Consider the following 115,343-nt stretch of genomic DNA (forward strand, 5'->3'; position numbering starts at 1 on the left):
TCAAGCCAAGGCTTGGGGGTGTTTTTTTGTGCGCGGGATAATATTATAAGTAGATGAAATTGGGGCAGGTATTTAGATGCTAGATCCAAAAGTAAAATCAAAGCCATTCAAATACTATAAAACGAGTCTCTGCTGTTGCTGCAAATATATCTGTTTACTTTTCTATGCTGAATTTCTGTGAAGACTTGTGTATTGTGATATTAATTTAGAGAATAAAAAAGCGTGGAGAGGATGATGGTAGCGCAATTTAAAATAAAAATTTTACTCAGTTGTTGTGCTTTGGCATTGACTGCCTGTCATGCAGAAAATTCATCTTCTAGTTCTAGTAGTGCTCAACAGGCGGCTACAGCAGCCAGCTCTCCAGACTCAGTCTCTTCGCATGTGCAAAAATATAAGGTTGAACAGGTTGCTCAATTTAATGAACCTTGGGCAATAACTACTTTGAATGATGGCCGGCTGCTGATTACTGAGCGCAAAGGAAAATTGCAGCTTTTTGATCCAAAAACCCGGAAAAAAATCGAAGTCAAAGGCATTCCTCAAGTGGCTTATGGTGGCCAAGGAGGCTTGGGTGAAGTGACTTTACATCCGGATTTTGCAAACAATCAGTGGGTCTATCTCAGCTATGCTGAACAAGGTCAGGGTGGTTATGGTGCTGTGGTGATTCGCGGCAAACTGGATTTAAATCAGGCTACCCCGCAGTTAACCCAAATTGAACGCATCTGGACTCAAGTGCCTAAATTTTCAGGGCAGGGGCATTATGGACACCGCATCGTGTTCGGGCTGGATGCGAAACTCTGGATCAGTTCAGGGGAACGTCAGCAGTTTGATCCTGCACAGGATATGCAGTCTAATGCCGGTAAAATTATTCGCCTGAATCAGGATGGTTCAATTCCTGCAGATAATCCATTTATGAATCAGGGCAAAATTGCTCAGCAGGTCTGGAGTCTTGGACATCGTAATCCTTTAGGCATGGCTTTTGATCCACAAGGACAGCTCTGGGTGATTGAAATGGGCCCCAAAGGTGGCGATGAACTCAATAAGATCAGCAAAGCTAAAAACTATGGCTATCCAGTAGTATCCAACGGAGATCACTATGATGGCAAGCCGATACCCGATCACAATACCCGTCCAGAATTTGAAGCACCCGTACTGGATTGGACACCGGTGATTTCTCCTTCAGATCTATTGTTTTATACAGGAAATGTATTCCCACAGTGGAAAAATAAAGCGATTACGACCGGTTTATCTTCCAAGGCGATTGTGATTGTAGATACCCGCCCATCTACAGCCAAAGAAGTTCAGCGTCTGGATATGAAAGAGCGGATTCGTGGGGTTGCTCAGGCACAGGATGGTACGTTGTGGGTGATTGAAGATGGTTCACGAGCTGGCCTGTTAAAGATGACAGCACCTTAGTCTGCGGCTTTAAAGCTTGTCATTTCAACACCAGAGCTTGAAAAGTAGAAGGGTGGTTTTAATCACCTGGCTTGCTAGCCTTGTTTTAATATGATCCTGATATAAAAGAAAAGGCCTCTACATACTGTAAAGGCCTTTTCCTATTCTGGCAAAGGTATAATGACTGTTATACCGATCAGCATCCTGCTCTATGAAGTTTTTTATTTTTCTTAGCAGACTTCCTGTCTGGGTGTGATCTGAATATAGCCTGAAGTAATGCCGCTCAACAGGGCTGTTTGACTGCATCACCTGTAAGTCAATGTCGACATACAAGCTCACTAAAATCGGTTAAGCGTGATGATTCAAGTAAAGCCGAGGCTATGCTTATGCCGTATTTGAGTAAAATATTATCTTGGTTAGCATCATCAAGTCATTTGAAGAGAACCACTATAAAATAATAACCACGGCATTCTATATTGAGCATTCAAAGCCTGATCTGAGCTTTGTATTTATCCGTGTGTACATATAAAGCTATTTTGCCTGTTCTGTACAAAAGTGTTTGGGGGATAGGGAAGGGAATTTGCTAGAGAGCTGCCCGTGATGTCAACTGGGGAAGCCGAATGATAGTTTGATGCATCCAGATCTTGATCCATGCCTAAAACAGAAAAGCCTCAACATCCTGTTGAGGCTTTTCTGGATTTGCTTCTCAGATCTGACTCCTGTCTAATCTGTCAACGTCCTGTCGATTTGCGCTTTTTATCGTTGTAGTATCGCTTTGCAGACTTCCTGTCTGTCTATGCACTTACTATAGCTTGGTAGAAAAATAACGCATAGTGGCTAAACTCTGCGCTCCATGTAGGCTAAAACTTACACGGCTGTCATCTAGCCATTAAGCACTGACATATTGAATCAGTCTGTCCACCACAGTTTTTAAATTTTTATTATCAAATTCATTGCCCTGGAAAGAATAATCCTGGTTACGTGCAAAAATGTCGCGAATTTCAATTACGGCATTGGTATCTACTAATCCAAGTTGAGTCCCCACTTGACGAATCTGGTCAATCGAACGTGAACCGTTGGTTGCACCATAGCCAATATAAGCTGCCGGTTTGCCTTGCCATTCTTTGCCCAAATAATCCAGCGCATTTTTCAGGGCAGGGCTGTAGCCATGATTATATTCAGGGGTAATAAAAATAAAGGCATCGCCCAGCGCAATCTTGTCTGCCCAGTCTTGCTGTTTGGGCTGATCATAAATTCCGGTTAATGGCGGATGAGCACCACTAAAAAGTGGCAGATCCCACTCTTTTAAATCAACAATTTCAATTTCGAGCGTACTAAAAGCATAGCTTTTAATTTCCTGCAGAACCCAGTGGGCCACTTTGAGTGCAGTACGCCCCTCACGTATACTGCCCACCACAATATAAATTTTCATGTTTTATCCTTTGTTCAGGTCTTATCATCAAATTAAATTAATCAGATTTCAGTGAGGTGACTAGACATGATTTGTATCCGGAATATAAAAAAGCTCCCGAAGGAGCTTTTTTAAAATCAGGCAATTAGCGGATGCTTTACATCAGTTTAATGCCTTGCTGACCGGCAGGGGTGACTTTAAAGATTTCAACTTCAAAAGTAATATTCTTGCCTGCCAATGGATGATTAAAGTCCACTTCGGTAATGTCATCATTGACTGAACGAACCACACCATACAAGGTTGCTTTGGCTTTATCTTCAAACTCGATCATGTGACCCTCGATCGGACGTTCTCCAAACTTCACCGTATCGAACTTCTGGATGTTTTCCGGATTCCACGGACCAAAAGCATCTTCCGGAGGCAGACTTACGGTACGACGGTCACCGGCACGTAAACCAAACAGTGCTTTTTCAAAGCCTGGCAATAAATTACCATCGCCAATCGTGAGGCTGACCGGGGCTTCACGGCTACGGGTATTGTCAATTTCTACGCCATTTTCGATCGCGACAGAAAAATGCAGCTCGACCTTAGAGCCGTCTGCAACCCGGGTTTCTTCATTAGGATGAATAAAATCAGTCATGTTGTGCTTGCGCCCGTTGAATTCGATATTTTTCTAAGAAAAAGGTATCAATTAGCATCAGAATAGTGCCAAGCGTGATGGCACTGTCTGCGATATTGAAAGCAGGGAAGTGGCTGTTCTGGTAATACACATGAATAAAATCGACCACATAGCCGAGACTGACCCGGTCGATTAAATTACCGATTGCACCACCCAAAATCAGGGCAATTGCTAGCGGTAAAACCTTCATGTTTTTTGGCATACGCATTAGCCAAAAAACAAAGATCACAGACACAATCCCTGCCAGTGAAGTAAAGAAATAACGTTGCCAACCACCCGCATCGGACAGAAAACTAAAGGCAGCGCCATAGTTATGCAATAGTGTCCAATTTAAAAAGGGCAGCACAGGGATAGGATCTGCATAGTTCAGATTCGTCACTGCAATCCATTTGGTCCATTGATCCAGAATGATCGCCACAATGGCCAGCCCAATCCACCATAAATTATGTGGATAGAACTGGAATAAGCCCTTTTTAGTCTGGGTATTAGGCATATTTTCTCTCTTCGCCTTGGCCTGTAGGAAGGTTAATAATACAACGGCCACAGAGTCCTGGATGTGAGCTATGTGTATTTACATCCGGAAGCACGTGCCAGCAGCGTACACATTTCTCGCCATCTGCCGCAGAGACTTTCACGTTAAGCCCTTCAAGATCTGAGGCTTCACCTTGTGTAGCCTCAAACTCGTTCACGATCACTTGCGAGGTAATCAGAACGAAGCGTAATTCATCATCGAGACGGTCAAGTACGGTTTTCAGTTCTGCTGTTGCCCACAGTTCAACTTTCGCCGACAGGTTCGAGCCGACTGTTTTGGCACCACGTGCAGTTTCAATAAACTTATTCACGGCCGACTTCACCGCAATCAGGGTTTGCCATTCTGCTTCTGAAATCACGTTGGCTGTAGACGCGACCGGAATGTCATACCATTCAGTGGTGAATACATATTTCTCTGATTGCTCAGGAATCAGTGGCCATGCTTCTTGTGCAGTAAAGCTCAGGATCGGTGCCATCCAGCGCACAAAGGCCTGTACCAGATGATACAATGCAGTTTGTGCAGAATGACGCGCTTTTGAGTCCGCTTTGGTGGTGTATTGACGGTCTTTGATGATGTCGAGGTAGAAACCACCGAGGTCGTTGATGCAGAAGTTAGTTAATGCGCTGGTCACGATATGGAAGTTCATATCTTCATAAGCTTGCTGAACGGTTTTCTGAACTTCCGCTGCACGTTGCAGGATGTATTGATCCAGTGCAATCAACTGATCGACTGGTAATGCATCTGTTGAAGGTTTGAAGCCATTCAAGTTCGCTAACAAGAAACGCAAGGTGTTACGGATACGACGATAACCATCGGATGCACGGCTAAAGATTTCTTTACCCGCGGTCATTTCATAACGGTAATCCGCAGAGGCGATCCAGAAACGCAAGCCGTCTGCCCCCATATCTTTAATGATGTCTTGCGGTGTGATTACATTACCGATTGATTTCGACATCTTACGGCCTTTTTCATCGACCACGAAACCGTGAGTCAGCAAGCCTTTATACGGTGCGCGTTCATTGATGGCAATCGAGGTCAATAACGATGACTGGAACCAGCCACGGTGCTGGTCTGAACCTTCAAGATACAAATCAGCAGGATCAGTTAAGTCTTCACGTTCACGCAGTACCGCATAATGGGTGGTACCCGAGTCGAACCAAACGTCTAGCGTATCGCGTACAGCATTGTATTGCTCCGCGTCCGCACCGATGAATTCAGATGCATCACGGTTGTACCAACCATCAATGCCTTCTTGTTCAATCAGTTTTGCTACGATTTCGATCAATTCAGGTGTACGTGGGTGCAATTCATTGGTGTCTTTATGTACGAAGAACGGAATTGGCACGCCCCAAGTACGTTGACGTGAAATACACCAGTCCGGACGACCTTCGATCATGGCCTGAATTCGGTTTTTACCCCAATCTGGAACGAATTGGATGTCATTTTCAATCGCATTCAACGCGCCCTGACGCAGGCCTTTGGCATCCATGCTGATAAACCATTGTGGTGTGGCACGGAAGATAATCGGGGTTTTATGACGCCAGCAATGTGGGTAGCTATGCTTGATTGGCTTATGCGCCCACAGCTTGTTCGCTTCACCCAGTGCCGCAATAATTTGTGGATTGGCTTTATAAATGTGTTCACCCGCAAACAGTGGCGAAGTCGGTAAATACACACCATTTCCGCCGACTGGATTGTCAACTTTCAAGTTGTACAATAAGCCCACTTTATAGTCGTCCACACCATGACCCGGAGCCGTATGTACTGCACCGGTACCACTGGTGGCAATCACGTGCTCGCCCAAAATGACCGGTACCTGACGATCGCTAATTAAAGGATGTTGCAGAACAAGGTGTTCAAGTTTGCTACCGCTAAAGCCTGCAATTACTTCGAATGAAGTAAAACCATAACGCTCAGTTGCCGATTCCACCAGATCTTTGGCAAGGATAAAGTTTTGTGCTGCTTTTTCGTCACCACGTGCTTTAACCAGTTGATACTCAATTTCGGCATGTACAGCAACGGCCTGGTTGGCAGGTAGTGTCCAAGGCGTGGTGGTCCAGATGACGATGTCTGTTGAATCACTAACAGTTACACCCAAACGTGCAGATAAATCCGCTAAATCAACCACCGTAAAACCGACATCAATGGCATCTGATTTTTTATCTTCATATTCAACTTCAGCTTCAGCCAAAGATGAACCACAGTCCAGACACCAGTTCACCGGTTTCAGACCCGGCTCGATATGACCGGCTTTGGCAATCGCACCCAATGAACGTACGATGTCCGCTTCCTGTTTGAAGTTCATGGTCAGGTAAGGGTTGTCCCAATCACCGAATACACCCATACGCACGAAGTCTTTCTTTTGCAGTTCAACTTGGGTGTAGGCATATTCACGGCAGGCTTTACGGAAGGTAGAGGCATCTACCTTGACGCCGACTTTACCGACTTTTTCTTCAACTTTCAGTTCGATTGGCAGACCGTGACAGTCCCAGCCCGGTACATAGGGTGCATCAAAACCATCCATCACGCGGCTTTTGATGATGATGTCTTTTAATACTTTATTGACCGCATGACCCAAATGGATTTGACCATTTGCATAGGGAGGGCCGTCATGAAGTACATATTTTTTCTTGCCAATACGCGACGCACGAATCTGCTGATAAATGTTGTCGGCATACCACTCTTCTAACCATTTCGCTTCACGTACTGCCAAATTTGCTTTCATTGCAAATTCAGTACCTGGGAGGTTTAGCGTGGCTTTATAGTCCACTGCATTTTCAGGAGTTTGCTTATCGCTCATGCAAGTCGTCTTCCAATCTAATCAGTTATGTTACTGACACGTTTTACAATAAAAATATGGGATATTAAAAGGGAAATGTCGGATGATTTCGACGAAACTCCAGCAGTTTCTCGACATCATCATCAATTCCGGCTTTTAGCGCTTCAAGCGAAGGATAGTCCTTTTCGCCATGTAAATAGTTTAAGAACGTCACCCGCATTAACAGGCCATACAGATTAGCAGAAACATCCGGAAAATGTACTTCTAATCGCCATTCTGGATGGGCTTGTTTGATGGCTGGGCGTGTGCCGACATGACCTGCACCAAACAGGGCAGTCGGGTCATAACCCGCAATGCCTGTTTTAGTAGCATGATCATGTTTTACTTTATCCCTGAGGGATTCAGTTTCACAGATGACTTCAACCCCATAAATGCCATTCAGACAGGGCTTATGCCGGTTTAGTCGTACATTAATGGTTGGGAAATCAATGGTTCGGCCAATCTGATCGCCGTATTGCACCCGTCCGGTAATACTATAAGGCCGGCCGAGTAATTTGGCAGCAAGGGCTAAATCGCCTGCTTGTAAAGTCTGACGAATCCGGGTTGAACTGACCCGTTCACCCTCTAAAGCAATGGTGCTTAAATTGGTGACTTGGAAACCATAATTGCGCAGGAATTCGCTATTGCCCTGACGGTTTTTACCGAAGTGAAAGTCATCACCTAAAACCAGATGCTGTGCATTGAGTTTTTCTTTTAAAATGTCGGCAAAGGCTTCTGCAGTCAGGCTGCGAAAAGTATGATCGAATTTCGCCACCGCAATATAGTCCACACCGAGTTCAGTCAGGTATTCGACTTTTTCACGTAAGGATGAAATCCGCGGTGGGGCTTCATAACCCTTAAAATATTCAAGAGGTTGCGGCTCAAAAATCATTACAACAGATTTTAAACCCTGTGCTTCAGCCACCTGTTGCAGCTGACGGATCATCGCCTGATGACCTAAATGCACGCCGTCAAAATTGCCGATCGTCAAGGCCGTTTTGGGTAGTTCAGAATGAGATGCTAAAGCATTTAGACGGAGCAGCTGCATGGGCAAATCAAGTGCTTGGAAATATCGAGAGGCTATATATTGCCATAATCTCGCCGTTTCGTCTTGTTGTTGTGTTTTTATGCAATATTTTTCTTGAAAATTCATTTTCCTGAATATCAAATCAGATTGTTTTTCGACGCTTTAAATGGATCCGATCAGCGCATTCCTGCTTTTCATTCAGCGAATTTTGCTTTCTAATGTCAGCGCTTTTCTTTGTATTTTTCTTTGTATCAGGTATTTCAAATGTCCAATCTGGCACTCATCATGGCGCTACCCAATGAATCAAAAGGCTTGTTTGAAGCTCAAGGCATAAATGTGCATTACAGCGGGATTGGTAAAGTGAACGCAGCCTTTAAAGCCTTCGAGGTGATTCAAAAAACGGGCTGCACAACCTTGCTGAATTTGGGTACAGCTGGCAGCTCGCATTTTAATGCCCATGAACTGATTGAAGTCAGTCAGTTTGTACAGCGTGATATGGATGTTTCACCACTTGGTTTTGAAGTCGGTGTAACACCCATGGATCAGGATTATCCTGCCGCGATTGAACTGGAGGCTTTCTTTGAACATTTACCCAAAGGAATTTGCGGGACAGGCGACAGTTTTGAAACCGGTAGTGCGAAAGTGCCATGTCATCTGGTCGATATGGAAGGTTATGCCCTGGCAAAAGTGTGTAAGAAGCTCGGTGTTCGCCTGATTTCAGTCAAGTATATTACGGATGGGGCCAATGAGACTGCGCATCTGGACTGGGAGGAAAACCTGTTACTGGGTGCGAAAAAGTTATTAGATTTATATCGAATGGTAAAATAAGAGAGAAGGGTAAGTTTGCTCGGCGACCATAGCAGCTATGGTCGTATGCCAATCAGAAGCGCTTGCTTATTTATCCGTACGTGGAATCACGCCGTATAACATCATATTGACCGTATGCTGGATAATGCGTTGCTGCATACTGCGGTTACGCAAGGTTTTCCCTGTCACCATTTCCATCTGGGTCGAAAAATCTGCATAGTTCTGGGTAAGGGCCCAAATATTCAGAATCAGCAATTCAGGATCGATATCTGCTGAAATCTTGCCCTGTTCCTGCCAGTTAGAAATGACTTTGGCTTTACGCTTCACCAGTTTCTTTAGCGGGCCTTTTAAAATTTCCAGTATATGCGGTGCGCCTTGGATCACCTCTAAAGCAAACAAACGAGATGCTTTAGGCTGGGTACGCGATACTTCAATTTTTTGCATTAAATAGTTGGTAATCGCTTCTTCAGGCTCAAGTTCGGCCTCAAGGGTTTGTAAAGGTGCCAGCCATTTTTGTAGAACGGTGGTCAATACCTCTACATAGAGGGCTTCTTTATTTTCATAATAATAGAAAATATTCGACTTATGCATTTCTGCAATCTGTGCAATTTCATCTAGACTTGCCCCATTAAAACCGTACAGGGAAAATACATCTAGTGCAGCATTCAGCAGCTGGTTGCGTTTTTGAGTACTCTTTTTTTGTTCCATTAGCAAATATAAAAAACAATGAAAAAATGGGAATCCTCAATTGTACGGCAAATCATCAGATTTGTGCACACAGTCCATGGCTAATTTTTTGAATAATGATGATTTATTCTCTAGATCAATATTTAAAATGGCTTAAATGCATCAAGCCAGAGCAAAAAATGCAAGTTTATGAAAATACTTAAATTATTGAAATATTTTTATTTTGAAATAGAGTCAAAAAATGAATGCTTTTATGACCCAGATTAGCCTGCAGTTTTAAATTCAGCTCAGGACTTGGCTTGAAGATGAAACCCAAAACTCGCCTATTCTGGGCTTCATCGGATATTTAGGTGGCCAAAACCGCCTGCAAGACTTGCTGTTCCAGTTCTGCAAATTTCAGACTTTTTTGCCGTGGACGGGGCAAGTCAACCCGAAACTCTTTGGCAATATGGCCCTTATCCAGCAGGATAATCCGGTCTGCCAATTGCACTGCCTCACTGACATCATGAGTCACCAGAATCGCGGTAAAGCCTTGCTCGGTCCATAAGCGTTCGATCAGGTTTTGCATCTCCAGACGTGTCAGGGCATCCAGGGCGCCGAGTGGTTCATCCAGCAGCAGAATACGGGGCTGATGCGATAATGCACGTGCTAGGGCAGTCCGTTGACGTTGACCGCCAGACAACTGTGATGGCCACAGCCCGGCTTTTTCTTTTAAGCCCACTTTTTCCAGCATGTGTGAAGCTTTGGCATGTTGCTCTTTGCCGAGGCCTAATTGTACATTCTGTTCGATGCTACGCCATGGCAGCAGGCGCGGGTCTTGAAACATCACCCGAATATCATCTGCAGTAATTCCTTCACGGATATGCCGTGCGGATTTAAACTTGATTTCGCCATAACTCTGTTTTTCCAGATCAGCAATCAGGCGCAAAAGGGTACTTTTACCACAACCACTACGACCGACAATCGCCAGAAATTCGCCCGGTTGAATATGCAGATCCAGATCTTCCAGAACTTTGACTGAACCATAAAATTTGTGCAATTGTTCAATAATGATTTCGGCACCAAGGGCTGCATTCGGATTGATATCTTTCGCAGGTTGCTCGGGTGGTGCAATCGGGTCATTGACATGACGCCCTAAACTCAGATCAGTCATTACATGCTCCTCATTTCAATTTATTTTTGATAGCCGGCATGCCAGCGCAGCAGGAATCGTTCTAAGGCGACTGCCAGCACGTCGGCCAGTTTACCGAGCAGGGCATAGAGTAAAATACCGACCAGGACGATATCCGTTTGCAGAAATTCGCGTGCATTCATGGTCATATAACCAATACCAGACTGGGCAGAAATCGTTTCAGCAACAATCAAAAGCACCCAGACCAGCCCTAGAGAAAAACGTAGTCCAACTAAAATGGAAGGCATTGCTCCCGGGAGAATAATCTCTTTATACAGCTGCCAATGCGTGAGGCCGTAGCTTTTACCCATCTCGATCAATTGTGGATCGACTGAGCGAATTCCGTGATAGGTATTGATATAAATCGGGAAAAATACCCCGATCGCGACTAAAAACAGTTTGGCGGATTCATCAATGCCGAACCAGAGAATCACCAATGGAATCAGCGCAAGCGCCGGAATGTTGCGGATCATCTGCAAGGTGGTGTCGAGCAGGGTAGAAGCAATTTTGGATGAACCATTTAACAGACCCAATAACAGGCCCAAACCACCACCGACCAATAAGCCGCTGATGGCACGTCCTGCGCTGACTTGTACATGGGTCTGGAGCTCGCCGCTGAGCAATAAATTCCAGAAGGCCAAAATCACTGCACTGGGTGCAGGCAAAATCCGGCTTTCCAGTAGACCTGTGCTGGAAGCAATTTGCCAAATGGCAATTAATACAACTGGAACCAGCCAGGGCAGCAAATGCCGCCCCAGAATTGTTCCACGTGAAACCTGCTTTTCTAAGAGGGTTTCAACGGAAACGACTTTCGACATTAAGCAGACTCCTGAATTTTCTCAGCCTGCTTGTTCTCATCCGGTGTGTAGTTATTCGCTACGATTTCACCGAATGGACCCGTCAAGTTCGGTTGAGCCAATTTTTTCTGGGTTTCCAGTGGAAGGAATGGGAACACCAGTTCAGCAAAACGGATGGATTCTTCCAGATGCGGGTAACCAGAAAAAATGAAAGTATCAATTCCTAAGTCCGCATATTCCTGAATACGTGCTGCGACAGTTTCCGGGTCACCGACCAATGCAGTCCCTGCGCCACCACGCACCAGTCCTACACCGGCCCAGAGGTTTGGCGATACTTCCAGCTTGCTACGGTCGCCGTTGTGCAATTCAGCCATACGACGCTGACCGACCGAATCCATAGATTTGAACTTGGCTTGGGCCGCTGCAATGGTGGCATCATCGACATATTGAATCAGTTCTTCTGCTGCTGCCCAAGCCTGTTCATTGGTTTCACGCACAATCACATGCAGGCGGATACCGTAGCTCAGTTCACGACCCTTAGCGGCTGCCTTGGCACGGACATTTTCAATTTTTTCTTTGACTGCTGCTGGTGGTTCACCCCAGGTCAGGTAAGTGTCCACCTGATCGGTGGCCAGCTCAACCGCATCATCTGAAGAACCACCGAACCAGAGCGGCGGATGTGGCTGTTGTACAGGTGGATAGAGGAGTTTGGCATCATCGACACTTAAGCGTTCGCCGTGGAAAGTGAAGCTTTCACCAGTATGGGAACGTTTTAAAATTTCACGCCAGATGGTGGTGTATTCAGTGGCCGTTTTATAGCGGGTTTTGTGATCTTCATAGACGCCATCACCTTTTAGTTCCTGCTCATCACCACCAGTAACTAGATTTAGCAGCACCCGGCCATTGGATAAACGGTCAAAGGTTGCAGCCATACGTGCCGCCAGCGCAGGTGTGGTCACCCCGGGACGAAGTGCCACCAGGAATTTTAGTTTTTTCGTTGCATCAATCAAACTTGCTGCTGTTAACCAAGGATCTTCACATGAACGGCCTGTGGGAATCAGGACACCTTCATAACCTAAGTTATCGACCGCAACTGCAATCTGCTTCATATAGGCATGATCGACTTGGCGTGCACCTTTGCTGGTGCCCAAGTATCGACTGTCACCATGTGTTGGGATAAACCAGAAAATTTTCATGCTCGATATCCTTAAAATTAAATTGCTCAGAAATTAATGTGGAGTAGTAGGCGACCAAATCTGTTGCTGGATGCTAATGTGATTAGGAATTAATTGAACCCGCTGGAACAGGTCAGCTTGTCATTGCGTACTACCAGCAGATTCAAGGCTGATTTCTGAAAACTCATCGCAATGCTTTGAACCTGTTGCCGTGCTGTATGTTGTGCAGCAGTGCTTCGCTGTGGCTTGTGTTTCCGGCAAGCAGTCAGAGCCAAGCTGCATAAGGCTAAACTGAGGTAGGAAACCGTTTTTAAATGACGCATCTGTATTCCCGAATTATTCTGTTGTTATTTAATAATCGCTGCATCAATATTCAGCTTTTGTGGAATCAGCTGCTGCGCATAAAACGCATTTGCCACCTGTTGCTGTTTTTGAATCACGTCAGTCGTGAGAGGTTTAACGCCAAAGCCCATACGGGAAATCGAGGTTTTTAAGACATCAACGGCCAGACCGGTCGGTTGTTGCAGAAGTTTGGCTGCTGCATCCTGGTTTTTTGCAACCCAGTCCGTGGTCAGGTTCAGTTCATTGACGACTGCCTGTACCACCTGAGGATGGCTTTCTGCAAACTTGCGATCTGCCAGATAAAATTGGTGATTGCTCACGATGTTCTCACCCGTGGCAATCACACGCGCGCCAATTTGATGTTCAGCAGCGGCAAAGAATGGATCCCAAATCACCCAAGCGTCCACTGCACCACGTTCAAAAGCTGCACGTGCATCAGAGGGTGGCAGGTAAATCACTGCAATATCGCTGAGTTTCAGATTGTTGGCTTCAAGAACTTTCAACAGTAAATAATGCACGTTGGAACCTTTGTTCAAGACCACACGTTTGCCTTTCAGATCCTGAATCGATTGAATCGGGGAGTCTTTCGGTACAATTAGGGCTTCGGCTTTAGGCGCTGGTGGCTGGTTTGCGACATAGACCAGATTTGAGTTCGCTGCCTGGGCAAAAATGGGGGGTGCTTCACCTGCTTCACCAAAAGACACGCTGCCGACATTCAGGCCTTCAAGTAACTGTGGGCCAGCCGGAAACTCCACCCATTTCACATTTACGCCTTGTTTTTTTAATGAGGCTTCTAGCGTGCCGCGTTCTTTTAAAATTGGCAGTACGCCGTATTTTTGGAAACCAATGTTTAGGGTGGTGGTATCTTCCTGTTTTGAACAGCCAGAAAGCATCATGACGCCAGCCATTGCAGTACCGAGTACCGCAGTTTTTGCTAAAAACTGAACATTAGATTGGCGCATGAAGCAAAACTCCCGAAAGTGAAAACTAGCGAATAAAACCTAGACACACGCTAATCGTTTTTGTTTTTCTAAAAAAATAACTATTCAGTAATTTCTAATGAAGAAAAAAGATAAATAAAAAAGTGCAAAACTTATGCAAAAAAGTGATTTATATGACAATAAAGATTTGCCAATAAAATTAATCAAGTTTATGAAATATATATTTATTTTTGTAAATTCAATCTGCTGATATATTTAGCTAAAAAGCAGCAATGGCATTTTAAAATTTAAATTGGAATTGTCAGATATCTTTATCTGAAATTAAGCTAAGGCACTCAAAGAAAAAGTCACTTTAAAGTGACTTTTTACAAACGATTGAATTACGTTGATAATTATAAAATGCCTGACGCGCATCCGGCAGGTCATCGACTGAAGCTGGTTCAAAGCCCTGTTCCAGAAACCAGTGCGCGGTACGCGTGGTTAAAATAAACAGCTGCTGAATCTGCATGCTTTTGGCTTTTTCTTCAAGATAATGCAAGATCTGGCTACCGCGATTGGACTGGCGATAACTTGGATGCACTGCGACACAGGCAATTTCTGCAGAACGTAATTCATCGCCCGTGGTCGGAATCGGGTAAAGGGCTGCACAGGCCAGAATCATGCCATCCCGTTCAATCACGGCAAACTGGTTAATTTCATTTTCCAGACGTTCACGGGAACGATAGACCAGAATCCCTTCTTCTTCTAATGGACGCAGCAAGCCGATCAGGCCACCGACATCCTGAATATCTGCCATTCGCACTTCTTCATAATGCGCGTCAGTGACCAAGGTGCCAGAACCATCACGGGTAAACAGCTCTTCAAGTAGCGCACCATCATAGGCATAGGAAATCAGGTGCACCCGATGTACGCCGTTCATGGAGGCCTCTTGTGCTGCCTTAAGTTGCAAGCCTCTTTCAAGCCCATCTTGTTCTGCCGGAATATAGTCATCCAGCTGTTGCGGGGTGACTTCGCGTTTGAGCTGGCCGTTACTGTCCATTAAACCATGCTGCTTGCCCAGAAAAATCAGCTTATCTGCCTTCAGTCGAATCGCAGTTTTGGTCGCAACTTCTTCAGCCAATAGATTAAAAACTTCGCCGGTGGTGGAATAACCAGTCGGGCCAAGCACCACAATATTATGGCTGTCCAGATGTCGCTGAATCGCATCGGTATCGACCGCGCGGACTTCACCAGTGAGCTGAAAATCTATGCCATCACGAATGCCATAAGGTTTGGCCGTCACAAAATTTCCTGAAACCGTATCAATACGGGCACCATACATCGGTGAGTTGGCCAGTCCCATAGACAGCAGGGCTTCAATTTGCAGACGAATCGAACCGACCGCATTCATCACACAGCTTAAGGATTCACGGGTGGTTACCCGGCGCTGCTGATGAAAGGGCGTACTGATCTGGCTCTGCGCCAGATTCTGGTTAATTTGCGGACGCGCACCATGTACCAGAATCAGCCGAATGCCCAAAGAGTGCAATAAGGCGATATCGTGAATGATATGTTGAAAATTGTCATTTAAGACCGCTTCACCATCAAACATGATCACAAAGGTTTTGTTGCGGTGCGCATTGATATAAGGCGCAGAATGGCGAAACCAGTGCACATATTGCAATGTTGTGCTGTGTGAGGTTTCTGCTGAAGTCATGCCTGTGCCTATTTCAATGATTGAAGATCCAGCTTTGATTCTAATGAAAAAAAACGCAAGTGGAAGTGCAGAAATAAAAAAACACCTGAAGGGGACTTCAGGTGTCTGCAAGACGAGCAGTAATGGAGAAAAATTAATTGATGATTCGTACAATTCTATTGCTACGTTCATTGACCAGAACGTAGTCATTGTTGACTTTGTACCATTGCTGGAAACGGCCGGTATTCGGTAAACGGCGAGCTTCGCGATCACTGACTTCAAAACGCTTGTTATCGTATTGACGCGGTAAGCTTTGTCCTACACGCCAGTCACGGCTTGGATTAACCATACGGTTATTATGGCGGCGGTCATCATTCCAGCGACGGTCGTCATTCCATTTTTTACTGTCTTTAGCATTCCAGTGCGGTGCCGGTTTATGCGGATTATGGTTATAACGCGGATCATGCTGTGGTGCTGCCATTGCAGAAGTAGCCAACAAAGCACTTAGGGATAACGCAATTGTAGTTAGGACTTTTTTCATGGCTCTCACCTAAAATGTAGATCTGATTTCGATGAGATTAAATTAGCGAATAAGTACATAGAAAGCGTGAGGGCTATTTAGTTAAATTGTTAAATTCATGAAGAAATTTAGAAGATAAATCACTTGAACCAAAAGTGTGAAAATCAGCAGGAGTTTTAGTTCAAAAATTTTCAATTGCTGAAAATAAAAAAAGACCCAAACATGGTTGAGTCGATACGAGGATCGGAGCTTGAACAGGATGGTGAATTAATCCCCCACAATCCGGATAATGCTGTTATTTTCAGAATTGACCAGAATGTAGTCATTGTTAATTTTATACCACTGCTGTTTGCGATCTGGTCGAGGCAGGTTATGCTCTTTATATTCGACTTTATAGCCATTGCCACGATAATGCTGCGGCATGACATAGCCAGGCTGCCATCTGAGCTGTTGCAGGCGTTTGACCCCGCGTTCTTCACGCATACGGCGTTTATCATGTTGCCCTTGATCATTTTCACGGAATTCACGGCCTTTCTTGCCATGCCCATGACGGCTATCCATTTGTGATTCAGCATTGAAATGAGGGGAGGCTATTGCAACATGACTCAGCATGAATGTACTGCAGGAGATCGCTAATGCCACCAAAACCTTTTTCATGTTGAACCCTCATTAAATTGTTCATGTTCTACTGTGTCTAATATACGGAAAGATTACAGAGAAACTGTGAAGAACAGGCACCAGTTTTATAACAAATGCAGAGATATTATGATTATGTCATGATTTTACATGAGCTTAGGCTGCGCATTTGTCCGATGACCCGACAGGCTGAGCCTGGTTCTTATCTCATCAAAGTGAGGGCAAACATGCAAGCTAAAATCGATGATTTAGCTCAAAAAAACAGCATTGAAGTCACACCGAAACGATATATGATCGGCTTAAAACACAGAAAATTCTAAAAACTTTCTGGATATTAATTCCATTGCTCGGTCAAACCTTGCAAGGACTGAATCGCTGCAGCCACCGATTCAGCTTGAACTGCATCATCGAGTGCCACAATGAGAGCCTCGGATAACTGCAAATGTTCGATGCGGCGAATGGTGTCAATTTTACGTTTTTGGTCAGCCATGCTGTGTTCCTGATTTAAGCTATACGGGATCAGAAAAGCATAGCTCAGAACAATCTATTTGAAAAACCGAATAATTTTATAAATTTGATATAAAAAATCGATTGATTGTCAGGCTGATAAAACACAGGCTAAAAAAGGCACTTTTTAGGAAGTGCCCTCGTAGATATAAATTGCGTGGCTTTTAATACGCGTAATTCAGATCGGTATAATCGTTAAGTGATTTTTGTACATGTGCCTGAATAAAGCTACGGACATCTTCGGCAGTCATGGCTTTCCCCTGATTGCTGATCACATGCTCAATTTCGGGTTGACCTTCAATTTTAATGCGATAAACAAAATGCTTGGCCAGACGATAGCGATCGTCTAATTTTTCAATTCCGGTCACATAATAATACGCATGTTCAAAATTCAGATCACTATGTGAAAAAACAAACTGATCGAATAATTTCAGTTTCTGACCATTTTCGAGTGCCTTGATGTCATCCACAATACTGGCTTCAAACTTGGTGTCATATTTTTCTGAAATCGGCTGTTGATCGATCAACAGTGAAACCATGCCATCTTCCAGGTTGCTTACGGTCATGTTGTTTAATTCAGTCATGGTGCACTCGAGTGAAATTTGTTGGAGCTTAGTATGCTGTAATTTGGGTGAAATTCAATGTGATCTGGCCAGCATTACTCCAGATTGAGGCGCTGTTTAAGACGTACATGCATAGAAAAAGGGAGCTATCGCTCCCTTAGTTCAACCTGAATAAGCTTAATCCTGGGCATCGATACTCTGACCATTCATATGCAGGCTGTCATCGCCCATCAGATACAGATAGGCCGGCATAATCGAATCTGGTGTTGGCAGGGTCTTGGGATCTTCATTGGGATAGGCCCTGGCACGCATGGCAGTCCGTGTTGCCCCGGGATTGATGCAGTTATAGCGGATATTCGGATGTACCTGTTCCTTGGCAAATAACTGGTTTACGGCTTCAATCGCGATTTTAGATACCGAATATGCACCCCAGCGTTCCCGGGCTTCGCGGCCTACACCCGAGCTGGCAAATACCACCGAAGCATGTTCAGATTTGGATAAGAGCGGTAATAGCGCCTGGGTCATGACAAAAGGCGCCCGCAGATTGACTGCCATGACATCATCCCAGACCTCAGGCGAATAATGCGCCAGTTCTGTACGCTCACCAAGGATGCCGGCATTGTGCAAGATCCCATCCAGACGGCCAAACTGACGGTCCAGGGTGTCGAGCAGAAGCTCATAATCCTGTTCCGAAGCACTGGAGAGCTGTAGCGGCAAGATGGCAGGTTGCGGTGCACCTAAACTTTCAATTTCATCATAAATGACTTCGAGTTTGTTTAAGGTACGCCCATGCAGCACCACAGTTGCGCCATGCAAGGCATAACTGATTGCTGCTGCACGTCCAATGCCATCGCCCGCACCTGTGATCAGGATGATACGATCCTTGAGCAGATCGGGGCGAGGTTGATATGCTGAATATTTCATTATCTACCTCCTCATTTTTTATTGTTCAGTTTTAAGCTTTTAAGATACCGCAGTCGGCTGTTTGAGTAGCAAGGTCTGAATCAGCTGATGTAATTCTGCAACAGTATCCACTATATAGTCGGCTTGCCAGGCGTTTAAATCGTCTTTGTATTGCAACGGCAAATAACCGTAAGCAGCCAGAATGGTCGGCATCTTGGCATGACGCCCCGCATCAATATCGCGCGGATGATCGCCGATATAAATACAGTCTTCAGCCGCAAGATTCAGTTGCTTGGCAGCCAGATACATCGGTTCAGGATCAGGCTTGGTTCGGGTGACATCTTCCGGACAGACCAGCACGGCACAGCGTTCACTTAAATTCAGTGCTTTCAGTAAAGCCTCACTGAGCCAGCGTGGTTTATTGGTGACGATACCCCAGGGAATATCCTGTGCTTCCAGTTGTTCCAGTAAAGGATACATGCCGTCAAACAGATCGGTATCGACTGCAATATCTGCGCCGTACCTGTCCAGAAAGCGCTGACGATGTTGCAGAAATACCGGATCTTCCAGCTGCATTTCCGGATAGACCAGTTTCACCATGGCGCGTGCGCCTTCGGAGACCTGAGTCCGGATCAGTTCGGGTTCGACCAGCGCGCGGCCTTCTTCACGGCACATCTGCTGGATAATCCGGATAAAATCGGCCGCGGTATCAATCAGGGTGCCATCGAGGTCAAATAAAACGGCTTTCATGCGCTGGTCTCGTTCTGGCTTTCTTTGACTGTATAGACCATATAGTTGACATCGACATTTGGTGCCAGCCAGTAGCGTTTGGTGAGCGGATTGTAGTGCAGACCGGTCATGTCTTTGAGTTTTAAGCCGGCATTGCGAATATCGTGCGCCAGCTCGGACGGCTTGATAAATTTGCTGTAATCATGGGTGCCTTTGGCCAGCATCCGCAGCACATATTCTGCACCAATAATGGCAAATAAATACGATTTCGGATTACGGTTAATGGTCGAGAAGAACACATGGCCACCTGGCTTGACCAGCTTGTGACAGGCCTGAATAATCGAGGCCGGATCTGGCACATGTTCCAGCATTTCCATGCAGGTCACAATGTCGTATTGGCCAGCCTGTTCCTCTGCCAGTTGCTCGACTGGCACCTGACGGTATTCGATATTGCTGACACCTTCCTGTTCGGCATGAATCCGCGCCACATTCAGCGGGGCAGCACCCATATCAATGCCAAGTACATCGGCACCACGGCGCGCCATACTTTCGGCCAGAATGCCGCCACCACAGCCGACATCCAGGATTTTCTTGCCGCTCAGGCCACCGGCATGTTCATCAATCCAGTTTAAACGTAGTGGATTAATCATGTGCAAGGGGCGGAACTCGGAATGCTGATCCCACCATATAGCTGCAAATGCTTCAAACTTGGCAATTTCTTGTGGATCAACATTCAATTGCGACATCGGTGTCACCTCAATCAGTCGTGATTATCTAAAAATACATAGGGGCCGAATGGCCAGAGTGACTGACTTAAAACCTTGAAAATCAGTCCTCTGCTTTAGTGTAGCGTTTCTGGCAGAAAAAGCGATAAAAGCAGCAAAAAAGTTCACAGAATGAAAACGAAATCGGCATAATTGATTTATAGTGAACCCATACACTAAGCATAATGATTTAGAGGACGATAATCCCAATGAAAAAATTCCTTTTAGGCGCTGTTGCCGCATCTGTTTTGGCCTTTTCCGGCAGTGCTATGGCCAATTTTGTGGCAGGTCAGGACTATCAGGTGGTCGCACAACCAGTCAAAGTCGAAAAACCGGGCAAAATTGAAGTACGTGAATTCTTCTGGTATGGCTGTGGTCACTGTTTCATGCTGGAACCACATATGCAGGGCTGGTTGAAAAAATTACCTAAAGATGTTCGTTTTGTACGTACACCTGCTGCGATGAATCCACTCTGGGAACAAGCGGCACGTGCTTATTATGTGTCTGAAGCTTTGGGTGTGCGCCAAAAAGCCCATTTGCAGTTATTCCATGATATTCATGACAAGCAGCGTCCAATTTTAGAACAGGCACAACTGGCCAAGTTCTATACCCGTTATGGTATTTCTGAAGCAAAATTTAACACGACTTATAAATCATTCCCGATTTCGTCAAAAATTGCGCAGGCCAAAAATCTGGCTGCTCAATATCAGTTAAGCGGCGTACCGGCGGTGACTGTCAATGGTAAATATATTGTGCAGGGCAATGATGCCAAAGTAATTCAGGTGGTGAATTACCTGATTGAAAAAGAGCGTAAAGCCAAATAAGAAATAACCGAGTATCCGTAAAAAACCTGCATCAATAATGCAGGTTTTTTTATTCAGATGGGGGGAGTACTTGTTTCTGTATTGATTGACGGATCTGCTGTTTTTGTCGGAATTCGATGCCAGTGCAAAATCCCTCGCAATAAAAGCTGCATCTGTAGCACGCTTTGGGTTTTAAAGACATTGGATTGGGTGCGGCGTAGCTCTGGATCAGCCTGATGTTGCAGATGAATCCAGCCCATGGCCCAGTTCAGCGACAGATCAATCAGCATCTGTGCCAGTGCCTGCAAATCTTGTGAGGACTGGATATGCTGGGCGGCTTGCATTTTTTCCAGTTCATGCATGACATCTTCAGTCAAAAAACGAATTTCCCGTTCTATTCCGGCACGTAACACTGCCGAGCCCCCCCAGCGTTCTGCAACAAAAAAAATCCAGGGTTCAGGGTGATATTCGACTGCCTGAAAAAATAGCTCAATTCCGGTTTTAGTCCGGGTATTGGGCTGATACAGATAGGCCTGTCCCAGTTGATTCAGCACTCCCTTGAGATGAATCGCGACCTGATCCAGCAGCTCCAGTCCCAACTGCTCCATATCCTGAAAATGCCGATAAAATGCCGTGGGCACCAATCCAACGGCATGCGCGACTTCACGCAGACTGATGGTGCTAAAAGCGCGACCCTGACTGCTCAAGGCCAGTGTGGCATCCAGTAGCGCCTGATGGCTTTGCTGCTTGCGATCTTCACGTAAGGACATAAATAGAGTTTCCTCAAGGGGAGATTTAGTCTAGCAAAAATTAAGGCAAATCGTAGCGCCACAGGTCGGCAGAATTTCGACATTTAACCGCACTCTGATGCATCGATTTTGTAAATCAATCATCCGGCTGACCAATCTTGGCAAAGGCTTCTGTTATACTGAGCCGCAATTATTTTTAGCCTATACAGGACTTATCATGCGTATCGACCAACGAGCATTAGATCAATTACGTGAAGTGAAAATTACCCGTAACTATACACGTTATGCGGAAGGCTCGGTATTGGTTGAGTTTGGTCATACCAAAGTACTGTGCACTGCCAGTGTAGAGAGTTCTGTTCCACGTTTCCTGAAAGGTCAGGGCCAGGGCTGGGTGACGGCTGAATATGGCATGTTGCCACGTTCAACCCATACCCGTAGTGACCGTGAAGCGGCACGTGGCAAACAGAGTGGCCGTACCCAGGAAATCCAGCGTCTGATCGGTCGTAGCTTGCGCTCAATGGTTGACCTGAAAAAGCTGGGTGAAAATACCATTACCATTGACTGTGATGTGATTCAGGCTGATGGCGGTACCCGTACTGCAGCGATTACCGGTGCTGCGGTGGCGCTGGTCGATGCCATGAATGTTTTGCTGGAAAGAAAGAAAATCAAACATGATCCATTAAAAGGTCTGGTGGCTGCGGTTTCTGTTGGTATTTTCAAAGATGAAGTATTACTGGATCTTTGCTATGAAGAAGATTCGAACTGTCAAACCGATTTGAACGTGGTGATGACACAGGCCGGTGAATTTATTGAAATTCAGGGCACTGCGGAAGACAAACCATTTACCCGTGCCCAATCGGATGCCATGCTGGAAATGGCCGAGAAAGGCATTCAGGAGCTGGTAAAAAAACAGCAACAAGCTTTGGGCTGGTAATTCATTCCTGCCAAATATAAAACGCATCTCAGGATGCGTTTTTTTATGCCGGAAATTTCAGAATACAGCTCCATTGAAAATGCAGCACAAAACTTCCTGACAAAATTCCGACATGAATCGGCTAGATCCAGAGCTATTTTACCCCGATATTCAAACGATATCACCATGAGGAATGCGAGATGAAACAGTGGATTTGTGCAATGTCTTTGCTGGGCATGTTTGGACTAAGCGCCTGTGACTGGGGCAATCAGCGGGAGGATGACGAGCGTTCAGTGTTAAATCAGGATCGTGAGGAGGATAACGGAAGATATAACGACCGTGATGGTGACGATGATGACCGCGATCGTCGAGGTAATCGGGACGACGATGATGATTAAGACTTAAAATAGAGAATTGAACAAAATATATGCAAAAAAAAATTCCAAAAATAAAAAAAGGGTGCTTCGCACCCTCAATGGTCATTTATCGAATTTAGGCTTCAGCATTAAATCGCATCGATAAATCCACAGCTTTGACATCTTTGGTCAAGACACCCATCGAAATATAATCAACACCGCTACTGGCAACTTCACGTAAATTATCAATGGTGATATTGCCAGATGCTTCCAGTTTGCAACGTCCGGCCACATGCTGTACTGCCTCAATCATTTGCTGCTGGCTGAAATTATCCAGCATCACGATATCCGCATTGGCCTCTAAGGCCTGATTGAGTTCATCCCAGGTTTCCACTTCCACTTCGACCGGTTTGCCCGGCGCAATCTGGTGTGCCTTGGCAATCGCCTGAACAATTCCGCCAGCGGCCATAATATGATTTTCTTTAATCAAAAAGGCATCGAATAAACCCAGACGATGATTCTGCCCACCACCAATGGCAACGGCATATTTTTGTGCAATACGCAGGCCAGGAAGGGTTTTACGGGTATCCAGCAGCTTGGTATTTAAGCCATCCAATTGTTTGACATAATGCGCTGTTTTGGTCGCAACCGCAGACAGTGTCTGGACAAAATTCAGCGCAGGACGTTCCACAGTCAATAAACTGCGTGCAGAACCGGCCAGTTTCAGGAAAGTTTCATTGGCTTGAACCTGATCACCCTCATTTTTTAGCCAGATCACTTCAACACTTGGATCATAGGCCTGAATCAAGGCATTCACCCAAGGTTGCCCGGCCAGTACCATATCTTCACGGCTGATGATCGTGGCAGTGGCCTGTTCATCTTCAGGGGTCAGCAGGGCAGTAATATCACCGTCACCAATATCTTCTGAAAGTGCCTGTTGGATATTGATCTGAATCGACTGGTCTAGCAACGCTTGAGATATGCGCATGAGTATTTCCGTATCTTTTAAGCCGTGAAAATTGCGCATTATCTTAGCACTGTTACATAAAAAATGAGCGATTTTTCCTACAGTCTGCCGGGATGAATTGAGATTTGTGCCTGAAAGTTTTAGCATGAAGCCGGCTGCAACCCTGATCGTGCAGATTTTATTTTTGGAGAGAATGGTTTTATGCAACAGGCAGCCGAGTTTCAGGTTAAGAATGGACAACTGATGGGCGCACGTCACATTCCCTCTCCCAATTTTAACCAGCGTCCGGACAATACCGAGATTCAGCTCATTGTGGTGCATAACATCAGTCTGCCACCCTCACAGTTTGGCGGCGGTTATATTGAACAGTTTTTTCAGAATCAACTTGATTGGTCAGTCCATCCCTATTTTCAAAGCATTGAAGGGATGCAGGTTTCGACCCATCTGCTGATTTTACGTTCTGGTGAGGTACTGCAATTCGTCAATTTTAATGACCGTGCCTGGCATGCTGGACGTTCGACCTATTTGGGTAAAAAAGAATGTAATGATTATTCGATTGGCATCGAGCTGGAAGGCAGTGACGACTTGCCTTTTGAACCGGTACAGTATGCAGCCTTGATCAAAGTCACTGCCTGTTTGCAAGATTATTATCCTAAAATTCAGCAGCATATTGCCGGACATTCGGATATTGCCCCGGGCCGTAAGACCGATCCGGGACCGTATTTTAACTGGGCTGATTTTCGTTGCCAGTTACAGCATTATAAAAATACCTCAACCTCGCTTGAGGGATGCAATTAAGCAATGAACTTCTGACAGAGGTTTCATTACAATAGCCACAAATTTATACATTAGGTGAATAGGATGGCGCTTTGGCGTTCGACCGTCATTGTCAGTGCGATGACCATGTTGTCACGTGTACTGGGATTGGTTCGAGATATTGTTTTACTGAATGTCTTTGGTGCGGGTAAGGACTTCGATACCTTCGTGGTTGCATTTCGTATTCCAAACTTTTTCAGGCGATTATTTGCCGAAGGGGCATTCTCACAGGCCTTTATTCCGGTTTTGACCGAATACAAAACCAGTCGTACCCATGCCGAAGTGCAGATTCTGATTAGCCGGGTCTTTGGCTGTCTGGCAACGGTAATGAGTCTGCTGACCATGTTCGCAGTGATTGCTGCGCCGTTGATCATGTATATCTATGCGCCCGGTTTCCATAGCGATCCTGAAAAATTCGCCTTGGCGACTGACATGTTCCGCCTGACCATTCCTTATTTACTGTTCATGTCACTGACGGCTTTTGCCAGCAGTATTCTGAACAGTTATGGTTCTTTTAGTACACCGGCCTTTGCACCGGTCTTGCTCAATGTCGCCATGATTGCTGGCGCGCTCTGGCTGACTCCGCATATGGCAGAGCCGATTATGGCACTGGGCTGGGCAGTGATCATTGCCGGTATTTTACAGCTGGCGATTCAGATTCCTGAACTGTGGCGTAAAAACCTGCTGATTCCACCTAAAATTGACTTCAAGCATGAAGGCGTGGATCGCATCATGAAGTTGATGCTGCCGGCTTTATTTGGTGTATCCGTCACGCAGATTAACCTGCTGCTGAATACCATCTGGGCTTCATTTATGCAGGATGGTTCGGTGTCCTGGCTGTATAGTGCCGAGCGCATGACCGAGTTGCCGCTTGGCCTGATTGGTGTAGCGATTGGTACTGTCATTTTGCCATCTTTATCGGCACGACATACCGAGCAGAATCCGGAAAAATTCCGCGGCATGATGGACTGGGCTGCTAAAGTGATTGTAATGGCAGGTTTACCGGCCAGTATTGCCTTGTTTATGCTGTCGACCCCGATCATTCAGGCCCTGTTTGAACGTGGTCAGTTCAGCTTTGACGATACCCAAATGACGGCTCTGGCGCTGCAATGTATGAGCGGTGGTGTGATTGCCTTTATGTTGATTAAAGTCTTTGCCCCGGGTTTCTATGCACAGCAGGATACCAAAACACCGGTGCGTGTCGGTCTGATGGCTGTGGCTGCCAATGCAATCCTGAACGTGATTTTTATCGGTATCTTCAAGCTGATTGACTGGGAAGCAGAACATATGGCACTGGCGCTGGCATCGACCGGTTCAGCCATGGTGAATGCCGGCCTGCTTTATTATTATCTGCATAAGCGTCATATTTTCCGCTTCGGCCCGCACTGGAAAAAAATCTTCCTGCAATTCATGTTTGCCAATGTGGTGATGATCGCAGCTTTGGCTTATGCCTTAAGTTGGTACAATGCCGATGTGTCGCAATGGATGCGTGTCGCAGAAGTACTCATCTTGTGTGTCATTGGTGTGGTGGCCTATCTGGCGGCCTTGCTGGCGGCAGGTTTTAGACCGCGTCATTTAAAACCTTAAGTGAATATTGAACTTGATATTCACTTAATAAAGCCATAAAAAAACAAGAGCCAGAAGGCTCTTGTTTTTTTCGAAGGATCATACTTGCTTCGACTCAATCTAAACTGAATCTAGACCTTACCGCGGGAAAGAAATCCAACGATCGCAAGAATCACCGCAATTACTAACAAGATAATTGCAAAATCCTTAGATAAGCCTGCTACTCCACCGAAACCAAGTAGACTCGCAATTAATGCAATAACAGCAAAAATAATAGCCCAGCGAAACATATATATTCTCCATGTGTTTTTATTTTCAAATTTAGTATAGAAATAAACGATTCCAGCGACTGTTAGTGTTTTGTTGACGAACTGTCTATGATTTAACAATAGTTTACGTGATGGTAATAAGAATTTGAGCGGTAGGTCTGCGCGGTTTGGGCTGCTATAATCAGCTGATTTTTGAGTGCGCCGACCTGATCATGACCGATACTTTACGTCCCGAATTTTGGAAAAACTATGGCCTTGCCGAACTCACGCAAGCCGAGTGGGAAGCCTTGTGTGATGGTTGCGGACTCTGTTGTCTGATTAAACTGGAAGATGAAGATACCCAGGAAGTCGCTTATACCAAAGTGGCCTGCAAACTGCTGGATTGTACGACTGCGCGTTGCTCCAATTATCCAGAGCGTTTGCACTATGTGCCAGACTGTATTCAGCTCACGCCAGAAAAATTGGAAACGATTCACTGGTTGCCTTCAAGCTGTGCTTATCGCCGGGTCGAGCAGGGCAAAAGCCTGCCATCCTGGCATTATCTGATCAGCGGTTCACGGGAAAGTGTGATTCAGGCACGCAAGTCGGCAGCAGGGCGCTGCCTGAGTGAAGCCGACATTCCTGAAGACGACATCGAAGACTATATCGTGCGTTGGGTGCGTTAAACCTGTCTGCCTTAGCGTTTCTGAGCTACCGGATGCAGTAGGGCCTGAGCCGAAGCACCGGCCATCGGACGATAGAAATAAAAGCCTTGTCCAATCTGACAGTCACAATGGATCAGGGTATCGAGTTGTTCGGTATTTTCGATGCCTTCGACCAGAACATCCAAAGCAATACTGGAACCAATCTGGGTAATGGCTTTGACAATCGCCAAGGCGGACGGGTCACTGTTCATACGCTCGACGAAGTTGCGGTCAATTTTGATGCAATCCACCGGATAGTCTTGTAAACGGGTTAGTGAAGAATGTCCGGTGCCGAAATCATCCAGTGAGATCTGGATTCCGGCCTGTTTCAGTAGGTTCAGGGCCCGGATCACATAATTGGCACCATGCTCGGACAGACTCTGTTCGGTAATTTCCAGTTCCACCTTATGCGCAGGAATATCAAAATTGGACAGGCGGGCCAACATTTTTTCAGCATAGTCATCGCGCAAAAATTCAACCGGTGCGGCATTGATTGAAATCGGCAACAGATCCAGTCCTTGGGCCTGCCAGCGACTCATATCGGCAAAGACTTTCAGTTGCATGGTTTCACTGATACGTGAGGCCAGCTCATAGTCCTGAAAGGCACCAAAAATCTCGGAAGGCAGTTGCACCTGCTGATCCTGATCTTGCCAGCGTAACAGTGCTTCAAAACCAATCACCACACCATCAGACAGACGGACTTTGGGTTGATAGTAGGGAATGATCTGATCGGCCAGAATAATCTTGCGGGCCAAAGTCAGCTGCTTGGTCATATTTTCCAGCGAACCACACATGTCCTGATTAAACATGCGGATGCCGCCACGACCACTATTTTTCAGATCATTTAAGGCAATGTCGGCACACTTCAACAGATTCGAGGTGTTCAGGGCATCACGTGGATAGATGGCACAGCCAATACTCATAGCACTGCTGATACTGTCGCCAATATAATTGATCGGTTGATCCAGCTGGCTATAGGCCAGTTGTGCCGTGGCCAGCAGCTGTTCTTCACTTTCCAGATTTTTCACCAGAACTGCAAATTCATCTCCACCCAAACGGGCCACAATGGTATTCGGGCCGAAACAGGCCTGGAAACGCTGACCCAGAACATGGAGTAGATGATCGCCAGCAATATGACCTAGGGTGTCATTGATGTGCCGGAAATAATCCAGATCAATCAGCAGTAGACCCGCCTTGGTCTGCTGTTGTTGCGCTTTCAATAGCACCTGTTTAAAGGTTTTATAGAAGGTACTGCGATTATACAGACCAGTCAGTTCATCTCGTTTAATGGCTTCTTTTAAGCGGGTTTCTGCAATTTTTTGCTGACTGATATTGCGTGAGACACAGAGGATGCTTTGGGTAATATTGTGCTGATCCAGAATTGGGGTCAGCAGATGATCCCAATATTGGATCGGCTGGTCTTTGCTCTGAGTTTTACTAGAAAAACGGCTATTTAAGCCTAGGGCTGCCTGTTTCAGTGCGCGTTGTCCGGATTTTCGGGCTTCAGGTGCTAAACAGTTCAACCAGGACAATGAACTGTCCTGAGCCTGTGTTACGGTTTCGGTTTCCGCAATCAGGCCACAGCACTGGTTACTATGCCGAATTTGACCTTCAGGACTGATAATATGGATGCAGTCTGCGCTGGCATCCAGCATATTTTCCTGGGTTGAAACGATTTGAGACAGTTGTTGCTGGATTTCAAAATAATCATGTACATCGGTCAGTGAAACCGCCCACTGCAACAGATGTTCAGGTGCATGATGGAATTTTACCGCCAGCGTACACATGCGATAATGAGTATCGCTGCGTTTAATCCGGCACTGGGTTTCAAAATTCTGATGCTGATCCAGTGCCGCATGCCACAGCTTCGAAAACAGCTGTAAGTCCTCGGTATGAATGAAACTCTGCCATGGCATATTGTCCGGTTCATTCAGGTTCACACCAAGATAATCAGTCATGGCGGCGTTAAAATAGTGCAGATGTGTTTTGCTACTGACCCAGAGAGGTTGGGGTAAGGCATCAATCAGTTTTTGAAGCTGAATTAATTCAGACAGATGAACAGGGGTTGAACTCAGTGATGTTGCCAGCAGAGGTTCCGACTGGCTCACAGCTCCCTGTTCAAATTTATCATGCTTCATGCATTCACCAATACAACCCAAAAAATACCCAAAGGGCGACATAAGTTTCTTTTAATTAGAATAAACAATATGAAAATTACACTGTAATTAATTCACAATTAATCATGTTCAAATTACTTGCTTTTATGAAGATTAATTCATTCAGAATTAAAAAAATAGAGGATTTCTACATAAATTAATTTTTTATGCTTTATGTTTGCAATCTTGGAATCAAAACTGCTGGTGTTAGAATGAGATCAGAATTTAGTTTGAGCCAATAATAACATGTCAGATAGTCATATCCCGCTTCCAGAACGCTTAAGACCACGTGACCTTGCAGAGATTATCGGGCAGGAACATTTGCTGGGGGAACAGGCGCCCTTACGCCAGATGATTGATCAGGGTCATCTACCGTCGATTATTTTCTGGGGACCACCCGGCGTTGGAAAAACCACCATTGCCTTACTGTTGGCACAAGCGGTAGATCGGCCTTTTATCAGTCTGTCTGCCCTGAATACCGGAGTGAAAGAGCTGCGTGAAGTGATTGCCGATGGTGGTGATCTGCTGACGCCAGTGGTCTTTATTGATGAAATTCACCGCTTTAATAAATCCCAGCAGGATGCACTGTTAAATGCAGTCGAAAAAGGGAAAATTACCTTAATTGGTGCCACTACCGAAAACCCGTCTTTTGAAGTGAATAGTGCCTTATTGTCACGTTGTCAGGTGTATAGCCTGAATGCGTTGAGTGCGGAATCGATTCAGACTCTGCTCACACAAGCCTTGCAAAATGACCGTTTTTTGCAGGAACGACATATCCTGATTGAAGAATTTGATGCCTTGGTGCAGTTCGCAGCAGGTGATGCCCGTAAAGCATTGAATTTACTTGATCTGATTGCCAGTACTTTTGAACCGGATATGGAAAATATCATCACCAATGCAGGGGTGGTGAAAGTGGCACAACAAAATATTGCCCGTTATGACAAGTCCGGTGAACAGCATTATGATCTGGTCTCGGCTTTTATAAAATCAATTCGCGGCAGTGATCCCGATGCAGCGCTGTACTGGATGGCACGCATGCTCAAAGGCGGTGAAGATCCGGTATTTATTGCCCGCCGTATGCTGATTGCAGCTTCTGAAGATATCGGTAATTCCAATCCGAATGCCTTATTGCTGGCGGGTGAATGTTTCCGTTCGGTGCAGGCCGTCGGCATGCCGGAATGCCGGATTATTTTAGGACAATGTGCGGTGTATTTAGCCACCAGTGCCAAAAGTAACAGCACCTATCTGGCAATTAACAAGGCGATGGAGCTTGCAGATAAAACCTCGAATTTGCCGGTGCCTTTGCATTTGAGAAATGCACCGACCAAGCTGATGAAAGAACAGGGCTACGGGGTGGATTATCTGTATCCGCATCATTATCCTGAGCATTTTGTGCTGCAAGACTATATGCCGCCAGAACTGAAAGATACCAAACTGTATGAGTCGGCACGCAATAAACGTGAAGTTGAAGGAGAGCGCTTACAGCAACGCCGTTGGCAACAACAGCAACAGCAACAGCAGCAATAATATCAGTACACAAATAGATTAAACTCAGGCAAAAAAAGCCCAATTCAAGGCGAATTGGGCATAAATTAGGATGTTTTTTCAAGGGAGAGAACATCCTAGAGGGTAGGCGATCAATCTGGTCGGCAAACCTTGAGTTAAATCAATCAGCTCACTGATTTGCCTGGTATGTGATGATATTAAGCCATAGGCTTTCCAATGTAAAAACGATCATTTTCATCTGTAATATTTGTTTTTTCGATTAAAGCTTAAAAGGTCAATCTGGCCCAGCCACAAAAAATCAGGGATAAAAAAACCGAGCTGTTGAGCTCGGTTTTTTTGAAGCAATGGACTATGCCATTAGATATTGTCGAGGTTAATACCTAAACGGCCCGCAACTTCTTCATAGGCTTCAACCACACCGCCTAAACCTTGACGGAAACGATCTTTGTCCAGTTTTTTCTTGGTGTCTTTGTCCCATAGACGGCAACCGTCTGGAGAGAATTCATCACCCAAAACGATACGGTCATGGAATACACCGAATTCAAGTTTGAAGTCGACCAGAATCATGTTACCGGCATCAAACAATGCTTTTAGCACATCATTGACTTGGTAAGTCAATTCTTTCATTTTTTCCAGTTGCTCAGCAGTCGCCCAACCTAAAGCAATCGCTTGCGATTCATTGACCATTGGATCGCCAAGCGCATCGTCTTTAAAGAACAATTCGAATGTAGATGGAGTCAGTTCTTTACCTTCTTCAACACCTAAACGGCGGCATAAAGAACCTGCTGCATAGTTACGAATCACACATTCAACCGGGATCATATCCAGTTTTTTCACCAGCACTTCATTTGGAGTCAGCAGTTTTTCAAAGTGAGTTTCAATACCCGCTTCTGCCAGCTTTTCCATGATGAAGGCGTTAAAACGGTTGTTCACCTTGCCTTTACGATCTAGTTGCTCGATTTTTTCGCCATTGAATGCAGAGGCATCATCTCGAAAGACTAAAATCAGATGGTCTGAACTGTCTGTGGTGTAGACAGATTTCGCTTTACCAGTATAGAGCAAGGTTTGTTTTAACATGAGGGAACCTTTTACAAAAAAAAATGCCTAGAAATGTCTAGGCTGGCCAATTTTGGTAAATCTGGTTGAGCAGTTCTGCGGCTTTTTCACGGTCGGCAAAACTGTTATCGGCATTGAACACAGCGAGGTTATTACTTGAACCGACAGAAGATAATCTTAATAGATAGGTTTGCTGGTCGACCCGAATCGTGACTTCGTAACGGTTTTTATTCTGCGCAACGATGCTATGATTCAGGCTGCTGAGGGTGGCAAGCGTATATTGCCAAATTGTAGCAGAATTTCCGTCAATTTTAAGCAGCGGATTAAGATTTCCGTCTGTGACCAACTGTGGTTTACCAACAGCATTGCTTTCAGTCAGCTCAGCTTGAGCGGTGTTTTCAGTCTGGGCCTGAGGGCGTGGCAAGGCAAAACGGTTGCCACGCTGGTTTTCAAGCTTCGGTGCATTTTCAATTGCAAGCGGATCGACTGTTGGAGCAGGATACAATGGCGTTGCAGGACGTACCATGGCGCCTTCAGGATATTGTAAAGCGTCCAGAGTTGTAGTTTCTTTATAGTCTAAAGTGCCGTTATTAAAGGCCATTGAACTACAACCTGCCAAACTGAATACTGAAAGTGTAAGGCTAAGTCCTAAACGTAATTGCATAATCTTGTGCTCTTTTATTTAATAACGCCCGCTTCGACCAGTGCTTCATGAAGCGGAGCGCGATATTGTTCTGCAAGTGGTGTTAATGGAAGGCGAATGCCAGTACCAATTAAGCCCATGTCATGGAGTGCCCATTTCACAGGAATTGGGTTTGATTCGCAAAATAAAATATTGTGTAAATTTGCAACCTGAGCATTTAACTGTTCAGCGTCTGTAGCATTACCTGTAATGGCAGCGGCACACACTTCACTCATGGCTTTCGGAGCCACATTCGCTGTGACCGAGATATTGCCTTTGGCGCCATGACTCATCAGCTGATATGCCGTTGCATCATCACCTGAGTAGACCACCATGTCTTTGTCTTTCAGACCTTGCAAGAGTTCAGCACCACGCGGTACATCGCCAGTCGCATCTTTAATCCCGACGATTTGTGGAATATCGGCCAGACGAATCACGGTTTCATTCAGCATGTCGACACCGGTACGGCCAGGGACATTATACAGAATCTGCGGAAGATCGACCGCTTCAGCCACAGCTTTATAATGCTGGTACAGGCCTTCCTGGGTCGGTTTGTTATAATAAGGCGTCACCAGAAGAGCAGCATCGGCGCCGAGTTCTTTGGCTTCACGGGTAAGTTGGATGGCTTCACGGGTCGAGTTTGCGCCTGTGCCGGCAATAATAGGAATACGTTTGTTGGCCACACGAATGATTTCTTTGATCACCTGGGTGTGTTCACTCATGCTCAGGGTCGAGGCTTCGCCTGTCGTTCCAACGGCAACAATACTGTTGGTGCCCTCTGCAATATGCCATTCAACCAGCTTCTCGAGACCCTTCCAATCTACGTTGCCATCTTCAAACATAGGGGTGACGATTGCGACTATGGAACCTTGAATGGTCTGTGCTTGCTGAGTCATTTTAAAAAACTATCCTATTTGTCCATCCGAAAGGAATGAGAAAACATAAATTGGGATGGATTTGTATTTTGATTTATAGCAAATTCAATGGACTTGCGCTGAATTGAAGATTGCTTATGCAAATTATGACTGATCAAACGCATAAGAACAATATGCTTTAGTCAAAGCCACTCAATTCTTTATACAAAGCCTTTTGAAAACAATCAAGTAATAAATTAGATGATTTATCCGGCGAAATACCGCGGTCAAACTGCGACTTAAGTCCCGGCTCAGCGAGATATTGTTGAATTTTGTCTGCAAAATTAGCTCGATTTGAGTAAAAATCTCGGCCAAGTCGTGAATTTCGTTGTTTTTAGCTGCTAAATTAATATTTTTATTGAATGAACCTATATGTAAAACATCTTTGTCTGGGGGCTAAGCTGATGTAAACAGATTAAAAAATTGAATCGATTAATCTTTTTTTAATATCAATGAATTGCATGATATTTTTCTAATCGGTTGGTTTTTTAACTTGATGTATAAGTCTTAAAGTATAAATTTTGAATTTTAAAACTTTTTGATTAATTGCTTTTGCGACTTTATCGCAAGGTCTGTTAGATGGAGCTGCTTCAGCTGCTGTGGGGATATCCAAGTAAAACGTTCAACTTATTGATAGTTATTTCTGCGCTCAGGCTCATAGATGATGGTCTTTCTTTTGTAACGCTGATTGAACAAGGATAATCCAATGGAAAAATCAGACAATAAGCATGCTATCGTCACGGTCGCGATCTGTTTTCTGATAGCGGTGATTGAAGGCTTGGATATTCAGGCTGCTGGTATTGCTGCAGCCGGTGTGCGTGAGCACTTCGGTCTCGATAGTTCCCAGTTGGGTGTGTTTTTTAGTGCAGGGATTCTGGGTTTATTACCCGGTGCACTGATCGGCGGTCGATTTGCAGACCGTATCGGCCGTAAGAAAGTGTTGATCTGGTCGACAGCAACATTTGCCATATTCACTTTATGTACAGTCTGGGTCAATAGCTTTAACAGTCTGCTGGCAGTACGTTTTCTGGCCGGAGCAGGTCTGGGCGGTGCGATGCCGATTCTCATCACACTCGCTTCTGAAGCGGTATCGCCGCAAAATCGTGGTCGTGCAGTCGGCTTGATGTATTGCGGTATGCCTGTGGGTGCTGCGATTTTATCTTTAATTGCTGCGACTGAATTTGGTGCCAACTGGAAAAATGTTTTCTATCTGGGCGGCTTGTTACCGATTTTTGCAATTCCATTGATGATGCTATTTTTGCCTGAATCGAAGGAATATCTGAAAACACAGAACAAAACTGCAGCAGAACTTGCCGTTGCACCACAAGGTTCATTTAAGGACCTGTTTAATTCGGACAACCTGTTACGTACCATGTGCATCTGGATCAGCTACTTCTTTACGCTGATGGTGGTTTACATCATGTTGAGCTGGTTACCCTCATTGTTTATGGAACTTGGCTTTAGCCGTAAGGATGGTTCAACCGCACAGTTCTACTTCATGGTCACGGCGACGATTGGTACAATTATCCTGGGTATGCTGACCGATCGCTGGAAAAAAGCGTATGTGATCCTGTTGATGTACGGCGGTATTCTTGCAGGTCTATTGGCACTAAATGGTGCAAGCTCACTGAACCAGATGTATATGGCAGCAGCATTGGCAGGTGCCTTCGTAATTGGCTGTCAGGGTGTACTTTATGCCTTCGGTAGTATCGTGTATCCAACAGAAGTGCGCGGTACCGGTGTCGGTGTTGCTTCTGCAGTCGGTCGTATTGGTGCCATGCTAGGCCCAGTCATCGCAGGTCAGCTCCTGGTGGCAGGTTTTGGTGCCGCAGGGGTAATTACAGCCGCAATCCCATGTATCATCATTTCTGCACTGTGTATGCTGTTCCTGGTGAACCGTACCAAAGTGTAATAGGCCAAGATTTGAAAAAGCCTGCTTTTGCAGGCTTTTTTGTGTTTAAAATTCAAGGAATCAAATCCGCAGTGCGGTTAAAAACAGGCAGAATCAGAATATGCAGTCACAGGGTTTTTAGCAGTCGCTCTAAAAATCCGATAACAATTTGCGCTATGCTTGGACATAAATCGAGATTTCAATGGATGAAAATACATGCAAAATAATATCGCTTTGCTGGTCGTAGATGTACAAAGAGGATTTACCCCAGGGGGTAATCTGGCAGTGGCCAATGCTGACCAGATTATCCCCAATATCAATTTATTGGGGCAGTATTTTCAAAATATTATCCTGACGCAGGACTGGCATCCAGAAAACCATATTTCTTTTGCAGACAATCACCCCGCTAAAGCGGCTTATGACAGCATTCAGCTGGATTATGGCACTCAGGTTTTATGGCCAAAGCATTGTGTGCAGGGGACAGTAGATGCCGAGTTGCATCCGGATTTAAATTTACCGCAAGCGCAACTGATTATCCGCAAGGGTTTTGATTCCCGGATTGACAGTTATTCCGCCTTTATGGAAGCAGATCAGAAAACCACAACCGGTTTGGCCGGCTATCTGCGTGAACGTGGTATTGATACGGTATTTGTGGTTGGGATTGCTACCGATTTCTGTGTGGCTTGGACCGCCATCGATGCCTGCAAACTGGGCTTTAAGACCTATGTCATTGCCGATGCCAGCAAGGGCATTGATCTGAATGGTTCCTTGCAACATGCCTGGCAAGATATGCTGGCGCATGGGGTAAAACGCATCTATACCAAAGATATCGTTCAGCCGGTTTAAAATTTTATCATGATGCGCTTCGGATATTTATTTGATCTTCGGCGCATTTAAATCTTCAGATTTCTGGTATTGAGAGATGCCTGTTTTATCTTGTTATTATTCTGCCTTTGTACCCCTGGATGAACCCCATGTCAGCCTTGCTCCAGTTTAGCCAATTTGTCCAAAAAACCTTTGCTTTATGGGTGCTGCTGTTTTCCGGCATTGCCTTAATGCTGCCCGAGGGCTTTGTCTGGTTACGCGCTTATATTCCATGGATGCTGGGCATCATCATGTTTGGTATGGGCATGACCATGACCGTAGGCGATTTTAAAAGTGTGCTACAAAGTCCGAAAGCTGTCGGGATTGGGGTCGTGGCCCAGTTTGTAGTGATGCCGGGTCTGGCTTTTCTCTTGTGTCAATTGTTCCAGTTGCCGCCGGAAATTGCGATCGGGGTGATACTGGTCGGTTGCTGTCCGGGTGGTACTGCCTCCAATGTCATTACCTATATGGCCAAAGGCAATACTGCTCTGTCTGTGGCCTGTACTTCCGTCTCAACCTTATTGGCTCCGATTCTGACCCCTGCGATTTTTTATCTCTTGGCCAGCCAATGGATCGAGATCAATGCCTTATCCATGCTGGTGTCGATTCTACAAGTGGTGCTATTTCCAATTCTTCTGGGCTTGATTGTACGGGGCCTGCTCAAGCAAAAAGTAAATGCCTATATTCAGGTGATGCCGCTGATTTCTGTGATTGCCATTGTCGCGATTGTGGCAGCGATTATTGCCGGCAGCAAAGCTCAGATTCTGCAATCCGGATTATTGATCTTGGGAGTTGTGGCCTTGCATAATGGTCTCGGTTATTTGCTGGGTTATTGGGCCAGTCGTATCTTTAAGCTGGCGGAAATAGACTGTCGTGCGGTATCGATTGAGGTGGGAATGCAGAATTCGGGTCTGGGTGTGGCTTTGGCTGCGACCCATTTTGCAGCTTCTCCACTTACGGCTTTGCCCAGTGCGATCTTTAGCTTATGGCACAATATTTCAGGGCCAGCTCTGGCCACCTATTGGGCAGCCAAAAGCAGGGCAACGACATTAGAGCCAAAGCAAAATCTGGATACAGACAGCTAGAGTTTTAAAATGCGGCAGTGATTTTAATTGCTGCAAGGCGCTGAATAATAAAACTTGACCAGTAACAGCTTGAAAATTCTGCGCATAAAAAAGCCCGATTTAAAGTCGGGCTTTGTACTGTACAACCTTTATGAGGCTTTGGACTGTTTGGATTTTAAAATCTCGGTTCTAAAAGTCTGTGCCAGTTCAGCCGTTTCTGCATCCATGCCATTCACTACAAAGGCATGACGGGTCAGGACATTGGTTGGATTCGGCATGCTCACCAGCTGGAAATGTTCGCTCACATCTTTCAGCAAGCTATTCGGGACATGTAAGGCACTTTCTTTTGCGACCAAGTGCTGGCTAAGACGCTCAGAGGCCTGCACCGAGCTGAGCTGCATCTCCTCGACTTTAGACGCAATTGCACTACGGGTTTGTAGTACAAAACGTTTTTCTTCACGATAGCGTTTATACAGTACTTCCGAGAGTAACTGGAATACCGCACTGATCATGGTCAGGCAGGCCAAGGCATTTGGCTTGTCTGCCGCAATGCTGATAGTGGCACCTTTTTCATCAAATTTATGCACAGTACTAATATCACTGCCATTCAGTTTGTAGCGCTGCACACAGAGTTCAGTGGCTTTATTCAGGAAAATCTGACACAGGTTGAAATAAGGCACCGATACGGTTTTATTCACGCTATCGAGTAACTGTTTTGGATCATAGAACTGGATATTCAAGCTCAGGCTATCGCTTTCTAGTACAGCTGGCTTATGTTCTTTTTCTTTGGCTTTATTTTTTACTGCCTGCTGGGCTTGGGCAATGGCCAGTGCAGCATTGTGCTTTTCCTGTTCCAGAGCTTGGGTCAGGGTCTGAATCTCGAATTTCAAACGGGATTCGTTGTTAATGCGTGCCAGATATTCGGTTCGGCTAGGACGCGCGATCGCGCGGTATGCCACCCAAATCAAAGCATGAATAATGAAAGAGAACAGAATCGCCAACCATTGCGTCCGCAGAATTTCACCCATACTTGGCTCAATCAGGGTGATTTCAATCAGACCAACTTTTTTCTCGTTTTGCAGTGCATCACGGACAAAAACTTCACCATCACGAGTTTTGGTCAGTCCACCGGTGGCTAAAACCTGACCTTTCGCATCCAGAATTCGAATCGAAGCCACACTCGGGTTGGTCGCATAACGATTTGCCAGCAAAGCCAGGGAAACACGATTGGCCGGTTCCAGCTCGGACAGGCTGTCTGTCACCAGTTGACTGGTGATCAGCTGCCCCTGACTGGTGCGGTTTTCATTCAGTTGGTGAGTGGTTGCCAATACCAGTAAAAAGGTATGCAGAGCAAAACTTACAATCAATAGGCTAGCAAATAGCCCTTGTCTAGGCGCATTCAACGTAAACTTCCAAGGCAATTCTGTTCAATTTCGATTATGATTCTAACAATAGTTGTAGCTCAGACCCGAGTCAATTCATGCGAGAAATCATTCTTATATCATTTTTAGGACCTGACCAGCCTAATCAATTTACACGATTAATGCAGGTTTTGTCCGCCCATTCCCTACAGATTTTAGATGTGGGGCAAGCGGTTATTCATAATCAGTTAACCTTAGGTATTGTTGTAGCGTCTGATGACCAGACGGCGACAGCATTAGCCATGAAGGAAATCCTGATTCTAGCACATGATATCGGGTTAACTGTGCGCTTTAAACCGATCTCTGCGACTGAATATGATCAGTGGGTCAAAGAGGGTGGGCGCACACGTTATATCGTAACGGCATTGGCCCCTGAATTAAATGCCTCTCATTTGCAGGCCGTGACCCAGATTGTCTCGGCTCAGGGTTTTAATATTGAAACCGTAACCCGTCTGTCTGGCCGTCCGGCCCTGGATGGCAGCAGTACCGGTCCGAAACGTGCCTGTATCGAATTTGGTTTAAAAGGACAAATGCTGGATGCCGCAGCCATGCGTGCTGCCTGTTTGCGTTTATCCAGTGAACTGAATGTCGATGTTGCGGTTCAGGAAGACAATGCCTATCGCCGTAACCGCCGTCTGGTCTGCTTTGATATGGACTCGACCCTGATCGAACAGGAAGTGATTGATGAACTGGCGATTGAAGCAGGGGTCGGTGCGCAGGTTGCTCAAATTACTGAACGCGCCATGCAAGGTGAACTTGATTTTCAGGCCAGTTTCCGTGCCCGTGTGGCTTTATTGAAAGGCATGGATGCATCGGTACTGCCGAAAATTGCCGAGCGCCTGACCATTACCGAGGGTGCTGAACGCCTGATTTCGACTTTAAAAGCATTGGGTTACCGTACTGCAATTCTGTCGGGTGGTTTTCAGTACTTTGCCGAATATCTGCAAGGCAAACTGGATATTGATGAAGTGCATGCCAATGCGCTTGATGTTCAGGATGGTGTAGTCACGGGTGAAGTCAAAGGTCATATTGTCGATGGCGCGCGCAAAGCTTTATTGCTTGGCGAAATTGCCAAAGAGATGGGAATTTCACTGGAACAGACCATTGCAGTCGGTGATGGTGCCAATGACTTGCCAATGTTATCGATTGCAGGACTCGGTGTGGCTTTCCGTGCCAAGCCACTGGTGCGTCAAAATGCCACGCAGGCGATTTCCAGTGTCGGTCTGGATGGCGTGCTGTATCTGCTCGGGGTACACGATAAAGACCTGAATCAGGCATAAACACTATTTTTGATAGAATAAACGCGACCTCAGGGTCGCGTTTTTTGATTGCCTTTGAACCAGGGTGACCAAGCCAGCAGAGAAGGTTGACTATAAAAACATCGATCATCTTAAACGGAAAAATAATTTTTTCAGTCAATAACAGCCCTGATAATTTTGTAATGACACGCCAACATTGACGCAGTCATTGATCCACAAAAATGCCAAAAGCAAAAAATGTAATGACAATATAATATCGCGACAAAGTATGTCGTGAGACCAGATCACAGGACTTTTTTTATGCAAAAAACTCAGCATAATGCAGGCATAGAGATACAAATCAACAGATTCCATTTTATTGATTGAACGAAATTCAATAGATAGAACCGTTGCAATATCAAACAGGCAAACTATCTATTTGGATGGAGGGGTTTATATGGTAACAGCGAATTTAGCAACGATCGTGGGCTTCAGTTTAGTCGCTGCAGCTGTAGTTGCTGTGTTCTTCTCGCCTTATCGTCGCTGGTTGAGTTTTATGGCAGCCGGGATGTTGGTCTGGGGCTTGATTGAGATGATTCGTGTAGGCACACAAGCCTGGTTTGATCTGCCAATGACCTATAGCTATCTGAGTGCATTGACAGCAGTCATGATGGTGGTCACTTTCTTATTATTGCGTGAAGACCGTCGTGCAGAGCGTGCCTTGGCAAAACGCCGTTGTATCGAACATACGCCAGTCTATGAAGATGATCAGCAGCAGCTTTCGAGCCGTTAAGTCTACAAATCGCAAAGAAAAAATGCACCCACGGGTGCATTTTTTAGCTTAGAAATATGATACAAACTGCTTAATCAACCTAGCCAAGAATTATGCTAGGATATTTGTCAATTTTCGTACAATTAGAATAGGCATCCTCCATGAAACTGTCGTCCATTCCTGTGTTAAAACTTCCTCTTATTGATATGAGTACAGATCCACTGGACTTGTTGGTCGCGGGTCTGGCTTTACGTATGAAGCAATTGGCACGTACCAGCCCAAAATTTATTGAACTGGTACATGAGCGTCAATTCCGGATCCAGATTGGCACAGATGAAGGTATGGCACGTCAGATCATTGTCAATAATGGCCAGATTGAGACGGTTTCAGGTGATGCAGAGAAAGCAGATTTTGTATTGCAGTTTGCTGATAGTGAACAGGGTGTAAAGACCTTGGTCAAAGGTGACCCGACAGCATTCATGACCGGTATGCAAAGTGGCACCATCAAAATGGAAGGTGACTTTGGCCTGCTGGTCTGGTTTAACCAGGTGGCGAAGATGATTCCACCCAAATTGCCCAAACCGGTCAAAGAAAAAATTAAATTTGCCCGGGCGTTTATTAAAGAAAAAACGGGTAAATAAAACTCTGCTCCTGACTTCCTCTCCTTTTTCAAGGAGGGCTGAGGGCAGGATTCAGCCAGTTTCAATCTGGGTAATGCCAGTCAGTTAGGGAGTTTAGATCTAAGCTCCTTAATTTTTTAAATCTTTTGCAGAAACAATTATTTTCTAATCTTGCGGTACAATACACCTGATGCCCCAGACCGTTGGGGATGAGGTTTCCAGCTACCCCATATCATTATGAATAACAATAATAAAAAACCAGACAGTTTCCTGCCTGATCTCGATTACTGAATCTGAGGGCTTTTTAATGTGGAAAATAATGTCGCTATTCAACTTCTAAATTAAAGGTCACCGGCCCATCATTGACCAAATGTACTTTCATATCCGCTGCAAAAATACCAGTTTGTACATGTTCAAATTGTGACTTTGCATAGTCAACCAGTTGCTCATACAGCTCTTTTGCAGCAGCAGGTGGCATGGCAGGGCCAAAATCTGGACGTAAACCTTTTTGGGTTTGCGCCATCAGGGTAAATTGCGAAACCAGCAGTAAACCACCTCCGGCCTGACCGACATTCCAGCCCATTTTGCCTTGTTCATCATCAAAGAATCGGTATTTCAATATCTTATCAATCAGCTTTTTACCTTTTTCCAGATTGTCGTCCTTGCCCAGGCCCAGAAAAACCAGAATTCCTTTATTTATTTCGCCCGTGGTTTCACCCTCGACCATGACTTTAGCTTCTAAAACTCTTTGTAATAAGGCACGCATTTTACATATTGACTGATAACGATAGATGGGCGTGATTGTAACAAGAATAAAACCTGAAGCAGTATCAGAGACTGATTTTTATGAGTTTTAAATATTTGAAAATCAATTGATTAATTTTTATAAATTCATTAAAACGATTGAAGTAATAAAAATAATCTGTTTTAACAATTTTTAGTTTTTATATATCTTAGCACCTGCAGGAAAGGTAATAAATTGAGAGATTTAGAAATGTTTAAGCGTTCATTACTGGTTGCAATGCTTGCAACTGTCACAGCCACACAAGCTGCTCCTCTAACTAAAGACAATGGTGCGCCAGTCGGTGATAACCAGAACTCAATCACAGCAGGCCCAAATGGTTCAGTCTTGCTTCAAGACGTTCAATTGGTACAAAAACTACAACGTTTTGGTCGTGAGCGTATTCCGGAGCGTGTGGTACATGCGCGTGGTACAGGGGCGTATGGTGAATTCGTTGCAACTAAAGACCTGTCTGACTTAACAATTGCTTCTCTATTCAAGACCGGTACTAAAACTCCAGTTTTTGTCCGTATGTCTACGGTAATTCATGGTAAAGGTTCACCGGAAACCCTGCGTGACCCACACGGTTTCGCGATCAAGTTCTATACTCAAGAAGGGAATTGGGATCTGGTCGGTAACCAGACACCGGTATTCTTCATCCGTGATGCGATCAAATTCCCGGACTTCATTCATGCAATGAAGCCAAGCCCGGTGACAAACGTACAAGATGCCAACCGTGTGTTTGACTTCCTGTCGAGCCAGCCATGGGCTACCAACATGCTGACTTATGTGTACGGCAAACAAGGTGTGCCCACCAGCTACCGCGAACAGGACGGTTTCGGGGTACATGCTTACAAGCTATATAACGACAAGGGCGAATACAAATATGTGAAATTCAACTTCCGCTCGCAACAAGGCGTGAAGGGGCTGAATGTGAAAGAAGCTGCCGTGCAACAGGGCAAAGACTTCAATCACTTGACCAATGATCTTTATAACAACATTTATGCCGGCAACTTCCCGAAATGGGATCTGCATATCCAGGTACTGGATCCAAAAGATCTCGGCAAGTTTGATTTTGATCCACTTGATCCCACCAAGATCTGGCCAACTGACTTAGTTCCAGAAGTGAAAGTGGGGACATTGACCCTGAACCGCATGCCAAAGAACTTCTTCAATGAGACTGAACAGTCGGCATTTGCACCAGGTAATCTGGTTCCGGGTATTGAGCCATCGGAAGACCGTCTGCTACAAGGCCGTATCTTCTCTTACTCAGATACGCAAATGTACCGTCTGGGTGTGAATCACCAGCAACTTCCGGTGAACCGTCCAGTGGTTGCTGTAAATAACAACAACCAGGAAGGTTATATGAACGTATCTGAGCGTGACTCGGATGTGAACTATGAGCCAAGCCGCAAAGAGCCAAAAGCTGCGACTGCAAAAGCACGTGCGGTACAAACACCATTATCGGGTCATGTACAGCAAATCGGTGTGAAAGAGCAGAACTTCAAGCAGGCAGGTGAGCTGTACCGCTCGTATACTGCCAAAGAGAAAGATGACCTGATTATGAACCTGGCTGCGGACTTAGGTGCAGTAAAAGATTCAGAAACCAAGCACATCATGTTGTCTTATTTCTACAAGGCAGATGCCGACTACGGTACACGTATGACCAAAGCGGTAAATGGCAACATCGCAACGGTCAAAGCCAAAGCAGCCCAACTTAAAGACTGATTTCGATTGGTCGATCAGGATTGGTGACTAGGGTTTAAGAATTCACCTCCGCAAAGTCCTGTAGAACTCCAAACCTTTCCTGCACCCTAGGGGGAGTTCTACAGGCACTCCGTTTTACTCATCTTATCTAATCTGAATAGAATCATTTTCGATTCATGTCTCTATTTGATTTCTGTTAGGAGTTCATCATGAAAGCTATGCAGCATGCAGTTTTAGCCAGTATTCTCGCGATAGGTTCCATGTTCGCAAACGTGGCCACCGCCAAGGAGATCTCCTCCCCCGCTAAAACTGTGGAAAATGTTCAGATGAGCTCACAACAGGAATTAGTTGCATTGTTTTTTGCCGCAGCCAAAACCGGCAATGACGAAGTGATTCATGAATTTCTAAAGTATGGTTTTCCGGTTGATGTACGCAATAGTGCCGGTTTTACCCCACTGATGATGGCGACCTATTATGGCCATCAAACTATTGTGACGACCTTGCTCAATCATGGGGCTGATCGCTGCGCCCGCGACAATAAAGGCAATACCGCATTGATGGGGGCACTGTTTAAAATGGAATTTGCGATTGCCAAACAGCTGCGTCAGGTCGACTGTGATGCCCAAGCCAAGCAGACCGGGCAAAAGACCACAGCCGAATTTGCCAAGGTGATTGGTCAGGAAAAACAGCTGCAGAAAATTATTCAAGAACAGGGGAAAACCCCAGGCCAGTTGCCGAAATAATACCCCTTATACTCTGATACTTTTGTCGCGAATTCAGCTAGCTGTACGTAAATCCTGCAATATTGCATAAAATTTTATGCTTTAATGTTGAGATAAGCACAGCGATATTTCCTTAGTTATGGCTCCAATTATCCGTTCCCTGTTAGATACTGACTTGTACAAATTCACCATGTTACAAGTGGTATTACACAAGTTTCCGCAAACGCATAGTGTCTACCATTTTCGTTGTCGTAATCTGGAAGATACAGTCTATCCACTGACGGATATTCTGGATGATCTCAATCATCAACTTGATCTGTTGTGTCAGCTCAACTTCAAAGAAGACGAGTTGCAATATTTAAGAAGTCTGCGTTTTATCAAGAGTGATTTCGTCGATTATCTGGAACTGTTTCAACTGAAACGCCGTTTTATTCAAGCCAGCATCGATAGCGAAAGTCGTTTAGACATTAAAGTTGAAGGCCCGATGGTTCAGGCGATGATGTTTGAAATCTTCGTACTGGCAATTGTCAATGAACTGTATTTTAGCCGGATCCGTAGTCCTGAAGTGCTGGCTGAAGGTGAGCGCCGTTTACAGGCGAAAATACAATTATTAAAAGAATACGATGCATCGCAACATCCACATGATCCGCCATTTTTAGTGTCGGATTTTGGGACACGTCGCCGTTATAGTTTCGAATGGCAAAAGCATGTGGTAGAAGAATTCAACAAGGCTGCACCACATGTCTTCCGTGGTACCAGTAATGTGTTATTGGCGAAAGAATTGGGAATTACCCCGATTGGCACCATGGCGCATGAATTCCTGCAAGCATTTCAGGCGCTTGACGTGCGTCTGCGTAATTTCCAGAAATCTGCGCTGGAAACCTGGGTACAGGAATATCGTGGTGATTTAGGTATTGCCCTGACTGATGTGGTCGGTATGGATGCTTTCCTGCGTGATTTTGACCTGTATTTTGCCAAACTGTTTGACGGCCTGCGTCATGACAGTGGTGATCCCTATGTTTGGGGTGACAAGGCCTATGCACATTATAAAAAACTGAAAATTGACAGCAAAACCAAAATGCTGACTTTCAGTGATGGTCTGAATCTGGAAAAAGCCTGGAAACTGCATCAATACTTTAAAGACCGTTTTCAGGTCAGTTTCGGGATTGGCACCAACCTGACCAACGACATGGGCCAAACCCCCTTAAATATCGTATTGAAACTGGTGGAATGTAACCGTCAGTCGGTGGCAAAAATTTCGGACAGTCCAGGCAAAACCATGACTGATAATGATACTTTCCTGGCTTATTTGCGTCAGGTTTTCGAGATCACTGAACCTGCTTAAGCACATTTTAGACATGAGTAATTTTAAAAACCGCTTCGCTACAGGGGCGGTTTTTTTATACAAGATGGCTTTTTAGCATGACTTATCTAAAATCCTGCTAATCATCTTAAAAGAAACCGCATAAGTGTAAAAATGAGCTGTGCTAAGATCAAAACAATTTGACCCATCATAGCCATGATAACGATGACAGCTTCAGCTTTTAATTTTGGTCTGCTGATCGAGGCAGAAGATTTAGTTCCCTATTTGGGCCATGAAAAACTTCGTATTGTCGACCTCAGCCGGGCTTCTGTGTATGAGCAGTTGCATATTCCACATGCCCTGCATTTACAACCCAAGCTGCTGGTTCGTCAGGAAGAGCATACGATGGGGCTATTGCCGGATGCAGAAGGCTTGCAGGTCCTCATTGCTTATCTGAATATTTCGCCTGAGCATCATGTGGTGGCCTATGATGATGAGGGCGGGGCATGGGCCGGGCGTTTACTCTGGAATCTGCATTGTCTGGGTTTTGAAAATACCAGCCTATTGAATGGCGGGATTCATGCCTGGCTGGGTGCAGGTTTGCCAACCTCGTCCGATCAGGAAATATTTAGCCCGGTGAGTCATTTAGTTCCTGTCAATCTCGAGCAAAAATCAGAGTTTCAGATTGGCTATGATGAATTACACCAGCTCATTGAAAATGAACAAGTTCAACTGTGGGATTGCCGCACTGAAGATGAATATACTGGCCTGCGTCTGGCAGCGCGCCGCGGTGGTCATATTCCGGGAGCACGTCATTTTGAATGGAGTACTGCCCTTAACCGGCAAAATCATTTAAAATTGCAGCCTTTACCACGTACTCAGCAGCGTCTGGAACAACTGGGCTTTGATTTGACTCAGCCGGTTGTGGTGTACTGCCAGTCCCATCATCGCTCAGGTTTGGCCTATATTCTGGGCCGTTTACTGGGCTGGAAAATTCGAGCCTATGATGGTGCGTGGAGTGAATGGGGCAATCGCCTCAATAGTCCAATCGCTACAGGGGAGGTGCCATCTTGAGCATCACATCACGTTTAAAACAACAGTTTTTTATTAAAGCTCAACGATTAGTACCGCAACATCGCCTGTCTCGTGTGGTCGGCAAAATTGCTGCCAGCGAAAACCCGATTATCAAAACGGCTGTAATTACTGTCTTTAAGGCACAGTACGGCATTGATATGTCGATTGCTGAACAGGCCAATGCCTTGAAATTCAAATCATTTAATGAATTCTTTACCCGTGCCCTGAAACAAGGGATTCGTGCAGTTGATCCAGATGCCAGCAGCATTGTTTCACCTGCGGATGGGGCGATTTCCCAGCTGGGTAAAATTGAAAATGGCGATGTGTTTCAGGCCAAAGGTCAAAAATTTACTGTAGAAGCGCTGATTGCTGACCCGCAACTGGCTGAACCCTTCAAGAATGGTGAATTTGCGACAGTATATTTGTCACCACGTGATTATCACCGTGTGCATATGCCATTTGCAGGGACTTTGACTGAAACCTTGTATGTACCGGGGGAACTGTTCTCGGTCAATCAGGTCACGGCAGAAAACATTCCGGGCCTGTTTGCTCGCAATGAACGCATGGTCTGCCTGTTTGATACTGAAATTGGCCGTATGGCAGTGGTCTTGGTGGGTGCAATGATTGTCGCTGGTATTGAAACGGTGGCTACTGGCAAGGTTAAACCTTCTGGTCGGATCGAGTTAAACCAGCATGATCTGTTCCTGGAAAAAGGTGCGGAACTGGGCAGGTTCTACCTCGGTTCAACTGCAGTGATTTTATTTGAAGAACATAAAATGCAGTGGGATGCCGCGTTCAAGGCCAATTCTTTGGTGAATATGGGTGAAGCATTGGGGCATACGGTTTAAAGATTTTAGCCTCTTGTATCCTCCCCCTTTTTCAAAGGGGGATCGAGGGGGATTAATCCTGAATGATATAAATCCTCCCTTGCGGAGTAATGCTCCTCACCCTTTTCCAAAGAGGAAAGGATACAAAAAAAGCGCCATCAGGCGCTTTTTCTCATTTAAATCTTTAGCGTTTCACCACAATCGAATCAATGCCACTGTGTTGCAAGGTCTGCTGGGCAATCAGTGCCGCATCAGCCGAGTCATAAGGGCCTGAGACCACGCGATACCAGACTTTGCCATTTTCTACGCTTCTGACCACATCAGCAGACAGGCCATTCAGAATAATTTCCGCACGGCGGGCATCGGCCTGATCCGGATCATCAAAACTGCGTACTTGCAGAATATAGCTGACCGAAGCTGCAACCGGTGCTTCGCTGACTTCTAAGCCAGGTTCAGTGCTTGCTGCAGCTTCAGGAACTTCAGGTCGAGGTGCTTCTACAATCACCACAGTATCCTGTCTTTTAGCTTCAGGTACCGCCTGTTCAGGAATCGGAGTTACTTGTTGTTGTGGCAACAAATCGTAAAAACGGTAATCCTTATTGGTGTCTTCTTCCTGGACAGATGCTGCAGTCGTTTGAGTTTTAGGCTTAACCGGTTCCCATGGCTTCCACAACATCAGTGCCATTAAAAAACTCAACACGATTAAAATGATCACGAGTGTGCCGAGCCAGGTCGGAATCAGTGGCTTTTTAGGCTTATTCGGTCTTTCAGATACACCGCGTTGCGTTTTTCCAAACACTTGGGATTTCCTCTATATGGGGTTGCCTCATAGAAAAGGCATAACAGTGGTTATGCCTGACTATTATTTCATCCTATGTGATTAAGATCCAAATGTCATTATTTAGATCAAACTGCACACCAGATTTATACTTGAGCTATTTTTCAAATAGCTGGCAGAATCTAGCCAGGTATTTTTTGAACAGCTAAAACAACAGTTTTCGTTGTGGCCTCGAGTAGAGCTTTTGTCTTGCGAGCATGCAAAACAATCTATACATGCTTACTCAAGCGAAGCTTTCGCCTTGCGAGCATGCAAAGCGGTGCTTTGCTTACATGCTCTCAGGCGCAGACACACCTAAAAGTTCTAAGCCATTACGCAATACCTGACGTACGTTCACTGATAACAGTAAACGCGCCTGAGTCAGTTCAGCATCATCACCGAGTACTTTATTGTCGTTGTACCAGCCGTGGAACAAGGCTGCCAGCTCTTTCAGGTAGTTGCCGATTTGATGTGGCTCATGGCTGTTTGCAGCACGCACCAGAATTTCTGGATAGGCAGCCAGTTTAGCCAGAACTTCAGTTTCAGCATCCAGCTCGAGTCGGGCCGCCAGAGTACGCGCTGCCGCAGCGTCAAAATTCACGCCTGTAGAGGCCGCTTTTTCTAACATACGGCAGATTCGGGCATGCGCATACTGGATGTAATATACAGCGTTGTCTTTGCTTTGCGACACCGCTAAGTCTAGATCGAAATCGATGTGTTGTTCAGATTTACGCATCACATAGTAGAAACGTGCAGCATCGTTGCCGACTTCTTTGCGCAGATCACGCAAGGTCACGAACTGACCTGAACGAGATGACATTTGTACCATCTCGCCACCGCGCCACAGGCTGACAAACTGAACCAGAAGCACCGTTAATTTCTTCGAGTCATAGCCCATCGCATCAATCGCTGCTTTCACACGTGCGATATAACCGTGGTGATCGGAACCCCAGATATCAATAATATCGGTATAGCCACGTTGTAATTTATTCAGGTGATAGGCAATGTCAGAGGCAAAGTAGGTGGTCTGGCCATTACGGCGTTTCACCACACGGTCTTTTTCATCACCAAATTCAGTCGACTTGAACCAGATATTGCCATCTTTTTCGTACAGGAAACCACGTTGATCTAAGGTTTGTAAGGCTTCTTCAATTTTGTCGGTTAATGATTCTTCGCTAAACCATTGGTTGAAAGTGACACCAAATTCGCCCAGGTCATCTTTAATATCATCCAGAATCGCTTTGAGTGCTGCCTGTAGGAAGACACGATAGCCTGTACCAATCAACGCCTGAGAATTAAAGATCAAACCATCAATGTGCTTTTCTTTGTCGCCAGACACCACCACTTTGTTGCCATCTGCATCCAGTTCAGCAGCGAATTGCACATCTTCCGGTACATCTTTATACACATCCGCAACCGGGCGGACATAAGCATCGCCATCCTGGTCAATAATGCTTTGCGCGATTTCTTTGACATAGTCGCCTTGGTAAGCATTTTTCGGGAAGACCAGTTCCTGACCATTTAACTCTAAATAACGCAGGTAAGTTGAAGTGGCCAGAATGTCCATTTGACGGCCAGCATCATTGACATAGTATTCGCGATCTACTTTGGCACCAGTCGCCTCTAAAAGATTGGCAACGGTCATGCCATACGCGGCACCACGACCATGACCCACGTGCAGGCTAGAGGTCGGATTGGCAGAGACAAATTCAACCTGAATGCGTTTGTCCGCATTGACCTGGGTGCGACCATAAGCATCTTGCTGTGCTTGAATTTGATCGAGTACCACAAAGCGCTGGTCTGCATTGAGGAAGAAGTTAATAAAACCAGGACCTGCGATTTCCGCTTTGCTGATATCTGCCACTTCAGGAAGAACAGCAAGCATTTTTTCTGCTAAATCACGCGGCTTCATACCCGCAGCTTTAGAGGCAATCATCGCGATATTTGAGGCGAAATCACCGTGTGTTCGGTCTTTGGTACGCGTCAAACTACTGCTGTTTTTCCAGTCAGATGGGAGGACACCTTCAGCTTGAAGGGATTGCACTGCATGTTCTAGAGCTGCTTGGATTGCCGTGTTCATAATCAGTCGAAAATAAATGTCGCAGAAAAACAGCAAATATAGCAAATTTCATGCTCTTTAGGTAAAAGCATTTCTAGGGAATAAAATTTATACGATCACCCCACAGATTTTTTACAATCTGGTCTTTGGGAGAATGTGATCAATCGGGTGAAAATAACATCAATTTTAATAAAAATGCACCTTCAGAAGTATAAAATTTGGCTTATATTAGTGATCTTAAAATATAGAAAAAGAGCAGTCCGTGGATTCGCAACAACATCCGACCATTATTGGCAATATTCCTAAACTTCCGGCGAAATGGGCACTGATTATTGTGCCGTTTATCTTGTCTGGTCTGATGAGTGGTATCATTTCCATGATCAATATGCTGCGCAATTTAGGCTGGATTGATGGATTCATGCCACTTTGGTTTCACAACTGGATGATTTCCTGGGCAATTGCCTTTCCAGTCGTGGTGACCTTATTACCTTTTGTCCGCAAATTTACCGGACTGCTGGTAGATATGTCAGGCCCCCAAGCACCAAAGTGATTGCTTGAAACAACGCTGACAAAGGCAGATTAATTAGATCTCAAACCGCCTGGCTCTGCTGCAGAGCCAAGCTGTGTCCAGGATAAAATGATATTTAAATCAGATGCTCCACCGCCGCCCGGATAATCCCGAGCACCAGACCGATACAGGCACCGACCACGACACCATTAACCCGGATCATATGCAGGTCGCCACCGACTTCATTTTCAATCTTGTCGATCATCTCGGTCGAATCCCATTCGTGAATGCGCTCGCTAATGAAACGAATCACTTTTTCACTGTACTGATCACTCAGATCCACCGCGATCCCGCTAAGACGTTTATTCAGCAGCTCACGTACTGAAGCATTCGAGATAATATTTTCCCCCACCTGCTGAATCGCAATTCTGAGATTCTCGGCAATACCGGAATCCGGTTTTTGCAAATCCTCTTTAATGGCATCACATAAAATCACCACGGCGCCACTGATAAAATTCAGCACTTGCGGACTATCGAGCAAGGCATCCTTGGTTTCATTCAGACGCTGGCTGGCTTCACTGTGATTGTCGGCCAGTTGCAACATCCAGTGATGTCCAGTTTCCTCAATTTTAAGCCGCCAAGGATGATCCGGGTCGGCCAGCATCGCTTCAACCCTCTGAATGACGGAATCGATACTGCGTTGCTGTACATCAATTCCGATCCAGCTCGCGCCTTTGGCCAGTTTCCAGACTCCCATTTCCTTGAACAGGTTACGGGTCAGTTCCCGGGTTTCTTCAGGATGTGAGCTCATCCAGGCATGTATCACGTCTAGTCCGCGTTGCAGTACATCCTGATGGAAATCATTTTCGAGTACGGCACGCAGCATCTCGCTGGCCAGGGTATTGATCTGGGTATTTTTGACCCATTGCACGCTATTATTCTGGATAAATCCGGCAATCTGTTCCTGCCCGACAAATTCGAAAACTTTAGGCACAGTTTGCTGGATCACCTGGGTGACCTGGGCATTATTCTGCGGATTAGCCAGCCAACGCCCCGCGGCCAGACTCAGGTCGGTATTGTCCAGACTACGCTGTACAATTTGTGGAGAAAGAAAATTTTCCTGTACAAAACGGCCCATGGACTCCGCAATACGGGCCTTGTTACGTGGAATGATTTCAGTATGGTCACGTAAAAATTTTGGAATGGGCAGACGGCCAAAGGGATTACGGAACAGTACCGTAATCGCATACCAGTCGGCCAGACCACCGACCACACCTGCTTCCGCTGAGAGCATCAAAATATGAATCAGCCAGACATACTCGGGCAGCAGTTTGGCGGCAACCATCAGCGCCAGCCAGGTCAGTACTGCAACCAGCAGGGCGATGGTCGCGAAACGTTTACTGCGTTGAAGGCTCGGGGAGATACTGTCTGTCTGCATAGATGATCCTGTCAGGAGGGATTGGCTGGTTGGGGTTGCAGCACGGCACCGGATGGACTTAAACCATATTTAGCGCCAAGTGACTGTAAAATCAAGCGGGCATCAAAGGCATCTTGCGGGGCCTGACCGGCTTTAAAGCATTCAATGGTATAGGCCACCTGAGCAGGATCCAGGGTGACAGTATAAGGACGGTCATAGAACGGGTCTGGCCAGAACCCCGGATAGCGACGGTAATAACCATATGGATAATAGCTCGGTGCCGGATAGACGATTGCCTGACGTGGCGGTTGCTGGGTACGATTACTTGGATCATTCAGCACTCTAAAGAACTGAAAGCCATTTTGCACAGTGGTCTGCGCGGCTTTGAGCAGGGTAATTTCCTCAGCCGTGCCAAAGCTCATATTGGGCCGGGCCTGAAACCCAATCCGATAGGTGTTGCTGTTGAGGGGCGTGGTACTGTAGCGGCCCAACTGATCAAAGCTTAAAGGCTTTGAGGGTGTCGTTGCACAGCCACTCAGACCCAGTACCGCAATGAGAGCCAGCCCGCAGAGGGTATATTTCATGTTCGATCTCCTGATGCAATGATCCAGTCCAGATAGCGGAGCTTAAAAACTCTTAAAAACTACTGTCTGGCTGGGTCAGGAAAGTTAATTCTTCCGCTGTCGATTCCCGGCCTAAAAGCTGGTTTCGATGCGGATAACGTCCGAAACGGTCAATAATCACTTTATGTCTTAGCTCATAGTCCAACACAGTTGGATTATCCAGCGCTTCAAACAGCTGCAATGCCACTTCATGGATACGTGTTGACTCACTGTGCATAAAGGGCATGTATAAAAAACGGCGGTAGACTGGATCAAGCGCTTGATCGAGTTTTAACTGGATCATTTCCTGAGCCAGAACCAAAGCCATACCATCTTGAGCAAAAGCACGTGGATCATTGCGATATAAATTACGGGATAACTGATCCAGGATAATAATTTCGGCCACCCGGCCTGCTGGCGTTTCTCGCCAGGTCCATAATTCGCCTTGTGCGGCCTGCCGATGCAAGACGCTAAACTTTTCAGCCAGTAAGGCATCAAAGGCTGCGCTTTTAACAAACCAGTTCGGTTCTGCGGCCGGGGAAAACCAGAAGTCTAAAAAATCTTGATAATTCATATGCTTTATTGTTTGCCTCTGCTCATTTAATTATAAAATCACAAATTTCACATGTCTTATAGGGGAAGTTTGTGTTAAAAAATTGCCAAATTAAAAATCAATAGTTTGCCTGAAAAGTAGGCGGCCTATCATGTGCCGGCCAGAAATCACGTTATACTGATTAAACTGATGATTTTAATTTAATAGTTTAGCCCCTTTAAGCGAGATTGTAATGAGTCAACCTGAACCGACTTCCCAAAATGTGTTACCGACCTGGGTAGAGTCGTCACTCATCAAAGGCATGCTGCGTGGTATTGAGCGTGAAAGCTTACGTATGCAGAGTGATGGTTTCCTGTCACAGGCAGGGCATCCGCGTGCCTTGGGTTCAGCCTTGACTCATCCACATATCACCACAGACTATTCTGAAGCCTTAATGGAGTTTATTACGCCGCCGCAGGACACGATCAAAAAAGCCTTGGACTATCTCACTGATATTCACGCGATTGTGCATCGTCATCTGGAAAATGAGGAAAAACTCTGGCCGATGTCAATGCCCTGCATGCTGGATAGCCGCGATGAAAGTATTCCGTTGGCGCAGTATGGCAGCTCGAATATCGGCTTATTTAAAACCTTGTATCGTCATGGCTTGGGGGTGCGTTATGGTCGCCGTATGCAGACCATTTCAGGGGTGCATTATAACCTGTCTTTCCCGGATCATCTGTTCGAAGCCTTACAGCAGCAGGAGCAGGATGAAGCACTCAAGGACTTAAGCCTGCAGGATTATCGCAGCCACCGCTATATGGGGCTGATCCGTAACTTTATTCGTCTGACCCCACTGGTGATGTTCCTGGTCGGTGCCAGTCCGGCAGTCTGCCAGTGCTTTATGACCGGTCGTGATCATCATCTATTGCCCTTGGTAAAAGGCACCCTGTATACCCCTTATGCGACAGCATTGCGTATGGGACGATTTGGCTACCAGAACTCAGCCCAGAAACAGCTCGGCATTCACTATAATAACTTGCAAGACTATCTAGAAGGACTGCAAAAAGCAGTCAAAACGCCGTATAAACCCTTTAGTCGTCTTGGACTAAATGCAGCAGATGGCCAGCCGACTCAGATCAATGATCATGTGCTGCAAATCGAAAATGAATATTACAGTCTGGTACGTCCGAAGCAGGTGCCACAAGAGGGTGAAACCCCATCTCAAGCACTGGAAAATCGCGGGATTGCCTATGTCGAGCTGCGTGCAGTCGATGTCAATCCATATAGCCCGATTGGCATCAATGAAGACACCGCCGGCTTCCTGGAGGTGGTGGCCTTGTATTGTTTATTGCAGGACAGTCCAGCACTTTTCAGTGAGGAGCAGGAGATCATTGAGCAGAATCAGACCGAAGTGGTAAATCGTGGCCGTGCGCCGAATGCTGCAATTCTGGCAGATGGTCAATGCTATCCGATTGAAGACTGGTGTGCCATACATCTGCAACGCATGCAGCCTCTGGCCGAGCTGCTCAATCAGACCTATGCAACCGACCTGTATAGCAATGCCATGAAAATGATGCAGATTCGGGTTGATGAAGTTGATGCGACTTTATCTGCCCTGGTGGTGGGCGATACACGCACTCAAGGCAGTATGTGGCACTTTGGCCAGCATCTGGCTCAGCAACATAGCAGTGTTTATGAAGCACATCAGCTCAGCCCGGAAACACTGGCTTATTTTGAAGAAATGTCACAAAAGTCATTGCAGCAACAACAGCAACTCGAGCAAGATAGCAGCGTCAGTTTTGCTGATTATTTAGCCCAATATCGATAAAAAATAAGAGGATTCACCATGCAATGGGGTTATCGCTTCGTGAGTGGTATGTTATTTTTGGCTGCTGTCATTGGAATGGCATTTGCCTTATATCTTGAGCATGTACAAGGCCTGGTGCCTTGTCCACTCTGTGTGTTTCAGCGTGTGGGATTAATTGGACTGGGGATCATCTCACTCATCGCATGTCTGCATAACCCTAAATCCAATATCATGAAGCGGCTCTATGCCTTGCTAGGTTCGCTGAGTATTTTATGGTCTGTGGGCGTCGCTGCCCGGCATGTCTGGTTACAGAATCTGCCACCGGATCAGGTGCCGAGCTGTGGTCCTGGCCTGGAATACTGGCTGGAAACCTTGCCAATGCAGTCGGTATTGCAACAGGTACTCAATGGTTCTGGCGAGTGTGCCACCATTGACTGGATTTTCTTGGGGCAATCTTTGCCGGTCTGGTCTCTGATCTTCTTTAGTATTTTATTGCTGGTCAGTCTATGGCAACTGCTGCGCAAATATAAAACTGCACCGGTTAAACGGCTCAGAGATAAATATTAATAAGTTCGCATTAACAAGCCCTCAATTGAGGGCTTGTTAATGCGCTGAAAGTTAAGTCAGGGCAATACCTTCCAGACTTTCCAGATCAATTGTATATTCACGAATTTGATCAAAGGCTTCATCTTCTACACTTGGATAGAACCAGCGTGCCACCTGTTCGGCGACCAGCGGATGATATTGAATCTCGAAATGGTTCAAGCCATAGAAAATAGCCTTGTGGGCATCCGGAACTTTGAGCTGGAAACGCGGATTGGGATGCTCGCCCAAAGCGCTTTTGATACTGACCAGATAGTCGCCAATCACGTGCAGGGTCTTGTTTTTGCGGTTTTCAAATTCGATCGTACCTGCAACCAGATAGGTGTCGATATGCGACGGGATCGGGGCAGGTTTACGGTTGTCATCCATAAAGCCGATCCGAAGCGCATTATGCTCCCAATCATCATCACGGACGCTGCCATGGCGTAAATCCAGAATTCCATTACTGCGAATATTGACCAGATGACCAATCAGCCGGATCAGCGGGAAATGTCCAAGTTTGTCCTGCAAGCTAAACCCAAAACGTTCCAGAACAGCACCATGATGTGGTGAGCCGAGACAGACCAGATTCTCCACCATATTGATCCAGCCATACATATTCTGCTTGCCATAAAACAGCGCACTACGAGAGACCAGACCCCCCATGCTATGCCCGATCAGGTCAATACTGGTAATTCTCGGATTGCGAGCGACCAGATCCTGCAAGGTATTGGCCAGACTGCGGCCATTGGCTGAAATTCGCCGACCAGTATTGTAATTCAGATACAGCATGGTATTGCGGTCGCGCTGGGCCAGTAATTTTTCTCCAATCCCTTCATATTTGCGATTTGACCAGTCTAAATGGTTCATGCATAAGCCATGTACAAACAGGGTAATCCGTCCGCTCAGCTCACCATTTTGCAATGAGCCATAATGATCATAGATCACCATGGGCAAGGCCAAAGGGTTTTGATATTTCAGCAGATAATCCCCAATAATGCCATTTAAGGCACTGACCAGAAAATGCAAGGAAGGCGTCAGCGGCTTATTATGCAGTTTGGGAAAACGTTCAATAATCTGGCGTAGACCGGGTGCAATCAGGGTATTGCCATAATGAAACAGCATGTCATAGGACATTTGATAGAGCCGGGCAATCGACGGAATATTCTGAATTTTTTGTGAATTATTCTCACTTAGACCAAAAATACTCATTAAAATTTCACGCTGAATACTCTTGATCAGTTCCTGAATCACGTCGTTAAAGCGCGTTGTCACCAGCTGCGCCAGACCTTCCAGTACATCGGCCTGACTCGGTGGGGTTCGGTCCCAGCGACAATAGGTTTCATGTAACGGTGTCAAACTTGGCATCTGATGCTGTCCTTTCAATGAGCCGCATGATTTGTCATCTTTCTTTTTAAAGAACTTCGCGGTATAAATTCTTTTTCTTGTCGAGTTTCCAGATATTGAGGGCCTCATTCTAAAATAGCGAGAATTACAGAATACTTCTGGCTTTTTTGTCAGACAATTTAAGTAATTAACGGGTCTTATAATGTAGTGTACTTCACATTTTTTAAATTAAATTTTGATGATGAATGGGTTTTTTGTTGGTAGTTCATGAATATTATTTATTTGCATGGCTTTAAAAGTAATGCGCACTCGATCAAGGGGACATTGCTGCAACACTACTGTGCAAAATACTCCGGGGTTCAGGTGCATTTGCCTGATTTAAATATGTCGCCACTGGCTGCGATTCAGCAGCTTTCCGAGCAGATTCAGTCAATGCAAGATGTGGCGCTGGTGGGCAGCAGTCTCGGCGGATTCTATGCGACATATCTGGTCGCACAGCATGCTGTGCCTGCTGTACTGATTAATCCGGCAATGCGACCATGGCAATTGTTTCGTGAACTGTTTGACGAGCAACTGCCTTTGCAGGTGCATCCGAACTGGTGTCTGGATGATGCAGATCTGCTGCAACTGCAACAATTGGCCCTGCCAGTTGCACAAGATGCAGACAAAATGCTGGTTCTGCTGCAACAAGGCGATGAAGTTTTGGATTATCGTGAAGCACATCGTTATTATAGTGCTGCGCGTCCCCCTGCAATGCTGATGACCGAAGCGAATGGCAGTCACGGGATGGATGATTTTGCGGAGAAAATTCCGCTGCTCTTACAGTTTTTGTTGGACTGCATAAAAAAGGAAACCGAATAACGTGTCTCAATATACGGCTCAATCTCTTGAAGTTTTATCTGGTCTGGATCCGGTACGTCGTCGTCCGGGCATGTATACCGATACCTCTCGTCCGAACCATCTGGCGCAGGAAGTGATTGATAATGCTGTCGATGAGGCCTTGGCCGGACATGCCAACAAGATTACCGTCACGGTCTGTAAAGATGGTTCATTATCTGTCGAAGATAACGGTCGTGGTATGCCAGTCGATATTCATCCCGAATATGGTCAAAGTGGTATTGAAATCATCATGACCAAACTGCATGCCGGTGGTAAGTTCAGCACCGATAACTACCAGTTTTCCGGTGGTTTGCATGGCGTGGGGATTTCAGTCGTTAATGCACTTTCGACCCGTGTAGAAGTTGAAGTTCAGCGTCAGGGCAACCTGTATAAAATGGCCTTTGAAAATGGTGAGCCGGTTGCACCTCTTGAAGTGCTGGCAGGCAAGGCGCCTAAACGTGCCTCGGGAACTACGGTACATTTCTGGCCTGAAACCAAATACTTCGATTCACCCAAATTTGCCTTAAAAGCTTTAAAGCATAATCTCAAAGCCAAAGCGGTTTTGGCTGCGGGCTTACAGATCAATTATATTGACCAGATCAATGACGAAAAGATCAGCTGGCAGTTTGAAAATGGTCTGGTCGACTATTTGATGGATGAGCTTGAGGATCGTGAAATCATTCCTGCACCGGCTTTTGTTGCAACAGGTGACGCTGAGCATGCTAGTGCCGAGTTTGCGATTTGCTGGAATGTAGAAGGCGGCGATAGCATTCAGGAGTCCTATGTCAACCTGATTCCGACCGCGCAGGGCGGTACCCATGTCAATGGTTTACGTTCAGGCGTGACCGATGCCATGCGTGAATTCTGTGAGCTGCGTAATCTGTTGCCGCGTAATATGAAACTCTCTGCGGAAGATGTCTGGGATGGTGTCAACTATATTCTGTCGCTGAAATTCCAGGAGCCGCAGTTCTCGGGACAAACCAAAGAGCGTCTGTCGAGTCGTGAAGCCTCAGGTACGGTGCAAAATATTGCCAAAGATGCATTTGCACTCTGGCTAAACCAGAATTCTGATATCGCGATGCAACTGGCTGAAATGGCCATTTCCAAAGCGGGTCGCCGTTTAAAAGCCGCGAAAAAAGTAGAACGTAAAAAAATTGTGGCCGGTCCAACCTTGCCGGGTAAATTATCCGACTGTGTTGGACATGATCTGGATCAGTCGGAACTGTTTATTGTGGAAGGCGATTCTGCGGGTGGTTCTGCCAAACAGGCGCGTGATAAAAACTTCCAGGCGATCATGCCCATTCGCGGTAAAATTCTAAACACTTGGGAAGTCTCTTCGGATGAAGTTTTGGCATCGCAAGAAGTACATAACATCGCGATTGCGATCGGGGTCGATCCGGGTTCAGATGACCTGTCAGAACTACGTTATGGCAAAATCTGTATTCTGGCCGATGCCGATTCCGACGGTCTGCATATTGCAACTTTGCTCTGTGCCCTGTTCGTCAAGCATTTCCCAACCTTGGTGGAAGAAGGGCATTTATTCGTTGCCATGCCGCCCTTGTATCGGATTGATGACAACAAAGACGTGCACTATGCCCTGGATGATGACGAGCTCAATGGTATTTTGAAAAAATGCAAAAGCAAAAATCCGCAAATTACCCGATTCAAAGGTCTGGGCGAGATGAATGCCAGCCAGTTACGTGAAACGACCTTAGATCCAAATACACGCCGTTTGGTGCAGCTGGATTTGGATGATAGTCATTTTACCGCAGGTTTACTGGACAAGTTACTTGCGAAAAAACGTGCCAGTGACCGTAAGGAATGGTTAGAGCAAAAAGGCAATCTGGCAGATATTATCGTGTAATAGCTCTCTTTTTTAGATCAAGAGCCCGCAACTGCGGGCTTTTTGCTGGCTTGAATCTAAGCCCTATTTTTTCGATCTGAGCACTGACATTTTTATATCTGAAACCGATTAATTCTCTACTTTTAAGAAAACTCCTGCCGCTGAAACATTATGCCCAAAGCCACAACCTGAATCACCACTATTCTGCTTAAGCACTGCACGATTTCCGAGTTTGGCATCAAAGCCGAAAGAGATATCGATTTTGCAGTCTTCAGAGCGATATTGTGCCTGTGTTTTATTCAGTGGCATCGTGGTATTAAATCCACCTAGATTTGGTCCATAAATCAAACTGCGTAAGCCCATATAGAGACCTTCATATTCGATCACATAATGTTGCTGCTGTTTGACAATTTTCAGCGTACTCCAGGCACCAAAACCGGCATGCTGTACATAAGTACCTGCAAGTTGAGTGTCCTTTTTAGGCGGAGGAAGCTGTTTTAAATTAAACTGACTACTTTTAGCATCGGGGTAAACGGAGAACCAGGCACGTGCCCATTGAGGCTTGCCAAGTTTGCTATAGCTTAAACCCACATTATTAAATGCTGTTGTAATGGCTTGTTCAGAGAAAGAGGTTTTAGCTTCATCCCGGTTCATTTCACAAAAAGATGACCAGGCAGCTTGTTGCTTAAATTGTGCTATGGCCTGTTGATAGTGTTTTTGATCATAGAATTTTTTGCCATTATTGGTGTAGCTCTTCACTTTACTGCAGCTTGTACGAAGTTCTTTTTCAAAATCTGAATCGGCAAAAGTTAGTGTACTTAAAGTTAAAATACCAATACAACATAGAGATTTATACATTGTTTTACTCTGGACGACTTTGATCTGAATAAAACATAGCCAGCTTTGGAAGTAAATAGAGTGTCTGTTTCGATACCAGTTTAATAAAAGAGAGGCCGGTCTAAATAACAGGAGATTTAAAGAGCCGTTACTTCGGCCTGCTCCAAATTCAGTTGTAATAGCACCAGATCGCGCCATTGACCAAACTTTTGTCCAACTTGCGGCATATAAGCACTTTGCACAAAGCCCAGTTTTTCATGCAGGCGAATCGACAAGATATTTTCTGAATCAATCGCTGCGACCATGATATGCAATTGCTGTGCTTGAGCCTCTTCAATTAAATGCTTTAATAAGATAGAACCCAGACCTTGTCCTGCATAATCCGGATTTAGAAAAACTGAATGTTCTACCGTGTGTTGAAAGCCTTGAATACTACGAAACTGGTCATAGCAGGCATAGCCAGCAACACGCTGATCTCGTCTATCTTCAACCACAAAAACTGGGAAATTTTGATTCTTCAACTGCTTAAACCAGATTTTAAAATAGTTCAAATCAAAGGCTGTTCTGTTCCAGGTCGCAGTGCCATGTAGCACTTCTTGATTATAAATCTCGAGGATGGTTTCAAGATCATGCTCGGTGGCATGTCGAATTTGAAAATGATGCATATTTTTGTTCTAGTTTGGCTTGAATAAGGGATGAAAAAAAGCAGAACCGAAGTTCTGCCTTTGATCATACAACAATTAGAAGTGATACTTCACAAGTGCACTGACATCATGCTGATCAATATTTGTACCAAACTTGTTATTCCAAACTGAATGTTCAACACCCACATAAAGCTTAGTCTCTGGAGAAATGTGTTTACCCACATTCCATTTGTATTGAGACGTCCAGTTTAATTCGCTTTTATGATTAGGACCTTCAGCAGTTGACCAATCCAGGAAAGCATCTGCCAGGAATTCTTCACCGCCAATTTTAAATGGCACGGCATAGGTAATGGTCATTTGATAATCATCTTCTTGCAGATCATTTTCAGCTTTGTAGAAGTTGATGGTTGCATAGTTGGTATAAGGGATCGCTAAATTAAAACCAATACCATATAGGTAGTTGTTAAAGCCTTCGCCACCTTCCCAAGTGGTCGCAACCAGCACGTCCTGAATCGGGCCAAGTTCAAGCTTATTACCCGTTACTGCACCTAGGCTTAGACGTGGTGCAACTTCGAAGTAGGTTTCATTACCATCTGGATCATTATTGGTACGATCCGCAAAGGCAAAGAAATCACCATATTTAAAACCGGCTGCATATTCAGCAGTAACTGTTGTTTGATCAAGCTTTTCATCTTGAGTGAGAAATGGTGATTTATAGTTTTCACCATAAAGACCTGTAATGCTAAAGTCCTGCCAAACTGGTTTTGCTTGAGCAAATGCTGCAGTTGAAGCCAATGCACAAAGTGCCGCAAGTTGTGTAAATTTCATTTAAATCTATCCCCCCGAGAAAGCAGAATAAGCATACAGATTAATAAGTAAAAATAAAGTTAAAAGTGATCGCTGACTTAAATATATTTCAGCCCCCATGAGTTGAATGAAGACGATCATCTTCCTCAGTTTTCATTGCCTTTTGCTGATATTTCTCTAAATTATTATTTTTTAAATAAAGTTGAATATGTAGCGTCTTAAAAGACTGAATGTATAACTAGAAATATAAAATCACTTCAATTCAGGATGATGAGTTTAGAAAACCAGTAAAAATAGGGGAATATACAGATTGTTTAGTAATTAATTTGAGCCTGAGGCTGAATAGCTTTGTTCTGTTTGTGTAATGAGGTTAGTTCTAAAATCTCAAATGACGGTCGTTTTATAAGCCTATTCTCAGCGTCGTAAAATAAGAGTGATCGGTCTTATATTTCAATTGAAAATCATTTTTGCAGTTTATTATTTTCGAATGACGAAAGAGTATTTTTCCCGGTTCTGCAAAAGCAACTAAATAATGATAAAGCAAATGATCTTTTTTAGCCTGTAAGGCTGACTAGATACACATCTTATAAGAAAAATTATTAGATAAAAGTGAGCTAATTTCGATAAAAAATACTTTTAATTCCTCTTTTTTTAGGTTTCCTGGTCGAGTGTTATTTAAGCGATTCATCTGCTTGGCCAAAAAATTATTTCAAATTAAATCGTGTGAAAGGTTGTGAAATTTCCGTTTGAAAAATCCTGCATTTTTGAGCTGAGTAAGCAGTTGTCACAATGGATTATTCTTTTGCTAAAAAACCAAAATATCACTTGCATATTTCCAAGATACAGCCGATATTCAAGATATAAGGACACGGTTCTGCAGACTCAAAAATGTGTTCATCTTCAAAGTGGAGGGTGTAATTCCAATCATTTGAAGAAGTGAAATGCGATGCGAAACAGCAAGCTACAAACGTGCCAAGATAAAAATTTTTGCACTCAAAAAGTTACAAAGATTGAGGATGGTAATTTATGAATATTGAACTTCGTACAGATAAACACATTCAGAATAGCGAGCGTTTAATTGATTATGTACGTGAAGAATTAAATCAAGAATTCCAGCGCCATAGCGAGCGTATTACTCATTTTTCAGTCCATCTCAGTGATGAAAATGGCGCCAAAGGCGGTGATGATGATATTCGCTGCATGATAGAAGCGCGTCCTGCAGGGTTAAAACCCGTGGTCGTCAATCATCGCGCTCACAATGTGGATACTGCCATTCGTGGTGCGATTGACCGGCTAAAACGCAGTCTGGAACATGTGATTGAGAAAAAAGACAATGTTCGTCCTGGTGCCTTAGCACTGGCAGATACAGATACTGCAGCAGAGATTGACGAGTAATGCTGACCGATTTTAAAAAGCCCTGCGGGGCTTTTTTTGTATGAAACAAAAATATAATAGTGAGAAGCGCAACAAAGCCGCACGTTATTCGGCATAATAGTCGAAAACGAATGAAAGTGAGCTCCATCATGTTAACTGCGCAACAACAAATTTTTGTGCAAGCACTCGAAGAATTAAATCTGGATCAGGTAAAGCAGCTTTTGGCAGATGGACTCAATCCAAATTTTATTGATCATGACAAAGGCCCTGTAATTTCGGTCTGGTCAGATGGTTTATTTAAATGGTGGGAAGAGGTATGCGAGTTATATGAAGCCGGCACACCACTTTCAGCTGAAGAAAAACAGGCACGATTGGCTGTACATTTACAAATTCTGGAAGAATTGATCCAGGCCAAAGTGAATTTGCATCTCTGGGATGCAGAAGAAATTTATGGCCCATTATGGGATGCTGCAAGTGCCGCATGTGCACCTGCCGTGCAGCGTTTACTCGATGAAAAAGTTGATCCAAATAGCAAAGATGAAGATGGCATGACCATTTTATCTTCGATCAGTGACCTGTTCTTCGATTGTGATTTTGATGAAATTAACTGGTCAGAAGCCTTGGATGAAGAAAAACAGACGCTAGAACTCCTGCGTAGTCATGGCGCAAAAATGAGCAAAGAACTGGGTTAAATTTTAATAAAGAGCACCAAGATGACAATATTAAAAACTTTGGGTTTAATTGCACTGACTGGTTGCAGTGCATCACTTTTCGCAGCAGATTTTGAATTTGATCGACCAGGTGAAGGTCTGAGTACAGGCATTACCCCGGTCGGAAATGTTGCCTGGGAGCAAGGTTTGCCCACAGCCCGCTACAGCAAGTCGGGCGAGAAAACGGTAACGACACTGAATGCAGATATGTTGTTACGTACCGGACTTAGTGATGGTCTGGAGTTGCGTCTGGGCTGGGAAGGCCCTGTCTGGTCACAAGTCAAATCCAACGGTCAGACGAATGAAAATGATGGTCTGGGCGATGTCAGTATTGGTCTGAAAAAAGCCATTGATCTGGATGATGACAAACTGAGTCTGGCCTTGCTGGCCGAAGCAGTTATTGCGACAGGCAATGCCGGTTTCAGTAATGAAGAAGATATTTACAGCCTGGGTTCTGTCGTATCGTACCAATATAATGACTTGGTCAGTACCGCATTGACTATGCGTTATGAATGGCAGGACAGCAATTGGGCCATAGCTGCGATTCCATCGATCGGCTACCAGATCACCGATCGCTGGTCAGGCTATTCGGAACTGATTTACCGTAAAGCTGAAAGCATCGATAATGAATACGCGCTTGGCACTGGGGTAATGTATGCACTTAATGACCGGGTTCAGCTGGATGCCAGTGTGGGAGTTGATCTGGACGGTGCAGAGCGAAGCTACTTTTCAGGTTTAGGCGTATCCTTCTTATTCTAGGACACTCCAGTTTCGTGATGATCAGAAACCCGCAATTCCAGAGCTGGGGCAAAATACTTGCCCCGGTCATCTTGGGAAGCTTCGTGTTTAGCAGTCCAGCTCAGGCCGAAACAGCGCTCTTGTCTGCCGAGCAGGCTTTTCCTGTTCATGTGATTTCTACCAGTCAGCAACAGGCTGAACTGAGCTGGCAGATTCCGGATAACTATTATCTGTATCAGCATAAAATTGAAGTGCGGCAGGGCAATCAGCCTGTATTGCTTGAATTACCGCCTGCTAAAGATCTGTATGATGACAACTATGGGCATACCCAGGTGTATTATCAGCAGTTAAAGTTTCAGATTCCGACGCAGGCCAACCAGTCCTATCAGGTGAGCTGGCAGGGCTGTGCCAAAGACCGAATCTGTTATCCGCCGCAAAGTATTCAGTTCAAGACAGATCTGTCAGGTCTGGTGCAATTTGAAGCTGCCGGCCCAGGAAGCAAGCGCTTACTTGATCTAAACGGGTCATCACTACAACACAATACCCTGTTTAATACAGCGGCTTCCTCAGAATCTACAGCGGATGCATTTTCTGCAACCTCTAGCGGGCAACCCGCAGTCGGTGCGGCACAAGACCAAAAATGGTCAGCTCAATTGCTTGAACGCTCTTTGGGTTATGGACTGTTACTGTTCTTTGGCTTAGGAATCTTGCTGGCTTTTACCCCATGTTCCTTGCCGATGCTGCCGATCCTGACCTCGCTGATTGTACGGGACAGCAAAGGTGTCAAAGCCTGGATGATCGCCCTGACTTTTGTCAGCAGTATGGCCGCGGTCTATGCGGTGCTGGGTTTAATTGCGTCTTCGGCCGGCCTGAATTTCCAGCGTTGGTTGCAGCAACCCGGTACCCTGATTGCGTTTAGTGTGTTGTTTGTCCTGTTTGCCCTGAATCTGTTTGGACTGTTTGAAATCAAACTGCCACAACGTCTGGTTCAGCGTCTGGATCGGGCTCAGGCCATGCAGCAGGGTGGTAGTTTGGTCAGTGCTGGAGTCATGGGCATGATCTCGGCGCTGCTGGTCGGGCCATGCATGACCGCACCGTTGGCGGGTGCACTCTTGTTTATTTCCCAGACCCAAAGCCAGTGGCAAGGTGCCTTGCTGCTATTTACCCTCGGTTTTGGCATGGGCACACCTTTACTGTTGGCCAGTATTTTGGGTGCACGGGTACTACCTAAAGCCGGGCACTGGATGAATCAGATCAAAGTGCTCTTTGCCTTTATCATGCTGGCGCTGGCACTGTATTTTATTCGCCCACTGATTTCAGAAGCGACTTTACAGTGGTTATCCTTAGGCTTGGGCATGGTCTTTGTGACCTATGTACTGTTCCGGATTTTCTGGCATCGTACCAGTCTGAGGTGGTTGTATATCCTGTGTCTGGTGATAGCGCTGCCTTATATCAGCTATAGTCAATATCAGCATAGTCAGCGGTTTTTTGTTGAGCAGTCCAGTACAGAAGCCCAGTGGCATGTGGCACGCAGCGCAGCAGAATTTCAACAGATTTTGAATACAGCACCGCAAGGACAAAAGATCGTGATTGATGTCTATGCTGACTGGTGTGTTGCTTGTCAGCCGATTGAACATCGTATTTTAAAATCTGCACAGGTACAGCAGGCTCTGGCACCTTATTTCCTGATCAAGCTGGATTTAAGCCAATACAATGCCTCGCATCAAATGCTGTTAAATCAATGGGAAATTCTGGGACCACCAACCTATTTATTTCTGAATGAGCAGCAGCAGGAAATTCGCGGTTTACGTTTGACCGGTGCTTTTAGCGAAGCAGAATTGCTGGCCCAGCTGCAACGTCTGGCTCAAAGCTCAACTCCATAATATTCATAATCATCGAAAAAGCTGAACCCGTTTAAGAAACCTGCATCTGTGCAGTCACCGGCTCAGCATAGGCTTTGACCCGATTACGTCCACCGGCTTTGGCCTGATAAAGCGCCTGATCGGCCTGACTGAGTAGCTGTTGTGGACGTAACTCGGCTTTGGAAATAGCAATTCCGAAACTGGCAGTCACCGGAATCGGCTCACCTTCATCACTCATCATCTGTAATTGCTGAATCGCGCTGCGGCAGCGTTCTGCTACTTGTTTGGCTTTTTCCAGACTGGTATTTTTCAGCACCAAAATGAACTCTTCACCGCCAAAGCGGCCCACCACATCACTTTCGCGTAACTGTTGGCTCAATACAGCACTGACTTCAACCAAGGTTTCATCGCCCTTATGATGACCATACAAATCATTAATTTTCTTAAAGTGATCCAGATCTAAGAGAACCAGGGCGTAATGGGGTACAGCCGTAGCATTGAGCTGATCCAGACATTGATTGATACTGCGCCGGTTAAACAGGTTGGTGAGCGGATCAATCTGACTGAGCTGCTTGATGAGTTCTTCACGATGACGCCATTGGCTGAGTAAAATTTCAAATAACACCATGCATACAGCTAAAATTGGGACAATGAAATACAGCATTGAAAACAGCCAGAAAGCATTATAAAAATGCTTGTCCTGAATGTTGAATAAAGGAGAATAAGGCAATTGCTGACTGAAGCTCAAATAAGCGCAACCGCCTAAAAAGAGCGAGGCTGGAATCAGCATGCTATAAACCAGCCTGCGATGAAACAGCACCAGTCCCACCATAATTAAACAGACATAGGATGTGGTGGCCACAGGACTGATCACCCCCACGACATAGGCATCACGGCACAGCGAAATCACAAAAGTACCAACTGCCAGATAGGGCAAATAACGTTCCACCAGAGGATTGCCCTGAAATTTATAACAGGGATAAATCAGTGCCAATAAAATCACTAAAAAGCTGCTGTTCAGGATAACTTGGGTATGAACCCGTTCTAACTGAACATATTGCCAATACTCTGGATTGAATAAAACAAAGATATCCCAACCGAGCCAGGTCAGATGTACGCCGCAGCCCAAAGCCAGCATCAGGATGCACTTTTTGAGAATACTCCAGTTCATCACGACTTCATCTTCGACCAGATATTTCGTGATTCTGTGTTTGATTATTTTTTGTAATACAGGCGATATTCGCTTCATGTTGTCGGTCTGACTTAAATTATTATGGCAACTTTTTAAGATTTATTGACTGTTTATAGCTTTATTTACATAAGATAACATAAGTTTTAACGCTTGATAAACCACAATATTTAAGGCGTCTGCAAAATAGGAATTTCTAATATTAAAGCTGGTTTTGTTCTAAATTCAGAATGATGTGTTTTATCTGTGCTAATTATTTCATGCAACCTAAGCCTTAAAATGGCTGCATTAGTTAGATAGCCCCATAGATGAGAGCGAAGCCATGAAAGTTTTACAGATTGATTCCAGTATTTTAGGCGATGCCTCTATTTCGCGTCAGCTGACTCAGGCGTTGGTGAGTCAGTTACAACAAAAACATGCTCAGGCCATCGAGCTTGAATATCTCGATCTTGCTGCGCAGCCGATTCCACATCTCACGGCTGAAATTTTAATGGGTCAGAATGCAGAACAGACTGCATTAGGCGAAGACATCCTGCAACAGTATTTACAGGCAGATATCGTGGTGATTGGCGCGGCCATGTATAACTTTGGCTTACCATCGACCTTAAAAGCCTGGATTGACCGGATCTGTGTGGCGGGACGTACGTTTAAATATACCGAACAAGGCCCTGTCGGTCTGGCGGGCAATAAAAAAGTATATATTGCCAGCAGCCGTGGCGGAGTTTATGGGGAGCAAAGTCCTGCCGATTTTCAGGAAGCTTTTTTGAAAACCGTGTTTAACTTTACCGGCGTAACCGATATTGAAGTGATTCGTGCTGAAGGCGTGAACATGGGCGAAACGATCAAGGCACAAGCCTTAGAGACGGCACTGCAGCAGGTTCAAGCCATCTAAATATCCAAAAATAACTCAAAAGGTCAGCCTATGCTGGCCTTTTTTATAGGGGTGAACAGTGATTAATCTCGATCCAGACGGTGCGCGAAGGCTGCCAGATCGCTCAGCGCCTGTTGGGCTTCCTCAAACCAGGCACTGAACATCTGAAAGTTATGCCACATGCCGGTATACAGTTTAAATTCCACATCGACACCCGCCTGTTCGGCTTTTTCCTTAAAACGACTGGCATCATCCAGTAGAATTTCCTTGGAACCGACCTGAATATGAGTTGGGGGCAAGCCGCTTAAATCGGCGAAAAAGGGCGAAACTTCCGGATCACCCCGATCGATGGCACGCGGGACATAATATTCAATGCCAGTTTCAACTGTTTCCAGAGACAGCAGGGCATCATGTTTCTGGTTATAGCGCAACGATTCACTGGTCAGGGTCAAATCCAGCAAAGGAGACAACAGAATCAAACCACTCACTTGTGGGAGGTTTTCTTTTTGTAATTTGAGCGCCAAGGCCAGCGCCAGATTGGCCCCACAAGAATCACCGGACAGGATGATATCTTTGGCCTGAACGCCTTGATCGAGCAATAAGTTATACACATCAAACAAGGCTTCCAAGGCCTCTGGATAGGCAGATTCCGGTGACAGCGGATAATCTACATGCAGTACCTGCATCTGGGTTCGAGCCGCAATTTGAGTCATAAAGGCACGATGGGTATTTAAAGAGCCTAAATAAAATGCCCCGCCATGAATATGAAAAATCAACTGGGTCGACTCTTGCTGCGGCTTAATTTCCTCTGCGCGCAGACCCGCCAGACGTAGCGAACGAATTTGTACGGTTTTGTCTTGTGGAAAGAGTTTGCACATCTGCTCCAGTGCAATGCGCATTGAACTCGGTGGAAGATTGAATCTGCTCGGGGCACGAATGACTGTCTTTAAGATGCTTTCTGTAATTAATTGTTTTGTTAACGGGCTTATCTTCATTTTCCTTCCATCTTTTTGTGCTTTTATTGATCATGTAGATTATTTACCAACCATATTTACAAGGTTACACTAAATAGTCACAGCTAAAAATTGAAAAATTGTTGTGACTTTTTAATACTACAGAGGTCTATTTTCAGACTAAGGAAATGAAGAAAAATGAAAAAAATAGCGCTTATGTTAGGACTACTAGGCTTATCTGTACTGGCAAATGCCGCAGATCCTTTAAATGGCACGGTTTGGAAAACCATTGATGATAAAACCAAGCAGCCTAAGGCCATGGTTAAATTTACTGAACAAAAGAACGGTACGTTGTCAGCAAGTATTCAATCTGTGTTAACACCAGGTGAAGAAAATGCCTGTACCAAGTGTGAAGGTCCGTACAAGAACAAGTCACTCAAAGGCTTGACCATTGTGAAAGGTCTTAAGAATTCAGGTGGTACCAGCTATGACAGTGGTTCAATTCTGGATCCGCAATCTGGTAAAACTTACAAACTAAAAGGCCAACTGGCAGATGGTGGCAAGAAACTTGAGCTTCGTGGCTTTATTGGTGTGGCAGCATTAGGCCGTAACCAGACTTGGGTTCGTGCAAACTAATCCAGTTCGAGAGAAAGATAAAAGCCTGACTGCTGTCAGGCTTTTTTGTATGGATTATTTAGAATAATAATTAATTACTTAAGGTGCGATAAGCCGCATCATCAAAACCGGCAATAAAACCTGTGGGCGTGGCCAAGATCGGACGTTTAATTAAACTGGTATGAGTGCTTAATGCGGCAATTAAAGCATATTCACTGGACAGCGCCGTTTGCTGCTGTTCTTCAGTCAGTTTGCGCCATGTGGTTCCTTTTTTATTTAATACCACATCCTGACCCAGCGCATTCAGCCAGACTTTAATGGTATCAGCATCGATGCCCTGTTTCTTATAGTCATGAAATTCATAGCTCAACCCCAGCTCAGTCAGTAGGTCAAAAGCTTTTTTCATCGAATTGCAGTTTTTAATCCCGTAAATTTTTAACATATTCGCCATCTAACACATCTTAAATCATGGCCTAGCTTAACCAAATTCGCAGCAGTCGACCATGCAAAATAGAATGATTAGAAAACAATTTAAAATAGGGAGGCAGAATCGTCATCAAAATGACATCAATGCGCTTTAAAATGATTAACCAGAAAAACAACAATAAAAAAAAAATAATTTTAGGTAGTGGAAATAGAAAACCCGCATTTAATCATCCTGATCATGCGGGTCTCAATTCAACGTCCATTGTCACATCCATGAAAAACAAGCTAAATGTTTTAGTTTGTTTTATTTTCTTCCTACGGCGTCCTGTCCTTATGTTGTCATCCTGACATGTCCCTGTGCCGTGAGGCTATAATGCTCTGTTATGACATCGAGATAAACCCAAAAAATACGTCATGTCATGTAAGCAATAAGCCTTAATTGAGTGAACAGGTGTGCACTCAATTGATAGGTATCTTTTTATAGTTTGTAGTCGATGATCACTGGGGCATGATCGCTAAACCATTGTTCCTTATACACCCAGGCATTGACGGTACGCTCTTTCCAGTCTGGTGAGCAGGCCTGATAATCAATCCGCCAACCGACGTTCTTGGCTCGGGCTTGTCCGCGGTTTGACCACCAGGAATACAGTTCAGCTTCTTTGCGTACTTCGCGGAACGTATCGACATAACCGAGTTCATCATAGATATGATCTAGCCAGGCGCGCTCATGTGGTAAACAGCCGGAAGCTTTCTGGTTGCCGGACCAGTTTTTAATATCAATCCGTTTATGCACGATGTTGTAATCACCGCAGACAATCACCGATTTATTTTCATCGCGCCATTGTTTCAGGATTTTGGCATATTCTTCCAGAAAGTGATCTTTACGCGCTTGTGCTTCATCGCCTGATGAGCCGGAAGGTAGATACAATGAACAGATATGGGCCGTTTGCTCCAAACCTAAATCAAATTCGGCTGCAATAAAACGGCCTTGCGAATCTGCCAGTTCAAAGCCCAGACCATCGGTTAAAGAGACGAAGGGCAGGCGGCTATAAATCGCGGTACCGGCATAACCTGGACGTTCGGCAGGGAATAGATGAGTATACCAGCCTTCCGGTTTAAATTTATCGGTCCACTGCACATGGGTGATCCGGCTTTCCTGCATACAGATCACATCGGCATCCGACTGTTCCATCCATTCCAATAGCCCTTTGCTCACCGATGAGCGTAAACCGTTGACATTAATTGAAACGACACGAAGAATTTTTTGATCACCTGGATAGCTACTCTTTGGTATCATGCGCAAGTCTTACCTTAATTAATGGATTTAGGAGCACCTCATGCCAACGCCAGCTCAGTTTAACCCGCAAGCTTTTATCGAACTCGCATTATCACGCGGTGTGCTTAAATTTGGTGAGTTTACTTTAAAATCGGGACGTGTGAGTCCCTATTTTTTTAATGCGGGTCTGCTGAATGATGGTGAAGCCTTGACATTGCTGGCTTCTGGCTATGCAGCAAAATTAACGGCATGTGACCATGTGGAAGTGGTTTTTGGTCCTGCATATAAAGGTATTCCTTTTGTGGCAGCGACCGCTGTGGCGCTATCACAAAATCATGGGGTGAGTGTGCCTTGGGGTTTTAACCGCAAAGAAGCCAAAGATCATGGCGAGGGTGGCGTGCTAGTCGGTGCTTCTGTAGCAGGTAAAAAAGTCTGGATCATTGATGACGTGATCACAGCAGGAACAGCGATTCGTGAAGTCGTGACAATCTTGAAAAATGCCGGTGCACAAATCGCAGGTGTTTTGGTTGCACTTGACCGTCAGGAAAGAGGTCAGGGCGATTTATCAGCCATTCAGGAAGTGCAGCAAGAGCTCGAGATTCCTGTACATGCCTTAATTACCATGAAAGATTTGATGGACTATCTGGAAACCAAGGGCGATCAAGAAGCTTTAGCTAAAATGGAAGATTATCGAGTTAAATACGGGATCTAAGCGGTGATCCTTATCGTAAAGGAAGCTACAGCTTCCTTTTTTGTTTTAAAGTTCAATTGATGTAGAAATTAAGCATGCAAATACAGGGTGAATACTTAAAAAACTAAGTCAAAGTGCTGTAATTCAAAGATTTTTAATATTAAAGACTTTCAGTCTTGATGTAGATGAATACAGTTTAAAATACTGGAAATTGACAATAATATTCAGTGATTCTGTACGCATTTGCTTACATGAGTTCAAGCCGTTTGCGTCTATACGCAGCTTTGCTGCATTACCTATAATGAATTCATCAGGAACAGGATGTTCCATAAAAGAATAACAAGAGATAAATACAAGGAAAGTAAGGTAAGACAGGAGTCATACCCAGCGAACCAACACGAAAAACCCCCGGCAGGATGCTGGGGGTTTTTCATTTTTAGCGATTCATGCAGGCCCAGATGTAACAGGCTTAGACGCGGGGAGAATAAATAAGATGATTTACTGGTTTAAATGACTGGAATAGGTTTAGAGAGTATCACCAACCGATCACTTTTGAAGATTGTTAATCTTTAGAGCCAAAAAAAGCACCTTAAGGTGCTTTTTTTATTGCTGGGCTAAATTATAGCGCAACGATATTGATCGCGTTCGGGCCTTTTTGACCTTCAACTACGCTGAAAGAAACGCGTTGGCCTTCAAACAATGTTTTGAAGCCAGAACTGCTAATTTCTTTAAAATGAGCAAAAACGTCAGGACCTGATTCTTGTTGAATAAAACCAAAACCTTTAGTTTCGTTAAACCATTTCACTGTACCGGTAACTGTAGTAGACATAATATAACCTATCAAATTTTTAATAATTTTAGCCATTGAAATGACTATGGATAACTTTGAAAAACAACAAGAATTGAAATAAAGATCTGAAAAAACTGAGGATTATAAAATAACACTGCGGTACTTAAAGAAGTTTAACTAAACAACACTTTTTTCTAGTTGAGTACAGCATAACCTAAATCAGCAAATATTCAAGTTTTTTATATTTATTATTTATTTTTCTTATAAATATACGTGGATCTTTCTTTTTAAATATGTGCTGGTCAATTTTTTTAGTATGACTGACTGTATAAAAGATTTACTCAAGCAAAACAACAAACATACATTTTACTTACGTTACTTTATGTTAATCAAACTGAACCAGTACGCGGCAATATTTTTCTAAGTGAATGTATTTTATAACATTGGGTAAATTTGTAGCTGGCTTGTTTAAGATAGTTCTGGTCATTGTTCAGCTATTCAAAGGCCCCTATATTAAAAACACATGGAAAAATTAACTATAAGAATTTCTTAATTTTAATTTAAAACCAGAATAAGAGTGAGTCTCATGGATTACTGGAATTGTGTTTTATTAATTTCCATTATTGCAGTTGTAGGCCTAACGATTATTATCCTGCTAGTCGGCTGTAAAATCTGGAAAAACCTGATCGTCACTTTACTGATTTCGACCATAATGAGTTTTTTGATTATCTATGCCATCAACTTTATCTTTGGAAAGAGTCTGCATTTCCTTTGGGGTCACCGGGAAGTCGGGAATCTTGACTTTATGCTTGAAATTGGGCTGATGAGTCTGGTGATTGGTGGGGTAATCGCCTTTATGATTATGTTAGGCACCTTGATTGCCAAAAGTAATGATAAACAGAGTGAGGAATAGAAACAGAGAGCAGGCAGTAGCAATGCTTTCTCTGGACAATACACAGCCTCCTTCTCTTGAGTCAATTTAATAACAGCCGACGAAGTATGAATGGGTTTTTCATACTTCGTCGTGGTCTTACCTTTTATCTTAAAAATGATAATCCGTCCTTAAAACATCATTTTAAGTCCTAAAGCATAGATCCAGACCCGGTCAGAGCCGGATGCCTGCTGCCAGACAGCCTGTTTGTTTCCTTTGCTATATTCATAGCCAACCTGCAGATAAGGCATGACTTTTTTACTGATCTCATAACGGGTTTCCAATCCTAATGTCGCATGACTCAGACCAGATTTTTTCGCACTCGCAGCTTGATCATTGAAAATGATATCCAGTTCAATAAAGGGCTGCATAATCAGTTTCTGAGTCAGCAACAGGTCACGTTCTGTTTCCAGTTTGAATCCGACAAAATCATCTTCACCGACATAGAGATAGGCATTGGTTTCAAAAAAATAAGGGGCCAGGCCATGCAGTCCAAGCACTGCATCGAAACGTTCATTTTGTAGGGAAGCTGTATGCTGGCTTATATTTTCCTGACGGTAGCGCAAACCGGTTTGTACATCCCAGAAATCGGAAATATTACGGCTATACAGGATTTCGGCCGCATAGTCAGCCTGACTCGATTCAGATTTATCTGCCTGCAGCTTGAGAAAAACCTTGTTTTCATCAGTACCAATTCTGGCTTCATTCTCTGATTTAAAAGCGCCATTTCCAGCTGAATTGATTTGCCATTTCTGGTCCAGAATGACTTGGCTATAAATCTGTGCACCATGTTCTTTCCGATGGTCATGCTCCGCAGTAGCGCCAACAGGTTTTTCGTGCCCTACAGATTCTTGATCAGATAAAGATCGAGCTTGTTGGGTATGTGAGCGTAGATCCGGCACTGCAATAGGAGCGCTGTGATGTACTGCGGTTTTGCTAGGATGATGATCCTGATGATCCTGATGATCCTGATGATCCTGATGATCCTGATGATCCTGATGATCCTGATGATCCTGATGATCCTGATGATCCTGATGATCCTGATGATCCTGATGATCCTGATGATCCTGATGATCCGCTGCCAATATACCGAAACTCACCACGAGCAGTGCACTGCTTAATACCGATTTTAAAAAGAGCTTAGTGATGTGCATGGCTTTCTCCTTGATCCACTGCTGGCTTTGACGGCATTTGTTGCGGCGAAGCATGAGAAGCTTGATCGTCATTCACATGTGCCACAATCAGCTTATTCATCATGCCGGCACTCATGTGATAGAGCAGATGGCAGTGAATCGCCCATTCTCCCAGTTCATCTGCCGTTAATAAGGTTGTGAGCGTTTTTCCAGGTGGCACAATCACGGTGTGTTTATTTGGCATCTGTGCAGCAGATTGACCATTTTCCAACTGCATAAACATGCCATGTAAATGCATCGGATGCGCCATCATGCTGTCATTGATAAATTTCAAACGGATCCGTTCGCCATATTGCACCTGCAATGGTTCGGCATCACTGAATTTTTTACCATTGATGGTCCAGATATAACGTTCCATGGTTCCACCCAGACGAATCACCAGTTCACGTTCTGCGGCTCGGGTATCGGTTTGTGGCGTCAGGGCTTTGAGGTCTTGATATTGCAATGCTTTATGCCCTGCAGGCGTAGACATATTGACCCAACCCTCAACCGGTGGATGAGACGGATTTGTCTTGGGTATAGCACTGTGACCTGCGTGCATGTCGTGCTGGGCATGCTCATCATGTTTAGGCGTATCTGTTGCAGATTTCGTGGTCTGACTGCTGTGTGCGGTATGAGACATGTCATGCGGTTCGCCATGTCCCATATCTTCCATGGTCAATAAGGCACGTGGACGTGGCGTCGGTAATTGAATCGGATGTGTCGCTGGATCAGCCTCATTGTGCAAGCTGCCAATGGCAAAGCCTGAACGGTCGATCGATTCGGCTTCAATCTGGTAATGAGGTGCAGTTGGTTCCACAATCACATCATACGTTTCAGCAGTTCCGATACGGAATTCATCTACAGCGACCGGCTGTACAGCTTGTCCATCGGCGCTAACCACGGTCATTTTAAGCTGGGGAATACGTACATCGAAAAACGACATGGCCGAGGCATTAATGAATCGCAGACGAACCTTTTCATTCGGTTTAAATTGGCCGCTCCAGTTCTGTTGCGGGGTTTTGCCATTGATTAAAAAGGTATAACCGCTGACATCAGACAGGTCGGTTTTCAACATGCGCATCTGGTTCCACATTTTGCGATCTGACCAGGTGGCCTTGAGACCGTCACGTTTTACCTGCTGGAGTACATCGCCCACGGTTTCACGCTGATTCTGATAATATTCAGCCGATTTTTTTAAATTATTCTGAATCTGCTGGCTGTCCTGTTCATGAAAATCCGACAGCATCACCACATAATCCCGCTCGGTTTTTTCATGCTCAGGCATCGGTGTTTGTGCTTTAGGATAAATCACCAAGGCACCATATAAGCCGTCCTGTTCCTGGCCTTTGGAATGCGCATGATACCAATAGGTACCGTTTTGACGAACCTTGAAACGATAAGTAAAAGACTGCTTCGGTTTGATACCCTGAAAACCATTAAATCCAGGGACACCATCCATTAGGCCGGGCAGGAGCAGGCCATGCCAGTGCAGCGAGGTATCTTGATTCTTCAGGTTATTTTGCACATGAATCACCGCATCATCACCTTCTTCGAATTCCAGCAAGGGGGCAGGGAATTTTCCGTTTACGGTAATCCGTTTGACCGTCTTTCCGGTGAGATTGAGCGGACTTTCATCAATAACCAGATGATATTCTTTAACAGCTGCAAAAACTGCAGACGATGACATTAGGCAAATGCCCAGACATAGGCATTGGGGAATTTTAATTAACATCACTTAATCCTTAATTAATAAAAAATTGAATATTCAGGATTAAGTTTTGGGTGGGCGCAGGATTTCCTGCCAATAACCGGCAAGGTGTTTGGCATGATAAGTTGGGAGGAGGGTTCTTTCTAGAGAATGATGGTCGAATACTGTCAGTTCAGGAACGGAAATTTGCAAGCCGCTCATCTGGCTTTGACAGGCCATCGTACTGCAATCCAGACAGTCTTGTGAGTGCTGTGGCGTATCCGGAAAACAGTCAGCCTGTGTCAGGTCTTGATCTGAGTTATGCGCAGATTCATGCATAGCATGAGAGGTGGAGGCTTTTACCATGTCCAGACAATGGCTGCCCATCTGTTCAGACGACATGACCAAATGCATGGTTGTTGCAGAAGCAACAGACACACTACTCCAGCCTATGGCAAAAACCATAAGCATCACCAACCAGATTTGTTTGACGAGCCGTGTGAGCAAAGTCCACCCTGAAAAAAACGCTGCATGTTTGAGCAATAAAAGCATAAACGCAGTGACTGCAATTAGCAAATCCTGTGCGAGATTATTTTTAGTCAGCTACATCACACTTTTATAGGTTCAGGTTTCAGTTTCGCACTTTTCACATTTTTTACAATCCAGCAGCATGCCAAGCTTTTCTTTGCGACCTTGCTCGGTCATCACCCAGGGCCGATTTTGCCACGGCGGGGTATGCCGTACATGCTGGCCATGTCCGCAGGCCAGCTCTGCAACCCAATGCTGTTCTTCATCCAAATGAAAACCGATAATTGCCTGTTGCATGGCAAACCTCCTTTTGAGCTCAATCTGTCTCAGTACTTATCTAAAAATCTATACAGAACAAGTCATGCAAAATCACCATAAACAAAAGAATCCACACAAGCTATACTCCTTGCTAAGTCATTTTTTGAAAAAGAGCAGAGACACATGCGCGTACTTGTTGTGATGGATCCCATCGAAAATGTAAACCTGAAGAAAGACTCGACCATGGCCATGCTTTGGGCAGCAGCACGCCGTGGGCATGAGCTTGGTTATGCATTACAACAAGATTTATATATTGAACAGGGCAAAGCTTTTGGTTTGATAGCGCCGCTACAGGTGTTTGAAGACTACGATCACTATTATGAACTCGGTGAAAAAAAGAAAGAATCCATCGCTGCTTATGATGTGGTGTTGATGCGTAAAGATCCACCTTTTGATATGAATTTTGTCTACACCACTTATATTCTGGAGCAGGCAGAACGCGAAGGTGCATGGATTGTTAACAAGCCACAAAGCCTGCGTGACTGTAATGAAAAACTGTTTGCGACCCAGTTCCCGCATCTCCAAGTTCCGACACTGGTGACTTCGCAGCAAAGCCTGATTCGTGAGTTTCTCAAAGAACAGGTCGATGTGATTGTGAAACCGCTGGATGGCATGGGGGGTACTGGAATTTTCCGCCTGTATCAGGATGGCATCAATATTGGTTCAACCATTGAAATGCTGACCAATAACGGTACCCAGCCGATTATGGCACAGCGTTATATTCCTGAAATTGTCGAAGGTGATAAACGTATCCTGATGATTAATGGCGAGCCAGTACCATATTGCTTGGCCCGTATTCCACAAAATGGTGAAGTGCGCGGCAATCTGGCGGCAGGCGGTCTGGGAGAAGCACGTCCACTGACTGAAAATGACCGCGCCATTGCGGCAAAAGTAGGCCCTTATCTTAGAGAAAAAGGTCTGGTTTTTGTAGGACTGGATGTGATTGGTAATTATGTCACTGAAATTAATGTAACCAGCCCAACCTGTATTCGTGAAATTGATGACCAGTTTGGAACCTCAATTGCCGATGATCTGTTTGCTGTATTAGAGGCAGGCCGTTCGCAGCAGGTTTAAACCAGACAGAAAAAGAGCCTCATCTGAGGTAATGCTGATCAGTTAAGGAGTTTAGAAGTAGACTCTTTAACTTTTTAGTCGTTCACGACGGAGTCTTAAATTTATAAATCAAATGCTTGAAAATAATTTGTTACTTTGGTTTCGCCCAAATGAGAAGCGAAGCTTCGCAAGGAAGGCATCTTGCGGAGCAACACTCCTCACCGCAAAACTCGGCAGCCACCATCGACTAGTAAATTTGTCGCAGAAACAATCATTTTTAAATCTAGTCCTGCCTCAAACAGTTGCGGATGACTTTTCTACTTGTCAAATATGATCATGAATTTAAAAAAGAAAATGCTAGTCAATTTCTTAACTGACTGGCATTACTCATCTGAGGCTTTTTTTTATTAAGCATATCGCTTAAATAAAAGCAGCGTCATCAATATCCCTAAGATAGAAAGACAGGCTGTGACTGTCGCGATATGGGCCCATTGTTGTGTCGTGGATACCAGTGCCGCACTCAGAGGAGGTACAAAGAATTGCGCACAGGCTGAAACCTGTAAAACCAGACCGACACTGGTGGCTGCGGCATTGGCACGCGGTGCATAGCGCAGGGTAATCGCAAAGATCGTGGTCGGAATCATTCCGCCAATGAGTGAAAACAGTACGGCACTCACAAACTGTAATTCAAATGACAGCCAAGAGCTTGCCGCAAAAGTCAGCAAGCTGCTGCACAGCATGGCGATAAATCCTGTGCTTAACAGGGTTTTGGGTTTCCAGCCACCTTGCAGCAACATACCTGCGCCAAAGGTACCGCCTAAATTAGCAAGCACCACCATCGAGACCAGAGCCCCTGCGACTTTTAAATCAATCCCATGTTCGACATACAGGGTAGGCAAGAATCCAGTCACGGTTATCCACTGACTGGTATAACAGGAAAAAATAATGGCCAAACACAAAATCGGTGGGTGAGTCAGGGTCACTTTAATAATTTGCCAGAAGGAGGTATTTTCTGTGCCGGCTTGCGGGCGATTCGGCTGTACCGGTGTGACCGCTTCAATATATAAATACCGTTTAATCATCACTGCAATGAGCAGACAGAGACTCCCTAAAATGGCCCAAATACTTTGCCAACTCAGGTATTCAAGCAGCATGGGAATGGTAAAAACAGCAAGACTGACACCAACCCCCATATAGGAACTCCAGAGTCCCATTTTAAAATTGAGTGTTTCAGCTCGGCTGATACGTTTGAGAATGGCAGGGGCACATAAGGAGATAGTTAAAAATCCGATCCCTTCAGTAAAACGGAAGAAATACAACGCCGCGACATGCTGAATCCAGAGGCCTGCCATACTGCTGAGGCCTAAAATGATCAACGCCAAGATCAGGCAGCGTTTTAAACCGACTTTTTCTGACAATGCACCAATACACAAGGCAAACAGCATCCCCGCGCCTTGAACCAGAGACAGGGAAAAACCGGCTTGCGTAAAGCTGAGACCTAAATCCTGTTGTAAAATGGGAATAACCGCAGAAAGTTTCCCGACATGGATAGCCGCCAAATAGCCGGCCAAAATAATCCATAGGTCACGAATTGATATTTTTGACATTTATAATGATTTAATCCATTCAATCAATGTGCTAATACAGCTAAAAAATGTATATAGCGATATGGATAACATAAAATTTTATTAAGATTTATATGATTTAGGCATAAGTTAATAGAGCAATTAAACTGGCGAATGAATAGAAATTGTTGAGAAAATCCTGGAAAACAAATAGATCTAACAAATACAGTGAGGGAAAGACTAAATGAAAGAGGGTTAAAATTGTGTTTATATGTCACTTAAGTCTAAGGAAAAATGCCTGCCTGATAACAAAACTAGTTTAAACTTTAAAATCGTATGAAAAAAACAATTAATGCCTTGTTGAAATAAAGTAAATAAACTTTCAAGGCCCTACAATTGTGATTACAATTGACCACTTAAATCAGATTTCCTGTTCCATTTTTTAAATTGAAGAATTAGACCGTGACCGACGCTCAGCAAAAACAGCCTAAACATGTCATGATGATGGCCGCAGGTACGGGTGGACATGTGTTTCCAGCGTTAGCCGTTGCAAAAAATTTACAACAACAAGGGATTGAAGTGTCTTGGCTGGCTACGCCTGCAGGCATGGAAAATCGTTTATTAAAAAATCAGAATATTCCTGTTTATCAAATTGATATTCAGGGTGTGCGTGGTAATGGTTTTGTACGTAAGGCCTTGGCCCCTTTTAAAATTATGAAAGCGACTTTTAGTGCCATGAAATACATGAAGCAGCTAAAAGTCGATGCCGTAGCCGGCTTTGGTGGTTATGTGGCAGGGCCGGGTGGTCTGGCTGCGCGTATCCTAGGCATTCCGGTGCTGGTTCATGAGCAGAATGCGGTGGCCGGTTTTACCAATAGCCAATTGTCGCGTGTTGCCAAGACGGTGTGTCAGGCGTTTCCGGACACCTTTCCCGCACAGGATAAAATCGTGACCACGGGCAATCCGGTGCGCCAAGAAATTAGTGACATTTTAAATCCGTCCTGGCGTTATCAGGAGCGTGAAAAAGCAGGATTACCCTTACGCATTTTAATCGTGGGCGGATCTTTGGGGGCGCAGGCCTTAAATGAACGGGTGCCTGAAGCCTTAAAACAGTTCAATGTGCCTTTAAATGTCTATCATCAGTGTGGTCAAAACCATGCTGAGGCGACGCGTGCATGTTATGCCAATGCTCCGGCAAATCTGCACGTCGAAGTCCAGCCTTTTATTGAAGATATGGCCAAAGCCTATAGTGATGCCGATGTGGTGATCTGTCGTGCTGGCGCATTGACGGTGACCGAAATTGCGACGGCAGGTGTGGCTGCGATTTTTGTACCGCTTCCAAGTGCGGTGGATGATCACCAGACTGCCAATGCCGGTTTTCTGGCCAAGATTAATGCGGCAAAAATCTGCCCACAGGCCAGCATGACCCCGGAAAGTTTAAAAACCTTATTAGAGCCGATGCTGAATCGCCAGCTATTAATGGAAATGGCGGTAAAAGCACGTCGACAGGCTCAACCCGATGCGACTCAACATGTGGTCCGTTTAATTCAAGAATTATCATTCGAGTAAACTATGTCTCCAGTAACCCCAGCTGAACAAGCGAAAAAATTAATTAAAGTGCCGGAAATGCGCCGTATCAAACACATTCATTTTGTGGGCATTGGCGGTGCAGGCATGTGTGGTATTGCCGAAGTATTGAAAAATCAGGGCTATAAAGTTTCCGGTTCAGATATCAAGGCATCCAATACCACGGCGCAGCTGGAAGAAAATGGGATCAAGGTTTATATCGGGCACACTGCAAATAATATTAAAGGGGCCAATGTGATCGTGGTGTCCACTGCGATTGACAAGGAAAACCCGGAAATTAAAACCGCGATTGAAAGTCGTATTCCTGTGGTTCGCCGTGCAGAAATGCTGGGTGAGCTGATGCGTTACCGTCATGGTATTGCGGTTGCCGGTACCCATGGCAAAACCACGACCACCAGTCTGCTTACCTGTATGCTGGCAGAAGAAAACATGGATCCAACCTATGTGATCGGCGGTTTGCTGAACCGTACCGGTATGAATGCTGCTCTGGGTGCCAGCCGTTATATCGTGGCAGAGGCCGATGAATCGGATGCCTCTTTCCTGCACTTGGAACCCATGGCTGCTGTAGTGACCAATATCGATGCCGACCATATGGACACTTATGGCGGTAGTTTCGATGTGCTGAAAGATACTTTTATCCAGTTCCTGCAAAAACTGCCATTTTATGGCCTGGCCGTGGTCTGTGGTGATGATGCCAATATTCGTGAAATCATGCCACGAATTGCACGTCCAGTGCTGACCTACGGTTTTAATGAAGACAATGACATTCGCGCGATAGATGTCGATCAGGACGGCATGCAAACGCACTTTACCGTATTGCGTAAAGAGCGTGAGCCATTACGTGTAACCGTGAATCAGCCAGGTTTGCATAATGTCCTGAATGCCTTGGCTGCGATTGGTGTTGCGACCGATGAAGGCGTGTCTGATGCTTCTATTTGCCGTGCACTGGAAGGTTTCAGTGGGGTAGGCCGTCGCTTCGAAGTTCAGGGCGAATTTGAAATTGAGGGTGGTAATGTAAAACTGGTGGATGATTATGGTCATCATCCAAAAGAAGTCGAAGCCACCATTAAAGCCGCGCGTCAGAGTCATCCGGATCGTCGCCTGGTGATGATGTTCCAGCCACACCGTTATAGCCGTACCCGTGACTGTTTTGATGATTTTGTGGAAGTACTTTCTACTGTAGACCAGTTATTGTTATTGGATATTTATCCTGCCGGTGAAAAACCGATTGTAGGGGCGGACAGCCGTACTTTAGCCCGCAGCATTCGTTTACGTGGCGAAGTTGAGCCAATTCTGGTCGATGCGGTGGACGGTAATCTGAATCAGATCATGAGAAAAGTATTGCAAGCAAATGACTTGTTATTAACCCAAGGCGCAGGTAATGTTGGAGCAATCTCAGTCGAACTTGCGCAAAATCACTTATATATAAAATAGTCATCTTGCATGACTGAATTGAATTGACCAGATTGAAAAAAGTTTAAGGATATAAACGTGTCAAATGCTTCAAAATTCGGAAAAGTTGCCGTGTTGCTTGGTGGTAAATCTGCAGAGCGTGAGGTTTCTCTAGACAGTGGTACGGCGGTACTTGAGGCATTAGTGCGTTCAGGGGTCAATGCGGAAGCTTTTGACCCGCAGCAACGTAGTGTCACAGAACTGGTAAATTATGACCGTGCTTTCATTGTATTGCATGGTCGTGGTGGTGAAGACGGTCAGATTCAGGGTGTACTGGAATGGCTAAATGTGCCCTATACCGGTACGGGGGTACAAGGCTCTGCAATCGGCATGGACAAGGTCAAGACCAAGCAGGTCTGGCAGGGTTCGGAATTGCCGACAGCGCCTTATCGTATTGTTACCAAAGATTCCGATGCGGCTGATATCGTCAATTCTTTAGGCCTGCCTTTGATTATCAAACCGGTACATGAAGGTTCCAGTATCGGCATGAGCAAGGTTGAAAAAATTGAAGACTTTGCAGAAGCAATTGCCAAGGCAACTGAACATGATGCCGTGGTGATGGCAGAACAATGGATTACCGGCCGTGAATTCACCATTGTGGTTTTAAATGGTCAGGCGCTGCCTGTGATTCGTCTTGAACCACCTCAAGATGTTGCTTTCTATGATTATGAAGCCAAATATAACCGTAATGATGTGCAATATGGCATTCCATGTGGTTTGACCGAAGCTGAAGAGCAACAGTTAAAAGCCCTGAGTCTGCGTGCATTTCAGGCAGTCGGTGCCAGCGGTTGGGGCCGGATTGATGCCATGCAGGATGAACAGGGCAACTTCTGGCTGCTGGAAGTGAATACCGTACCGGGCATGACCAGTCATTCTTTGGTGCCAAAAGCGGCAGCTGCAGTCGGTTATAGTTTTGATGACCTGTGTGTTGCGATTCTGGAACAGACCCTGACCGGGTCGGCACACTAAATATGGCTCAACTTCCTGTTTCCATGCGCCGTAAACGTGCTGCGATTACCTCAATTCACGACAAGCCGCCGACACGCAAAGAAAAGCTGTCCAATTTTGGTGGCTGGTTATTGTTGTGTATTGCAGTGCTGGTGCTGGCCTTTGGAATATTGGGCTTATATAAAGTCATGACCAATACTGAAGTGGCAGAGCTGGGCGTGTTAGGTACCCGCTCGGCTGCTGAACAGCGTCAGGTCATGCAATATGTGTCACCGGTTGTGACCGAAAACTATTTTACTTCGGATCTGGAAGCGATCCGCGATCGTACCCTGGAGCTGTCCTGGGTGGATCGGGTGGTGGTTTCCCGAGCCTGGCCAAATGGCATTCGGGTACGGATCATGCCGCATCATGCGATTGCACGTTGGGGTACAGGACGTTTATTGAGTGACAGTGGTGTCATTTTCACTGAAGTCACACCCAAGAATTATGAGGCATTACCGTTGCTACATGGGCCGGCGAGCCATGCAGAAACCATGATGCGTCGTTATAATGAAATTAATCAGTTATTTTTGCCACACGGCATTCGTCTAAAAGAACTCTATCTCACCGAGCGAATGACCTGGTTTATGCAGTTTGATTCGGGTTTAAGAATAATTGTTGATAAAGATCAGACCATGAGCAAATTACAGCGCTTGAGCTATCTATCTCAAAGCGACTTAAAGCCGGTCTGGTCTAAAATTTCGGCCATCGACCTGCGTTATCGCAATGGATTGTCGATACAGTGGAAAAATTCAATTCCGCCTAAAATTGTAAATGGGCATTTTATTGTAACCATTGATGACACGGGCGTTGAGAATAATGTAACAGTAAAGCCATAATGATCGGCTTTAAAAAATAGAGGCATTCAAGCCATAAATCTAACAAACATGTAATGGTAGTAGTGAATAATGAGTGAAGCTGTTCCCTCGGTTGTGGCGATTGACATTGGGACACACAAAGTTTCAGTTTTGATTGGCAAGGTACACGCGCCAGACAATATCCAAGTGATTGGTATGGCTACCGCTCGTAACCGAGGCATGAGTAAAGGGAAAATTGTCAGTCTCGATAAAGTTATTACCGCAATTAAAAATGCCGTCCAAGAAGCAGAAGATATGGCGGAGTGTCGGGTGCATTCTGCTTGGGTTTCTATTCCAAGTGCCGAATTAAAAAGCTTTTATGCTTCAGGTCGAACCTCGATCGACAATAGCGAACATGCGATTACCACCAGCGAAGTGGTTCGTGCACTGGAGTTGGCCAAAGCCAGTCATTTGACTTCAGACCATTATCTGGTCAGTGCTGTGCCTTTGGGCTTCGAGCTGGATGACTCATCAGAGTGGGTGCTGAATCCGATTCGGATGTCTGCACATAGCATGACTGGTCATTATCATCTGATGATGCTGCCGATTAGCACCATGCAAAATATTGACCGTGCCCTCAAGGGCGCCAATATTGGTGTGGAGAAAATGGTGGTCTCAAGTCTGGCAACTGCTGAGGCCAGTCTGCTCAAAGATGAAAAAGAATATGGCGTCTGTCTGGTCGATATCGGTGCCGGCACCACCAATGTGGCGGTGTATGTGGATGGTCGTCTGGCCTTAACCCATACCTTCCAGCGTGGTGGCGAGCATGTGACCCGTGATATTGCGGCGGTGTTACAGACCACGACCGAAGAAGCTGAACGCCTGAAACTGCTGTATGGCTGTGTAGACCTGAAAGTGGTTAAGCCTGACCATATGATTCAGTTCCAGGGGATTGATGGGCCACAAACCATCAGCCGGATTGAGCTGACCGAAATTATCATGGCGCGTTATGACGAGATTCTTGGATTGGTGCGTGATGAACTGGTGAAAAATGGCGCGATGCAGGGCTTGTATCATGGTGTGGTCCTGACCGGTGATGCCAGTCATATTGAAGGTATGGTGAGTTTTGTACGCCGTACCTTGGGTGTGTCAGCTCATTTGGGTAATCCACCAACGCAGGTGTATGCCGATGAACAGCATCAGGCAGCGCTACGCCGTTCGCAATATAGTACGGTCGCGGGTTTGCTGATGTTTAGTCAGAGTGATACTCAAGACACGATTGTAGAACAGGATGATGTAGAGCGATTATCGTTAACTCAGCGCGTCAAGCGGGCTTGGTCTGGCTTTAATGACACCTTGAAATCAATCTTTTAAGTCGATTTTTATTGTGAATATTGTTGAGAAGATGTAGTTAATCGGGCTTGTACTTGACAAGTTAACGCATGAGCAGCATTCTTAAAAACAATTTTATTAAGATTAAGGCAGTGTACGGGCTTAGTGACTGCCAATTATGAATTAGGAATTTTATAGGTCATGGCCTCATTTGAATTTTTCGAAGACGATCATAGCGATAGCAATGGTCAAGCCCGTTTCACTGTGTTTGGTGTAGGCGGTGCGGGTGGTAATGCTGTACAACACATGTTGCAGTCTGATATCCAGGGCGTAAAGTTTGTTTGTGCCAATACGGACAAGCAGGCACTCGATCGCATGGAAGCCGAATTTAAAATTCAGCTGGGTGAGCAAAGTACCCGTGGTCTGGGTGCAGGTGCCAATCCGCAAGTGGGTCAGACTGCCGCAGAAGAAAGCCGTGAACTGATCCGCCAGCAGCTTGAAGGGACCGATATGGTCTTTGTCACTGCGGGTATGGGCGGTGGTACCGGAACGGGTGCTGCGCCAGTGGTTGCTGAAATTGCCAAAGAAATGGGTATCCTGACGGTTGGTGTAGTGACGACGCCATTCAACTTTGAGGGCAAGCGCCGTTTACAATCTGCGGAAAAAGGCATTGAAGCGCTTGAGCAGCATGTCGACTCATTGATTATCATTCCAAATCAGCGTTTATTGAAAGTCTTCCGTGATATTTCAATGAAAGATGCCTATAAAAAAGCGGATGATGTGCTACTGAATGCGGTACGCAGTATTTTTGATCTTGTGGTACGTCCGGGTCATATTAACCTTGACTTCGCCGATTTGAAAACAGCGATGAGTACTCGTGGTTATGCCATGATGGGTGTTGGTTTAGGCCGTGGTGAAAACCGTGCCCGTCAGGCTGCTGAACAGGCTATTCGTAGCCCATTACTCGATAACGTAACCATCATGAATGCCAAAGGTATTCTGATTAACGTAACGGGTGGCGATGATGTCACTTTCGGTGAAATTGAAGAAATCACCGATGTTGTTAACCAGATTGTCGATTTGGATGAAGGTCAGGTGTTCTACGGTACGGTATTTGATCCGGATGCACGTGATGAAATCAGTGTGACCGTGATTGCAACGGGTTTAACCCGTCATGCAGCGGATTCAGTTGAACCAACCAAACGTACCAATGTACAGGCAACGCGCCCAGCAGCAGCCTCACAGGCTGTGGTAGAAGATGATGATGTACCAGCGATTCAGCGCCAACAGCATGAAACCGCTACGCCAGCGAATGCTGCAGCATCAGTTTCAAGCCCGCGTCCAACGCCAATGAGTATTCAGGATTATCTTAAGAATCAACAGCGTAAATAACATGTAACATCATGTGTTTACCATGATTACACAGGAAAGGTGGCTTTTAAGCCACCTTTTTGTTTTTTCTCAATGGCCAAATATGCTAACGTATAGCGGTTTTATTGATGAACAGATGAAAGAAGCATGTTGAAACAACGTACCCTGAAACGTATCGTGAAAGCGAGCGGAATCGGTCTTCACAGTGGGCAAAAAGTCATGATTAACTTTGTGCCGCACCATGCCGATGGGGGAATTGTGTTTCGTCGTATTGACCTGAATCCGCCGGTCGACATTCCTGCCGATGCGATGCTGATTCAGGAAGCTTTCATGTGCTCGAATCTGGTTCAGGAAAATGCCAAAGTCGGTACGATTGAACATGTCATGAGTGCGATTGCCGGTTTAGGAATTGATAACCTGATTATCGAAGTCTCTGCCTCGGAAGTGCCGATTATGGATGGCAGTGCAGGCCCGTTTATCTATTTGCTCATGCAAGGTGGTCTGCAAGAACTGGATGCTGCGAAAAAATTCGTCAAGATTATTAAACCGGTTGAAGCACTGATTGATGATAAGCGTGCCATTTTTAGTCCGCACCATGGCTTCCAGCTGAATTTCACCATTGATTTTGATCATCCTGCTTTTAAAAAAGAACATCAGTCCGCCAGTATCGATTTCTCGACTGAAACTTTTGTTTATGAGGTTAGTGAAGCACGTACCTTTGGTTTTATGAAAGATCTGGATTATCTCAAAGCCAATAATCTGGCACTGGGAGCCAGTTTGGAGAATGCCATTGGTGTGGATGAAACCGGAGTGGTGAATGAAGAGGGTCTAAGGTTCTCTGATGAATTTGTACGCCATAAAATTTTGGATGCAGTCGGGGATTTGTATCTGCTTGGACATCAGATCATTGCCAAATTTGATGGTTATAAATCTGGACATGCTTTGAATAATCAGCTGTTGCGCAATGTGAAAAGTGATCCAAGCTGCTATGAAATTGTAACATTTGATGACGAGGCCAATTGTCCAATCATGTATGTGAATGTGACATAAGTCATTGTGTTTGTGTCTTTATGTTTTAGTTATTGCGTCAATAGTGTGACATGTGTCGCATAATACTGCTTTTCTAATTTATTACATTTGATTGCTATGTTACTTTTTATTGCTTGCCAAACGTAGCAAAGCTTGGCTAAGCTTAGGGTCGCTTATAAAGTCAGCTGCACCACGAAGTAATTCCTGTGTTTCTGCATTTAAGGCTCTTTCAGGTGTTGCTGCAACAGGTTGCGTTTGTGAAGGATTCCGCAAACAAACTTGAAGTTTTGTAAGATCTGTTAATTCATTTATTTGAGAGAGTTGTGAAATGTATTGCTTTTGAAGATAGGCCAATTGACTGATCATGGCCTGGTTTTCACCGGTAATCGTTAACACACCATTTTGATAGCACACAACTTGCCAGCGTTCCGGTTGGGGCAATAGCGGTTGTACGAGTTTCGTAAGTTTCTGCCAGGCAGCAACTTGTGATGAGAGAAACGAAAAGTTTCCTGTTTTTATCTGTTTTCTGGTTTGTTGAAAAACGTTGACAGGTTCCGACATACATAATTCCTACATGTTTATGTCTTAATCTTATGCGCTTCTTTTAGTGGATATCAAGGATAGAGATCTTCAAGGAACTCGATTAAAGCAGTTTAGAGAGGTTTTTTATGCATATGCGACGTATTTTGTTGGCATTTTCTTTATCAGTTTCAGCTGCTTCGGTAGCGTTTGCAGATTTAGTCAATCTAAATCAAGAAAATGGTTCAACAGATCGTATCGAGCAATTGACGCGTACTCTGGCACAGGGTGCATATACTCATCCAGATGATATCGATATTCCAGCGCAAACCAAATTGAATGTCCAGCTACGTGAAAAGCCAGTTGAGCTTAACAATCGCACGCTGGCACAGAAGTATGCAAATACCTCATCTAATCGAGCTGCTGCAAATAGTGCTTATTCCTGGCTGATCGCTCATCCCTTACCCAATTCTCGCGTAAGTTCAAATTACGGTGGTCGTACCATGGGTGGCCGTGCTGAAAATCACTCAGGTCTTGATCTTGCAGCGCCAAGTGGTACACCAATTTATGCCACAGGCCCAGGTATTGTAACCAAATCAGGTTGGGGTACGGGTTATGGTCAATATGTTGAAATCAATCATGGCAATGGCTATTTAACACGTTATGCTCATGCTTCACGTCTTATTGCACGTGTGGGAGAACAGGTACAGGCAGGTGATCATATTGCCAACGTTGGCTGTACTGGCCGCTGTACCGGTCCACACTTGCATTATGAAATTGTAAAAGACGGTCAACGTAAAAACCCATCTACTTATTTGGCTATGTTACCTTAAGTATAGACCTGAATTTCTATTAGGCTCTTTATACATAAGCATCTCTCCAATAAGCATTTCAAAGCGATTAAGCTAAGGCTCTTCAACCCACATTGAAGGGTTCTTCAGATAATCGCTTTTAAGTCTGATATTATCACCAACTATTATAATGAATGTATAATAAATCTCCTATATTGACTATTTTTTGTTATGTTGTGTAATTAAACGTCACCAATCATTTAGTTCCTAAATAGTACTGCCAAATCGCATTCAGCCAGAGCCATACCTGCTGAGGTCTCAAATATGGTACATATAAGACATTAAATTAGGCTTTTAGGAACTGTAGATTATGGCGTTTTATGGCGATACAGACGCGCAAGAAACCCAAGAATGGCAAGATGCATTTGACTCTGTTTTGCAACACATGGGTACCGAGCGTGCAGCATTTTTATTAGAAAAACTTTATCAACGCGCAATTGCAAAGCATGTTCCTATTCAGCGTTTAAATACTCCCTACTTAAATACGATTTCTGTTGAAGAACAACCTGCAATGCCAGGCGACCAGGATATGGAGCGCCGTATTCGCGCGCTGATCCGCTGGAATGCCTTGGCAATGGTATTACGCGCGAATAAAACCGGTGATGATCTCGGTGGTCACCTGGCGAGTTTTGCTTCTTCCGCAACCCTTTATGATGTGGGCTTTAACCACTTCTTCCGCGCCAATAGCGACAGCTTCGGCGGCGACATGATCTATTACCAGGGTCACTGTGCACCTGGTATCTATGCGCGTTCATTTTTAGAAGGACGTTTGACTGAAGAGCATCTGAATAATTTCCGTCGTGAAGTAGGCGGTAAAGGTCTGCCATCTTATCCGCATCCTTATTTGATGCCGGACTACTGGCAGTTCCCAACCGTATCGATGGGTCTGGGCCCAATCATGTCGATTTATCAGGCACATATTCAAAAGTACCTGATGAACCGTGGCCTGATCAAAGAAGAAGATCGTAAGGTTTGGGCGTATTTGGGTGATGGCGAGATGGACGAGCCGGAAAGCCTGGGTGCAATTTCTCTGGCAGGTCGCGAAAAGCTCGATAACCTGATCTGGGTGGTGAACTGTAACTTGCAACGTCTGGATGGTCCGGTACGTGGTAATGGCAAGATCATTCAGGAACTTGAGTCACTATTCCGCGGCGCAGGCTGGCGTGTGATTAAAGTTGTGTGGGGCCGTCATTGGGATCCACTACTGGATAAAGATAAATCCGGTGCACTGAAAGCAGTGATGGAAGAAGCCGTCGATGGCGATTTCCAGCGTTACCAGGTAAAAGGTGGTGCTTACGCACGTGAAAAGTTCTTCGGTAAATACCCAGAAGCCAAAGAGCTGGTGAAAGATTTAAGCGACGAAGATATTGATAATCTGAACCGCGGTGGCCACGACCCGTACAAAGTCTTTGCGGCTTATGCCGAAGCATGTACGGCCAAAGGTCAGCCGACCGTGATTCTGGCGAAAACCGTCAAAGGTTATGGTTTGTCCGAGGAAATCGAAGCAGTCAACAAAACTCACCAAATCAAGAAGATGCAAATCAATTCTTTGAAATACGTGCGTGACCGTTTCAATCTTCCGTTCACCGATGAACAGCTGGAAGAAGTACCATTCTACCGTCCAAGTGAAAATTCGCCTGAAATCAAATATATGAAGGCGCGTCGTGAAGCATTGGGTGGTTATCTGCCGGCACGTCGTAAGGAAAGCGAACAGCTGGCGATTCCTGGACTTTCAGTATTTGATTCGGTCTTGGCCGGTTCAAATGGTAAAGAACAATCGACGACTATGGTGATGGTACGTCTAATCTCTGCTCTGCTGAAAGAGAAAGCGATTAAAGACCGTGTGGTGCCAATTGTTCCGGATGAAGCGCGTACCTTCGGTTTGGAAGGGATGTTCCGTCAGCTTGGTATTTATGCCGCGCATGGCCAGAAATATACCCCGGAAGACCAAGAACAGCTGATGCATTACCGTGAAGCCAAAGACGGTCACATGCTACAAGAAGGGATTAACGAAGCCGGTGCGATGAGTGCATGGGCGGCCTTAGGCACAAGTTATTCAACCAATAACCTGCCAATGATTCCAATGTATATGTATTACTCGATGTTTGGTTTCCAGCGTATCGGTGATATTGCATGGGCAGCCGGCGATGCACAGGCACAAGGCTTCTTGCTGGGTGCAACTGCGGGTCGTACTACACTGAACGGTGAAGGCTTACAGCATCAGGATGGTCATTCACACATCTTGGCCAATACCATTCCAAACTGTGTCTCTTATGACCCATGTTTCGGTTATGAATTGGCGGTGATCGTGCATGACGGTTTACAACGTATGTATGTGAATCAGGAACGTGTGTTCTATTACCTGACCGTGATGAACGAAAACTACGAGCATCCGGAAATGCCAAAAGGTGTTGAAGAAGGCATCAAGCGTGGTATGTACTTACTGGAAGAAGATGAAAAAGCCACGGTTCAGTTACTGGGCTCGGGTGTGATCCTGCGTGAAGTGATCAAGGCGGCGAAGATTCTGCGTGAGGAATATCAAATTCACTCAAATGTCTACAGTGTCACCAGCTTCAATGAACTGGCACGTGATGGTATGGCATGTGAAGAATACAACCGCCTGCATCCACTTGCTGAGGATGTGAAAGAAGCATGGATATCGAAACAGCTACGCGGTACCGAAGGTATTGTGGTGTCTGCAACTGATCATATGCGTGCCTATAGCGAACAGATTCGTGCCTATCTTCCAGATGGCCGCCCATTTGTGGCACTCGGTACCGATGGTTATGGCCGTTCAGATACACGTGGTAATTTACGTAGCTACTTCGGTGTCGATGCTGCCCATATTGTGGTGGCAACTCTGAAAAAACTGGCAGATGAAGGTGAAGTTGATCCGCGCCTGGTGAAAGACGCGATCTCGACGTTTGAGCTGGATACCGATCGTCCGGTGGCTTGGGCACCGCAAGACACCCCATCTGTACATGCTGTTGCTGACTACAAAGAGGAGAACTAAGCATGCAAATTACGACTCCCGATATTGGTGTAGATCAGGCAACCGTGGCCGAAATTCTGGTCAAAGTCGGTGATACGATTGCGATTGATGACAGCATCGTGTTGCTTGAATCCGATAAAGCCTCTGTTGAAGTGCCCAGCACTTCAGCAGGGGTGGTGAAAAGCATTCTGGTCAGTCAGGGTGATGAAGTGACTGAAGGCGCGGTACTGATTGAACTGCAAGCTGAAGATGGCAGTACGGATGTGGTCGAGCCACAGCAAGCAGATGCCTCACAAAAAACCTCAGAAAATACACCTACGTCTTTGCCTGATCAGGAAATCATGCAAGAACTGGCATCACATCAGCCAAAAGTTTCTGCTGCGCCTGAGGCTCAAGCAAGTTCACAAGTGGTCGATGTTCAAGTCCCCGATATTGGTGTAGAGAAAGCCACTGTCGGTGAAATTCTGGTCTCTGTCGGTGATGAAATCGAGGTGGATCAAAGCATCGTGGTGGTGGAATCGGACAAGGCGACTGTTGAAGTGCCAAGTACGGTTGCAGGTACGGTGGAATCCATCGACATTAAAGAAGGCGACACGATTAAAGAAGGTGTGGTGATTCTAAAAGTGAAAACTTCAGGATCGACCCCGACTGTTGCAGCAGAAGCGCCAAAAGCTGAAGCTGCGCCAGTTCAAGATGCTAAAGCGGAGCCAGTGGCTCAAGCTGCAGCAGCACCTGCGGGTGATGTTGAAGTGATGGTGCCTGATCTGGGTGTAGACAAAGCAGCTGTGGCTGAAATTCTGGTTTCTGTCGGTGATACGGTTGAAAAAGACCAGAGCATCATCGTGGTGGAATCAGACAAAGCCACGGTTGAAGTGCCAAGCACAACTGCTGGGGTAATCAAGGCCATTCATGTTGAGCTGGGACAAAATGTCTCTGAAGGCATTGCACTGATGACAGTTCAAGCTGAAGCGCAAGCAGAGGCTGCACCTGTTGCGGCTAAAGCGGAAGCACCGAAAGCAGCTGTTACACCAGTAGAGACCACCAAAGCAGCACCTGCTGCATCTTCTACTCCAGCGGTGGCGACCTCTGACAATGCCGACAAGCTGACCAAAGAGCAGAATATCGCCAACTCGAAAGTCTATGCCGGCCCTGCTGTACGTAAACTGGCACGTGAACTGGGCGTAGTATTGTCAGAAGTTCAGGCTTCAGGTTCCAATGCCCGGGTGATGAAAGAAGATCTGAAAGCGTATGTCAAAGCGCGCCTGACTGCGCCGCAGGCTGCTCCTGTAGCCGCTGCTGCTCAAGCCGCAGGTCTACCAAAATTGCCAGACTTCAGTGCTTTTGGTGGTGTGGAAGAAAAAGCCTTGACGCGTTTGCAACAAGTGTCTATTCCGCAGTTGTCGCTGAATAATTTCATTCCGCAAGTGACCCAGTTTGATGCAGCCGATATTACTGAACTGGAAGCATGGCGTAATGAGCTGAAAGGCAACTTTAAGAAAGAAGGCCTGAGCCTGACCATTATGGCCTTCATCATCAAAGCAGTTGCGCACTTGTTAAAAGAAGAGCGCGAGTTTGCTGGTCACTTGGCCGATGATGGCAAGTCAGTATTGCTACGTAACGAGATCCATATGGGGATCGCGGTGGCAACGCCAGATGGTTTAACGGTTCCGGTATTGCGTCATCCCGATCAGAAGTCGATTAAACAGATTGCCACTGAGCTGGGAAGCTTGGGTCAAAAAGCGCGTGACAAGAAATTGTCGCCAAAAGATCTGCAAGGGGCGAACTTTACCATTACCAGCCTGGGCTCAATTGGTGGTACTGCATTTACGCCGCTGGTGAACTGGCCGCAAGTGGCAATTCTGGGAATTTCACCTGCCACCATGCAACCCGTCTGGAATGGTGAAGGCTTTGATCCACGCTTGATGCTACCGTTGTCTTTGTCATACGATCACCGTGTGATTAATGGTGCAGATGCTGCGCGTTTCACCAACAAGCTGACCCAGCTGCTCAAAGATATCCGTACTTTATTGATTTAATCTGATCAGATTATTTCAATCATAGACCCTGCTTCGGCGGGGTTTATTTTTGCCACATTGAAAAATAATCTATTTGATTCTATACTTGGCGCACTTCATTGGGGAGTAGCCGCCTTTTGCGCAAAGCAGAAGGGTGATGGTCAACATATTTGCTCAACCGGGCATGGTCATCATAGCAAAGAACCAAGTCAGCTTTTCCAAGCTTTCTTTTGTTGGCAAGACCTTTGATTTACCACTCTGCAGATTTTGGCTAGCAGGAGCGGTGAGTCATTGGTATTGGATGCTAGCCAGAGAAAGACCTTATGTATGAATTCTTACTGTCGACTGCAATCGTGGCACTGGCTGAAATGGGTGACAAGACCCAACTGCTGGCTTTGCTGCTTGCCGCACGTTTTCGTAAACCCATTCCTATTTTGATTGCCATTTTATTGGCGACACTGATTAATCACGGCCTTTCTGCAGTATTGGGACAATGGATCACCACCGTGATTGGGCCGGAAGTCCTGCTGTGGATCGTTTCGATTGGCTTTATTGCGATGGCAATCTGGATGCTGATTCCGGATGAACTGGGTGATGAAAATGCCAGTATCAATAAATGGCAAAAATTCGGGGTCTTTGGTGCAACCTTCATTTTGTTCTTTCTGGCAGAAATTGGCGACAAGACCCAGATTGCTACAGTAGCACTGGCGGCACGTTTCGACAGCGTTTTCTGGGTGATGTTAGGTACTACGCTGGGTATGATGCTGGCCAATGCACCTGCAGTATTTTTGGGTGATAAACTGGCGAACAGACTGCCGATCAGCCTGATCCATAAAATTGGCGCGGCCATTTTCCTGGTCATAGGTGTCGCGACACTGGTCCAATACTATTTATTCTAAAGCCTGAAACAAGAACTGCATGAATCCAATCCTGAGCTAAAAACTCAGGATTTTTTCTGCTTAAAATTCTCTGAAAACCTTGATAAATCTCGTGATATGGCCAGTTTTATGGATTGTAAATTCTATTAATTCCTTATATGTTGTACGGGTATAAAACAGCAGTTTTAACTATAAATTGGGGAATTTACATGGTTTTTGAGCGCACCACATCGCAAGTCCTGTTTGATAACGGGACACATAAATGCATTAGTTTTACCAGTCTGGTCAAAGGTGAAGGCGTTCAGGCAAACCAGTTTTTGATTATTGACAATGAGCGCGCTGCGGTACTCGATCCGGGTGGCGATTTGACCTATGTTCCGCTGACCATGGAGCTGAATAAATACACCCGCTTGACCCATCTGGACTATGTCATGGCTTCACATCAGGACCCGGACATTATCACTTCCATGCCGCGCTGGCTGGTATATACCGATGCCAAAGTGGTGGCTTCCAAGCTCTGGGCGCGTTTCTTGCCACATTTAAACTCGGCCTTTATGAGTGACCGGATGAAAGGCAACTGGCTGGATCGGCTGGTCGAACTCCCGGATCACGGCCAGATCATTCCTCTGGGTAATGCCAATATTGTGGCGGTGCCAGCGCATTTTCTGCATTCGGTGGGCAATTTCCAGTTTTATGATCCGATTGCCAAGATCCTGTTTTCGGGAGATATGGGCGCATCGATGGTCGATGATGCTGCCAAACCATTGGAAAACTTTGCGGCGCATATCCCAAAAATGAAAAGCTTTCATCAGCGTTATATGTGCAATAACAAGGTGATTCGTCTTTGGGTGAACATGGTGCGGGGCATGGATATCGAGATGATTGTGCCGCAGCATGGCACGCCTTTTATGGGTAAAGAGCAGATCACCCAGTTTCTGGACTGGATTGAAACGCTGCAATGTGGCACCGACCTGATGGACGAAACTGTTTTTACCTGTCCTGAATAGTTCACAGAAAAATAAAATTTTTCTTGTGTAGAAAAACAACATTTTTTATATTTCTTCTCCAAAAAACTTTTTTTTGATCATGAGAACTTATAAGAAATGTTATCTCAAGTTCCAACACCAGATGCATGTTTAAGCTGCGGGGCGTGCTGCGCCTATTTCAGGGTTTCGTTTTACTGGGCTGAAGGGATTCATATGCCTGAGCATTATACGGAACCTGTAACAGCAGTTTATTCATGTATGGCTGGAACCAATCAAAAAAATCCACGCTGTATTGCACTGGATGGCACCATCGGCCAGCAGGTCAGTTGCGGTATGTATGAGCTGCGCAGTTCATCCTGCAAAGAAGTACAGATCGCCGATGATCAATGCAATAAAGCCCGTTTGGCACATAATATGTTGCCTTTTATTCAGATTGAAAATGATGAAGCTGACAATGATGACAGTTTTGAATACGTCAGCTAAATCGACCCAAAGCAGAGTTTAGGCTCTGCTTTTTAGCTTTTTAAAGTATCGGGATTGAGTTCAAGCATCAGGCTACTGTGGTCAGTTCTTTTCTGATGTCGTATTTCTCAAATTGATTCACTGGAAAAAATCCAGCCCTCAAAACTATTTTAATGCAAAAATAATTTTGCAATTGCAATGAAATTTAAGTCGATATTTGTTTATAATAGTGCACGGAAATTACCAGTGAGACTGTTATGTTGACCATCGTTCAAGACGCGTTAACCTTCGATGATGTCCTATTACTCCCTGCCTATTCTACTGTTCTCCCAAAAGATGTCTCTCTAAAGACACGCCTGACCCGTGGCATTAACCTGAATATTCCTCTTGTGTCTGCAGCGATGGATACGGTGACTGAGTCCCGTATGGCAATTGCAATGGCGCAAAACGGTGGTATCGGTATTTTGCACAAGAACATGGATATCGCTGTTCAGGCTGCAGAAGTGCGCCGTGTGAAAAAATTCGAAGCGGGTATGGTCAAAGACCCGATTACAGTTACTCCTGAAACCACAGTACGTGAATTGATTGCTTTGACTCAAGCCAACAATATCAGTGGTGTACCAGTGGTGAAAGATGGCAAAGTGGTCGGTATTGTGACAGGTCGCGATACACGCTTTGAAACCAATCTTGAGCAGCCAGTCAGCAACATCATGACTGGTCAGGATCGTCTGGTAACAGTTCGCGAAGGCGAATCGAAAGAAAATATCCAAGCCTTATTACAGCAGCACCGTATTGAAAAAGTATTGGTGGTGAATGATCAGCAAGAGCTGAAAGGCTTGATTACGGTGACAGATTTCCGTAAAGCTGAACTTTATCCAAACAGCTGTAAAGATGATTTAGGTCGTCTACGTGTCGGTGCTGCAGTCGGTACCGGTGCAGAAACTCCAAGCCGTGTTGAAGCGCTGGTTGAAGCCGGTGTCGATGCGATTGTTGTCGATACAGCACATGGTCATTCTGCGGGTGTGATCGAACGGGTACGTTGGGTGAAAGCCAACTATCCACAAGTTCAGGTGATTGGCGGTAACATCGCAACTGGCGATGCTGCATTGGCCTTGCTTGATGCAGGTGCGGATGCGGTTAAAGTCGGGATTGGTCCGGGTTCAATCTGTACCACACGTATTGTGGCCGGTATTGGTATGCCGCAAATTTCTGCAATCGATTCTGTAGCCAATGCGCTGAAAGATCAGATTCCGTTGATTGCGGATGGTGGTATCCGTTTCTCTGGCGATATGGCCAAAGCGATTGGTGCGGGTGCAAGTACCATTATGGTCGGTTCATTGATGGCCGGTACTGAAGAAGCACCGGGCGAAGTTGAATTCTTCCAGGGCCGTTATTACAAAGCCTACCGCGGTATGGGTTCGTTGGGTGCCATGGCGGGTGCAACCGGTTCGGCTGACCGTTACTTCCAGGACTCTAAAGCCGGTGCCGAGAAATTGGTTCCTGAAGGCATTGAAGGTCGTGTACCGTACAAAGGTCCAATGGGCAATATCGTGCATCAGATGATGGGCGGCCTACGTTCTTCGATGGGTTATACCGGTTCTGCGATGATTGAAGACCTGCGTCAAAATGCCAAGTTTGTGAAAATCACTTCTGCCGGTATGTCGGAATCACATGTGCATGATGTGACCATTACCAAAGAAGCACCCAACTATCGCGTGGGTTAATCTCCTGTGATTTAAAATTTTTAAAAGCCGTCATGCAAATGACGGCTTTTTTATTTTGGTGTAAAGTGTGGCACAGGGAAAAAATGGGTGAGATCAATCATCCGCTAAGAAGTGAGATAAAGATGAGTTATTTTGGTACGGATGGTATTCGTGGAAAGTTTGGCGAATTGCCGATTACCCCTGAGTTTGCCCTGAAATTGGGGTTTGCAGCCGGTAAGGTTTTAAAGCGTCATAGTAAAAAAGCCAAGCCCTTGGTGGTTTTGGGTAAAGATACCCGTTTGTCTGGCTATATCCTGGAAGCCGCCTTGCAGGCAGGTTTAAATGCGGCTGGCGTCTATGTTCATCTTTTAGGCCCACTGCCAACACCGGCGATTGCCCATTTGACCCGCGCCTTGCATGCCAGCCTGGGAATTGTAATTTCTGCTTCGCATAATCCGTATTTCGATAACGGTATTAAGTTTTTCTCGGCGGAAGGCAAGAAATTACCGGATGCCTTGCAAGAAGAAATCAATCAGGAACTCGAACAAGATTTCATCATTGAAGATACCGCGAGCCTGGGTAAAAGTATCCGGGTCAAAGATGCCAATGGTCGCTATATTGAATTCTGTAAATCGACTTTCCCCTATCATCTGGACTTGAATGAACTCACCATTGTGGTGGATTGTGCCAATGGTGCCGCCTATAACGTCGGGCCTGCTGTGTTCCGTGAGCTGGGCGCACGTGTGATTGCCATTCATAATGAACCGACCGGGTTAAATATCAATAAAGACTGTGGTTCGACTCATCCTGAAAGCTTGCAACAAGCCGTGATCCAGCATCAGGCCGACTTAGGTGTTGCTTTTGATGGCGATGCCGACCGTGTAGTTCTGGTGGATCAGTCTGGAAAGCTGATTGATGGCGACCATATTCTGTATATTCTTGCCACGCAAAGCTCGAAAAAGCCGGCAGGTATCGTCGGTACCTTAATGAGCAATATGGCACTGGAACTGGCACTGGAAAAAGCTCAAGTGCCATTATTACGTGCCAAAGTCGGCGACCGTTATGTGTTGCAAGGTCTGGAAGAAAACGGCTGGACGATTGGTGGCGAGCCTTCTGGGCATATTCTGACCTTGGACAAGAGCACCACCGGCGATGCCATTATTGCCGCCTTGCAAGTGCTGACAGTCATGGTTGAACAGAAGAAAGCCCTGCATGAGCTGGTGGCTGATTTTCAACTGTTGCCAAATGTCCTGGTCAATGTGCGTTTAGATGCCATGTTTGATCCTTATTCAGTACCGGCCTTGGCCGCTGAATTTGAAAAAGCCGAACAGCAGCTTAAAGGGCGTGGCCGCTTGTTGATTCGTAAATCAGGCACTGAACCGGTGATTCGTGTCATGGTGGAAGGCGAAGATTTAAGTGAAGTGACTGCACTGGCAAATTCATTAGCTGATGCTGTACGTGCCAATGCCGCTTAGAGGAAGAAAGAATGAGTGATCTGATCAAAGATCTGAGTGAGCTACGCCTGAATTATCAGAAAGGCGAGCTGCAAGAACAGCAGGTCAACCCGAATCCGCATATGCAGTTCTTGCAATGGTTTAACCATGCACTAGAAGCGAAGCTGCATGAACCCTATGCCATGTCATTGGCAACGGCGGATGCTCAAGGTCGTCCGCATGTGCGTACCGTATTGCTGCGCGGGGCGACTGAAGCAGGCTATGATTTCTATACTAATTATGACAGCCAAAAAGGTTTGGATCTGGCCGAAAATCCGTATGCTGAATTATTGTTCTATTGGCAGGATCAGGAACGTCAGATTCGGGTGAGTGGTAAAGTCATCAAGATTTCTGAACAGGAGTCGACTGATTACTATCATAAACGCCCACGTGACAGCCAGATTGCTGCGCATATCAGCACCCCGCAAAGTGGGGTAATTGCCAGCCGTGAAGAGCTGCAACAGCGTTTCTGGGACTTGCATAATCAGGTGGCGAATCAGCAACAGCTGGATAAACCGGAATTCTGGGGCGGTTATCGTCTCGAACCCGATTATTATGAATTCTGGCAGGGCCGTCCGAACCGTTTGCATGACCGTTTAAGCTATGAGAAAATTGATGGTGCATGGCAATTGCAACGCTTGATGCCTTGATTATGCCAAAAATCATGCCAAAACTCGAGATTAAGCAGCGCCCCTTTTTGACCCGTCCTGAAAATTTTCAGGGTGTTCCAGCGTTTGTGGCTGAAATTCTGGCCCGTCGAGGGGTGGAGTCCGAGCAGGAACTTGAGCTTAAACTCAAGCATCTGCTGGCACCGACCATGAAAGGCCTGACGGATGCGATTCAGTTGATCGATCAGGCAATTGATCGTGGGCAGAAAATCGTGATTGTCGGCGATTACGATGCCGATGGTGCAACCAGTACTGCACTCATGGTGCTGGCTCTACGTGATATGGGGGCGAATGTCGAGTATCTGGTACCAGACCGTTTTAAATATGGTTATGGTCTGACTGCGGCCATTGCCGATCTGGCTTTTGTTAATTTTACTCCGGATTTATTGATTACCGTGGACAATGGTATTTCCAGCCATGCAGGAGTGAAACAGGCGCAAGATCATGGCATGCAGGTGATCATTACCGATCACCATCTGACCACCAAGCCGACACCTGAAGCCGAAGCGGTGGTCAATCCGAATCAGCTCGGTTGTGATTTCCCCAGCAAAGCCTTGGCCGGGGTCGGGGTGGCGTTTTATGTGCTGGCCAATCTGTCGACCCATCGCAAAAAACTTGGAAAATCGACCACTCAAATTATTCATTATCTTGATCTGGTGGCACTCGGTACTTATGCCGATGTCGCCAGTCTGGACTATAACAACCGGATTCTGGTCGATGCGGGCCTGAAACGGATTCAGCAAGGGCAGTGCCGCGCAGGGGTCAGTGCGCTACTGGATATTGCAAAACGTGATCCGGCAGGTCTAAAAGCGCAAGATCTCGGTTTTGTCTTAGGGCCGCGAATTAATGCAGCCGGACGGATGGAAACCATGGACATCGGGATCGAGTGTCTATTGGCGCCGGATCTGGCAAACGCCTATCCACTGGCCGAACAGTTGAATCAACTGAATGTTGAACGCCGTCAGGTCGAAGCTAAAATCAAGCAGGACGCTTTAAACGAACTTGAGAAAATCCAGCTGGACGAAACTGAATTGCCGGCTGCATTAATCATGTTTGAACAGCATTGGCATCAAGGTGTCATTGGTATTGTGGCGGGGCGTTTAAAAGAGCAATTTCATCGTCCGAGTATTGTCTTTGCGGCAGATGAAGATGGAATACATATCAAGGGTTCAGCGCGTTCGATTGACGGGATTCATATCCGTGATGCGATTGAACAGGTGGCGGAGCAATATCCACATTTAGTCAGTCATTTTGGCGGGCATGCAGCAGCAGCGGGTTTAACCCTGAAAAAAGAAAATTTTGCTGAATTTAAGCAGGTCTTTGAAGCACTGATTGCTACGATGGACGCGGATTTATTCACTGCGACTTTATGGACGGATGGGGAGCTATCCGCTTCGGCTTTCCAGATCGAAACAGTCGATATCCTGCAAAATTTAAGTCCGTGGGGGCAAAAATTCCCTCCACCTATTTTTGAAGGGATCTTCAAGATTATGGACTATCGTTGGCTCAAAGATGTACATCTTAAATTACGCGTGGCGTTGGAAAATGGGCAGGTGATTGATGCGATCGCCTTCAATGCAGCCGATAAATATGAATTTGATCCGATGAAAGATACGCGCTTGGTGTATGAGCTGGATAAAAATGTCTTTAATGGCAATGTCAGCCTGCAAATGCGGATTATCCATTTAGAACAATAGGCCATAAAAAACCGCTCACTTGAGCGGTTTTTTTGCTTTTAATCGGAGAGATTAGAAGCGGTATGCACCACGTACGCCAAAGGTATCAGCATTATCAGCAAAATTAATCGAACCTTCTAAGCTAACTTGTTGGTTAAAGAATTTCTTGGCACGAATGGTAAAGACATCATTACCTTCTAGATCTGAGTCAGAGAATCCTAAGCCAACACTGAAAGTTTTATCGAGATATAAATCCGCACCTAGGTTATAAGCATCGATATCACCAAAACTTGCACCACCTTCGAAGTTCATATCGTATTGACCGACTTGTGTTACATATTTAGCACGTAAAGTTGGATCAATTTCATCGTCTGCATTGTCTTCAGAAATACCTACAAGACCAAGTGCTACTAATAAGCCAGGAACAGGTAAATAACCCGCTTCAGCAGCGTAACCAGTTATGTCACCAGCGTCATTATCAAAATGAGTAATATTACCACTTAAATAAAAGTCTGAATTTGGAACAAAATATTCAATACCAGCACCAATGCCAAACGTGTCTGAATCATCTTGATAGCTTAATACACCATTCACATTGCTGGCACGGTTTAAAAATGCAGCTTCATTCAAAGGCGAATTTTTGACTTGGACCGAGTTGAAGTAGTAAGTCCCATCGATAGCAAAACCTACATCTGAACCACCTTGGTCACGATCAATAAGATCAATAGAAGCCCCAACTTCAGTTTGGTAAGCGTGTGCAGTTCCCAGGCCAGCAAGAAGCGCTGTAGCAAGAGCAAGTTTCTTAAGCATTTAGATTTCTCTCTTTGTTATAAAAATATGACTGTATTATTAACAGTTGTAACAAATTGTACAGTTTATATTCGTTCAGTCAATGTGCAAAAAATACCTAAATGCTGGTTAAAAGTGCAATAAAAAAACCCATCCGAGGATGGGTTTTTTTATAAATGGCTAATCTGTGGTTTTAGATTAGAAGCGGTATTTCGCTGCTACACCAAATTTGTTGTAATCATTGTTGCCTACTTCACCAAAACCAACTCGACCTTCCAGGCTCACTTGCTGGTTAATGAATTTACGAGCACTGATCCCGAACTCATTGGTATCTGTAGGGCCAAGATCTTTACTTGCATAATCTACACCAACACTGAGTGTCTTATCGATAAAATAGTCTGCTGCCAGATTGTATTCATCTAGATCACCAAAGCCTGCGCCAGCTTCCAGGTTGATATCTTTACCATTACTAAGTGTAGTCACATATTTAGCACGTAATGTTGGATCTACGCCGTCATCATAGTCATTATCATAACCTTTTAAACCGGCAGCAATTAATAGGCCCGGTGCTGGAAGGTAACCGATTTCAGCACCATAAACGGTTTGATCAAAGTTAGGGCCAACGTCGCGTTTAACATCATCACGACCAACATTACCACTTAGGTAGAAGTCTGAATTTGGTACAAAATATTCAGCGCCTACGCCGTAACGATGACGGTCATCATTACCGATTTCATCATATTGATATTGAGCGCTTACATTGCTGGCACGATCAAGGAACGCTGCCTCTGCTAATGGTGAATTACGTGTTTGAACTGGATTGAAGTAATATTTACCATCGACACCGAAAGAACCGCTAGTTCCGCCGAAATCCGGGTCAATTACTCCTGCTGATGCACCAATTTCTGCCTGGTAAGCATGTGCTGCTGTACCTGTCATTGCTATTGCTGAAAGTAGTGCCGAAGCAATCGCTAATTTTTTCATGGTTACTACCCCTCAAATCTTTAGTTAAAAACATTACACTTTTTGTTACAACTTTCAGTCTAGAGCAATTTCAAAGATCGTCAATCAAAGGAAAGTTACAGCAATGTGAATAGCGTAATCTTATGTAATCTTTTCTAAATAAGTAACTGAATAATAAAATTAAATTTATAATGTAGTGTTTTATTAAAACTGTGTAGATATTGTGGAATGTATTGAATTTGCTGATTTTTTATTCAATTTGGTAGATATTTTTAGACGATAAAATTAAATGAAAAACTATATTTTGATAATGAATGCGAGATGCGAAATCCGATCAAGCTTCAGATCAAAACGACATTTAATAACCGATTCAATTGTCAAAAATTTCCTGACGAAAACATAACTCTAAATTGGGATGACATTCGAGCTTTGGACTGGATCCACCACACTGAAATAGCAGAAATAGACTGTGCTATAATATGGGGCTAAATAATTTGTGCCTAATTTTGATTGAGAGTAATTCACGTGGAAATTAATCCGTATCTAAACCAATTAAAAGACTTAAACGAACGTGGTCAAACACTACGGGGGTATCTTTGACTACGATCTGAAAAAAGAGCGTTTAGAAGAAGTCCTGCGTGAATTAGAAGATCCCACCATCTGGAATGACCAGAGTCGTGCCCAGGCCATGGCCAAAGAAAAAGGCGAACTTGAGAACGTATTAAATGTGCTGGATGGTTTGACCACACAGCTTGAAGATGCGCAGGCCTTGCTTGATCTGGCAGTGGAAGCGGATGATGAAGGCTTACTGGAAGATGTACAGGCTGAACTGACTACAGCTGAAGAAGAACTGGCTAAACTTGAATTCCGTCGTATGTTCAACAATCCGATGGATCCTAATCCTTGTTATTTAGAAATTCAGGCCGGTTCGGGTGGTACTGAAGCGCAGGACTGGGCATCGATGCTCATGCGGATGTACCTGCGCTGGATTGAACGCCATGGCTTTAAAGCAGAAATCATGGAAGAATCGGACGGCGATGTCGCAGGGCTTAAATCAGCGACGATTCGTGTAGACGGTGAATATGCCTATGGCTGGTTACGTACCGAGTCAGGCGTACATCGTTTAGTGCGTAAATCGCCATTTGACTCGGGCAACCGTCGTCATACCTCATTCTCGGCTGTGTTTGTTTCGCCTGAAGTCGATGACAATATTGAGATCGAAATTAATCCGGCAGATGTGCGTACCGATACCTATCGTGCATCGGGTGCCGGTGGTCAGCATATTAACAAAACGGATTCTGCGGTTCGTTTAACGCATGCACCGACCGGGATTGTAGTGGCCTGTCAGAACCAGCGTTCACAGCATGCCAACCGCGACCATGCCTGGAAGCAGTTACGCGCCAAACTTTATGAACGTGAAATGCAAATTCGTAATGATGCTGCAAAAGCGCTGGAAGATACCAAGTCTGATATCGGCTGGGGAAGCCAGATTCGTTCATACGTTCTGGATGATTCACGTATTAAAGACTTACGTACCAGTGTCGAAAGTTCCAATACCGGCGCGGTTCTGGATGGCGATCTGGATAAATTTATCGAAGCAAGCTTGAAACAGGGCTTGTAAGAAATTGTTTAAATAGCTGGCGTAACCAAGTTAGTACAGACTGTGACTCTTATATCTAAATTTATCGATATATAAATCGATAAAATGCGATATAATCGGTTTAGATGCTGAAACAAATTTTGTTACGCCACAGATTGTGATGTACCTATGGATCTTGATCTAATTTTTAAAGCCTTAGCCAATCCGATACGTCGGCAGATTCTGGAATGGTTGAAATCGCCAGAACAATATCTGTCTGTGGAAGAGTGTGGCGGCTTTCAACGCGGGGTCTGTGCAGGGCAGATTGAAAAGTTAGGACAAGTCTCTCAGTCCACCATGTCCAATCATTTGTCTGTCTTGCAGCAGGCCGGTTTAATCACCGCGACCAAGCACGGACAATGGTCTTATTTCTCGCGTAATGAAGCTTTGATTCAGCAATATATCGACTATATGCAACAACACCTTTAATCCAACAGGTGGGAGTACCGATGGCTGAATTAAATTCTCCTTTAACGCTTGGCGCGTTAGAACTTAAAAACCGTGTCATCATGGCACCGCTTACGCGTAGTCGTGCAACTGACGACCGCGTACCAACGCCAATGATGGCCGAATACTATGCACAACGTGCAAGTGCCGGTTTAATCATTTCTGAAGCCACGGTGATTTCTGAAGAAGCCAATGGTTACCGCAATACTCCTGGTCTCTTTACTGATGCGCAGGTAGCAGGCTGGCAGCAGGTGACTCAAGCGGTGCATGACCAAGGTGGCCTGATTGTGGCGCAGCTGTGGCATGTGGGGCGTGTGTCTGATCCAGAACTGTTAAATGGTGAAACGCCAGTATCGGCGAGCAGTGTACAACAGGCCGGTCATGTCAGTTTATTGCGTCCAAAACGTCCTTATGTGTTGCCGCGTGCGCTGGAAATTTCAGAAATTCATGCCATTACCGAACAATATAAACAGGCGGCAATTTGCGCCAAAGCTGCCGGTTTTGATGGGGTTGAGCTGCATGCCGCCAATGGTTATCTGATTGACCAGTTCCTGCAAACTAAGACCAACCAGCGTGAAGATGAATACGGGGGGTCAGTCGAAAACCGTGCCCGTTTCCTGCTGGAAGTCATGGATGCACTGATTGATGTCTGGGGTGCAGGCCGTGTCGGAATTCATTTGGCACCGCGTGGCGATGAACACGATATGGGCGACAATGATCCACGTGAAACCTTCGGTTATGTCATGGAACAGTTGGGCAAGCGCCAGATCGCGTTCTTCTTTACCCGTGAATATCTGGCGGAAGACAGTATCTCGGAGTATATGAAACAGCGTTCAAACGGCGTGCCGTATATGGCCAATATGCGTTTAAGTCGTGACGATGCGATTGAATTGCTGGCTTCAGGCAAAGCAGATGCGGTAGCTTTTGGTAAGGCTTATATTGCCAATCCGGATTTATACGAGCGCCTACTCGAAGATGCACCGCTAAATGAACTAAAGCTGGAAAATATGATCGGAACCAATGTCGCAGAAGGCTATATTGATTATCCGACATTGGCTGAAGCAGACGCTTTAACTACTGTAGAATAATCTAAAAATGAGCCACATCGATTAACATGTCGATGTGGCTCTGTTATATTTTGTCGATTGAATCTGTTTCGAGGCGCATTTGGCTACTCCATTTTGGTATAACGCAGCGTTAGCTCTGATTAAACCCTTATATCAATCGCGTATTCGTAAACGTGCGACCGATCCTGAACAATTACAACAAGAACTGACAGAACGTTTCGGCCCATTTCAGCCGCCCAAAAATCTGCATGCCATCTGGTTTCATGTGGTCTCGGTCGGTGAGACCAATGCTGCCCAGCCTCTCATCGAACATTATTTAAAATCGGGTCATCCGGTGCTGGTCACCAATACCACCAAAACCGGTCAGGCACGGGCCAAATCACTTTTTTTAAAAGCACCTTATCTGGATTTATTTCAAGCGGTCTATTTACCTGCTGATCAGAAAGTACTGATCCGTGATTTTTATCAGCAGTATCAGCCAAAACTGTTATTGCTGATGGAAACCGAGCTTTGGCCGAATCTGCTGGATCAGGCACCAGAGTTTGATGTAGCCACGATTTTGTTAAATGCGCGTCTTTCGGAAAAGTCGGCCAAGGGCTATGCCAGGGTTAAAGGTCTGACCCGGAGCATGCTACAGCAGTTAAGTCAGCTTTTGGCACAAGATACTGCCACCCAGCAGCGTTATATCGAGTTGGGGATCACCGCCGAAAAAACCCAGGTTTTGGGCAATATCAAATTTGATATTACTGCACCACAAAGTTTTGTAGAACATGCTGCAAACTTGAAGCAAGCATGGCAACTGGCAGGTCGCAAAATTATGATACTGGCCAGTACCCATGCGCCTGAAGAAAAAGACATTCTAAGCGCTTTAAAATCGGCTTTAGATAGCAACCCAAAACTTTTATGTATCGTCGTACCCCGTCATCCGGAACGTTTTGATGAGGTGTTTCAGGCTGCACAGAGTTTAAATTTAATAACTCAGCGCCGTAGTTTGGCCCAGAACATTGAAGCAGATACCCAGGTTTATCTGGCGGATTCGATGGGGGAAATGTGGCTCTGGTATGCTTTGAGTCAGGCCTGTTATGTCGGTGGTTCGTTGAACGAGCCAGGTGGTGGACATAATATTCTGGAGCCGATTGCGCTGAATGTGCCGACTGTTTTAGGCAAAAACTATTTTAATTTTCAGACGATCGTAGATGAGTTTGTTCAGGCAGACGCAGTCGCAGTGGTGCAGGATGCCCAGCAGGCTACAGATATATTACTGGAACTTTTACGAGATCAGGTCAAGGCGGAAAATTTGAATGCAGCAGCGCAGCAAATTATGCAGTTAAATACGGGATCGCTTGCTAAGCATATTCAGGTGATTGATCAGTATCTCTAAGTGTGTGCTAGTCATACTCTCCAATCTACCTTTCTGGGATAACTGGTCATTTGTAGAGGGGTTCTACTTTTAAGGGATTAAAAGTAGCAAAAATCCTTTGCGGTACTGAAGGTACTTCCTGTACCTCAGTACCGCGGGCGGCATCCTTGCCGCCGGTCTAAATAGTAGATGTCGTCTGAGATTCTAATAAGGTTTTTTTAGTATCTGCAGTTTTGGTCATAATCCTATTCTAAATTTTTTTGGTTTCTTTTAATTTTATGAATATCGTCCTGCTTGATCCACGTCAAACCGAAACTGAACTTTGGTCCATTACCTCAACTCGGCAACTGGAACATTTACAGCAACATCTACAGATTCAGGTGGGAGGTACATTAAAAGTAGGAGTGCTGGAAGGTCAGCGTTATCTCACCGAGATTGTCGAGATTTCTGAAAAGGCAGTGCGACTAAAACCGCTTCAAGAGGATGCTGTTCCAAAAAAATTACCCCTAACTTTAATTGTGGCCTTGCCACGGCCGAAAGTGCTGCGCCGTCTGATCATGGACAGTGTCACTTTGGGCGTGGAAAAAATCATTTTACTGCATAGCTACCGCGTCGATAAAAGCTACTGGCAAACCCCATTTTTACAGCAGTTAAATCATTATATCGAGCTGGGACTGGAACAGGCCGGGGATACAATAGCTCCGAAAATCGAGCTGTATAAACGTTTTAAGCCTTTTGTTGAAGATATTTTGCCGGGTTTGATTACGGCTGACCGACCCGCTTATGTGGCACATCCTTATGCCGAACAATCCATGCCTTTTGCGATTCCGCATCCTTGTACGATGATCATCGGCCCGGAAGGTGGATTCATTCCTTATGAAGTAGATTTACTGGTTAAAAACGGCTGCCAGGCTGTGAGTCTGGGCAACCGTATTCTCCGCACTGAAACCGTGATTCCCTATGTTCTAGGTCGACTGTTTAGCACGAGCTGAGGCATCTTCATTGCCTTCGCCGCGATAGACTTTGACTTCCTGTACCGGATAAGGAATTGAAATATGATGTTCGGCAAATGCCTGAATCACGCGTTCCTGCACCGCACTGATTGAGGTTCCTGTGCCTGTCTCAGTGGTATCGACCCACCAGAGCGCTTTTAAGGTAATGGAAAAATCAGCCAGCGCCGTGACATTGACACTAAAGCCCGGCTGACTGAGGATGGTCGGGTCTTTATCTAAAATGGCGGTAATCAGGTCTTTGGCTTTCTGGATATCATCTTCATAGCCAATGCCCACTACAAACTCACAGCGACGGCGGGTATAGGCCGTGTTTACCGTCACGGCACTGGTATAGACCGTGGCATTGGGAATCACGATACGGCGGCCATCCGGTGAGCGCAAAAAAGTCGCACGAATCTGGATATCTTCGACTGTGCCTTCCATGCCATTGACGATAATATCATCGCCAATCTTGAATGGTTCACCGAGTAAAATCAGCACACCAGAAAGCAGGTTCTGGAAAATATCCTTGAAGGCAAAACCAATGGCGACTGAACCAATCCCGAGGGCACTCATGAGCTGACCCGGGGTAAAGCCAGGCACGGCAATGACCAGTCCAATCAAAACACCAAAGAAAATAATAAAGGTACTGCCGACACGGTTCAGGACCAATACCAGATTCTGGCGGGTATAAGAGCGGTTCTCTAAAGTTTTGCGCACAAAAAACTTAAACAGTTTTGACAATAGCCAGAAAATGACAATGACCACCAGCGCAATACCGAAATAAGGCACACGTTCCCAGAAACCTTCCATGATCTTGTCAATGGTGCTATAGGCATCGTTGTATTTGGCAGTATGTTCAATCACGGTCTGGGTGGTTTTTTCAGTTGCCTGATGCAACAACTCCGTGGTGCCCTCAGTGACCTGGCTTAAGGTATTATTTTGCTCTGCCACAAAAATTCCATCATTTAAATTTTGCCTATTTTGCCTGATGTTGAGCAAAAAATTAAGAAGCGCTATCCGCCAGGAATGGATATTTCCTAAAAACAAGCAGACGGCTGTTAAAAATATTGTGTGGTTTTTTGCATGATCTCAGGCGGGATATGTGGCTGTTCTCCACCGCTCATATAACCCAATAAAGCCAGCGATCCCAATAGGCTCAGTAGTATCAGGACAATCATCAGCCAGGCCAGCATCTTTTCCCAGAGCAGGGTCATCCGCGCAGGACCATAGTCATTTATGCCGCGATCTCCCGAACCAAAAACGATATAAAGCCATACAAAAATGTTCACCAAGGGCAGCAACAGCAGCAGCGCCCACCAGCCACTGCGGTTCATGTCATGCAAACGGCGAACGGTCACCACTAAAGCGAAATAGGCATAGGCCAGAATCATGATCAGCACGCCGATACCGGCCAAGCCTTGTAGTGAAAGCAGCCAGTTAGAATCCATTGAATGGACTGCAATATTCACAATATCAATACTTAAGCCCAGCGCAATACTGCTAAACAGGAAGATGAAATGTAGAAATGCTGACCACGCAATAAAACTCAGACGCCCGAAACGGCCTTTTATCGACAAGGGATGATCCGTTGCCACTAAAGCGGGAGGGGTGAAATAGGGAGATTCTGGCGATTTCATAAATATGATCCTGAACTGAACAAAATGAAATAAGAGCGAGAGCTAAATTCTATTTTTTAAAGGGCATTGCTACAGATCATACACAGTTATGCAGAATATTCTGTACTGTAAGTTGTGCTTTATTTTGTTTGAATTTGAATAAATAATCTACGACGAAAGCATGATTGCCGGATTCGAAATAAGCAGGCCATACTGCCATTATGCATAAAAAACAATCAACAACACAGCATTAACCTCTCGTGATGAGATAGAACAAAATCAAGGAAGTGAAATATGCAAGAGATCTATCCAGTACCCGAAGATTTTAAAAAAACAGCACGTACGCTTGAAGACCAGTATTTCGAACGTTATCAACATTCCATCGAGCAGCCAGAAGCATTCTGGACAGAACAGGCACAACGTCTGGACTGGATCAAGCCTTTTACCCAAGTCAAAAATACCAGTTTCGATCCCGACAATTTTAAAATTGAATGGTTTGCTGATGGTCAGCTCAATGTCAGCGCCAACTGTCTGGACCGTCATCTGAAAGAACATCCCTATAAGCCGGCCATTATCTGGGAAGGGGATCATCCTTCACGGCACAAGATTATTTCTTTTGCCGAGTTGCATGACGAAACCTGCCGTTTCGCCAATGTGCTGAAAAAAAATGGCATTGCTAAAGGCGACCGGGTGATGCTGTACATGCCCATGGTCTCTGAAGCCGCGATTGCCATGCTGGCCTGCGCACGCATCGGGGCGGTGCATTGCGTGGTATTTGGTGGATTTTCACCTGATTCTCTGGCCAGCCGGATTGAAGACTGTCAGGCCAAAATGGTGATTACGGCCGATTCCGGTATGCGTGGCGGGAAACCGATTCCGCTAAAAGCCAATGTTGATGAAGCTCTGAAACTGGCTGGTACAGACTCCATTCAAAATGTAATAGTGGTGCATCGCACCGGCAACCCGATTGAAATGCAAGAGGGGCGCGACCTGTGGTATCACATGGAAATCATGTCGGTGAATGACATTTGCCCACCGGAACCGATGAATGCCGAAGATCCGCTATTTATCCTGTATACCTCAGGTTCGACCGGCAAGCCCAAGGGCGTGATGCATACCACGGGCGGCTATCTGACTTATGTGAATTGCAGTTTCCGCGAAGTGTTTGACATCAAACAGGATGATATCTTTTGGTGTACCGCAGATGTCGGCTGGATTACCGGACATTCCTATGTGCTGTATGGCCCATTGTCGAATGGCACCACGACTCTTATGTTCGAGGGTGTTCCGCAGTATCCGAGCTGGGCGCGTACCGGACACATTGTCGATAAGCATAACGTCACCATTCTCTATACCGCACCGACAGCCATCCGCGCCATGATGCGTGAAGGCGATGCCTTTGTGCGGGAAAGTGACCGCAGCAGCCTGAGAATTTTAGGTTCGGTGGGTGAGCCGATCAATCCTGAAGCCTGGAACTGGTATTACACCGTGGTCGGTGAAAGTCGCTGTCCCGTCATTGATACCTGGTGGCAGACGGAAACCGGCGGTTTTATGATTACGCCATTGCCAGGCGCGACTGATTTGAAACCGGGTTCTGCAACACGGCCTTTCTTTGGGGTACAACCTGCGATTGTCGATGCAGATGGCAAGGAGCTGGAAGGCGAAGCTGAAGGCAATCTGGTGATTAAAGATTCCTGGCCGGGCCAGATGCGAACCATCTGGGGTGATCCGGAACGTTTTATCGAAGCCTATTTCTCGACTTATCCGGGTACTTATTTTACCGGAGATGGCGCGCGTCGCGATAAAGACGGTTATTACTGGATTACTGGCCGGGTCGATGATGTGCTGAATGTGTCCGGACACCGTTTAGGCACAGCTGAAGTTGAAAGTGCGTTGGTGGCCCATGAAGCAGTGGCTGAGGCTGCTGTGGTGGGTATGCCGCATGACATTAAAGGGCAGGGAATTTGTGCCTTTGTCACCTTACAGGCCGACGTGACCAGTTCAGATGAATTGCGTGCTGAACTGGTGAGCTGGGTGCGCAAGATTTTGGGGCCAGTGGCGACACCCGATGCACTGTACTGGGCACCCGCTTTGCCCAAAACCCGTTCAGGGAAAATCATGCGCCGGATCTTGAGAAAGATTGCAGCCAATGAGCTGGATAGCCTGGGCGATACCTCGACATTGGCTGAACCACAAGTGGTGGGTCATCTGATTGCAGAGGTACAAGCCAATCATCGTTAAATAGCTAAAGTCCACAAGCAAAATACCGGCTGCACGCAGCCGGTATTTTTAGATCAGGAATAAGCTCTGCATGCTTTCGAATATAGCGCAACGTCTTGATCTGCTAAGCTGCCCACATGCTGAACATGAGTTAAAATAATGAATGTACGATCACTATATTTAGATCAATCTCCTGTCGATATTGCCCAGAAACTTG

At 45.3% G+C, this 115,343-nt stretch carries 110 protein-coding genes and 1 riboswitch (1 of these 111 running past the window's edge); of the genes, 58 read left to right on the forward strand and 52 right to left on the reverse strand.

The annotated features are described in order from the left end of the window. Nucleotides 1-234: 234 nt before the first annotated feature. Nucleotides 235-1,413 (forward strand): PQQ-dependent sugar dehydrogenase, encoded by a 1,179-nt coding sequence (locus tag LOZ91_RS05150; protein WP_244782758.1) that lies wholly within the window; start codon nt 235-237, stop codon nt 1,411-1,413. Nucleotides 1,414-2,281: 868 nt separating this feature from the next. Here LOZ91_RS05150 and LOZ91_RS05155 read toward each other — a convergent pair. From LOZ91_RS05155 to ribF, 5 genes are all read right to left on the reverse strand, one after another. Beyond that, nucleotides 2,282-2,824 carry an NAD(P)H-dependent oxidoreductase gene (locus LOZ91_RS05155; RefSeq protein WP_074383805.1) on the reverse strand — a complete coding sequence of 181 codons (543 nt, stop codon included), beginning with the start codon at nt 2,822-2,824 and terminating at the stop codon, nt 2,282-2,284. A 136-nt stretch (nt 2,825-2,960) separates the two neighbouring features. Continuing rightward, complete coding sequence (locus LOZ91_RS05160; RefSeq protein ID WP_074383806.1) at nt 2,961-3,443, reverse strand: peptidylprolyl isomerase; 483 nt, start codon at nt 3,441-3,443, stop codon at nt 2,961-2,963. Then, nucleotides 3,436-3,975 (reverse strand): signal peptidase II, encoded by a 540-nt coding sequence (lspA, locus tag LOZ91_RS05165; protein WP_005173413.1) that lies wholly within the window; start codon nt 3,973-3,975, stop codon nt 3,436-3,438. Before lspA ends, LOZ91_RS05160 begins: the two co-directional genes overlap by 8 nt. Next, entirely contained in the window at nt 3,968-6,814 is a 2,847-nt protein-coding gene (gene ileS / locus LOZ91_RS05170; RefSeq protein WP_074383808.1) for an isoleucine--tRNA ligase, read from the reverse strand. Before ileS ends, lspA begins: the two co-directional genes overlap by 8 nt. A gap of 64 nt (nt 6,815-6,878) precedes the next feature. Beyond that, nucleotides 6,879-7,880, reverse strand: coding sequence for a bifunctional riboflavin kinase/FAD synthetase (ribF, locus tag LOZ91_RS05175; RefSeq protein ID WP_100354969.1), 1,002 nt, complete (start codon nt 7,878-7,880; stop codon nt 6,879-6,881). A gap of 243 nt (nt 7,881-8,123) precedes the next feature. On the opposite strand from ribF, the gene LOZ91_RS05180 reads away from it, so the two are divergent. Beyond that, nucleotides 8,124-8,687: a 5'-nucleosidase gene (locus tag LOZ91_RS05180; protein WP_100357021.1), complete on the forward strand. Its 564-nt coding sequence runs from the start codon at nt 8,124-8,126 to the stop codon at nt 8,685-8,687. A 66-nt stretch (nt 8,688-8,753) separates the two neighbouring features. Here the strand turns inward: LOZ91_RS05180 and LOZ91_RS05185 are convergent, their stop codons facing one another. The 14 genes from LOZ91_RS05185 to ubiG all read right to left on the reverse strand — a co-directional run bounded on the left by LOZ91_RS05185 (nt 8,754) and on the right by ubiG (nt 20,058). Further along, the gene (locus LOZ91_RS05185) at nt 8,754-9,374 is read right to left on the reverse strand and encodes a TetR family transcriptional regulator C-terminal domain-containing protein (RefSeq protein WP_005173402.1); all 621 of its coding nucleotides are present in this window, start codon (nt 9,372-9,374) and stop codon (nt 8,754-8,756) included. A 325-nt stretch (nt 9,375-9,699) separates the two neighbouring features. Beyond that, nucleotides 9,700-10,506, reverse strand: a complete 807-nt coding sequence (locus LOZ91_RS05190) for an ABC transporter ATP-binding protein (RefSeq protein ID WP_005173399.1) — start codon at nt 10,504-10,506, stop codon at nt 9,700-9,702. Between the two features lie 20 nt (nt 10,507-10,526). Next, nucleotides 10,527-11,342 (reverse strand): aliphatic sulfonate ABC transporter permease SsuC, encoded by an 816-nt coding sequence (gene ssuC, locus LOZ91_RS05195; RefSeq protein ID WP_100357019.1) that lies wholly within the window; start codon nt 11,340-11,342, stop codon nt 10,527-10,529. Next, nucleotides 11,342-12,517, reverse strand: a complete 1,176-nt coding sequence (gene ssuD, locus LOZ91_RS05200) for an FMNH2-dependent alkanesulfonate monooxygenase (RefSeq protein ID WP_159138954.1) — start codon at nt 12,515-12,517, stop codon at nt 11,342-11,344. The genes ssuC and ssuD overlap by 1 nt, the downstream gene beginning before the upstream one ends. An 89-nt stretch (nt 12,518-12,606) precedes the next feature. Beyond that, nucleotides 12,607-12,819, reverse strand: a complete 213-nt coding sequence (locus LOZ91_RS05205; RefSeq protein WP_244782759.1) for a hypothetical protein — start codon at nt 12,817-12,819, stop codon at nt 12,607-12,609. Nucleotides 12,820-12,843: 24 nt separating this feature from the next. Then, complete coding sequence (locus LOZ91_RS05210; protein WP_244782760.1) at nt 12,844-13,800, reverse strand: sulfonate ABC transporter substrate-binding protein; 957 nt, start codon at nt 13,798-13,800, stop codon at nt 12,844-12,846. Between the two features lie 331 nt (nt 13,801-14,131). After that, nucleotides 14,132-15,475, reverse strand: coding sequence for an amino-acid N-acetyltransferase (gene argA / locus LOZ91_RS05215; RefSeq protein WP_180001720.1), 1,344 nt, complete (start codon nt 15,473-15,475; stop codon nt 14,132-14,134). A gap of 133 nt (nt 15,476-15,608) precedes the next feature. Next, nucleotides 15,609-15,995 carry an RcnB family protein gene (locus LOZ91_RS05220; RefSeq protein WP_005173379.1) on the reverse strand — a complete coding sequence of 129 codons (387 nt, stop codon included), beginning with the start codon at nt 15,993-15,995 and terminating at the stop codon, nt 15,609-15,611. Between the two features lie 246 nt (nt 15,996-16,241). Then, nucleotides 16,242-16,631, reverse strand: a complete 390-nt coding sequence (locus tag LOZ91_RS05225) for an RcnB family protein (protein ID WP_005173376.1) — start codon at nt 16,629-16,631, stop codon at nt 16,242-16,244. 313 nt (nt 16,632-16,944) lie between these two features. After that, nucleotides 16,945-17,100 (reverse strand): hypothetical protein, encoded by a 156-nt coding sequence (locus LOZ91_RS05230; protein WP_005173373.1) that lies wholly within the window; start codon nt 17,098-17,100, stop codon nt 16,945-16,947. Nucleotides 17,101-17,281: 181 nt separating this feature from the next. Beyond that, entirely contained in the window at nt 17,282-17,701 is a 420-nt protein-coding gene (locus LOZ91_RS05235; RefSeq protein WP_074383818.1) for a hypothetical protein, read from the reverse strand. Nucleotides 17,702-17,857: 156 nt separating this feature from the next. Further along, nucleotides 17,858-18,604, reverse strand: coding sequence for a YciK family oxidoreductase (locus LOZ91_RS05240; RefSeq protein WP_005173370.1), 747 nt, complete (start codon nt 18,602-18,604; stop codon nt 17,858-17,860). Nucleotides 18,605-18,643: 39 nt separating this feature from the next. Continuing rightward, the gene (locus tag LOZ91_RS05245) at nt 18,644-19,333 is read right to left on the reverse strand and encodes an HAD-IA family hydrolase (RefSeq protein WP_244782761.1); all 690 of its coding nucleotides are present in this window, start codon (nt 19,331-19,333) and stop codon (nt 18,644-18,646) included. Then, the gene (gene ubiG, locus LOZ91_RS05250; protein WP_100357013.1) at nt 19,330-20,058 is read right to left on the reverse strand and encodes a bifunctional 2-polyprenyl-6-hydroxyphenol methylase/3-demethylubiquinol 3-O-methyltransferase UbiG; all 729 of its coding nucleotides are present in this window, start codon (nt 20,056-20,058) and stop codon (nt 19,330-19,332) included. Before ubiG ends, LOZ91_RS05245 begins: the two co-directional genes overlap by 4 nt. Before the next feature lie 227 nt (nt 20,059-20,285). Between ubiG and LOZ91_RS05255 the strand changes: the two genes are divergently transcribed. Next, on the forward strand, nt 20,286-20,900 hold the full coding sequence (locus LOZ91_RS05255; RefSeq protein WP_005173368.1) for a thiol:disulfide interchange protein DsbA/DsbL: 615 nt from the start codon (nt 20,286-20,288) through the stop codon (nt 20,898-20,900). A 53-nt stretch (nt 20,901-20,953) separates the two neighbouring features. Here LOZ91_RS05255 and LOZ91_RS05260 read toward each other — a convergent pair whose 3' ends face one another. After that, entirely contained in the window at nt 20,954-21,649 is a 696-nt protein-coding gene (locus LOZ91_RS05260; protein ID WP_100357012.1) for a TetR family transcriptional regulator, read from the reverse strand. Between the two features lie 196 nt (nt 21,650-21,845). On the opposite strand from LOZ91_RS05260, the gene rph reads away from it, so the two are divergent. Both rph and LOZ91_RS05270 read left to right on the forward strand, forming a co-directional pair. Beyond that, a complete protein-coding gene (gene rph, locus LOZ91_RS05265; RefSeq protein WP_005173362.1) occupies nt 21,846-22,562 on the forward strand; it encodes a ribonuclease PH in 717 nt (238 codons plus the stop codon). Nucleotides 22,563-22,777: 215 nt separating this feature from the next. Further along, the gene (locus LOZ91_RS05270; RefSeq protein ID WP_155756436.1) at nt 22,778-22,939 is read left to right on the forward strand and encodes a hypothetical protein; all 162 of its coding nucleotides are present in this window, start codon (nt 22,778-22,780) and stop codon (nt 22,937-22,939) included. Nucleotides 22,940-23,033: 94 nt separating this feature from the next. Here the strand turns inward: LOZ91_RS05270 and nadC are convergent, their stop codons facing one another. Then, nucleotides 23,034-23,885: a carboxylating nicotinate-nucleotide diphosphorylase gene (nadC, locus tag LOZ91_RS05275; protein ID WP_100534555.1), complete on the reverse strand. Its 852-nt coding sequence runs from the start codon at nt 23,883-23,885 to the stop codon at nt 23,034-23,036. Nucleotides 23,886-24,065: 180 nt separating this feature from the next. Between nadC and ampD the strand changes: the two genes are divergently transcribed. Together ampD and murJ are read left to right on the forward strand one after the other, a co-directional pair. Further along, nucleotides 24,066-24,662 carry a 1,6-anhydro-N-acetylmuramyl-L-alanine amidase AmpD gene (ampD, locus tag LOZ91_RS05280; RefSeq protein WP_005173355.1) on the forward strand — a complete coding sequence of 199 codons (597 nt, stop codon included), beginning with the start codon at nt 24,066-24,068 and terminating at the stop codon, nt 24,660-24,662. A gap of 54 nt (nt 24,663-24,716) precedes the next feature. Then, entirely contained in the window at nt 24,717-26,267 is a 1,551-nt protein-coding gene (murJ, locus tag LOZ91_RS05285; RefSeq protein ID WP_244782762.1) for a murein biosynthesis integral membrane protein MurJ, read from the forward strand. Between the two features lie 110 nt (nt 26,268-26,377). Here murJ and LOZ91_RS05290 read toward each other — a convergent pair whose 3' ends face one another. Next, nucleotides 26,378-26,536, reverse strand: coding sequence for a DUF1328 domain-containing protein (locus LOZ91_RS05290; RefSeq protein WP_004647174.1), 159 nt, complete (start codon nt 26,534-26,536; stop codon nt 26,378-26,380). Between the two features lie 188 nt (nt 26,537-26,724). Between LOZ91_RS05290 and LOZ91_RS05295 the strand changes: the two genes are divergently transcribed. Continuing rightward, a complete protein-coding gene (locus LOZ91_RS05295) occupies nt 26,725-27,180 on the forward strand; it encodes a YcgN family cysteine cluster protein (RefSeq protein ID WP_171063370.1) in 456 nt (151 codons plus the stop codon). Between the two features lie 11 nt (nt 27,181-27,191). On the opposite strand, the gene LOZ91_RS05300 is transcribed toward LOZ91_RS05295, so the two are convergent. Continuing rightward, the gene (locus LOZ91_RS05300; protein WP_244782763.1) at nt 27,192-29,336 is read right to left on the reverse strand and encodes an EAL domain-containing protein; all 2,145 of its coding nucleotides are present in this window, start codon (nt 29,334-29,336) and stop codon (nt 27,192-27,194) included. Nucleotides 29,337-29,600: 264 nt separating this feature from the next. On the opposite strand from LOZ91_RS05300, the gene LOZ91_RS05305 reads away from it, so the two are divergent. Beyond that, nucleotides 29,601-30,881 carry a replication-associated recombination protein A gene (locus LOZ91_RS05305; RefSeq protein ID WP_180186340.1) on the forward strand — a complete coding sequence of 427 codons (1,281 nt, stop codon included), beginning with the start codon at nt 29,601-29,603 and terminating at the stop codon, nt 30,879-30,881. A gap of 336 nt (nt 30,882-31,217) precedes the next feature. Here the strand turns inward: LOZ91_RS05305 and purC are convergent, their stop codons facing one another. Genes purC through dapA form a run of 3 tightly spaced genes read right to left on the reverse strand, consistent with a single transcriptional unit; the run spans nt 31,218 to nt 33,494 of the window. After that, entirely contained in the window at nt 31,218-31,937 is a 720-nt protein-coding gene (gene purC, locus LOZ91_RS05310) for a phosphoribosylaminoimidazolesuccinocarboxamide synthase (protein WP_005173343.1), read from the reverse strand. 37 nt (nt 31,938-31,974) lie between these two features. Then, nucleotides 31,975-32,580, reverse strand: coding sequence for a lipoprotein-34 precursor (NlpB) (locus tag LOZ91_RS05315; protein WP_180050745.1), 606 nt, complete (start codon nt 32,578-32,580; stop codon nt 31,975-31,977). 14 nt (nt 32,581-32,594) lie between these two features. Continuing rightward, the gene (dapA, locus tag LOZ91_RS05320; protein WP_180050748.1) at nt 32,595-33,494 is read right to left on the reverse strand and encodes a 4-hydroxy-tetrahydrodipicolinate synthase; all 900 of its coding nucleotides are present in this window, start codon (nt 33,492-33,494) and stop codon (nt 32,595-32,597) included. Between the two features lie 724 nt (nt 33,495-34,218). Between dapA and mhpT the strand changes: the two genes are divergently transcribed. The 3 genes from mhpT (at nt 34,219) to LOZ91_RS05335 (ending at nt 37,352) form a co-directional block, all read left to right on the forward strand. Then, nucleotides 34,219-35,424 (forward strand): 3-(3-hydroxy-phenyl)propionate transporter MhpT, encoded by a 1,206-nt coding sequence (gene mhpT / locus LOZ91_RS05325; protein WP_005173339.1) that lies wholly within the window; start codon nt 34,219-34,221, stop codon nt 35,422-35,424. Nucleotides 35,425-35,619: 195 nt separating this feature from the next. Further along, nucleotides 35,620-36,249: a bifunctional nicotinamidase/pyrazinamidase gene (gene pncA / locus LOZ91_RS05330; RefSeq protein WP_005173338.1), complete on the forward strand. Its 630-nt coding sequence runs from the start codon at nt 35,620-35,622 to the stop codon at nt 36,247-36,249. A gap of 128 nt (nt 36,250-36,377) precedes the next feature. Further along, nucleotides 36,378-37,352, forward strand: a complete 975-nt coding sequence (locus tag LOZ91_RS05335) for a bile acid:sodium symporter family protein (RefSeq protein WP_180001042.1) — start codon at nt 36,378-36,380, stop codon at nt 37,350-37,352. A gap of 128 nt (nt 37,353-37,480) precedes the next feature. Here the strand turns inward: LOZ91_RS05335 and LOZ91_RS05340 are convergent, their stop codons facing one another. Beyond that, on the reverse strand, nt 37,481-38,734 hold the full coding sequence (locus tag LOZ91_RS05340; RefSeq protein ID WP_005173336.1) for a hypothetical protein: 1,254 nt from the start codon (nt 38,732-38,734) through the stop codon (nt 37,481-37,483). Nucleotides 38,735-38,811: 77 nt separating this feature from the next. Here LOZ91_RS05340 and serB point away from each other — a divergent pair, with 77 nt between their 5' ends. From serB to LOZ91_RS05355, 3 genes are all read left to right on the forward strand, one after another. Beyond that, complete coding sequence (serB, locus tag LOZ91_RS05345) at nt 38,812-40,032, forward strand: phosphoserine phosphatase SerB (RefSeq protein WP_180085550.1); 1,221 nt, start codon at nt 38,812-38,814, stop codon at nt 40,030-40,032. A gap of 415 nt (nt 40,033-40,447) precedes the next feature. Continuing rightward, complete coding sequence (aciT, locus tag LOZ91_RS05350; protein WP_074383829.1) at nt 40,448-40,783, forward strand: ciprofloxacin tolerance protein AciT; 336 nt, start codon at nt 40,448-40,450, stop codon at nt 40,781-40,783. Nucleotides 40,784-40,923: 140 nt separating this feature from the next. After that, nucleotides 40,924-41,403 carry an SCP2 sterol-binding domain-containing protein gene (locus LOZ91_RS05355; protein WP_005173328.1) on the forward strand — a complete coding sequence of 160 codons (480 nt, stop codon included), beginning with the start codon at nt 40,924-40,926 and terminating at the stop codon, nt 41,401-41,403. Nucleotides 41,404-41,707: 304 nt separating this feature from the next. On the opposite strand, the gene dtd is transcribed toward LOZ91_RS05355, so the two are convergent. Continuing rightward, on the reverse strand, nt 41,708-42,148 hold the full coding sequence (dtd, locus tag LOZ91_RS05360) for a D-aminoacyl-tRNA deacylase (RefSeq protein WP_005173326.1): 441 nt from the start codon (nt 42,146-42,148) through the stop codon (nt 41,708-41,710). A 228-nt stretch (nt 42,149-42,376) separates the two neighbouring features. On the opposite strand from dtd, the gene LOZ91_RS05365 reads away from it, so the two are divergent. The 5 genes from LOZ91_RS05365 to asd all read left to right on the forward strand — a co-directional run bounded on the left by LOZ91_RS05365 (nt 42,377) and on the right by asd (nt 47,817). After that, nucleotides 42,377-43,891: a catalase gene (locus LOZ91_RS05365; protein ID WP_244782764.1), complete on the forward strand. Its 1,515-nt coding sequence runs from the start codon at nt 42,377-42,379 to the stop codon at nt 43,889-43,891. A gap of 188 nt (nt 43,892-44,079) precedes the next feature. After that, complete coding sequence (locus LOZ91_RS05370) at nt 44,080-44,613, forward strand: ankyrin repeat domain-containing protein (RefSeq protein ID WP_180050754.1); 534 nt, start codon at nt 44,080-44,082, stop codon at nt 44,611-44,613. A gap of 118 nt (nt 44,614-44,731) precedes the next feature. After that, nucleotides 44,732-45,937 (forward strand): nicotinate phosphoribosyltransferase, encoded by a 1,206-nt coding sequence (gene pncB, locus LOZ91_RS05375; RefSeq protein ID WP_244782765.1) that lies wholly within the window; start codon nt 44,732-44,734, stop codon nt 45,935-45,937. 183 nt (nt 45,938-46,120) lie between these two features. Further along, a complete protein-coding gene (locus LOZ91_RS05380) occupies nt 46,121-46,969 on the forward strand; it encodes a rhodanese-like domain-containing protein (RefSeq protein WP_225554267.1) in 849 nt (282 codons plus the stop codon). After that, nucleotides 46,966-47,817 (forward strand): archaetidylserine decarboxylase, encoded by an 852-nt coding sequence (gene asd, locus LOZ91_RS05385; RefSeq protein WP_244782766.1) that lies wholly within the window; start codon nt 46,966-46,968, stop codon nt 47,815-47,817. Before LOZ91_RS05380 ends, asd begins: the two co-directional genes overlap by 4 nt. Before the next feature lie 163 nt (nt 47,818-47,980). Here the strand turns inward: asd and LOZ91_RS05390 are convergent, their stop codons facing one another. Next, complete coding sequence (locus LOZ91_RS05390) at nt 47,981-48,595, reverse strand: SPOR domain-containing protein (protein WP_005173320.1); 615 nt, start codon at nt 48,593-48,595, stop codon at nt 47,981-47,983. 307 nt (nt 48,596-48,902) lie between these two features. Next, nucleotides 48,903-50,693, reverse strand: a complete 1,791-nt coding sequence (argS, locus tag LOZ91_RS05395) for an arginine--tRNA ligase (protein ID WP_005173319.1) — start codon at nt 50,691-50,693, stop codon at nt 48,903-48,905. 241 nt (nt 50,694-50,934) lie between these two features. On the opposite strand from argS, the gene LOZ91_RS05400 reads away from it, so the two are divergent. Next, a complete protein-coding gene (locus tag LOZ91_RS05400; RefSeq protein WP_005173318.1) occupies nt 50,935-51,222 on the forward strand; it encodes a DUF2798 domain-containing protein in 288 nt (95 codons plus the stop codon). Nucleotides 51,223-51,316: 94 nt separating this feature from the next. Here the strand turns inward: LOZ91_RS05400 and LOZ91_RS05405 are convergent, their stop codons facing one another. From LOZ91_RS05405 to LOZ91_RS05415, 3 genes are read right to left on the reverse strand one after another with little or no spacing between them, the layout of a single operon-like run. After that, nucleotides 51,317-52,618, reverse strand: coding sequence for a DUF445 domain-containing protein (locus LOZ91_RS05405; RefSeq protein WP_244782767.1), 1,302 nt, complete (start codon nt 52,616-52,618; stop codon nt 51,317-51,319). Nucleotides 52,619-52,629: 11 nt separating this feature from the next. Further along, on the reverse strand, nt 52,630-53,181 hold the full coding sequence (locus tag LOZ91_RS05410; RefSeq protein ID WP_244782768.1) for a hypothetical protein: 552 nt from the start codon (nt 53,179-53,181) through the stop codon (nt 52,630-52,632). A 52-nt stretch (nt 53,182-53,233) separates the two neighbouring features. Further along, a complete protein-coding gene (locus LOZ91_RS05415) occupies nt 53,234-53,773 on the reverse strand; it encodes a DUF924 family protein (RefSeq protein WP_074383840.1) in 540 nt (179 codons plus the stop codon). Nucleotides 53,774-53,984: 211 nt separating this feature from the next. Here LOZ91_RS05415 and gshA point away from each other — a divergent pair, with 211 nt between their 5' ends. Together gshA and LOZ91_RS05425 are read left to right on the forward strand one after the other, a co-directional pair. Next, a complete protein-coding gene (gshA, locus tag LOZ91_RS05420) occupies nt 53,985-55,562 on the forward strand; it encodes a glutamate--cysteine ligase (protein WP_100354953.1) in 1,578 nt (525 codons plus the stop codon). Between the two features lie 18 nt (nt 55,563-55,580). Next, complete coding sequence (locus tag LOZ91_RS05425; protein WP_074383842.1) at nt 55,581-56,108, forward strand: disulfide bond formation protein B; 528 nt, start codon at nt 55,581-55,583, stop codon at nt 56,106-56,108. Nucleotides 56,109-56,159: 51 nt separating this feature from the next. On the opposite strand, the gene LOZ91_RS05430 is transcribed toward LOZ91_RS05425, so the two are convergent. Next, entirely contained in the window at nt 56,160-57,491 is a 1,332-nt protein-coding gene (locus tag LOZ91_RS05430; RefSeq protein ID WP_005173301.1) for a hypothetical protein, read from the reverse strand. Nucleotides 57,492-57,737: 246 nt separating this feature from the next. On the opposite strand from LOZ91_RS05430, the gene LOZ91_RS05435 reads away from it, so the two are divergent. Together LOZ91_RS05435 and parE are read left to right on the forward strand one after the other, a co-directional pair. Further along, nucleotides 57,738-58,331: a YqiA/YcfP family alpha/beta fold hydrolase gene (locus LOZ91_RS05435; protein ID WP_005094963.1), complete on the forward strand. Its 594-nt coding sequence runs from the start codon at nt 57,738-57,740 to the stop codon at nt 58,329-58,331. Between the two features lies 1 nt (nt 58,332). Next, complete coding sequence (parE, locus tag LOZ91_RS05440) at nt 58,333-60,213, forward strand: DNA topoisomerase IV subunit B (protein ID WP_159516500.1); 1,881 nt, start codon at nt 58,333-58,335, stop codon at nt 60,211-60,213. Nucleotides 60,214-60,321: 108 nt separating this feature from the next. Here the strand turns inward: parE and LOZ91_RS05445 are convergent, their stop codons facing one another. From LOZ91_RS05445 to LOZ91_RS05455, 3 genes are all read right to left on the reverse strand, one after another. Further along, the gene (locus LOZ91_RS05445) at nt 60,322-61,050 is read right to left on the reverse strand and encodes a hypothetical protein (protein ID WP_244782769.1); all 729 of its coding nucleotides are present in this window, start codon (nt 61,048-61,050) and stop codon (nt 60,322-60,324) included. Nucleotides 61,051-61,166: 116 nt separating this feature from the next. After that, a complete protein-coding gene (locus tag LOZ91_RS05450; RefSeq protein ID WP_244782770.1) occupies nt 61,167-61,694 on the reverse strand; it encodes a GNAT family N-acetyltransferase in 528 nt (175 codons plus the stop codon). Between the two features lie 75 nt (nt 61,695-61,769). Continuing rightward, nucleotides 61,770-62,501: an outer membrane protein OmpK gene (locus LOZ91_RS05455; RefSeq protein ID WP_244782771.1), complete on the reverse strand. Its 732-nt coding sequence runs from the start codon at nt 62,499-62,501 to the stop codon at nt 61,770-61,772. Between the two features lie 1,005 nt (nt 62,502-63,506). Between LOZ91_RS05455 and LOZ91_RS05460 the strand changes: the two genes are divergently transcribed. The 4 genes from LOZ91_RS05460 to dsbD all read left to right on the forward strand — a co-directional run bounded on the left by LOZ91_RS05460 (nt 63,507) and on the right by dsbD (nt 67,185). After that, nucleotides 63,507-63,875, forward strand: coding sequence for an HPF/RaiA family ribosome-associated protein (locus tag LOZ91_RS05460; RefSeq protein WP_005094974.1), 369 nt, complete (start codon nt 63,507-63,509; stop codon nt 63,873-63,875). A 128-nt stretch (nt 63,876-64,003) separates the two neighbouring features. Next, nucleotides 64,004-64,546 carry a hypothetical protein gene (locus LOZ91_RS05465; protein ID WP_100354947.1) on the forward strand — a complete coding sequence of 181 codons (543 nt, stop codon included), beginning with the start codon at nt 64,004-64,006 and terminating at the stop codon, nt 64,544-64,546. Between the two features lie 21 nt (nt 64,547-64,567). Then, nucleotides 64,568-65,323, forward strand: a complete 756-nt coding sequence (locus LOZ91_RS05470; RefSeq protein WP_159516498.1) for a transporter — start codon at nt 64,568-64,570, stop codon at nt 65,321-65,323. Nucleotides 65,324-65,343: 20 nt separating this feature from the next. Further along, nucleotides 65,344-67,185 (forward strand): protein-disulfide reductase DsbD, encoded by a 1,842-nt coding sequence (gene dsbD, locus LOZ91_RS05475; RefSeq protein WP_244782819.1) that lies wholly within the window; start codon nt 65,344-65,346, stop codon nt 67,183-67,185. 31 nt (nt 67,186-67,216) lie between these two features. Here dsbD and LOZ91_RS05480 read toward each other — a convergent pair whose 3' ends face one another. Beyond that, complete coding sequence (locus LOZ91_RS05480; RefSeq protein WP_244782772.1) at nt 67,217-68,413, reverse strand: GGDEF domain-containing protein; 1,197 nt, start codon at nt 68,411-68,413, stop codon at nt 67,217-67,219. A gap of 262 nt (nt 68,414-68,675) precedes the next feature. Here LOZ91_RS05480 and LOZ91_RS05485 point away from each other — a divergent pair, with 262 nt between their 5' ends. Beyond that, nucleotides 68,676-69,245 carry an FMN-dependent NADH-azoreductase gene (locus tag LOZ91_RS05485; protein WP_005094985.1) on the forward strand — a complete coding sequence of 190 codons (570 nt, stop codon included), beginning with the start codon at nt 68,676-68,678 and terminating at the stop codon, nt 69,243-69,245. A 62-nt stretch (nt 69,246-69,307) separates the two neighbouring features. Here LOZ91_RS05485 and LOZ91_RS05490 read toward each other — a convergent pair whose 3' ends face one another. Continuing rightward, nucleotides 69,308-70,219 (reverse strand): alpha/beta hydrolase, encoded by a 912-nt coding sequence (locus LOZ91_RS05490; protein WP_005173280.1) that lies wholly within the window; start codon nt 70,217-70,219, stop codon nt 69,308-69,310. A 156-nt stretch (nt 70,220-70,375) separates the two neighbouring features. Between LOZ91_RS05490 and LOZ91_RS05495 the strand changes: the two genes are divergently transcribed. After that, on the forward strand, nt 70,376-70,813 hold the full coding sequence (locus LOZ91_RS05495; RefSeq protein WP_005173279.1) for a DUF2147 domain-containing protein: 438 nt from the start codon (nt 70,376-70,378) through the stop codon (nt 70,811-70,813). Between the two features lie 70 nt (nt 70,814-70,883). Here LOZ91_RS05495 and LOZ91_RS05500 read toward each other — a convergent pair whose 3' ends face one another. Then, complete coding sequence (locus LOZ91_RS05500; protein ID WP_244782820.1) at nt 70,884-71,234, reverse strand: Spx/MgsR family RNA polymerase-binding regulatory protein; 351 nt, start codon at nt 71,232-71,234, stop codon at nt 70,884-70,886. Between the two features lie 462 nt (nt 71,235-71,696). After that, nucleotides 71,697-72,515, reverse strand: coding sequence for an exodeoxyribonuclease III (locus LOZ91_RS05505; RefSeq protein WP_005094995.1), 819 nt, complete (start codon nt 72,513-72,515; stop codon nt 71,697-71,699). Between the two features lie 40 nt (nt 72,516-72,555). Between LOZ91_RS05505 and pyrE the strand changes: the two genes are divergently transcribed. Then, nucleotides 72,556-73,206: an orotate phosphoribosyltransferase gene (gene pyrE, locus LOZ91_RS05510; protein ID WP_074383852.1), complete on the forward strand. Its 651-nt coding sequence runs from the start codon at nt 72,556-72,558 to the stop codon at nt 73,204-73,206. A gap of 598 nt (nt 73,207-73,804) precedes the next feature. On the opposite strand, the gene LOZ91_RS05515 is transcribed toward pyrE, so the two are convergent. Next, on the reverse strand, nt 73,805-74,014 hold the full coding sequence (locus tag LOZ91_RS05515) for a cold-shock protein (protein ID WP_005094999.1): 210 nt from the start codon (nt 74,012-74,014) through the stop codon (nt 73,805-73,807). Nucleotides 74,015-74,561: 547 nt separating this feature from the next. Here LOZ91_RS05515 and LOZ91_RS05520 point away from each other — a divergent pair. Then, nucleotides 74,562-74,888 carry a hypothetical protein gene (locus LOZ91_RS05520; protein WP_244782773.1) on the forward strand — a complete coding sequence of 109 codons (327 nt, stop codon included), beginning with the start codon at nt 74,562-74,564 and terminating at the stop codon, nt 74,886-74,888. A 149-nt stretch (nt 74,889-75,037) separates the two neighbouring features. Here LOZ91_RS05520 and LOZ91_RS05525 read toward each other — a convergent pair whose 3' ends face one another. The 4 genes from LOZ91_RS05525 to LOZ91_RS05540 all read right to left on the reverse strand — a co-directional run bounded on the left by LOZ91_RS05525 (nt 75,038) and on the right by LOZ91_RS05540 (nt 78,593). Further along, nucleotides 75,038-76,060, reverse strand: coding sequence for a copper resistance protein B (locus LOZ91_RS05525; RefSeq protein ID WP_244782774.1), 1,023 nt, complete (start codon nt 76,058-76,060; stop codon nt 75,038-75,040). Then, on the reverse strand, nt 76,047-77,813 hold the full coding sequence (locus LOZ91_RS05530) for a copper resistance system multicopper oxidase (RefSeq protein WP_100356986.1): 1,767 nt from the start codon (nt 77,811-77,813) through the stop codon (nt 76,047-76,049). The genes LOZ91_RS05525 and LOZ91_RS05530 overlap by 14 nt, the downstream gene beginning before the upstream one ends. A 39-nt stretch (nt 77,814-77,852) precedes the next feature. Next, complete coding sequence (locus LOZ91_RS05535; RefSeq protein ID WP_244782775.1) at nt 77,853-78,233, reverse strand: hypothetical protein; 381 nt, start codon at nt 78,231-78,233, stop codon at nt 77,853-77,855. A 159-nt stretch (nt 78,234-78,392) separates the two neighbouring features. Continuing rightward, nucleotides 78,393-78,593 carry a DUF3565 domain-containing protein gene (locus tag LOZ91_RS05540; RefSeq protein ID WP_004281307.1) on the reverse strand — a complete coding sequence of 67 codons (201 nt, stop codon included), beginning with the start codon at nt 78,591-78,593 and terminating at the stop codon, nt 78,393-78,395. Between the two features lie 144 nt (nt 78,594-78,737). On the opposite strand from LOZ91_RS05540, the gene gshB reads away from it, so the two are divergent. Beyond that, entirely contained in the window at nt 78,738-79,688 is a 951-nt protein-coding gene (gshB, locus tag LOZ91_RS05545; protein ID WP_225553335.1) for a glutathione synthase, read from the forward strand. Between the two features lie 386 nt (nt 79,689-80,074). Here the strand turns inward: gshB and LOZ91_RS05550 are convergent, their stop codons facing one another. Beyond that, nucleotides 80,075-81,274, reverse strand: a complete 1,200-nt coding sequence (locus LOZ91_RS05550; protein ID WP_244782776.1) for an MFS transporter — start codon at nt 81,272-81,274, stop codon at nt 80,075-80,077. 420 nt (nt 81,275-81,694) lie between these two features. Between LOZ91_RS05550 and murG the strand changes: the two genes are divergently transcribed. The 7 genes from murG to lpxC all read left to right on the forward strand — a co-directional run bounded on the left by murG (nt 81,695) and on the right by lpxC (nt 89,808). Beyond that, nucleotides 81,695-82,801 carry an undecaprenyldiphospho-muramoylpentapeptide beta-N-acetylglucosaminyltransferase gene (murG, locus tag LOZ91_RS05555; RefSeq protein WP_100534533.1) on the forward strand — a complete coding sequence of 369 codons (1,107 nt, stop codon included), beginning with the start codon at nt 81,695-81,697 and terminating at the stop codon, nt 82,799-82,801. 3 nt (nt 82,802-82,804) lie between these two features. Further along, nucleotides 82,805-84,253 carry a UDP-N-acetylmuramate--L-alanine ligase gene (murC, locus tag LOZ91_RS05560; RefSeq protein ID WP_244782777.1) on the forward strand — a complete coding sequence of 483 codons (1,449 nt, stop codon included), beginning with the start codon at nt 82,805-82,807 and terminating at the stop codon, nt 84,251-84,253. Nucleotides 84,254-84,310: 57 nt separating this feature from the next. Beyond that, the gene (locus LOZ91_RS05565) at nt 84,311-85,240 is read left to right on the forward strand and encodes a D-alanine--D-alanine ligase (RefSeq protein ID WP_005173261.1); all 930 of its coding nucleotides are present in this window, start codon (nt 84,311-84,313) and stop codon (nt 85,238-85,240) included. A gap of 2 nt (nt 85,241-85,242) precedes the next feature. Next, nucleotides 85,243-86,097 (forward strand): cell division protein FtsQ/DivIB, encoded by an 855-nt coding sequence (locus tag LOZ91_RS05570; protein ID WP_005173259.1) that lies wholly within the window; start codon nt 85,243-85,245, stop codon nt 86,095-86,097. A 69-nt stretch (nt 86,098-86,166) separates the two neighbouring features. After that, nucleotides 86,167-87,429 (forward strand): cell division protein FtsA, encoded by a 1,263-nt coding sequence (gene ftsA, locus LOZ91_RS05575; RefSeq protein ID WP_005095026.1) that lies wholly within the window; start codon nt 86,167-86,169, stop codon nt 87,427-87,429. Nucleotides 87,430-87,588: 159 nt separating this feature from the next. After that, nucleotides 87,589-88,779, forward strand: a complete 1,191-nt coding sequence (gene ftsZ, locus LOZ91_RS05580) for a cell division protein FtsZ (protein ID WP_005095029.1) — start codon at nt 87,589-87,591, stop codon at nt 88,777-88,779. 126 nt (nt 88,780-88,905) lie between these two features. Further along, nucleotides 88,906-89,808: a UDP-3-O-acyl-N-acetylglucosamine deacetylase gene (lpxC, locus tag LOZ91_RS05585; protein WP_005095032.1), complete on the forward strand. Its 903-nt coding sequence runs from the start codon at nt 88,906-88,908 to the stop codon at nt 89,806-89,808. Nucleotides 89,809-89,907: 99 nt separating this feature from the next. On the opposite strand, the gene LOZ91_RS05590 is transcribed toward lpxC, so the two are convergent. Further along, the gene (locus LOZ91_RS05590; RefSeq protein ID WP_005095034.1) at nt 89,908-90,348 is read right to left on the reverse strand and encodes a DciA family protein; all 441 of its coding nucleotides are present in this window, start codon (nt 90,346-90,348) and stop codon (nt 89,908-89,910) included. 107 nt (nt 90,349-90,455) lie between these two features. Between LOZ91_RS05590 and LOZ91_RS05595 the strand changes: the two genes are divergently transcribed. The 10 genes from LOZ91_RS05595 (at nt 90,456) to recJ (ending at nt 104,051) form a co-directional block, all read left to right on the forward strand. Next, on the forward strand, nt 90,456-91,139 hold the full coding sequence (locus LOZ91_RS05595) for a M23 family metallopeptidase (protein WP_244782778.1): 684 nt from the start codon (nt 90,456-90,458) through the stop codon (nt 91,137-91,139). A gap of 328 nt (nt 91,140-91,467) precedes the next feature. Beyond that, on the forward strand, nt 91,468-94,170 hold the full coding sequence (gene aceE / locus LOZ91_RS05600) for a pyruvate dehydrogenase (acetyl-transferring), homodimeric type (RefSeq protein WP_244782779.1): 2,703 nt from the start codon (nt 91,468-91,470) through the stop codon (nt 94,168-94,170). A 2-nt stretch (nt 94,171-94,172) separates the two neighbouring features. After that, the gene (locus tag LOZ91_RS05605) at nt 94,173-96,185 is read left to right on the forward strand and encodes a 2-oxo acid dehydrogenase subunit E2 (protein ID WP_179999503.1); all 2,013 of its coding nucleotides are present in this window, start codon (nt 94,173-94,175) and stop codon (nt 96,183-96,185) included. Between the two features lie 88 nt (nt 96,186-96,273). Continuing rightward, nucleotides 96,274-96,414, forward strand: a riboswitch (yybP-ykoY riboswitch). Between the two features lie 73 nt (nt 96,415-96,487). Then, nucleotides 96,488-97,063 carry a TMEM165/GDT1 family protein gene (locus tag LOZ91_RS05610; protein WP_244782780.1) on the forward strand — a complete coding sequence of 192 codons (576 nt, stop codon included), beginning with the start codon at nt 96,488-96,490 and terminating at the stop codon, nt 97,061-97,063. Nucleotides 97,064-97,251: 188 nt separating this feature from the next. After that, on the forward strand, nt 97,252-98,049 hold the full coding sequence (locus LOZ91_RS05615) for an MBL fold metallo-hydrolase (protein ID WP_244782781.1): 798 nt from the start codon (nt 97,252-97,254) through the stop codon (nt 98,047-98,049). A 96-nt stretch (nt 98,050-98,145) separates the two neighbouring features. Further along, nucleotides 98,146-98,511: a YkgJ family cysteine cluster protein gene (locus LOZ91_RS05620; protein WP_074383866.1), complete on the forward strand. Its 366-nt coding sequence runs from the start codon at nt 98,146-98,148 to the stop codon at nt 98,509-98,511. A gap of 236 nt (nt 98,512-98,747) precedes the next feature. Then, nucleotides 98,748-100,214, forward strand: a complete 1,467-nt coding sequence (guaB, locus tag LOZ91_RS05625) for an IMP dehydrogenase (protein ID WP_180000222.1) — start codon at nt 98,748-98,750, stop codon at nt 100,212-100,214. 122 nt (nt 100,215-100,336) lie between these two features. Then, a complete protein-coding gene (glmM, locus tag LOZ91_RS05630; RefSeq protein WP_074383868.1) occupies nt 100,337-101,668 on the forward strand; it encodes a phosphoglucosamine mutase in 1,332 nt (443 codons plus the stop codon). Between the two features lie 11 nt (nt 101,669-101,679). After that, nucleotides 101,680-102,336, forward strand: coding sequence for a pyridoxamine 5'-phosphate oxidase (pdxH, locus tag LOZ91_RS05635; protein WP_005173224.1), 657 nt, complete (start codon nt 101,680-101,682; stop codon nt 102,334-102,336). A gap of 14 nt (nt 102,337-102,350) precedes the next feature. Then, nucleotides 102,351-104,051 carry a single-stranded-DNA-specific exonuclease RecJ gene (gene recJ, locus LOZ91_RS05640; RefSeq protein WP_244782821.1) on the forward strand — a complete coding sequence of 567 codons (1,701 nt, stop codon included), beginning with the start codon at nt 102,351-102,353 and terminating at the stop codon, nt 104,049-104,051. 51 nt (nt 104,052-104,102) lie between these two features. On the opposite strand, the gene LOZ91_RS05645 is transcribed toward recJ, so the two are convergent. Together LOZ91_RS05645 and LOZ91_RS05650 are read right to left on the reverse strand one after the other, a co-directional pair. Then, nucleotides 104,103-104,840: a putative porin gene (locus LOZ91_RS05645; protein WP_244782782.1), complete on the reverse strand. Its 738-nt coding sequence runs from the start codon at nt 104,838-104,840 to the stop codon at nt 104,103-104,105. A 177-nt stretch (nt 104,841-105,017) separates the two neighbouring features. Beyond that, complete coding sequence (locus tag LOZ91_RS05650; protein WP_244782783.1) at nt 105,018-105,803, reverse strand: putative porin; 786 nt, start codon at nt 105,801-105,803, stop codon at nt 105,018-105,020. Nucleotides 105,804-106,307: 504 nt separating this feature from the next. On the opposite strand from LOZ91_RS05650, the gene prfB reads away from it, so the two are divergent. From prfB to LOZ91_RS05675, 5 genes are all read left to right on the forward strand, one after another. Next, nucleotides 106,308-107,403 (forward strand): peptide chain release factor 2 gene (prfB, locus tag LOZ91_RS05655; protein ID WP_100329506.1). Its coding sequence is split into 2 segments (ribosomal slippage): nt 106,308-106,379 and nt 106,381-107,403, totalling 1,095 coding nucleotides; the frame shifts between segments, so codons are not numbered across the junction. Between the two features lie 147 nt (nt 107,404-107,550). After that, nucleotides 107,551-107,850 carry a metalloregulator ArsR/SmtB family transcription factor gene (locus tag LOZ91_RS05660; protein ID WP_005173210.1) on the forward strand — a complete coding sequence of 100 codons (300 nt, stop codon included), beginning with the start codon at nt 107,551-107,553 and terminating at the stop codon, nt 107,848-107,850. A 20-nt stretch (nt 107,851-107,870) separates the two neighbouring features. Next, nucleotides 107,871-108,956: an alkene reductase gene (locus LOZ91_RS05665; RefSeq protein ID WP_005173209.1), complete on the forward strand. Its 1,086-nt coding sequence runs from the start codon at nt 107,871-107,873 to the stop codon at nt 108,954-108,956. 79 nt (nt 108,957-109,035) lie between these two features. Next, entirely contained in the window at nt 109,036-110,316 is a 1,281-nt protein-coding gene (locus LOZ91_RS05670) for a 3-deoxy-D-manno-octulosonic acid transferase (protein ID WP_244782784.1), read from the forward strand. Between the two features lie 257 nt (nt 110,317-110,573). Beyond that, nucleotides 110,574-111,287 (forward strand): 16S rRNA (uracil(1498)-N(3))-methyltransferase, encoded by a 714-nt coding sequence (locus LOZ91_RS05675; protein ID WP_244782785.1) that lies wholly within the window; start codon nt 110,574-110,576, stop codon nt 111,285-111,287. Here the strand turns inward: LOZ91_RS05675 and LOZ91_RS05680 are convergent. Then, complete coding sequence (locus LOZ91_RS05680) at nt 111,261-112,241, reverse strand: mechanosensitive ion channel family protein (protein ID WP_005095073.1); 981 nt, start codon at nt 112,239-112,241, stop codon at nt 111,261-111,263. The two genes, LOZ91_RS05675 and LOZ91_RS05680, sit on opposite strands and share 27 nt — an antisense overlap. A gap of 107 nt (nt 112,242-112,348) precedes the next feature. Beyond that, nucleotides 112,349-112,927: a DUF805 domain-containing protein gene (locus LOZ91_RS05685; RefSeq protein ID WP_074383875.1), complete on the reverse strand. Its 579-nt coding sequence runs from the start codon at nt 112,925-112,927 to the stop codon at nt 112,349-112,351. A 273-nt stretch (nt 112,928-113,200) separates the two neighbouring features. Between LOZ91_RS05685 and acs the strand changes: the two genes are divergently transcribed. Together acs and LOZ91_RS05695 are read left to right on the forward strand one after the other, a co-directional pair. Next, nucleotides 113,201-115,147 (forward strand): acetate--CoA ligase, encoded by a 1,947-nt coding sequence (gene acs / locus LOZ91_RS05690; RefSeq protein WP_244782786.1) that lies wholly within the window; start codon nt 113,201-113,203, stop codon nt 115,145-115,147. A 138-nt stretch (nt 115,148-115,285) separates the two neighbouring features. After that, nucleotides 115,286-115,343 carry the start of an acyl-CoA dehydrogenase family protein gene (locus LOZ91_RS05695; protein ID WP_244782787.1) on the forward strand. It continues 1,124 nt past the right edge of the window, so the window shows 58 of its 1,182 coding nt (coding positions 1-58); it begins with the start codon at nt 115,286-115,288; its stop codon lies beyond the right edge, outside the window.

Origin of the sequence: Acinetobacter sp. F-1 (genome assembly GCF_022869025.1) — a bacterium.
Classification (GTDB): domain Bacteria; phylum Pseudomonadota; class Gammaproteobacteria; order Pseudomonadales; family Moraxellaceae; genus Acinetobacter; species Acinetobacter pseudolwoffii.

Coding starts and splice junctions, on each gene's coding strand:
- LOZ91_RS05150 (WP_244782758.1), top strand. CDS start 235: ATGGTAGCGCAATTTAAAATAAAAATTTTACTCAGTTGTTGTGCTTTG.
- LOZ91_RS05155 (WP_074383805.1), bottom strand. CDS start 2,824: ATGAAAATTTATATTGTGGTGGGCAGTATACGTGAGGGGCGTACTGCA.
- LOZ91_RS05160 (WP_074383806.1), bottom strand. CDS start 3,443: ATGACTGATTTTATTCATCCTAATGAAGAAACCCGGGTTGCAGACGGC.
- lspA (WP_005173413.1), bottom strand. CDS start 3,975: ATGCCTAATACCCAGACTAAAAAGGGCTTATTCCAGTTCTATCCACAT.
- ileS (WP_074383808.1), bottom strand. CDS start 6,814: ATGAGCGATAAGCAAACTCCTGAAAATGCAGTGGACTATAAAGCCACG.
- ribF (WP_100354969.1), bottom strand. CDS start 7,880: ATGCAGCTGCTCCGTCTAAATGCTTTAGCATCTCATTCTGAACTACCC.
- LOZ91_RS05180 (WP_100357021.1), top strand. CDS start 8,124: ATGTCCAATCTGGCACTCATCATGGCGCTACCCAATGAATCAAAAGGC.
- LOZ91_RS05185 (WP_005173402.1), bottom strand. CDS start 9,374: ATGGAACAAAAAAAGAGTACTCAAAAACGCAACCAGCTGCTGAATGCT.
- LOZ91_RS05190 (WP_005173399.1), bottom strand. CDS start 10,506: ATGACTGATCTGAGTTTAGGGCGTCATGTCAATGACCCGATTGCACCA.
- ssuC (WP_100357019.1), bottom strand. CDS start 11,342: ATGTCGAAAGTCGTTTCCGTTGAAACCCTCTTAGAAAAGCAGGTTTCA.
- ssuD (WP_159138954.1), bottom strand. CDS start 12,517: ATGAAAATTTTCTGGTTTATCCCAACACATGGTGACAGTCGATACTTG.
- LOZ91_RS05205 (WP_244782759.1), bottom strand. CDS start 12,819: ATGCGTCATTTAAAAACGGTTTCCTACCTCAGTTTAGCCTTATGCAGC.
- LOZ91_RS05210 (WP_244782760.1), bottom strand. CDS start 13,800: ATGCGCCAATCTAATGTTCAGTTTTTAGCAAAAACTGCGGTACTCGGT.
- argA (WP_180001720.1), bottom strand. CDS start 15,475: ATGACTTCAGCAGAAACCTCACACAGCACAACATTGCAATATGTGCAC.
- LOZ91_RS05220 (WP_005173379.1), bottom strand. CDS start 15,995: ATGAAAAAAGTCCTAACTACAATTGCGTTATCCCTAAGTGCTTTGTTG.
- LOZ91_RS05225 (WP_005173376.1), bottom strand. CDS start 16,631: ATGAAAAAGGTTTTGGTGGCATTAGCGATCTCCTGCAGTACATTCATG.
- LOZ91_RS05230 (WP_005173373.1), bottom strand. CDS start 17,100: ATGGCTGACCAAAAACGTAAAATTGACACCATTCGCCGCATCGAACAT.
- LOZ91_RS05235 (WP_074383818.1), bottom strand. CDS start 17,701: ATGACTGAATTAAACAACATGACCGTAAGCAACCTGGAAGATGGCATG.
- LOZ91_RS05240 (WP_005173370.1), bottom strand. CDS start 18,604: ATGAAATATTCAGCATATCAACCTCGCCCCGATCTGCTCAAGGATCGT.
- LOZ91_RS05245 (WP_244782761.1), bottom strand. CDS start 19,333: ATGAAAGCCGTTTTATTTGACCTCGATGGCACCCTGATTGATACCGCG.
- ubiG (WP_100357013.1), bottom strand. CDS start 20,058: ATGTCGCAATTGAATGTTGATCCACAAGAAATTGCCAAGTTTGAAGCA.
- LOZ91_RS05255 (WP_005173368.1), top strand. CDS start 20,286: ATGAAAAAATTCCTTTTAGGCGCTGTTGCCGCATCTGTTTTGGCCTTT.
- LOZ91_RS05260 (WP_100357012.1), bottom strand. CDS start 21,649: ATGTCCTTACGTGAAGATCGCAAGCAGCAAAGCCATCAGGCGCTACTG.
- rph (WP_005173362.1), top strand. CDS start 21,846: ATGCGTATCGACCAACGAGCATTAGATCAATTACGTGAAGTGAAAATT.
- LOZ91_RS05270 (WP_155756436.1), top strand. CDS start 22,778: ATGTTTGGACTAAGCGCCTGTGACTGGGGCAATCAGCGGGAGGATGAC.
- nadC (WP_100534555.1), bottom strand. CDS start 23,885: ATGCGCATATCTCAAGCGTTGCTAGACCAGTCGATTCAGATCAATATC.
- ampD (WP_005173355.1), top strand. CDS start 24,066: ATGCAACAGGCAGCCGAGTTTCAGGTTAAGAATGGACAACTGATGGGC.
- LOZ91_RS05290 (WP_004647174.1), bottom strand. CDS start 26,536: ATGTTTCGCTGGGCTATTATTTTTGCTGTTATTGCATTAATTGCGAGT.
- LOZ91_RS05300 (WP_244782763.1), bottom strand. CDS start 29,336: ATGAAGCATGATAAATTTGAACAGGGAGCTGTGAGCCAGTCGGAACCT.
- LOZ91_RS05305 (WP_180186340.1), top strand. CDS start 29,601: ATGTCAGATAGTCATATCCCGCTTCCAGAACGCTTAAGACCACGTGAC.
- purC (WP_005173343.1), bottom strand. CDS start 31,937: ATGTTAAAACAAACCTTGCTCTATACTGGTAAAGCGAAATCTGTCTAC.
- LOZ91_RS05315 (WP_180050745.1), bottom strand. CDS start 32,580: ATGCAATTACGTTTAGGACTTAGCCTTACACTTTCAGTATTCAGTTTG.
- dapA (WP_180050748.1), bottom strand. CDS start 33,494: ATGACTCAGCAAGCACAGACCATTCAAGGTTCCATAGTCGCAATCGTC.
- mhpT (WP_005173339.1), top strand. CDS start 34,219: ATGGAAAAATCAGACAATAAGCATGCTATCGTCACGGTCGCGATCTGT.
- pncA (WP_005173338.1), top strand. CDS start 35,620: ATGCAAAATAATATCGCTTTGCTGGTCGTAGATGTACAAAGAGGATTT.
- LOZ91_RS05335 (WP_180001042.1), top strand. CDS start 36,378: ATGTCAGCCTTGCTCCAGTTTAGCCAATTTGTCCAAAAAACCTTTGCT.
- serB (WP_180085550.1), top strand. CDS start 38,812: ATGCGAGAAATCATTCTTATATCATTTTTAGGACCTGACCAGCCTAAT.
- aciT (WP_074383829.1), top strand. CDS start 40,448: ATGGTAACAGCGAATTTAGCAACGATCGTGGGCTTCAGTTTAGTCGCT.
- LOZ91_RS05355 (WP_005173328.1), top strand. CDS start 40,924: ATGAAACTGTCGTCCATTCCTGTGTTAAAACTTCCTCTTATTGATATG.
- dtd (WP_005173326.1), bottom strand. CDS start 42,148: ATGCGTGCCTTATTACAAAGAGTTTTAGAAGCTAAAGTCATGGTCGAG.
- LOZ91_RS05365 (WP_244782764.1), top strand. CDS start 42,377: ATGTTTAAGCGTTCATTACTGGTTGCAATGCTTGCAACTGTCACAGCC.
- LOZ91_RS05370 (WP_180050754.1), top strand. CDS start 44,080: ATGAAAGCTATGCAGCATGCAGTTTTAGCCAGTATTCTCGCGATAGGT.
- pncB (WP_244782765.1), top strand. CDS start 44,732: ATGGCTCCAATTATCCGTTCCCTGTTAGATACTGACTTGTACAAATTC.
- LOZ91_RS05380 (WP_225554267.1), top strand. CDS start 46,121: ATGACAGCTTCAGCTTTTAATTTTGGTCTGCTGATCGAGGCAGAAGAT.
- argS (WP_005173319.1), bottom strand. CDS start 50,693: ATGAACACGGCAATCCAAGCAGCTCTAGAACATGCAGTGCAATCCCTT.
- LOZ91_RS05405 (WP_244782767.1), bottom strand. CDS start 52,618: ATGCAGACAGACAGTATCTCCCCGAGCCTTCAACGCAGTAAACGTTTC.
- LOZ91_RS05410 (WP_244782768.1), bottom strand. CDS start 53,181: ATGAAATATACCCTCTGCGGGCTGGCTCTCATTGCGGTACTGGGTCTG.
- LOZ91_RS05415 (WP_074383840.1), bottom strand. CDS start 53,773: ATGAATTATCAAGATTTTTTAGACTTCTGGTTTTCCCCGGCCGCAGAA.
- gshA (WP_100354953.1), top strand. CDS start 53,985: ATGAGTCAACCTGAACCGACTTCCCAAAATGTGTTACCGACCTGGGTA.
- LOZ91_RS05425 (WP_074383842.1), top strand. CDS start 55,581: ATGCAATGGGGTTATCGCTTCGTGAGTGGTATGTTATTTTTGGCTGCT.
- LOZ91_RS05430 (WP_005173301.1), bottom strand. CDS start 57,491: ATGCCAAGTTTGACACCGTTACATGAAACCTATTGTCGCTGGGACCGA.
- LOZ91_RS05435 (WP_005094963.1), top strand. CDS start 57,738: ATGAATATTATTTATTTGCATGGCTTTAAAAGTAATGCGCACTCGATC.
- LOZ91_RS05445 (WP_244782769.1), bottom strand. CDS start 61,050: ATGTATAAATCTCTATGTTGTATTGGTATTTTAACTTTAAGTACACTA.
- LOZ91_RS05450 (WP_244782770.1), bottom strand. CDS start 61,694: ATGCATCATTTTCAAATTCGACATGCCACCGAGCATGATCTTGAAACC.
- LOZ91_RS05455 (WP_244782771.1), bottom strand. CDS start 62,501: ATGAAATTTACACAACTTGCGGCACTTTGTGCATTGGCTTCAACTGCA.
- LOZ91_RS05460 (WP_005094974.1), top strand. CDS start 63,507: ATGAATATTGAACTTCGTACAGATAAACACATTCAGAATAGCGAGCGT.
- LOZ91_RS05465 (WP_100354947.1), top strand. CDS start 64,004: ATGTTAACTGCGCAACAACAAATTTTTGTGCAAGCACTCGAAGAATTA.
- LOZ91_RS05470 (WP_159516498.1), top strand. CDS start 64,568: ATGACAATATTAAAAACTTTGGGTTTAATTGCACTGACTGGTTGCAGT.
- LOZ91_RS05480 (WP_244782772.1), bottom strand. CDS start 68,413: ATGAAGCGAATATCGCCTGTATTACAAAAAATAATCAAACACAGAATC.
- LOZ91_RS05485 (WP_005094985.1), top strand. CDS start 68,676: ATGAAAGTTTTACAGATTGATTCCAGTATTTTAGGCGATGCCTCTATT.
- LOZ91_RS05490 (WP_005173280.1), bottom strand. CDS start 70,219: ATGAAGATAAGCCCGTTAACAAAACAATTAATTACAGAAAGCATCTTA.
- LOZ91_RS05495 (WP_005173279.1), top strand. CDS start 70,376: ATGAAAAAAATAGCGCTTATGTTAGGACTACTAGGCTTATCTGTACTG.
- LOZ91_RS05500 (WP_244782820.1), bottom strand. CDS start 71,234: ATGTTAAAAATTTACGGGATTAAAAACTGCAATTCGATGAAAAAAGCT.
- LOZ91_RS05505 (WP_005094995.1), bottom strand. CDS start 72,515: ATGATACCAAAGAGTAGCTATCCAGGTGATCAAAAAATTCTTCGTGTC.
- pyrE (WP_074383852.1), top strand. CDS start 72,556: ATGCCAACGCCAGCTCAGTTTAACCCGCAAGCTTTTATCGAACTCGCA.
- LOZ91_RS05515 (WP_005094999.1), bottom strand. CDS start 74,014: ATGTCTACTACAGTTACCGGTACAGTGAAATGGTTTAACGAAACTAAA.
- LOZ91_RS05520 (WP_244782773.1), top strand. CDS start 74,562: ATGGATTACTGGAATTGTGTTTTATTAATTTCCATTATTGCAGTTGTA.
- LOZ91_RS05525 (WP_244782774.1), bottom strand. CDS start 76,060: ATGCACATCACTAAGCTCTTTTTAAAATCGGTATTAAGCAGTGCACTG.
- LOZ91_RS05530 (WP_100356986.1), bottom strand. CDS start 77,813: ATGTTAATTAAAATTCCCCAATGCCTATGTCTGGGCATTTGCCTAATG.
- LOZ91_RS05535 (WP_244782775.1), bottom strand. CDS start 78,233: ATGGTTTTTGCCATAGGCTGGAGTAGTGTGTCTGTTGCTTCTGCAACA.
- LOZ91_RS05540 (WP_004281307.1), bottom strand. CDS start 78,593: ATGCAACAGGCAATTATCGGTTTTCATTTGGATGAAGAACAGCATTGG.
- gshB (WP_225553335.1), top strand. CDS start 78,738: ATGCGCGTACTTGTTGTGATGGATCCCATCGAAAATGTAAACCTGAAG.
- LOZ91_RS05550 (WP_244782776.1), bottom strand. CDS start 81,274: ATGTCAAAAATATCAATTCGTGACCTATGGATTATTTTGGCCGGCTAT.
- murC (WP_244782777.1), top strand. CDS start 82,805: ATGTCTCCAGTAACCCCAGCTGAACAAGCGAAAAAATTAATTAAAGTG.
- LOZ91_RS05570 (WP_005173259.1), top strand. CDS start 85,243: ATGGCTCAACTTCCTGTTTCCATGCGCCGTAAACGTGCTGCGATTACC.
- ftsA (WP_005095026.1), top strand. CDS start 86,167: ATGAGTGAAGCTGTTCCCTCGGTTGTGGCGATTGACATTGGGACACAC.
- ftsZ (WP_005095029.1), top strand. CDS start 87,589: ATGGCCTCATTTGAATTTTTCGAAGACGATCATAGCGATAGCAATGGT.
- lpxC (WP_005095032.1), top strand. CDS start 88,906: ATGTTGAAACAACGTACCCTGAAACGTATCGTGAAAGCGAGCGGAATC.
- LOZ91_RS05590 (WP_005095034.1), bottom strand. CDS start 90,348: ATGTCGGAACCTGTCAACGTTTTTCAACAAACCAGAAAACAGATAAAA.
- LOZ91_RS05595 (WP_244782778.1), top strand. CDS start 90,456: ATGCATATGCGACGTATTTTGTTGGCATTTTCTTTATCAGTTTCAGCT.
- aceE (WP_244782779.1), top strand. CDS start 91,468: ATGGCGTTTTATGGCGATACAGACGCGCAAGAAACCCAAGAATGGCAA.
- LOZ91_RS05605 (WP_179999503.1), top strand. CDS start 94,173: ATGCAAATTACGACTCCCGATATTGGTGTAGATCAGGCAACCGTGGCC.
- LOZ91_RS05610 (WP_244782780.1), top strand. CDS start 96,488: ATGTATGAATTCTTACTGTCGACTGCAATCGTGGCACTGGCTGAAATG.
- LOZ91_RS05615 (WP_244782781.1), top strand. CDS start 97,252: ATGGTTTTTGAGCGCACCACATCGCAAGTCCTGTTTGATAACGGGACA.
- LOZ91_RS05620 (WP_074383866.1), top strand. CDS start 98,146: ATGTTATCTCAAGTTCCAACACCAGATGCATGTTTAAGCTGCGGGGCG.
- guaB (WP_180000222.1), top strand. CDS start 98,748: ATGTTGACCATCGTTCAAGACGCGTTAACCTTCGATGATGTCCTATTA.
- glmM (WP_074383868.1), top strand. CDS start 100,337: ATGAGTTATTTTGGTACGGATGGTATTCGTGGAAAGTTTGGCGAATTG.
- pdxH (WP_005173224.1), top strand. CDS start 101,680: ATGAGTGATCTGATCAAAGATCTGAGTGAGCTACGCCTGAATTATCAG.
- recJ (WP_244782821.1), top strand. CDS start 102,351: ATGCCAAAACTCGAGATTAAGCAGCGCCCCTTTTTGACCCGTCCTGAA.
- LOZ91_RS05645 (WP_244782782.1), bottom strand. CDS start 104,840: ATGCTTAAGAAACTTGCTCTTGCTACAGCGCTTCTTGCTGGCCTGGGA.
- LOZ91_RS05650 (WP_244782783.1), bottom strand. CDS start 105,803: ATGAAAAAATTAGCGATTGCTTCGGCACTACTTTCAGCAATAGCAATG.
- LOZ91_RS05660 (WP_005173210.1), top strand. CDS start 107,551: ATGGATCTTGATCTAATTTTTAAAGCCTTAGCCAATCCGATACGTCGG.
- LOZ91_RS05665 (WP_005173209.1), top strand. CDS start 107,871: ATGGCTGAATTAAATTCTCCTTTAACGCTTGGCGCGTTAGAACTTAAA.
- LOZ91_RS05675 (WP_244782785.1), top strand. CDS start 110,574: ATGAATATCGTCCTGCTTGATCCACGTCAAACCGAAACTGAACTTTGG.
- LOZ91_RS05685 (WP_074383875.1), bottom strand. CDS start 112,927: ATGAAATCGCCAGAATCTCCCTATTTCACCCCTCCCGCTTTAGTGGCA.
- acs (WP_244782786.1), top strand. CDS start 113,201: ATGCAAGAGATCTATCCAGTACCCGAAGATTTTAAAAAAACAGCACGT.